The following is a 96,956-nucleotide window of genomic DNA, read 5'->3' as shown; positions in this document are numbered from 1 at the left end:
CAGTCCGCACGGCTTTTGAGCGTCACATCGCCCGGAGGCGTCGCCGCGGCAAACTTCGCCAGCTCGCCGTAATGGGACGAAGGCCCGGAGGGATGCGAAATCACGCCGTTTTTGATGCTGAGCTCATCCACCGGCAGCTTCCAGTCCAGAGACGCCGCCCCGAGAAGGGACGCGCGGGCCGTAGCAGCAGCCATACGCACCACATCCCAGGCATCCGCCAGGCTGGAAGAGCCCCCTGTGGCGTTGATGCCGAGTTCACGGGCGACCTTACCCATCATCCATTCCCCCAGCCGCACCTGGGTCGGGCGAACCCGGGGCGCGCCTTCTTTCGCGTAGTCATCCACCTCCAGCGGATGAAACGGCAGGCTGCCCACCAGCATCGCCACATTGCCGTAAATGGCATCCGACCCCGCCTGCTCCACACTCACCCGCAGCAACGGCACATCCATTTCTTCGGCCACCAGCATGGCCAGCGCCGTATGCACGCCCTGGCCCATTTCGCTGCGCGGCATCGCCAGAACCACACTGCCGTCCGCGCGTATCTTGATCCAGCCGTTCAGCACCACGCCGTCCAACTCGGGAACACGCTGAGGCCATGGTTTGGCCGCACTGCCCAGCCGGGAGCGCGCCGGCAGCAGGCTCCAGCCCACCAGCAATGCGCCCGCAGCGCCGGTGGCACTGAGCAGCCATGCCCTTCTTTTCATACGCTGGCCTTTTGCGGCGCGCCGGGCGCCATGCCAGCCGCCCGCTTGATGGCCGCCCGGATCCGCTGATAGGTGCCACAGCGGCAGATATTGGTCATGGCGGCATCAATGTCCGCGTCAGTGGGTCTCGGGGTTTTGTCGAGCAGGGCGGCGGCGGCCATCAGCATGCCCGACTGGCAGTAGCCGCACTGGGGCACCTGCTCTGCAATCCAGGCCAGTTGCAGGGCATGGGGTTGATCCGGCGTACCCAGCGCTTCAATGGTCTGGATGCGCTTGCCGGCCACTGTGGAGACCGGCACCACACAGGATCGCATCGCCTGGCCATCCACCCGCACGGTGCAGGCGCCACAGGCGGCCACGCCGCAGCCAAACTTGGTGCCGGTCATGTTCAGCACGTCCCGCAGCAGCCACAGCAGGGGCATGCCGGGGTCGGCTTCCACCTGCACGGCCCGTCCATTGAGGTCCAGCTTGATCGGTGACTCCACGCAACGCTCCCTGAAGGCCAAAGGAGAGGCCACTATAGCGATTCTGGCCTGCGCCCAGCGCAAAACCCTGGTGCGCGGCCTGCCCCAAACCCCGGCAAAACCACCCGCCGGCGCCTCCACGGGATAATCAGCTACTTATATGGCACTTATTACCTTACTGGACGCCCAACTCGCTTTTGGGCACGTCGCACTGCTGGACCACGCAGATTTTTCCCTCGAGAGCAACCAGCGCATCGGCCTGATCGGCCGCAACGGCACGGGCAAGTCGTCCCTGCTGAAAATCCTCGCCGGCCTGGAAAAGCCCGACGATGGCACGCTGCAGCTGCAGCAGAACCTGCGCATCGCCTACGTGCCGCAAGAGCCCAGCCTGGATCCGCATGCTACTGTTTTTATAGCGGCCAGCGCAGGATTGGCCAGGACCAGGCACGTGGTGGAGCAATATCTGGCTGCCGACGAGAACACCGACCTGGACGCCCTGCAATCCGAAATCGAGGCGCTCGACGGCTGGACCTGGGAGCAGCGCGTTGAAGAGACCCTGCACCGCCTGCACCTGGACAAGGACGCCATCGTTGGTTCCCTCTCCGGCGGTACCAAAAAACGGGTGGCGCTGGCCCAGGCCCTCGTCGCCAAGCCCGACGTGCTGCTGCTCGACGAGCCGACCAATCACCTCGACCTCGATTCCATCGCCTGGCTGGAAGACCTGCTGGTCAATTTCAACGGCAGCATCATCACCATCACCCATGACCGGGCCTTCCTGGACCAGGTCGCCACCGTCATCGTCGAGCTGGACCGCGGCAAGCTCAACAGCTACCCCGGCAACTTTGCCCAGTACCTGGTGCAAAAAGAAGAGCAGATGGCACAGGAAGCCGTCATCAACGCCAAGGCAGACAAACTGCTGGCGCAGGAAGAGGTCTGGATCCGCAAGGGCGTGGAAGCGCGCCGTACCCGGAGCGTGGCCCGCATCGGCCGCCTTGAAGTGCTGCGCGACAACCGCGCGGCGCGACGCGACGCCGTCGGCCGCGTCAACCTCGACGTCTCCAGCGGCGAGAAAAGCGGCAAGATCGTCGCCGAACTCACCGACGTGAGCAAAAGCTTCGGCCACCCGGGCAGTGAAAAAATCATCGTCAACAAATTCACCGGCACCCTGCTGCGCGGCGACAAGGTCGGCCTGCTGGGCCCAAATGGCGCGGGCAAAACCACGCTGCTCAAGCTCATCCTGGGCGAACTGCAGCCTGATGTGACCAACCCGCCCGGCAAGATCCGCCAGGGCGCCAACCTGCAGGTGGCCTACTTCGACCAGATGCGCGACAGCCTGGACCTGGACGCGACGCTGGAAGACTTCATCAGCCCCGGCAGCGAATGGGTCGAAATCAACGGCCAGAAAAAACACGTCAAGAGCTATTTGACGGACTTTTTGTTCTCCCCGGCGCGCGCCAACTCACCGGTGCGCACCCTCTCGGGTGGCGAGCGCAACCGCCTGCTGCTGGCGCGACTCTTTGCGCGGCCGGCCAATGTGCTGGTGCTGGACGAGCCTACCAATGACCTGGACATCGACACGCTCGAACTGCTGGAAGACCTGCTGCAGAACTACGAAGGCACGGTTTTCCTGGTCAGCCACGACCGGCGCTTCCTCGACAACGTGGTCACCAGCACCATCGCCTATGAGGGCACGCCCGAGAACCCCGGCTTCTGGCGCGAATATGAAGGCGGCGTGACGGACTGGATCACACAATCCAAGCGTGCAGCGCAGATCACCGGTGCGAACAAGCCCGCCAGCAATCCGTCCGGCAGCAAAACTTCAAGCAAAGCAAGCCCCCAGCCTAATAAAGACGAGCGCGAGCCGCTATCAAAAAAGAAGCTAAGCTACAAGGAGCAGCGTGAGCTTGACGGCCTGCCGGCACTGATCCAGCAGCTGGAGTCACAGCAAAAAGCCATTGAGCAGGAGCTTTATGACGGCACGCTTTACACCACGAATGCCAAGCGGGCCGCGGAACTCAACGCGCGCAACAGCAAGATCGAGGAAGAGCTGATGGCCGCGCTGCAGCGCTGGGAAACCCTGTCGGCATAACGCCGCCCCTGCGGCCGCGGCCGCTGCTACCGTGAAATACAGTCAAGCCGGACGCCTACAAGAAGAATAGGCGCGAACGCAGGGTCCAGCGGCGTCAACTACATCTCCTTACGCTAAAGTGGCCTGCACCATGCAGACCACTTCCAGCCCCCCTCCCGGCATCCGCTTGATCCCGCATACAAGCCGGGGCGTGCTGCAGGGGCTGGCCATTGCGTTCACCGCCCTGTGGATCACGGGCTGCGCCTCGCTGCCCAGCGAGGTCGACCGCCCGGTGTCCACCGCTCTGGCCAATCCGGCTGAAACGCGCCTTGGCAGCCTGGTAGCCGCCCGCGCCGCCAGGGCCGGCACGCGCAATGACTCGGGTTTTGCACTGGTGGGCAGCGCGGAACTGGCTTTCACCAGCCGCATGACGCTGATCAAGGCCGCCCAAAAAACACTGGACATCCAGTACTACGCCATCTTTGCCGACGAAACCACCGAGCGCATGTTTGAAGCGCTGCGCGAGGCGGCTGGCCGCGGTGTGCGCATCCGCATCCTGCTGGACGACTTCAATACCTCGGGCAAGAACGCGCAGGTCCTGAAGCTGGCGTTTGAGAAAAACTTCGAGCTGCGCCTGTTCAATCCCTTGCCGGGCGGCCGCGGTTCGCTGATGTTCCGCATCCTGGGCAACCTCAAGGACACGGCGCGCATGCAGCGGCGCATGCATAACAAGATTTTTGTGGCGGACAACGCCGTGGCCATTACCGGTGGCCGCAACCTGGGGGAAACCTATTTCGGCCAGAGCACGGGCACCAACTTTGTCGATATTGACGTGCTGGCGGCCGGCCGCATCGCGCAGGACCTGTCGCGCAGCTTCGACCAGTACTGGAACAACCCGCTGGCTTACCCGGTGCAGTCGCTGATGACCGAAAAGGAAATCGACGCGCTCAAACGCCCGCCCCCCGCTGCCGGCAATCCCGGTGATTCCGCCGTGCCGGGCAGCGCCGCGCAGGCGCCGGCGATGGTGGCCGGTGACGGCATCGCAGACAAATCCGCCCCGGTGGAAAAAACCGCCAGCACCCAGGCGCCACTGCCGGATTCGACCGATTTACGGCTTTTGACCTGGACCTGGGCACCTTCGGTGCTGCTGGTGGACAAGGCGTCCAAGATCGCCGCCGACGCCGACACCACCGAAGAGTCACAGGACACCGCAGTGGACGGCCTGCTGCAGCTGATGTCACAGGCCAAACGCAACCTGCTTATCGTGTCGCCCTACTTTGTGCCCGGCGAACGCATGATGAAACAGTTTGCCGAAATCCGGCAACGCGGAATCCGGGTGCGGGTGCTCACCAACTCGCTGGCCTCCAACGACGCGCCCGCTGCCCACGTCGGCTACGCGCGTTATCGCAAGGCTCTGCTGGAGATGGGTATCGAGATTTACGAAATGCGCGCCGAGCAGGAAGGCTCTTTCAGCAGCTTTGGCTCGGCAGCGATTGCAGGCGGCTCCATCGGTGGATCCACGGGCGGCTCTACCAGCGGTTCGCGCGCCAGCCTGCATTCCAAGGTGGTTGTCATCGACGACCGGCTGCTGGTCGTGGGCTCGATGAACCTGGACCTGCGCTCGCAGCTGCAAAACAGCGAAGTCGCCATCGTCATCCGCAACCGCGCCATCTCGGCAGAGGCCACGCGCCTGATCGAGCCAACGCTGGCTTCCGGCGCGTACCACGTCGAACTGGAGAACGGCCAGCTGGTCTGGCGTGCGCCGCAGGGCTCGCAGCTCAAGGACTCCCTGGTGGAGCCGGATGCCAGCTGGGGGCTGAAACTGATGCTCAAGCTGATCGGGCCCTTCGCGCCGGATGAGATGCTTTAAGTCATTTCGGCCTTCAGGGCAATGAAGACGGGCACCAGCAGCTATTAAATTAGTAGCGCACGCGCCTCTTCCGGCCAACCGGCCCACCCCAGATCGGCTCTTGTCTTGTCTTTTTCTTGTTGAAGCGGCTGAATTCCCTGCCGGGGTTCTGCCATAAGCGGTTCTTCCGTCACCCAGGTCCCATGGCGGCGCATCATTCGCTATCAATTCAATAGCTGCTAGCGCCCGTCGTTATTGGCCAGAACCACAAAAATAGCCTGAATAAAGGCCGTTTTTGGCACCCATGGACTCCCAGCGGCTCTACTGGTCGACCTTGACCCGGTAAGTAACGACGATTTGCGCACCGGAAGCCAGCGAACCGGTAAAAGTCCACTTCAGCGCTCCCTGCGCATTCACGGCGGGCTGTGTGGTCACGACACAGCCCGTGATGCCCGTCGGCAACACGCCCGGGCAGGTGGTTGAGACAAAACCGGTGAAGGCGGGTGTTGAATCGTTCACGAACAAGGTGGACAGGGCTTGTGTGCCGTTGTTGGTTGCCGTCAGCGTGTACTGCAGCGTGTCGCCGGGGCTGGCGTTGACGCTGGTGGCTGCGGCGATGGCTTGGGTCACGTTGCTCACCAGTTTGGACAGCGCCAGGTCGCCGGCCTGGCCGACGGTGCTGATGTCGGTGACGCTCAATGTGCTGACGGCCAGCGCCGGGGCGGCATTGGTGTAGCTGAAGGCGGCGCTGAGCGTGACGCTGTTCTGCGCGCCCTGGCCGGCGCCTGCGGGCACGAACTGCTTGACGACAAGGCAGACGGTCTGCCCGGCCGTGACGGTCAGCGCTGCCGTCACTTGGGGCTCACTTGCTTCGAGCGTGGCGTTGCAGTTGCTGTCCTGGTACAGCACTTGGGTCCACGCGGGACTGACCGGGCTGGCGGCATTGGCCATCGAGAAGCTCACCTGCCCGCCAGTGCCGGCAATATAGGTGTGCGCATAGAACACGACGGTTCCGGGCTGGGCAGTCTGTGCGCCGTTGGGCGCCAGGGCGTTAGGCGCCACCATGCCGAAGTTGATGCCGGTGCGGGTGAGGCCGGAACCGGCTGTGTAGCTCACGCTGGGGCGGGTGTAGCTGCCGCCCGTGGTGCCGGCCGAACCACCGGTGGCGATGTAGCCTGAAGGCAGCACCGGTGTAATGACCACGGTGCCGGCGGTGGCCCCGGGAATCCAAAGAATGAAGCTGCCGTCGCTGGCGGTGGGCTCGCTGTCCAGCGTGGTCGCGCCCAGCATGGCATTAACGGTGATGCCGGCCAAGCCCGGCTCCGTCCCGGCTTTCACGCCGTTGTTGGCGATGCCGCCGCCAGCGCCGTTATCCGCAAACACGGTGCCGCTGAGTGTGCTGCCGTTGTAGAGACCGAAGTTCTGCGGCGATGGCGGCGCACCCACGATGCTGAACTGGATCACGCCGGTCGGGTTTTGCGTGCCGATGAAACCCGCCGGATAGCTTGCCGCAATGTCGCTCAGGGTGTTGTTGCCGTCCACCACCAGGCAATAGTTGCCCTGCTGTATGTTGGTAAAGCTGTAAGCCCCGGTAGTAAGGTTGACCGAAGCCGCCACCGTGGCTGGGCCGGTGCAGGTGCCGCCGGTGCGCGGCGTCAGCTTGACCCACAGGGCGCTGGCCCCACCTATGCCGGCTTCCCCCGCGTCCAGGTTGCCGTTGTGGTTGGGGTCGCTGTACACGTTGCCGCCGAAGCCCAGGGCTACCGTGCTGACGACGGGCGCTGCGCAACCGGCGCTCGGCGTGTTGGCAGCCGTGCAAGTGGTCGGGGTCGGCGTGCTGGTGCCGCCGGCCGGGTCCACCGCGGTGTAGTTGGTGACCGTGATGTTGCTGGTAGGCCTTGCCGTGATCTGCAGGGTCGAGGTGCCGCCGCTTGCGGTAATGGTGCCCACAAAATTACAGGTCACCAGCGTGCCGCCGGCATTGGCCGCGGTTGAGCAGGTCCAGCCGGTGCCGCTGCTGCTCACATACGTCATGTTGACGGGAAGCTGGTCAACCACACGCGCCACAAAAGCCGGTGTTGTGGTCGTGGTTGCCACGGTGAGGGTGTAGACGCTGTTGATGCCCACCTGCAGCGCCGGGCTGGGCTGGGACTTGGTGACGGTCAGCGTGGGGTAGATGGGCGTGATGGTGACAGAGCCGTTGGTGCCGGGGTTACCGCTGCCCGGCGCCGTGCCAACGAGGGTGGCGCCGCCAGCGCCGCCCGCCGAAGCGCTCACGCTGAAGGCTGAAATCAGCGCCGCGTCACGGCAGGAGCCGCCTCCCGTGGCCTGGCGGGAGGTATTGGTGCCGCTGCTGTCCGTCAGCTCCGCACCGCCCACACCGGCCGCGCAACCGCCGCCGCCGCCGCCGCCGCCCGAGCCGTCGCCGACACGTGTCGTGCCGGCGGTGCCGGCGCCGCCTTGCAAGGTGCCGATCGCCGTCGCTGCCGGCAGGCCGGCGCGGCCCGGCACGTCGAGTGCGCCGCCCTGCCCGCCGCCACCGCCGCCGGCAATGATCAGCCTGGCATTTGCGGCCGTGGCCACCACGCTGGCGGCGCCGCCGCCGGCGCCGCCGCCGGACCAGCCGCTGCAACCGGGCTGCCCGCCCGAGCCACCCGCCCAGCCCGGAGCGCCGCCCGCAAGACCGCCCGCGCCCGCCGCATTGGTGCAGGTAAAGGCGCCCTGCGATGTGTTGCCGGCCCGTCCGCCTTGCCCGACCGCCACGTTAAGCACGGTGCCGGGAGCGATGTAGTACGTGCCGGTAGCCCGCGCCCCCGCGGCGCCCGCGCCGCCGTCGCCGTTCAAGTCATTGCCACCGCTGCCGCCGCCTGCGCCGTTGGCCTGGATGATCACGCCGGCAGCGCCCGCCGGCACGGTATAGGTCTGCAGGGCGCCGGTGTAATTGAAGGTGGTCTGCGCCACTGCCCAGGGTGCGGCCAGAAGCAGGATGGCGGTCCATGCCAAGCGGCCCACCGTGCGTGACAGCGGGCTGCCGCGAAGTGCACCTGCGGCAAGGCGTGGGCGTTGTAAGAGCGTCATGATTGGGGGGCCGCCGTGCGGGAAAGAGAAGGCGTGGCGGCGGCGGAAGGCTCACCGAATACATTCTCGTCAAACTTGAAGCGTACACGGAGGTACACGCCGCGCTGGGTATAGGCCTCGCCTGCCAGGTCGGCAGCCCTGAAGCCCTTGATGTTGTAGCCCAATGACACCCACATGTTCTTCCAGGCCAGGTAGCCGACTTCCACGCCCACCGCGGTCTCCGCGGCGCCGTTGCCCCACATGCGGTAGGCCTGCAGGCTGACGTCCCAGCGCTCGGTGAGGTCCCAGGTGGAGCGGCCGCCGATCAGCTGCGTGAAGGAGCGGCTGCTGATGCCGCTGGAGCGGTCGCTGCCCCACTTGGCCGCGTAGCGTCCGCTCATGGCCCAGTTCCGGTTGGGCTGGACATTCAGGTGTGTGGAAAGGATCAGGCCGGACTCATCGCGGCTGACGCCCGGGCCCAGCGTGCTGTCCGAGTCTTTTTTATATTCGATGCGTCCCAGCGCGTTCCAGATGTCGCTGCTCACAGGGCGATACGCCACACCGGTCTGCGCCGTGATCAGCTCGCGCCTGCCGCCGGTGGCGCCGAGGTTGGCCTGCTCACTATAGAGGGCGCGGTTGAGCAGGGTCCAGCTTTCATCGAGCTTGTTGGCCAGCGCACCGGTAAGCAGCCAGCTGCTGGAAGTGGAAGACGTCTGCCACTGCACCTGGCCGGAGGCTTTCCAGGTGGTGGCAGCCGTGTAGTCGGCGCCGATCGTCACGGCGCTGGAGTCGTCGATGGTGACGCCGGACAGCGGCTTGATGCGCTGCAGGCTGGCGGTCAGGCCAATGCCGTTATCCATGCGCCAGAGCCTGCGTAGTCCGACGGCCGCTTCGCTGCTGCGGCCGTTGATGCTGTCGCCCATACGGTATTCATTGAAGAGCTGCGTGCTGTCAGACAGCTCTGTATTGAGGCCGGCGACCGTGGTGTATTGCGATGCCGACGCATTGAGGGTGTAGATGCTCCTGAGGCTGTTGATGAAGTCGTGGCGTGCGTAAGCGCGCGTGGTGGAATTGATCGCGTAGTTGCCGCCCACACCCACCTCACGCCCGCCGCTGCCGTCAATGGCGTACTCGACCAGGCCGTACACGTCGGCTTGCGGCACATCGGGCACCGGCACGGTTACCTTGACCCGCGCCGTGGTGTAGCCCACTTCTTCCGCCGAGCCTTTGGCCAGCGCCGTGGCGGAAGGCACCACCGCAACGGTGCTGCCAGGCAATGCCGGACCGGAAAGCGCAGCGGCGGTGTTGGCGCTGCTGTATCGCACGCCGACTTCCACCTTGACGTTGCCGCCCATGCTGTGCTCCAGCTTGAGCTCGGCGCCGGTCTGCGCCGCGCCGGTCACGCTGTTGGCGGTGCGCAGCGCTTCACCGACCAGGCGGTTTTTCTCGTCCACCGCGTAGCCGATCTTGGCGCCGTACTCGGACTGGCCCGCCGACTGCACACTGTTGGGGTTGTAAAACCCCGCACTGGTATTTGTACCCCAGGCACGCGCCTGCAGCGCCTGGTCTTCATGGCGGATCTCCACGCGCTGGCCCGAGCCGGTGCCTTGCAGATCCGTTTTGCTGGCGGCAATTTCACCGGTGGCTATCGTTTTCTCACCGAGCTTCACCATCGCATTGAGGCCATTGAGCTCCTGGCGATTGGCGGGGTTGGTGTCCTGAAGTACGCTGGCGCCAAGCGTGATGCCGGGGCTGATCTGCACGCGGGCATCGGCGCCCGCGACCGTATGCTTGGGGCCACCCGAATCGACGGAATAGCTCACCCGCACAAAAACCGGATTGAGGTCGGCATCCACGCTGGGCACGGGAGACTTGAGCAGCAACTGCCCGCTCAAGGGCTCAATCTCGTAGTCGGTGAATTGCGTCAGCGGCGTATCGTTGATGATGACCGAGGCCTGGCTGCGGCTTCGCGTGAGGATGTCCACTTGCTGGCTGTTGACCACGCCGTTGATGTTGAGGCGGAACGGGCCGGATGTGCCGTTGGCGCGGAACTCCTGCACCAGTTGCGTGGTTGAGGTGCGGCTGGAAAAACCTTCCACGGTGACCGCGCCTTCCTGCAGACGGCCTTTCACGCCGTTGAGGGCGCGTGAATATTGCGTGAGCTGGCGTGCCGCGTTGTCGCTCTGGGTTGAATAGTCGCCCAGCAACGCGTAGTTGCTGCCGTTTTGCAGCATCACGTACAGCTTGCCGGTCGACTGGGCATCAAAGCCGCGTGCCGACGAGTCGCCATACACCGGGTAAAACTGGTTGGGCTGAATGTCCCGGAACAGCGCGGTATCGGAAGGCTTGTCGGAATCGTAAGCCAGGGTCAGCAGCGAGGAGCCGAGCACCTTGCCCTTGAGGAACAGTGCGGTCCGTGCGGCAGCTTCGCCCTTGCCGCCGGACAGGCTGCGCGACGCGCTGCGGATCTGGCGCTCAAAAACATCTCCGCTTTGCGAAGGCTGCAGTGCCGAGGGGTTGAGGCTGCGCAGGTTCAGGGTGCCCTCCACGATACCGGCGGCAATCATGGGCCGCAGGTTGGGCATGAATTCAACGGCAGCCACGGACTTCACAGCGCCGCTGGAAGCGCCGAGCTCCGCCTTGCCGGGCTGGGCCGGCGGCAACAACAGGAAGCGGCCCTCCCCGCCTTCGACAAACACCTGGGTGCCAGGTTGGCGCGAGTCCAGGTCAGGGGTTTGCCACTGGCCCAGGCTTGCGTGCAGGGTGACCTGGGTGCGCACGGCAACCGGCAAGCCTTGCGCATCGCGCAACGACACGGCGACGGAGACGGCAGTCGCACCATCTGCAATCAGTTGCTGCGGCGCGCCGATGTCAATCTTTGCCAGGGCACCAGGCACCCGCACCGTGACCTGCGCCGTACCCCGTGCATTGCCGAAGCTGTCAAGGGCGCGCACACCCAGCGTGTTGCGTCCGGGCTTGAGGTCCACCCCGATGTACTCCCAGGCAACCACGCGGGTCTTCTCAAGGCTGCTTTTTTTGCCGACCAGCGTCACAGGCACGGGCTGTCCGTTGAGCGTGACTTCAAACCTGGCGCCAAGGGGACCTTTTACCCGGACACGGGTCTGTGCGGACGGCAGCACCTGGTCATTGGCCAGTCCGAGAAAGCCGGTTTCGTTATTCAGTTCCGGCAAGAGCTCTTCGAGGGGAACTTCAAACTGCGCGGATTCGGCGCCGGAGGCAGCGAGCGGTTGTGCCGGCTCTACAGCGAGTTGCAGCGGTGTGTAAATGGGTTTTGGCAACCCCTGGGCCGTAGGTGCATACGGGCCGCCTTGGTCACCCACGGCGCCCAGCGTGCCGGACAAAGGCGCCATGGAGCCGGCGGTGGTGGTGTTTTGCCGGGCGCCGGGCAAGCCCAGGGCACCACTGGAAGGAAGCGTGCGGCTGTCCACCGCTGCCGCGCCGCGGTTGGCCTGCAACAACAGGCCTGCGGCTTGGGTAATCTCCGACGAATTGCCCAGAGCCTTGCGGCGCGCAGCGATCTGCTCATGAATGGCAGGCGTGCATTCGGCGATGGCAAAGTCGGCCTTGTGCAACTCGCCGTTGGTCAGATCCACAAAACGGCTGGCGGCATCCAATGCGTTCCGGTTGCTGAGCACTTGGAGCACGGCGCCCGCAGGCAAGGTGATGCTGTCAACCTTGGCAACATGGGTGCGTGGCTCCAGGCCGTAGAAGCTGTATTTGCCTTCTTCATCCGTCACCGCGTAGGTGCCGTCTTCCAGGTAGATCCGCACGCCCGGAATACCCGGCTCTTGCGCGTCCTGCACGCCGTTGCGGCTGCAGTCGGCAAATACCTTGCCGATCACATAGGCCTTGTTGGAAAACACACCGCCGACGACCTGCACGCGAACGCTGGACCGGTTGGAGCGCACGGCACCGCTGGCGGCCTGGGCGGTGTTCACCCCATCACCCCCCTGGCTACCGACGCCGACACGCACACGGTAGGTCAGGGTGGGCTGGGCCCCCGCAGCGATAGCGCCCACCGCGAATTGCAGGCTGGGCCCTGCGCCGCCGGCCGGGTCGGCAAGAGGCGCGCCATTGAGCCGCGCCGTGCCGCGCACATAAGCAAATCCGGCCGGCAGGCTGTCACTGATCACCACGCCGGGGAGTGCAGCCGCGCTGACGTTATTCAGCTTGATGGAGTAGTCAACAAAATCGCCGATCTCGGCAGTCTTCTTGTTGGCCGTTTTCTGGATGAAAAGACCTCCCGCGGTGGCACCGGGATCCATGGGCACGTCGAAATGCACAGCGACGCCGGCAACCACAAAATTGCCACCGTAAGAGCCCGGTGTATCGATCAGGCGTCCGGCCGGCTGCAGGGCAGCGGGAAGAACGGATGGGTAGGTAAACCCCGCCGGCTGGGTGATCACCAGCCGGTACGTGCTGTTGGCCACCAGCGGAAATTCATAGAAACCGTCGGCACCCGTTACCACAACGCTGGGCGCTGGCGTTACGCCATCCGCCTGGAAGACAACAGCCGGCCCACCGGGTGCACCGCCGTTGCCCGCACCGGTGATATCGATCAGGGCCACGGTGACGCCCGAGATCGGCTGGTTGGTGGCCGAGTTGTAGACGATCCCGGAAGGATCCACCAGCAGCGTGGTGGTCGCCGAGACGGTGATGCCCCCACAAGCGGTAATGGTGGCGGTCACGGTATCGTTGCGCAGCACCTCCAGGATGCCGTCGCCCGACGCCACGATATGCGTGGCTGCATTCGCCGTAGGAACGTGGGGCAGGATGCGGAAAAGCCCGGTATTGGGGCCTGTTTCCACGGCCGTAAAGGTTTCCGTATCACCTGTAAGCCGGCTTACAAGCGTGATTGGCACCGTTCCCACCGTCGTGGAATCGACATTGCACACGGAGGCACTGGCCTGCACGAACAGCGGGCGCCCCGGGGTACCTTGGGTTGTCCGGTTGACATAGGCAGCGTTGGCGTAGAAAAGAATGTCCGCGGCATGCGCCGGCAACGCCAGCACCACGGTATTGCTGGCAGTGGTCAACGGCGCGGCGGCATCGGTCCAGTCGGCATAGGCCGTACCCGATACGTTGCCGGAGGCGTTTGTGTTCACATTGACATTGAATTGCCCCTGGAACAATCCGCCTTGGGGCAGCGCGGCGATGCCCCAGGCGACGGCGTCCACGGTAGCGCCACCCGGCACTGTCGTGACATAGCTGTTGGCCGCGCCGCCCAGCAGGTGGTAGAGCGTCTGGGCGCCGGGGCTGGTGGATGGCTGCGCCGAGACGAAGGAGGTGTTCGCGGGGACCGGTGCGCGCAGGATGAATAGCGTTGCCGGCGCGCCATTGACCAGCACATTCGCGGGGCTGGCGGCCATGTTTCCGTTATTGGTGGCCCGCGCCGTAAAGCCAAGGGCCGCGCCCTGTGTTGCGGTTGCAGAGGAGGCTGCATAGCTGACCTGGACCGCCGCACCGTTGGTCAGGTTGATTGTGTCGGTGTTGACGGCCGTAGCGCCCTGTAACTGGCTCACCGCGCTCAATGTGATCTGCGCTGTCTGGCCAGGCGTTGCACCCACCGGAATATTGCCTGTGATCAACAGGCCTGCGGTGCCGCCGACTGCGAGCATCACAGTGCCGCCAGGAGGGATCACGGGCTCACCGGCATCGGATTGGCCATTGCTATTGACGTCCAGTACCACCTGCAGGTTTAGCGGAGTGAAGGCGCTCCCCCCCGCCACACTGGCCGTGACCAGGTAGTTCGTCAGGGTGTTGCCGGTATTGGCCAGGTTATGGTTGATCGTGAAGAGGGCGCCGGTGCCGATCAGCAGGTTCTGGCTGGATGCCAGCGTGAGCGCTTCCAGCGCTGTCACCGTGGTGTTCACGGTGTTGGAATTCAGGTGAGCAGCCAGGCCTGTGGCTGTGTCCACGAAAGTCGCCGTCGCCATGTTGCGGATCACCGTCCCCGCAGGGGTCGGCGCTGCCTGTGCTGCGACCCAGAAGAGCAGCAACATGCAGGAAATCAGCAGCTTGCGCGGCAGGCGGAAAAGCATGGGTTTGCAGACGGGGTTGATTCGGTTGCGGCAGGGCGTCGCTTTCCAAAGGGCACACATGTGCTCTTTGAAAAGCGGGAAGCTTTCGCTTCCCGCGGGTCATCAGCAGGGAGTTACGGAGTGATCCGCACGCCGAACGTCACGATGGCCGACTGACCGGGCGTCAGGGTGCCGATCGTCGCGGTGACGGTACCGGTGGTGCCTGCGGCCGGCCCGGTCACGGTTCCCACTGTGGTGGCGGCCGCGCTGCTCAGCGTCGTGTAGCTCGGCGTCGCATCGGAAACCACCACGGTGGTCGCGTTGGCGGATCCGACGTTGGTGACGGTGATCTGGTACAGCACGCACTGGTTCGGGCTGGCGCTCAGCGTGGCTGCCGCGTAGACCGTGCCGCCGTTGGCGCCGGCACAGGCCGTATCCAGGGATTGGGCCTTGGTCAGTGTCAGGTTGCCGGCGATCACGGTGGTGCTGTCAACAGCCGTGGCCACGGCGGGAACCGTCGTCGCGTAGCTGCCATTGCTGGTAGTGACCGTGATGGTCGTGGCATCCACAGCGCCAGGAGTCGCGCCGCTCGGTGCGATCACCTTGTTGAACACGGTGATGGAAGCGCCGGGGGCGAGGCCCGCAGGCAGGACACCCGCGGCGTGCAGGGTGCTGCTGATCTGAGGATCGGTTGCATCGAGCACGCCGTTGCTGTTCGCGTCGTAGTACAGCGCGGAAGTCCAGCCGGCCTGGTTGTCGGCGGCGGCCAGGGTGACCGTACTGACCGTGCCATTGCCTTCCAGCACGTTGCCGGAGTTGGTCAGCGTGTGGCTGTAGACGTAAGAGCCGCCTGGATAGGTCTGGCCGGCGCCATTGGGCGTCAGCGTGACCGAGCGCACGGCGTTCACGATCACGGCGTCGTGCAGCGTGTCCGAAGCGTTTGACGTAGGCGACAGCGTACGGAAGTACAGCTGCGTGGTGCCTGCGGCAAAGCCGGCTGGCACACCCACCACTGCGCAGACGACGACGTTGCCGCCGGCGGCCACGGCGCCGGTGTTGGTGATGGTCGCGCCGGTGGTCGAGCAGTTGCCCGCACCGCCGTCGGCACGGAAGCTGACCGTCCAGCCGGCCGGCAGCGTCACACTGGCGAAGGTATTGACCGTGCTGGCGCCCAGGTTGTAGCTGTCCGGCGAAGGGCCGGTGTTGTTGGCCACGATGGTGAAGACCGTCGAGGCGCCGGGGTTCAGCGTGTTGGTGACTTGCGCTGCGCCTTCGCCGTTGGCAAACACGCCTACGCCCGGGACGCCTCCTGCGGTCGGCAAGTTGTTGGTGGCGTCAACCGCTGCGTTGGCCACTGCTGTCAACTGGTCATTGGCGCTGGCCGTCTTGGTCGGATCAAACACGGACGTTGCCGTCTTGGCAATGATGAAAGGCGCCCCCGTGTTGGTCGCGTTCGGCGGCAGCGTTGCCTTGAGGATCACGTTGTAGGTAGCGCCTGCGGCCAGCGGGCCGGTGTCAACCGTGCCGTCGCTGTTGGTATCGACCAGCGGCGTGACGCCGTCGCTCTTGAACAGCTGGAAGGTCGTGCCGGCAGGGAAATTACCCGAGCTCAGCGTCATGTTGAAGGTGTCGGAGCCGTTTCCGGTGTTGGTCACAGTGTTGGTGAAACTCACCGTCGAACCTGGAGCAGCCGGGCCGGGAACCGTGGTGCCGGTCAGTGTCACTGCGGCTGTTTGCAAAACCGTGAAGGGCACGGTATTGGAAGAGCCGGTGACCGTAGCGGCACCGTTGTTGTACGAGGTCGTTGCCGTGTTGTTCAGCGTACCGGGCGCAGTACCGGCAGTCACGGTCGCGCCGAAGCTGATGGTGCCCGACTGGCCCGCGGTGACCTGGTTCAGCGTCACGAGCAGGGTCTTGGTGCCCAGGGTGTAGCCAGACGTCAGCGTGTTGGGCGCCGAGCCGCTGGAACCGCCACCGTCGCTCAGCGCCGTGGCGCCGGTGACGCTCCAGCGTGCGGAGCCGGCGGTGTAGGTGAGGCCAGCCGGAAGGATGTCGGTGATAGCCACGGCGGTGGCCGTGCTGTTGCCGGTATTCGTGTAGGTCAACGTGTAGGTGATGGCCGTGCCTGCCGAGCCGCTGGAAACGCTCGCCGACTTGGTCAGTGTCACCACCGCATTGGTCGTGGCCGTGGTCACGTCGGTGTTGGACTGGACTTTCGTCGGGTCAAACACGCTGGTGCCAGTCACCGTGATGGTGTTGGTCTGAGCCGCCGTTGCAGTACCGGGCAAAGTACCCACCACAATGAACTTGAAGATGCCGCCTGCGGCCAGCGCGCCGGTCGAGGTGATAGCGGGGCCGGTCGGCGTGCCGCTGCCGTTGTCGGCAAAAATCTGGACGCTCGCCATCGAGAAGCCACCGGTATTGCTGGTGGTCAGGTTGAACGTGTCCGTGCCGTTGCCGGTGTTGGTCAGGGTGTGCGGGTAATACACCACGCTGCCGGGCGTCGCGTTTTGCGCACCATTGGCTGCAAGCGTCAAGCTCGCGATCTGCTGCACCGTGGTCTGCACCACGTTCGACGTCACCGTGCGGGTAATGCCCGATGCATCAGAGTAGGTGGCCGAGGCCTGGTTGCTGATGGATGTGCCGGCCGGCGGCGGCGCGGCGTGGGCTGCCAGGCCGGCCAGAGCCAGCGCGACGGCGACAAACAATCCCACAATCCAGTGGGTGAAGAAGTGCCGCAAGCCTATAGGCTGCGGACTCGAGGGATTGGCATACATGGCTTTTTTCTCCTGGCTACAAGACAACAGTGGATCAACAAACAATTAACAAGAAACGCTAAAAAAAAAGGAATGCGCCGCCCGCCAGGCGGGAAGCGCAACGGCTGGGGGACCTGACCGTCATTACGGCTTGGCGGCCACCGTGGCCACAGGTGAATCAATGCGTACGCGCAGGCTGACGACAGTGCTGCCGCCCGCGGGCAAAGTACCGATTTCCCAGCGAAGGGCGCGGTACTCGGCCAATGGGACGGGTTCTTTGCGCGCACTGCCGTCGGCCTGCTTGACCATGCGGGTCAGCGGCATGGGGGAGAAGGCGCTTCCATCCGTTGATGCCAGGGCTTGTGCCGGGTCTGCGCTTGCCGCGATAAAGGTGGTGCCGGGCGGCACGGGGACGGTTGCCAGAAGCTTGCCGGCGGCAGCAGCGCTGGTATTGCGATAGGTGGCGCTGTACTGCAATACATCGCCAGGCTTTCCGTCGCCCGCCGGTTTGAGCACCGGCTTGCCGCCCGCCATCTCTACCCGCTGTGCGAGCAGCTGGGAAGTCACTGGCGAGGCTTGAGCCAGAACCCCCTGCGCCAAGGCCACTCCGGCGGCAAAAATACAAAATTTCAGGGTTGATTTCATTGGTTCGTCCTTTTGTTACGCTCGGAAAATGGAGCCCGGATACGACCTTTGTGGCGCCGTAGCGGCCACACATGTATCCATATGTGTTTGTAGGCGTAACTTTATGTTACTAATCACCTATTTGATGTTTGATTAGTGCATTTTTACAAAATACCGAGCGAAAAAATGCCCATTTCGTGAAGAAAACCTCGGTAATGTGGCTATTCAATTGAATTCAAGATGGCCATTTTTCTATTTTATAACAATCAGTTACAGTTGATTGCGAATGAGAAAACTGAAGTTTTAGGTTAAAAATAATATTAATGGGTTAATATTTTTTGCTCCTCAGGGGTCTCTGTGGACTCTTTTTGCCTGGTTATAAACACAGTTTCAGGAGATGCAACAAGAAACCGGGCCGGCTAGTCAGGTCCCCGGGGCAACCGCCATAGGTCACACCGGAATGGACGGGTGACAGCCTGAGGCTGTGGACTCAAGTTTTGAAGAGAGAGAGAGAGAGAGAGAGAGAGAGAGAGGAGAGTCGCCACCAGAAGACAAGAAGAAGCGAGGCCTCGGAACAGAGTGCTGTCCAGCGCCGAAATACGCGCAAAGGCGTAACGGTTGATTTCGCGTCTTTTCAGCTTTGGAGGAATGCGCTGCCGGCCGACGAACCTCGTCGGCAAGCTCAAGGCAGGGCGCCGCCCCTTTTTTTATCTCGCCGTCCGGCCGCAGCGTTCCGGCTGATTGAGTAAAAAGGAGTGCGGCGGCTTACTTCACTGCGTCGCGCAAGCGAGCAAACACCTTCCAGAACGCGGCTTCCTGTGTCGTCGCAAAGTTGATGCGCATCAACGTGCTGGGTGTACGCACTGCATGGAACAGCGCCCCTGGCGCAATCAGATAGCCCTCGTCCAGCATGCGCTGCGCCAGCGCATCGGTGTCAACGCCGGTGTCCACCCAGCCGAAAAGGCCGGCAGGCTCGGCCGCGAAGCTGCAGCCGTGGGCGATGGCCAGCTTGACGCTGCGCGCACGCGCAGCATCAAGCCGGGTGCGTATACGCTCCGCATGGCGGCGCAGCTGGCCTTGGTCTATGCACCACGCCAAGGCTTTTTCCAAGAGGGGCGGTGTCGTGAGCGTGGCCAGAAGCTTGGTGTCGAGGAGACGTTCGACCAGGTCGGGCGGCGCGGCCATGAAGCCTACGCGCCAGCCGGGCGCCAGAATTTTGGCAAACCCACTGACATAAATCGTGCGCTGCAGGCCATCCAGTGAACACAACCGGGTGGCGTGCTCGGGCGCCAGGTGGCTGTAGGTGTCGTCTTCAACGATGTGGAAGTTGTGCTGCATTGCCAGCTGCAGCACCCGGTGGGCACTGCCGGGCGTAAGGCAGTACCCGGTCGGGTTGTGGAAAACACTCACGCTGACAAACAATTTGGGCTGGTGGATCTCGCAGTACTGCGCCATCACCTCCAGGTCGGGCCCGTCGGCGCGGCGCGGTACCGGCAGGATGCGCATGCCCAGGGCGTCCAGCCGGGCGAACTCCACCGCCCAGCCGGGCTCTTCCACCATCACGCAGTCGCCGGCGCGAAGCAGCGTGCGGCTCACAATGTCCAGCGCGTGCGTGGCACCCACCGTGGTGATGATCTGCTCAGGCACCGCATGCACATTGAGGGCGCTTAATTTATGCGACAGCGCGCGGCGCAAGCCGGTGTCACCCATAGGCTCACCATACTGCAGCGAAAAATCCCGCAACGCGCTGACGCTGGTGACCTTGCGCACCGCCGTCGGCATGAAGCTGGTTTCCAGCCAATCAGGCGGAAACACGCCCATGCCAGGCTGCGGCTTGTTGCTGACTTTGTGAAACATGCCGCGTATCAGCGCGGTCGCATCGACCGGCGCCTGCCGCGTGGCGATCCAGCTTGCAGTGCTCCAGGCGCCCAGTGGGGCGAGACCGGCGGCGAGGTCTGTTGCCGCCGGTTTACCTGCTATTGCTTTTGTAGCTGCCTGCACTTGAGAGATAGGCGCCAGAGCCGCATTAAACGATGCGTCGCGGACAAAAAAACCGCGGTTCTTGCGCGCCACCACCAAGCCCTGCGCCAGCAACTGGTCATAAGCGGCCACCACAGTGGAGACACTCACGCCCTGCTGCTCTGCGCACAACCGCACCGATGGCAGGCGCGCGCCTGGCGCCAGCAGGCGGCTGCGGATACGTTCGGCAAAACGGGCCGAGAGCTGTTCGGTCAGGGACTGGGAAGCGGTTTTCATCAGCATGGCGCAACCTTTTGCCACCCTCGCCGGGCTTGTGTGTTGACTATTTGACCAGCACAGTTTGGAGATTTGTACCGTTAACTGTACTGATGGTGTACTGCTTTCAACTATAAAGTCTGAGGCATGAATTGGCAAGAATTTATGGCTTTACTGGTGCTGGCCACGGCGATGAGTTTTTCCCCGGGACCCAACACAACACTGTCTACCGCGCTGGGGGCTAACCACGGCTTGAGGCGCGCCCTGCCTTTTGTTTGCGCAGTGCCGGTCGGCTGGGGCGTGCTGCTTCTGGTGTGCGCCCTGGGCCTTGGCACGCTGGTGGTGGCGGTGCCGCTGCTCACCTGGGCCGTCAAGATCATCGGCGTAGCCTACCTGCTGTGGCTGGCATTCAAGATTTCGCAGTCGCGCCAGCTCAGCCAGGCCGACGCGGACCGGCTCAACGTGACTTTCTGGCAGGGCGCGGCACTGCAGTTCGTCAACATCAAAGCCTGGATGCTCGCGCTGGCCATCGTCAGCGGCTGGATCGCCGGGCGCGAAGCGCCGGCCATGCGCCTGGCCATCGTGCTGCCCGTCATGCTGGCCTATGCATTTGTGAGCAACCTGGTTTACGCGCTGGCCGGCTCGCTGCTGCGCGACTGGCTGACCGGCCCGGCCGGCAGCGGCCTCAGGCTTCGCTGGTTCAACTACGTCATGGCCGCTGTGCTGGTGGCCACGGCGATCTGGATGCTGTTCATATGAGTCCGGACAAGACGCAAATCACCAAAGGCCTATGGCTCGGCTTCCTGGGCATCGTGATCTTCTCGGTCACGCTGCCGATGACGCGCCTGGCTGTGGGCACGCCGGATGCGCCGCAGATGTCGGGCATCTTCATAGCACTGGGCCGGGCCGTGGTGGCGGCGGCTTTGTCGGCGGTGTTTTTGCTGGCCATGCGCGCCCCCTTTCCCCGGCGTGGGGATTGGTGGCCGCTGGCCATCACGGCAGCCGGCGTGGTGTTCGGTTTTCCGCTGCTCACCTCAATCGCCATGCGCCACGTGGAGGCTGTGCATGCCAGCGTGATCGTCGGTGTTCTGCCGCTGGCCACAGCGGCAGTGGGCGCGCTGTTGCACCGCCAGCGCCCATCGGCAGGTTTCTGGCTTTGCGCTGTGCTGGGCAGCGCGCTGGTGGTGGCGTTTGCCATGCTGCGTTCGGGCAGCGGCGGTCTCTCGATCAGCCCGGCGGACTTCCTGCTGCTGGCCGCCATGCTGTGCGCCGCCGTGGGTTATGGCTATGGCGCCAAACTGTCGCAGCGCATGCAAGCCGAATATGTCATCTGCTGGGCGCTGCTGCTGTCCCTGCCCCTGACCCTGCCGCTGGCTGCTTTGAGCTGGCCTGCCGGGGCAGTCAAGGCGTCGGCCTGGTGGGGGTTTGGGTATGTGGCGGTGTTTTCGATGTGGCTGGGCTTTTTTGCCTGGTATCGCGGCCTGGCGCTTGGTGGCACGGTGCGGGTGAGCCAGGTACAACTCGTGCAGCCATTCCTTTCGATGCTATTTGCCGTGCCGCTGTTGGCCGAAAGCCTGGACACGGTGACCGTGGGCTTTGGTCTGGCCGTGATCGCCACCGTTTTCATCGGCAGGAAGATGCCGGTGCATCCATCCCCCAGCTTCCCGGCATCGGGCCCGGACCCACTGCTTCACACCAGGAAATCTTGATGTACTCAGCTGCCTTTATCTTTGAACCCGGCACCTACGACGAGCGATTCCACACCCTGGACGCGCTGATCGAAGAAGCCGCTCACGCCACGCCCGGTTACCTGGGTGCGGAGTCCTGGCGTTCGGCGGATGGGGTGCTGACCAATGCCACTTACTTCTGGGAAACCGAGGAATCGCTGCGCGTTTTTTCGGCGCATCCCAAGCACCTGGAAGCCAAACGCCAGTACACCCAGTGGTACAAAGGCTTTCACATCGTCATTTCGCAGGTGTTGCGCTCCTACGGCGACGGCACCATCGCGCACATCACACCCAATCAGCGGAAGCGGGCTTGAATCCGTCCGCCGCCCTCCCTGATTTCCAGAAAAAACAAATCATCCCTAACAAGGAAGCATCGATGACTCCCGAACAACGCCTGCAGCAACTCGGCTTGGTTCTGCCGACGGTGACCGCGCCGCGCGGTAACTTCGATGCCTGGGTGCTCGACGGCTCCATGCTCTACCTGTCAGGCAAGGGCTCGCCACTGCGACAGGACATGGCTGCGGTGCCGAAGGTCGGGCGCGAGATCAGCGCGGAGGAAGCCCGCAAATATGCCCACGAAGCCGGACTGAACCTGATTGCCACCATGAAGGTCGCCCTGGGCGAACTCTCGCGCGTGCGCCGTGTGGTCAAGCTGCTGGGCATGGTCAACGCAACACCCGATTTCATGGGGCATACCGAAGTCATCAACGGCTGCTCTGATCTCATGGTGCAGGTATTCGGCGAGGCTGGCCGTCATGCGCGTTCCGCAGTCGGCGTGGGCTCCCTGCCGCGCGGCTTTGCGGTGGAAATCGAAGCCATTGTGTCGGTCACGGAGTAAGCAGATGCAGATGAATGAAATTCCCTTCGGCACCACCGACTGGTCCAACGTGGAGCGCACCGAACATTCCGCACTGAAAGGCAAGGCTTTCTGGCGCACCCGCAAGTTTGGCGATGTGCGTGTGCGCATCGTGGAATACACACCCGGGTATGTATCCGATCACTGGTGCAACAAAGGCCACATCCTGCTGTGCCTGGAAGGCGAGCTGCATACGGAGCTGGACAACGGCAGTGTGCACGTGCTGCTGCCCGGCATGAGCTACCAGGTGGCAGACGGCGCTGAAGCCCACCGGTCGACTTCGCCTTCAGGGGCCAAACTGTTTGTCGTGGATTGATTCACCACCAGCCGTGAACATCCCCCTACACGCACCAGGAAAACTTTCATGCATATCGCCATCCTCACCTTTGACGGTTTCAACGAGCTGGACTCCCTGATCGCCTATGGAATGCTGAGCCGCATTTCGCTACGGGGTGATGCAGGCTGGAGAGTCAGCATTGCCAGCCCCACTGCGCAGGTGACCTCCATGAACGGCCTCACCATCGATGCACACATCACCCTGAAAGAAGCCAACCAGGCCGATGCCGTATTGATAGGAAGCGGAATGAAAACGCGTGAAGTTGCCAACGATGCATCCATCCTCAGTCAACTGCAGCTCGATCCGCAAAGGCAGCTCATCGCAGCGCAGTGCTCCGGGACATTTTTGCTTGCCAGGCTGGGACTCATCGGGCAGATGCCGGCATGTACAGATCTGACCAGCAAGCCCTGGGTACAGGCGGCCGGGGTGAGCATCCTGAACCAAGCCTTCTTCGCGAAGGGTAACCTGGCGACTGCGGGTGGTTGCATGTCTGCCCAATACATCTGCGCATGGTTGATTGCCCGGCTGAAGGGCATCGACGATGCCCGCGAGGTGCTGCACTACTTTGCCCCCGTCGGTGAAAAAGAAGAATACGTCGCGCGCGGGCTTGCGCACCTGAAAGCGAATTTGCAGGAACAGCTGGCACCGGAAACCTCCGGTGCGCCTTGACGGTAACCGGACCCCAAGCTGATGGACGTGACGCCCGAAACCCCCGAACAAACAAGCAAACGGCTTTTGCGCGTGATGGCGCACGCGCGCCTGGACGTGCTGCCGGGCGACTACACCTTCACCGAATTTCCCTTGGCGCAGTTTCCCGCACATCTGGCGGCCAACCTTGCAAGCGGAGCGTTGGCCCTGGTGCGTGACAGCAAAGTCTGGAGCGCGCTGGTACCCGCATCTGCATCAACCATTGCTGAGGACCGCTATGCCGTGGTGTGCTTTCATTTCGCGCCCGGTATTCCCAACAGCGGCTTTGTAGGCTGGCTCGCCAGCGAGTTCAAGCAACAGCTGGGAACGGGTGTATTTGTCGTCTGCGGGCATCACGCGGCCGACGGCGGCATATTTGATTACTGGGGCATTCCGGGAAGCGTGGCGCCGCAGGCGGTGAGCCTGATTCACGCCATGCAAACGCGGGGAAGGGGTGCAGAATGAACCTGCTGGTTCGTCCGGCCTTGGGCCCCCATGGGGAGCATGCTTTACCAGTGCTTTGGAGAAGTTTTTTGTGTGACCGGGCTTGGCTTTGACAGCCCCAAAGGAGAAGAGTGAAATGAGCAAGATGGAATGGACCCAGGCGCAACGCGCCCACAAGATGAACCCTTCAGTGATCCGCGAGATCCTGAAGGTCACCGAAAAGCCCGGCATCATCAGTTTTGCCGGCGGCCTGCCCTCGCCCAAGACCTTTCCGGTCGCCGCCTTCCGGGAAGCGTGTGACAAGGTGCTGCGCGAGGACGGCCATGCTGCGCTGCAGTATGCGGCCAGCGAAGGCTACGCGCCGCTGCGTGAAATGGTCGCCGCCATGCTGCCCTGGGAAGTCGACCCGGCACAAGTGCTCATCACTACCGGCTCACAGCAGGGCCTGGATTTGATCGCCAAGATCCTGATCGACGAAGGCAGCCGCGTGCTGGTGGAGACGCCCACCTACCTTGGCGCCCTGCAGGCCTTCACGCCGATGGAACCTGAAGTGGTGGGCGTGGCCAGCGACGAAGAAGGAGTAGACATCGCCGATCTCGCCAGCAAAGCTGCCGGTGCGCGCTTCTTTTATGTGTTGCCCAACTTCCAGAACCCGACCGGCCGCACCATGAGCGAGGCGCGCCGCGCCGCGCTGAGCGCAGAGGCCGCACGCCTGGGCTTGCCTATTGTGGAAGACAACCCCTATGGCGACCTGTGGTTTGACACGCCGCCGCCGCTGCCGCTCACCGCGCGTAACCCCGAAGGCTGCGTGTACATGGGGTCCTTCTCCAAAATCCTTGCACCCGGATTGCGGCTGGGCTTCCTGGTCGCGCCCAAGTCGCTGTATCCCAAGCTGCTGCAGGCCAAGCAGGCCGCCGACCTCCACACGCCGGGCTTTAACCAGCGCATGGTGGTGGAGACCATGAAGAACAACTTCCTGGAGCGCCATGTGCCCACGATTCGTGCGCTCTACAAGTCGCAGCGCGACGCCATGCTGGCCGCGATGAAACGCGACATGCCCGAAGGTGTGAGCTGGAACACGCCGGCCGGAGGCATGTTCCTGTGGGTGCGTTTGCCTGAGGGCATGAACGCCATCGATCTCTTGCCCAAGGCAGTGGAGCGCAACGTGGCCTTTGTGCCCGGCTGGGCTTTTTATGCCGACCATGCCGACGCCCGCACGCTGCGCCTGTCGTTCGTGACGTCCAGCGTCGAGCAGATCAACATCGGCATCGCCGCGCTGGCAGCAGCCATTCGCGAGCAACTGCCCACCGGTGTGCCTGAACTGCGCGCAGCAGCATGATTGACGCAGGCACGCTGTCGCTCTTTGTGCTGGCGGTGCTGGCGCTTTTTGCGTCGCCCGGCCCCAACATGGCCTTTGTGCTGTCGCAAGGGCTGACGCATGGCGTGCGCGGCGGTTTTGCGGCGGCCCTCGGCATCTCGGCGGCAGACCTTGTCCACACCCTGTGCGCCGCCACGGGAGTAACCGCGCTGGTCGCGACCTGGCCGCCGTCTTTTGATGTGCTGCGTTATGCCGGCGCGCTGTATTTGCTGTGGCTCGCGTGGCAGGCCTTGCGCCCCGCCGGTGCACGAAGCGCCGCCGAAGCCCAGCCTGCGGGCTTTGCGCGCATCGTGCGCATGGCGCTGCTGAACAACCTGGTCAATCCGAAAGCGTTGCTGTTTTTCATGGTGTTCCTGCCGCAGTTCGTGAACCCGGCGCGTGGCGATGTGACGCTGCAGTTGCTGGTGCTGGGTGTTTTGCTCTCGGCGATGGCGCTGGTGTTCAACACGATGCTGGGTGCCTTCAGCGGGCAGATTGGGCGCCGCCTGCAGGCGAGGCCCGGCGCTGCGAAATTCCAGCGCGGGTTTCTGGCTTTTGTCATGGCCGGGCTGGCGCTGCGCCTGTTGCTGCTCGACCGTCCTTCCAAAGGAGTTTGATCCATGCTTCATTTGTGGGGGCGTATCAGCTCCATCAATGTGCGAAAAGTCGTGTGGGCCGCGCAGGAACTGGGCCTCACGATGCAGCGCACTGACGCCGGCGGCCAGTTTGGCATCGTGAAAGAGGCGGACTACCGGCAGAAAAATCCGAACTCACTGGTGCCGCTGATGGAAGACGGCGATGTGCGCATCTGGGAGTCCAACGTCATCGTGCGTTACCTTTGCGCCAAATATTCGCATGGAGATTTCTACCCCGCCAGCTTGCCTGAGCGTTTTGCCGCCGAACAATGGATGGACTGGCAGCAGACCACTTTCAACCCGGCCGGCCGCACTGCTTTTATCCAGTGGATCCGCACACCGGACGAGCAGCGCAATCCGGCGTTGATCGCGCAGTCGGTGGCCGCCACCGAAGCACTGCTGGACTTGCTGGATGCGCACCTGGCCAACAACGCCTATATCGGCGGTGAGCGCTTCGGCATGGCCGACATCCCGTTGGCCTGCGAGATGCATCGCTGGTTTGGGCTGCCGCAGCCCCGCGCTGCGCGAACGCACCTGGACCGCTGGTACCAAAACATCCTGGCGCGGCCCGCCACGCGCGGCGTGCTGGACCTGCCCTTGTCATAAACCCTGAAACCTTCTTTTGGAAAACTGAAAACCCATGAAGCAACGTGCATTCAAGCAAGTCGATGTGTTCACCCCCACTCCATACTTTGGCAATCCCCTGGCCGTGGTGATGGATGGCAGCGGCCTGGATGACGCCGCCATGCAGCGCTTTGCCAAATGGACCAATCTATCGGAAACCACCTTCCTGTTGCCGCCCACCGATTCGTCGGCTGATTACAGCGTGCGCATCTTCACGCCCGGCGGAGAGTTGCCATTTGCCGGCCATCCCACGCTGGGCAGCTGCCACAGCTGGCTGGAGGCCGGAGGCCAGCCGCACAGCAAAGACGTCATCGTGCAGGAATGCAAAGTGGGCCTGGTGAAAATTCGCCGCGAGAAGGGCTCCAAGCGCCTGGCATTTGCCGCGCCTGGCCTGAAGCGCTCCGCACCCAGCCCCGCGTTGCTGGCACAGGTGGCCGGCGCTTTGGGAATCAAGGCGACGAGCATTCTGGCGGCCCAATGCCTGGACAACGGCCCAATGTGGTTGGGCTTGCTGCTTGACAGCCCTGAAACCGTGCTGCAACTGACGCCCGACCACAAGGCGTTGGCCAAGCTGGGCACCAAGGTCGGCGTGGTTGCACGCTACCCGCATGAAAACACGGCGCCGCTGATTGCACGCGCCAACCGCGAGGCCAAAGCCTTTGCGGCCTCCGCGCCTGAAGCAGCCCCGGATTTCGAAGTACGTGCCTTCGCCTCCCCCATCGGCGTCGACGAAGACCCCGTCACCGGCAGCCTCAATGCCAGCCTGGCCCAATGGCTGATCGCCGAAGGCCACGCGCCTGAGCGCTACACCGCTTCGCAAGGCGTCTGCCTGGGTCGCGCGGGCCAGGTGCATATCGAACGCGATGCAGCAGGCCAGGTGTGGGTGGGCGGCGAATCAGTCACCTGCATCGATGGACGCGTGACACTTTAAAAAAACCACGGCCATGGAAATCAGCAACACCGCACCTACTCCGCTGAGCTCACAGGTCGACCATCTGGTCGTCGTGGCGGCCAGCCTGGACCAGGGTGTGCAGTGGTGCAAACGAGTGCTGGGCATCACGCCCGGGCCGGGCGGTGAGCACGGGCTGATGGGCACGCACAACCGGCTGTTCACGGTGGCTTCGCCGGCTTTTCCGCGTGCTTATTTCGAGATTATCGCTATCAATTCAGAAGCTAAAAATCCACGAACAGCACCGGCCAGGCGCTGGTTTGACCTGGACGACCAGGAGTTGCAGCTGCGGCTGGGCAAAACCGGCCCGCAGCTTGCGCACTTTGTGGCGTCCACACCCCGGGTAGGCGCGGCGGTGCGGGCGCTTGCCCGCCAGGGGCTGGACCGTGGCGAAGTGCTGGACGTCTCGCGCATGACGCCACAAGGCCTGCTGCGCTGGAAGATCACCGTGCGCGAAGACGGCCAGCGGCTTTTTTACGGCGCCTTGCCAACGCTGATCCAATGGGGCGATGCGCACCCGGCCGATGGCATGGCGCCGTCGGGCGTCACGCTGCAGTCGCTGCATGCCAGCCATCCGCGTCCCGACGCCCTGCGCGGCGGTTATGAAGCCATGGGGCTGGCGGGCGTGGGCCTGGCAGAAGGCCCGCCCAATCTCATCGCCACGCTGCAGACTCCGCGCGGCCTCGTCACGATCGAGTCAAAGGGGATTTAATGTTCAGTGCCTCAGAACTTGCCTGGTTTGCCCTTGCCGCCCTGGTACTGGTGCTCACGCCCGGGCCCAACATGATTTATTGCATTTCGCGCACGCTGTGCCAGGGCGCCCGCGCCGGGCTGGTGTCGCTCAGCGGCGTGGCGCTGGGTTTTGTGGTGCATCTGCTGGCCGCGTCTTTTGGGTTGACGGCGCTGCTGCTGGCGGTGCCGCTTGCCTTCGATGCGATCAAGGTGGCGGGTGCGGCCTATCTGCTGTGGATGGCGTGGCAGGCCGTGAAGCCCGGCGGCCTGGCGCCCTTTGAAACACGGGAGCTGCCGCACGATCCGCCGCGCACGCTTTTCCTCATGGGTTTCATGACCAATTTGCTCAACCCCAAGGTGGCGATGTTTTACCTCTCGTTCTTCCCGCAGTTTTTGCACCCCGAGCGCGGCGACCTGCTGCTGCAAAGCCTGACGCTGGGCGCGGTGCAGATCAGCGTCAGCACCGGTGTAAACACCATCCTGATCTGCTTTGCCGCGGCGATTGCCGGTTTCCTGAATCGCAACATCAGCTGGATGCGTGTGCAGCGCTACGTGATGGGCACGGTATTGGGCCTGCTGGCGCTGCGCCTGCTGGCTGAAAAGCGGGCGGCCGCATGAGCGCCGTGTTGGATCGCGCGCCTGCGCTGGAGAACCACATGCTGCCCTCGCTGCAAGAGATTGAAGACGCGGCGCGCGTCGTTTACCGCGAGTTCCAGGCCACGCCGCAATACCGCTGGGGCCTCTCCAGCCAGCGGTTGGGCACCGACTGCTGGATCAAGCATGAGAACCACACGCCGGTGGGTGCGTTCAAGCTGCGTGGCGGCCTCACCTACTTTGAAGGGCTGAAGCAGCGGGGCGAGATGCCCACAGAAGTCGTCAGCGCCACACGCGGCAACCACGGCCAGAGCATCGGCTGGGCCGCCCGCGCGCATGGCGTGCCTTGCACCATCGTGGTTCCGCATGGCAACTCGGTTGAGAAAAACGCAGCCATGCGCGCGCTGGGCGTCACCTTGATCGAACACGGCGACGACTTCCAGGCCAGCCGCGAGTTTGCGATTGGCATGGCTGCCGAGCGCGGCGCGCACATGGTGCCCAGCTTTCATGCGGGCCTGCTTCGCGGCGTGAGCACCTACTGGTGGGAATTCATGCTGGCCGTGCCGCAACTCGATGTGGTGTATGTGCCCATCGGCCAGGGTTCGGGCGCGTGCGCAGCCATTGCCGCCAAGCTGGCCTTGAAGCGCACGCTGCGCATCGTCGGCGTGGTCAGCGCGCACGCCACCACCTATGCCGACTCGCTGGCCGCCGGCCGTGTGGTGGAAGCACCCGTCACCACGCAGTTGGCTGACGGCATGGCCTGCCGCGTTGCCGACCCCGCGGCGCTCGACATCCTGCTGCCGCACCTGGACCACATCGTGAAGGTGACCGACGATGAAGTGGCCCAGGCCATACGTGCGCTTTATGCTGACACGCACAATGTCGCCGAAGGCGCGGGCGCGGCGAGTTTTGCCGCGGCAATGCAGGAGCGAGCCCAGCTCAAAGGCCTGGTGGTGGGCACCACCCTGTGCGGCGGCAACGTGGATACGGCGACTGTCGCCAAAGTGCTAGCTGGCTAAAGAGCCCCCACGGTCGTTCACTGCGTGTAACTCCCTGCCCCCGAGGGGGCCGCCCGCCTGCGGCCCGGCAAAGCCGGTTCCGCGGCTCATGCTGGACTGGACTTTGGGGGGCCTGCGCCGGTCACACGCGGGACTAGCCGTATCTGCTGCCCGCCGCACAATTCCAGCCATGGGAAACCTTTACCTCGTGCGCCACGGCCAGGCCTCATTTGGCGAAGACGACTACGACGTGCTCAGCCCCATGGGGCGCCAGCAAAGCGTGCGGCTAGGCGAATACTTCAAGTACAAAGGCATCACGTTTGACGCCGCCTTCACCGGTACGCTGCAACGGCAGGTCAATACCTTTGCGGGCATCTGCGAAGGGATGGGCGCCACCATGCAAGCCACACAGCGGCCGGGGCTGAATGAATACGACAGCCACGCGGTGATTGGCGCCATCCACCCGCACAAGCTCGAAAAACCCACCACGCCCGAGGAGTACCGCGGCCACTTCCGCCTGCTGCGCGACGGCCTGGCGCAGTGGATGGCCGGTGTGGTCAGCCCCAGGGGCATGCCCAGCTACACGGAATTCGTGACGGGCGTGACCGATGTGCTGGACCACGTGCGCTCTACGCACACGGGCAATGTGCTGCTCGTTTCCAGCGGCGGGCCTATCTCGACCGCCGTCGGCCATGTGCTGGGCACCACTCCCGAGACCACAATTGAACTCAACCTGCGGATACGCAATTGCTCGCTCACGGAGTTTGCATTCACGCCCAAGCGCCACATGCTGGTGACCTACAACACCTTGCCGCATCTGGATGCACCCGAGCACGCGAGCTGGATCACCTATGCATAGAACGCCTCATCTCTCCAGGAAGCTCAGCCCAGTTGAGGCATCAGGTAAACAACGCCCAGGACGGCCAGGCCCTGCACGGTGACGTAATGCCAAAGCAAGGCCGTGTTGTCTAAAGAGGCGCGTGCGTCTGTCCGCAGCCTGCCGGCCCAGGCGCGCGCGCAAACGTAGCCTCCCATCAGCACAAGCACCGCGCAATGAAACCCCTGCCAGGCAAGCATGGCGGCCACGGTTGCGCTCCAGGCGTTTGAGGCGGGCTGCAAGCCTGCCAGCTGGAACCCCCAGCCGCCTGCCCAGAAAGCCGCAACGAGGCTCGCCAGCGCGAACACCACCAGAAGCCATGCGCCCGTCTTGTGCCCGCGGCGCAGCAGCACCTGTGCCCCAGCCATGGCGACAGAGCCCAGTAGCATCAGCACCGCCGAAGTCGCCGGCCAGACCCACGCAGGCAATTGCGCGCCAGGCGGCGGACAAATCTCGGCCGCCATGGACACATGCACATGCGCAAACACCAGCGACGCAAACACCGTGGCATCGACACACAGCAGGATGATCATGGCCCACCACGAATGCGAGGCCGTGCCGCTCGCGCCCACGGGCAAAAATATGCCGTCGGCCACCTCGGCTGTCGCCGCATGCGGCGGCTTGTCGGTCTGCCACAGCCACACCACCATCGCGACGACGGCCGTGATGCCGCAGGCAAACGCCAGTACTACCTGCGCCACCGTCAGCAGCAGGAAAAAGCCGGCCGTGCCCGCCGCCGCAATGAGCGGCCACCAGCTGTCGCCGGGCAGCACCAGCAGGTGCCGGGGCACGGCGTCACGCCAGCTGGTCACCAGCGTTTCACGCCCGCCGGAATGTGTGCCGGGCAGCCAGTGGCGGCCCGCCACCACTTCGGCAGCCAGCGCTGGCCTGTCCCATTGCGGGTCGAGTGACGTGATCTGCGGAATGCTGCGCATAGCGTAGTCTTCCTGCGGCAGCCATTCGAGTGTGGGCGCGTTCCACGGGTTGCCGTGTGCTGTTTTCTTTTTGAGCAGCACGCGCGCGGCGTCGATGAAAAACACAAGCACGCCGAGCGCCAGGATGAAGGCGCCCACGCTCGACAGCAGGTTCAGGAAGTTCCAGCCAAGGTCGCCGGCATAGGTGTATACGCGCCGCGGCATGCCCAGCAGGCCGCTGATGTGCATGGGGAAAAACGCGAGGTTGAAGCCGCCGAACATCAGGCCGAACACCCAGCGTGCGGCGCGTTCAGACAGGCGGTGGCCGTTGAACACCGGCAGCCAATAGTACAGGCCGGCAAACACCGGAAACACCATGCCGCCTATCAGCACGTAATGCAGGTGGGCGACGATGAAGTATGTGTCGTGCACCTGCCAGTCGAAAGGCAGCACCGCCACCATCACGCCGGTGAGCCCGCCCAGCACGAAGATGAAGTGAAAGCCCAGTAAGAACAGCGTGGGCGCGTTCATCTGAACGCGGCCCTTCCAGAAGGTCGCGATCCAGGAGAACACCTGCACCCCGCTGGGGATCGCTACCGCAAAGCTGGCCGCCGAGACAAAAAACATCGCGTGCCTGCCCAGGCCAGCCGTGAACATGTGGTGCGCCCACAGCGTAAAACTGATGACACCGACCGCCACCAGCGCCAGCACGATAGCGCGGTGGCCGGCCAGCGGCGTCTGCGCCATGGCCGGCACCATCATGGACACCATGCCGGCGGCCGGCAGGAAGATGATGTAGACCTCGGGGTGGCCGAAAAACCAGAACAGGTGCTGCCACAGCACCGGGTCGCCGCCGCGCGCGGCGATGAAAAAAGGCCAGTCGAAAGCGCGCTCCAGTTCCAGCAGCAAGGTGCCGGCAATGATGGCCGGGAAGGCGAACACGATCATGAAGGCCGTCACCAGCATGGCCCAGGCAAATACCGGCATGCGGGCCAGCGTCATGCCCGGCGCGCGCGTGAAGAGGATGCCGATGATCAGCTCAATCGCCCCGGCAATCGCCGAGATTTCAATAAAACCTATGCCCAACAGCCAGAAGTCGGCGCCCAGGCCTGGTGAATGCTCCTTGCCGGTGAGCGGCGGGTACATGAACCAGCCGCCGTCGGGCGACACGCCGAAGAAGAGGGTGCAGAAAAACGCGACGCCGCCTATGGCATAGGCCCAGAAGGCGTAGGCGCTCAGGCGCGGGAACGGCAGGTCCCGCGCACCCAGCATGCCGGGCAGCAGGTAGACCGCGACTGCCTCGACCACCGGCACTGCAAACAAAAACATCATCACTGTGCCGTGCATGGTGAAGACCTGGTTGTAGGTCTGCGCGCTGAGCAGGGTGTTGCCGGGCAGCGCAAGCTGCGCGCGCATCATCAGGCCCAGCACACCGGCCAGCACAAAAAACAGCAGCGCGGTGGCGATGTAGAACACGCCGATGTGGCTGTTGTTGACGGCTGACAGCAGCCGCCAGCCTTTGGGCGCCCGCCAGGCGCGCTCCAGCCGCTCGAGCTCGCCGGGAGGGCGCGGCAGGCTGGAGGGCAGGCGGCCGGCCGCGTCTGTCATTTCAGGTGCTCCAGGTAAGCGGCCAGCGCTTGAAGTGTTGCCGGGTCCATGTCGGCTGATGAAGGCATGCGCGCGCCGGGCTTGGCGTCCTGCGTGTGTGCCACCCATTGCGCCATCGCGCCCGGCTGGTTGCGCAGCGTGCCGGCGCCCAGGTAAAGGCGGCTGCCGACGTGTGTGAGGTCGGGGCCCAGCCGGCCCTCTTCGGCCACACCGCGCACCGTGTGGCAGGCATTGCAGCGCTGCGCCAAAAAGGCATCCCGTCCACGTTCAAGCAGCGCGCTTGTGGGCGTGGCCGCGGGCAGCGCCTGCGCGGCCAGCCAGGCGTCAAATGCGGCGGGCGTGTGCGCCACCACATGCAAGGCCATGCGGGCATGCTGCTCACCGCAGTATTCAGCGCACTGGCCGCGCCAGCTGCCGGACTGGTCCACCTGCACCATCAAGTGGCTGACCCGGCCGGGCACCATGTCCATCTTGCCGCCCAGTGCCGGCACCCAGAAGCTGTGGATCACATCCGGACTGCTCAGGCCCAGCCACACCGCCCGGCCTGCGGGCAGGTGCAGCTCATTGGCCAGCCTCACCTCGCGGCCGCTGGCCGGATCGCGCAAGCGTACTTCCCACCACCACATGTGCGCCGTGATGCCGATGATCAATGCGTCGGGTGGCGGGCGTTCCATCCAGCCGGGGGTGCGCGCCATGCTCCAGGCCAGGAGAGCCGCCAGCACCGCCACCGGAAAAACCACGCCACCGCCCACGATCCACAAGCGGGTGCGCAGCGGGCGGCGGCCCTGCACGCGTATCGCCCACACGAGCAAGCCCATCACGGCGGCAAAAATCAATGCGGCGCCGACGATGAGCACCCAGCTCAGGCTGGTGATGCGGGCGGCCGATTCGCCGGCCGGCGCGAACATCGACTGAAGCTGCGGCAGCAGGGGTGCGCTCACTCGAGCTGCCCCAGGTAAGCGGCCATGTGGCGCGCGTCTTCTGGCGACACCCCCATGCTGGGCATGGCGGTGTCGGGCACCAGGGAGGCGGGCGCCACCAGCCATTGCGCCAGGGCGTCAGGGCTGTTGGGCACGCGCCCGGCAATGTAGCTGCGCTTGCCGAAGGCCTGCAGCGAGGGGCCCAGCCGCCCGCGTGACGCTGCCACGCCGGGAATCGCATGGCAGCTACCGCACTGGTATTGCGTGATCAGGCGCTGGCCCAGCATGGGATCGGCGCGCGCTGTGAATTGCGGTGGTGCCATGGAACCGGGGGCGCCGGAAGGAGAGTCGCCGCATGCCGCAAGCAGGGGAAATATCGCCAGGACACATGAGCGCCGAACGGAAAACAGGGGCATGCGCAGCATGGGCCGATTCTTGTCCGGGCGTACGCAAATCCGTGCAGGACAATGCCGACACTTGCCCTGGCAGGCGAACGCCCGCCGCACAATGGCTGGCATGAGAAACAGCACGATGGTCCTGGCCACTGCTGCCGCCCTGCTGGGAGCCGCGCTGGCCGGTGCAGGCGTGGTGGTGTACAGCGGCGTGTATGACGTGAGTGCCACCTCGCAGCATCTGCAGCCCGTGTATTCGCTGCTAGAAACCACGATGCACCGTTCGGTGCGCTGGCGTGCCCGCCACATCGCGACGCCGCCGCTGGACGATGCAGGGCGGCTGGTGCGCGGCGCGGCGCTTTTTCGCGATCACTGCGTGCAGTGCCATGGCGCGCCGGGTGTGGCCCAGGCCGATATCGGCAAAAGCATGCAGCCCGCGCCCGGACCGCTGGTGGACGCCATGCAGCGCTGGCGGCCGCGCGAGATTTACTGGATCACGCGCCACGGCATCAAGATGAGCGGCATGCCCGCCTGGCAATTCCGGCTGGACGAAGAAGCGCTGTGGGACGTAGCGGCCTTTGTGCAGCAGCTGCCCAGCCTGAGCCCGCAGGCTTACGCGCAGGCCACCGCAAAAGCCGATGCCGCGCCGGGCCGGGCGCAGGCTGTGGCGCCAAACTACACCGGCGATGCGGAGCGGGGCCGGCTGGCGCTGGCGATGCACGCCTGCCAGGCTTGCCACACGATTCCGGGAATCACCAGCTCATCGCCGAACGTCGGGCCGCCGCTGCAGGGCCTGGCCGGCCGTAGCCTGATTGCCGGCAAGCTGGCCAACACACAGGACAACCTGGTGCTGTGGATACGCCAGCCAAAAATCGTCAAGCCGCTGACCGCCATGCCCGACATGGGTGTAAGAGAGGGCGATGCGCGTGACATGGCGGCCTATCTGGCGACGCTGCGGTAGCTGGTCACCTACGCCTGAGCAGGCTTTGAGGCAAGCCCAACGCCCGGTTTCCGTGGTGTTTTCACCATTGCCGGGCCGGGCGCAAGCAAAGATACTCTTCGGCAGCATGACAGACACCTCCTCCTACCCTGCAGGCCCGCGTCCCGTGGGTATCGTTCTTCGCGCTGACACTACCAGTGCGCTGGCGGCCTCCACCTACGGCCTGCTGGCGCAACTGGAGAGGCTCGGCCTGCAGGATGCCGTCAGGTTCACGGAGATTTCCTCCGGCACCGGCGCCGCAAGAAGCTTTTGCCTGCCGGACTCCCTGGCCGCGCAGTGGGCTCCCGGGCTGGACACCATCGGCCTGGCGGAAAAGCTGCAGCTGGACACGCTGGGCAACAGCGAAGACCTGGAACGCGAAATCCTTCTGGCCATGCTGCTGAGCCCGGCCGCCTTTGAATTTCCCAGCCATGCGGAACTCGCCTCGGCGATACGCATACGCCGCAACATCGTGGTGGCCGCGCGCAAGACGGCACTTGAGTTTCACACCACCGAAGTCAACCGGCCCGAGGACTGCTGGACGTATTCGGAAGACGATGGTTTTACCGTCAGGCCCGGCCATGCGCTGATCCCCGCCCTGCAAAAAGCCACCCAGCCCGAGGCCTCCGGCAAGCTGTATTCCTTTTCCTGCTATCGCGCGACCGAGTACGTGATCCTGCTGGCCATCGCGCAGGAACTCGAAACCTGCAACCCGCCATTGCTGGCGGCATTGCAGCAGCGCTGGGAGCGCCGTGCCATCATGTCGGGCAAGTTCCATGATGTATTCCTGCGTGAATACGGCACGATGGAGCAGCCCCTGCCGCCGAAGTACTACGTGCCGGGTGACCGCCTGTGGTTCCGCAACCCCGATGAACACTCCTCCGACGTCTCGGGCTACGAAGGCTCCTGGGTGTTCTACCTGGGAGGTGGCTTGTTCACCAACTTCTGGAAGCGCGAGCAACCCTACACGCTGACGGCCAAATGCCTGGAGCTGTTTCACTGGCGCCATGCCACCTATACCGACAAGGCTGGCGAACTGCGCATCAACGAAAGCATTGTGGAAGCGGGCGTCAAGGCATCCAGCGCCAACCCCGCGGAGGCCGCGCGGATCCTGGAGCTGATGCTGCGGATGCGCGAGCCCAAGGGGGTGTATGAGTCGGGTGGATGCATAGACACCTCGCGGGAATACCCCCGCTGGGTCTGCCCGGGTACCGCGGACATGGTGTTGCCGCCAGCGTAAGGATTTTTGAGCCGGCACCATTCGCTATCGTATTAATAGCTGGATGCGCCCATTTCGCTTGGCCTGAAGGCCTTTTTCTTTCAACAAAACGAAGCCGATGGCGCGGCTTACTTCGTCCGGCTGCCGCTGACGCGCCACACTGCATTGCCCACGTCATCGGCCACCAGCAGCGCACCGCGCTTGTCCATCGCGACGCCCACCGGCCGGCCGTAGGCGTGACCCTCGGCGCTCAGGAAGCCCGTGAGTACATCCACCGGCAAGCCAGACGGCAAACCGTTCAGGAAAGGCACAAACACCACCTTGTAGCCGCTGTGCGGCACACGGTTCCAGGAGCCGTGTTCACCGATAAAAGCTCCTGTGGCCAAGGATGGCGGCAATGCATTGCCTTCTGAAAACACCATGCCCAGCGGCGCGACATGGGAGCCCAGCGCATAGTCGGGCGAAACCGCCTGCGATACAAGATCCGGCCGCGGCGGCTTCACGCGGTCGTCCACGTTCTGGCCGAAGTAGCTGTAGGGCCAGCCATAAAACACGCCATCGCGCACCGAGGTGAGGTAGTCGGGCACCAGGTCGCTGCCGATTTCGTCGCGCTCGTTCACCACCGTCCAGAGCGCACCGCTGCCGGGCGCCCAGCCCATGCCGTTGGGGTTGCGCAGGCCCGAGGCGTACACGCGGTGAGCGCCGGTTTTGGGGTCGACCTCCCAGATGGCGGCGCGGCCGGTCTCCGCCTCCATGCCGCGTTCACCCACATTGCTGTTGGACCCCACCGTCACATACAGCTTGCTGCCGTCGGCATTGGCAATCATGTTTTTGGTCCAGTGATGGTTGATGGGACCGGCCGGCAAATCCACCACCTTGACAGGGGCGGCCGTGATGCTGGTTTGCCCAGGCTGGTAGGGAAAGCGCACCACGGCGTCGGTGTTGGCAACATAAAAGTCATTGCCGACCAGCGCCATGCCAAACGGCGAGTTCAGGTTCTGCAAAAACACCTCGCGGGTTTCTGCCTTGCCGTCGCCGTCGGCGTCGCGCAGCAAGGTGATGCGGTTCGCGCTGGGCACTCCGGCGCCTGCCCGCCCCATCACCTTTTTCATGATCCAGCCCTTGATGCCCTGGCCGTCTTCAGGTTTGGGTGGTGCATTGCTTTCGGCCACCAGCACATCGCCATTGGGCAGCACATAGACCCAGCGCGGATGGTCCAGGCCGGAAGCAAGCGCCGTGACACCCAGGCCGGTCATCGGCGTCGGCATGACTCCTTCGGGCCAACCTTTGGCCGGAGCGATGTTGACAGTGGGAATCAGGCTCTTTTTGGGTTGCGGCAGGGTGGGGTTGGCGCCCATGCCCGCTTCGGGCGGCAACAGGGCGGTGTCGCCGCAGGCCACCAGGCTGCCCACGATGGCCGTACAGGCCACGGCCGCAAGCCATGCCCTGGCGAAAAAAACCGGTGAACGCATAAATCCCCCTTGGATGCCGCGCCGTACCAACACGGCGCCCCGTCTACTGTGCGCGCCGCGCGCCGGCCACGCTGTCAGCCAGCCGCACTGCGCGTTGTCAGCCCCAGTCCCACGCGTTCATCCGGGCAGCAATGGCAGGTCGGCCTTTTTGAGGGTGCGCAACACAAAGCTCGACTTGCTGTGGCGTATTCCCTTGATCTTGTAGAGCCGCTCGCGCAGCAGGCGTTCATAGTCCTTGGTGTCGTGCACGGCGATGCGCAGCAGGTAGTCGTATTCACCGGAGACCAGCCAAGCCTCGATCACCTCGGGGATCGCGGCCAGCGTTTCGCCGAATTTTTCCAGCGTGTTGTCGGAATGGCTGTCCAGCGTGACCTGGACCATCACCGTGTCGCCCAGCCCCAGCGCCTGCGCATTGAGGCGCACGGTGTAGCCCTCGATCACGCCGGCTTCTTCCATTTTCTTGATGCGGCCCCAGCAGGGTGAAGGACTCAGGCCCACGGCCTGGCCGATATCCTGCAGGCTGGTGCGCGCATCAGCCTGCAAAACCTGAAGGATTTTCCGGTCTAAAGTATCCATTCAGTTAATTTATCTGATTTTTCTGGATTTTCAGATTTTTTATCTATATCCGGGAAATCTGGCAGCAAATCAAGCAAATTATTCGGCCGCACCCAGGCGATACTTCTTCCATGGCAGCGGGCTTACCGGTCCGCCTGGCAAGACAAGGCCCCCAGCAAGTTACCGCTCGCTGGGGGCTTTTTTTCAGGCTGCACACTGCAGGCGCAGTTCAAGGCACACGCCGCTGTCCCGGTTGTGCGCGGTGATGGTTCCGCCCATCTTGGCCATATAGGTTTTGGCGACAAACAGGCCCTGCCCGCGCTGGCCCGCTGTGCCGCTGTCGGGTTGGTCGGATACGCCGTATTCAAATATCTTGTCCAGGAGGCCTGCTTCGATCTGCGGGCCCTGGTTGCTGATGGTGATCACCGCCTCCGGCGCGGTGCCTTCCTGCGCCTGTTGCGACATCGTGATGCGGATCAGACTGCCAGGCAACCGGTAGCGATCGGCATTGCGAAGCACGTGCGAGACCACGTCTTCCAGCGAATATTCATCGGCACGCACCCTGACCGGCTGGGCCAGGGGCTCAAAGGCCACGCCCGGAATGCCCGCGGCCGCGGCGTTGCGCGCCACATGGCTCAGGAATTCATTCGCATCCAGCGTCTGCACATTGAGCGCGGTGGATTCAAAAGCTTCGCTGGGCGACGCGCTGCCGTAGAGCACGCGCACGGCCTGCTGCATGCGGCTGATGTAGCGGTGCGCGGGGTCATCAGCGCTGCCGTGCAACACCATCAGCGATTGCAGGGGCGACATGATTTCGTGGCCGACCGCGTGCCAGGTGTCTTTTTCCTGAGCGATGCGTATCTGTTCACGGCGCACGTCTTCATTCACGCGCTGCAGCAAATCCTGCAGGCCGCCGGCCAGCACACCCAGCTCGTCACCACCGCGCAGGTCGGTGAGGTCCACAGTGGCCAGGCTGTCGCTGGCCCGCACGCCCTTGGACACGGAGGCGGCACGGCGGGTGAGTACGGTGATGCGGTGGATGATGCGCAACTCAATGGCCAGCCAGGTCACAAAGATGGCCAGCAGCATGCCGCCCACAAACCAGGACACCCGGGTAGCCACTACCGTTAAAGCCTTGTTGACGGTGCGGATGTCGCCGGTGAGTATGAGCTCGTAACGCCCCAGCGGTGTGCTGATGACCTCGGCACTGGTGATGGGCGCGTCATAGCCATCCACCTGCAGCCGGCGTATCAACCAGGCGATCAGGGGGGAAGAGCGCTCGGTAGCCTCCGCGCCGGACAGCGCCACGATGTCGGTGCTGGCGCCGGCGGCACCCAGCTTGCGGATACGCAGCTTTTCGCCAAGCAGCAGCAGGGGCGTGAGCTCCGCCCATGAGAAAGGGGCAGTGGCGCCTTCGGCATTGCTGTCAAACAGCGGCTTGCCCTCGCCGGGAGCCAGCATCTCCACCTGCACCTTGATCTGATCCAGGTCGGCGGGCGGCCAGACGATGCCCGCGGGCCCTTTGGAAAAGAGGGCCTCGCGAAACAGCTCCACCGGCAGGCGCACGCTCACAAATGCCCGCCGTGCGCATTCCGGGTCCGCCGCCAGCGTGCCGTCCATACAGCGGCTGTCTTGCCACAGCCAACCCCGAAAGTCGCGCACAGGCCGGCTGGCCGGTGTGATCGGTCCCTCGTCGACAAAACCCACCAGGCGCCCTCTGGCATTGGCAAACAGTGAGGCGTTGCGGCCTTCGTCCATGGCCTGCATGGCCTGGAACGGTGCAATCCAGCGGTAGCGCTGCCCGCGCATATCGACCGTGATGCGGGCGCGGTGCGCAAGGCTCAAGTCCAGCGTGCCCGAGGTATGGGACACCAGCGGGCCGCTGTTGAAGCTGCCAACGGCGTAGATAAAACCTCCGGCAAAAGGATTGTTGCCAACTGCCACACACATCGAGGCCGCATCGGGGTACTGCACCAGGCATCCGGCCATTTCCACTGCTTGCTGGGCTTTGTTGCGATCATCGAAATCCAGGGCGGAGAACGGCAGCACCAGCGGGCGCAAGGGTGTCACTTCATGTTCATAGGCCGTGGGGTTGAGCAACACCAGCTGGCCCGTAGGGTGGCGCAGTTTGGCCGCGATCTGCGCCTGGTTCTTGCGAAAACCGTCCTGGTAGTTGCGGTAGCTGCGCTCTTTTTCGTCCTGCAACACGGCGATGGCCAGTGCGATAGTGGCCAACCCCAGCAGCAGGAAGGCACCGCGGAAAAATACGCGCAGGCCAAAGGGCACGCGCGCCGGCAGCAGGCGCTCAACGTCCAGGCGGGTAGGCAGCTTCACGCCTTGCCTTTGCCGCGCAGGGGCTCGGGCGCCTCGGCCCAGCGAAAGCCGCGCATGGGAACGTTCTCAATGCCGTCGAACGCCGCGTCGATTTCCCTGAACGCGTCGCGGATGGTGCTCACGTGTTTTCGGATGTTGTCGCGGTTGCGACCGCTTTTGACGACCTGGTAGAGGTCGTCATAACTCACCACCTCGCCCCGGCGGGCGTGCAGCGCCGCCAGGATGCGCTGCGCCGTCAGCGGCAGGTTCAAGCGCTGGCCGCGCCATATGGCCGTGTTCTGGCGCAGCGGGTCCAGCTGCAGTTCCTGGCTGTCCGCGGCAGGCGCCTTGCCCATGGGTTTGGTTTTGGCGGTGCGCAGGATGTCCAGGAAGGTCTCGATGAAGTCGGCTTCCTCGAAGGTGGTCTTTTGCAGGTAGTCCCAGGCGTCCAGCGCTTTCATGATGCTGCGGTAAATGGCGGCCGGCATGGCGGACACCACCAGCACGGGCGTGCCGTGCTGCTGCTTGTTGATGGCATTGATGATGGCCACGCCGGCATGGCGTTCGCGCCCGAGTTCGATGTCCAGCACCACGGCGTCGTAGCCTTCGCGGGCGACCGCCGCTTCGGCTTCATCGCGGTTGAACCACTGGTCGACCTGGATGCCCGGCCGGGCCGATTCAATCCAGCCTTTGAGCTGGTTGCTCATGGGCAAGTCGTCTTCGATCACGGCAATTTTGGTCATGGGGCGTCAGGAGGTGCAGGAGGGTGAGGTGCCGCCATTATGGGTGTGGCTTGCCGCCGGCCGTGTGAGTGTTTCTTCCGTTGGCGGAGGTTTGTTGCCGGTAACCCGAGCAAAGACACCGCGCAGGCGCATTGAATGCTCCGGGCCCGATTCGAACAATGGAGGCCAGAGAAAGCGCAACCTGCGCCTCTCGCCAAAACCACTGGAGGAACCCTCATGAGCCCACGTCTTAGCCGCATCGCCCAACGTATTTCCGTCATCTTTGCCAGAGGGATGCGCAGCACCCGCCGTATCGCCGCCAACGGCGTGCTGTGCGCCGCCGGCGCCCGCGGCCTGATGATCGCCACCGCGGCCGCAGGCACGGCCGGCTACTTGCTGTGGGTGCATCCGCCCGTGGAGTCGGTTACGCGGGGCGAGGTGGCAATTCGCACCAACCAACTGACCGGCGGCGTCGATGAGTTCCGTGAAGGCTCGCTGTTGCTGCTGCCCGGCCTGCATGAAGTGCGCACCTTCTCCCTGCGCGACCAGGTCTATCGCCCAGAAGGCAGCAGCCGCGCCGACGGCCCTTCGCCCTTCCAGTCGGTCGAAGGCATGTCGCTGGGCGTGGACATCACGGTGCGTTATGCGCTGGATCCCACCAAGGTCAACGCGTTGTCGAAAAACCTGCCCGACGACATCGCCGGCCAGATCGTGCAACCCGCCGTGCAGGGCGTGATCTACAAGACCTTCACCCGCTACACCGTGCGGGAAATTTTCTCGAGCAAGCGCGCCGAGATTCAGCAGCTCATTGAAGCCGAGCTCAAACCCAAGCTGGCGGCCGACGGCATCTTGCTGCGCACGGTGCAGATGGGCAAGGTGGACCTGCCAGCCGACTACCGAAATGGCATGGACAAGTTGTTGGCTGAAGAGCTGGCCACTGAAAAAATGCGCTACACGCTGGCGCTGAAGGAAAAGCGTGTCAAAGAAACCGAGCTGGATGCCATGGCCGAAAAAATCCGCCGCGAAACCAATGCGCAAGCCGCCGCCAGTGAACAGGTGATTGCCGCCAAGGCGCAGGAAGAAGCCATGAAACACGTTCTGCCCTTCAAGCAAAAACAGATCGAGCAACGCCAGCTCGAAGCCGAGGCCGACAAGCAGTCGCGCATCCGCACCGCCGAAGGCAGCGCGCAGGCGCGGCGCATCGAGGCATCCGGCGAGGCAGATTCACGCCAGAAGCTGGCGGACGCCGAAGCCTATCGTCTTGACCGCGTGGGCAAGATCAACAGCGAGCAGATGGCGCGCGAGGGCGTGCTGATCACGCGGCATCCGCTGCTGATCCAGAAGACCATGGCCGACAAGCTCAGCGACAAGATCACCGTGATCATCGCCCCGCCCTCCACCGATGGCGGCTTTGTGGGCGCGGGCCTGCTGGGCGGCTCGCCCAAGGGCCGCACCGTGGCGCAAGCTGCCCGCAGCGCCGGCACGCAAGACACCCAAGACAACCAGGAAGCCGAATAATGATCACCACCGCACTCCTGACACTGGCCATCGTCACGCAAGACCAGGCCACTCTGCGCGCCGCACCACGTGATTCAGCCGCACAGCAAGCGGCCTTGTGGCAAGGCGATTCGCTCGAGATCCGCGGCCAGCGCATGGACTACTTGCAGGTGTATGACCACCGGCGGGAGCGCGCAGGCTTCATCCATGTGAGCCAGGTGCGCACCGTCTCGCTGCAGCCCGAAGACGCGCCGCAACTCCTGTCGGTGGTGCGTTTTCTGCGCGAAAGCCCGGGCGATGAGTCTCTGGGTATTGCGTATACGGCCGCCTACCTCAAGGCCGCGCCGGCGGAAGCGATTGGGGCGGAGCCGTTTGACGCGCTGGGCACCATGGCCGAGCGCCTGGCGCGGCGCGCCTCGATGAAACACGGCAAGGCCACCAGCGATGTGATCTCCGCGCACATGGAAGTGGCGTCTTTTTACGGCGTGACCTTCAAGGGCTATGAGCAAGGCGGCAGCATGCAGCTTTGCTACAACGGTGAGGCGTTTCGCCGCGTGCTGGCGCTGCCATCAGACCCGGAGCAGCGCACCCGTGCTGCTTTGGCCGCGACCCGCCCCGACTGCATGAGCCCCGATTTGCACCCGCAAGCACGCATGGCGCACGACCTGTGGCGCGCCGAGATGCTCGACAAAATCAGCGCCGCGCAGTTCGCGCACTTGTCAGAAGTCAGCAAAAACCGTTTGCGCCTGCGGCGCGCCGGCGTGTATGCCAGCCTCGCGTTTGAACAGGCACGCCGGGCCGATGCTCCTGTGGCAGCGGCGCAGCGCGCCCTGGCGGAACTAGCAGCGGTGAACAAATCCGAACTGACGGACAACGACCGGCAGGACTACAACGACGCAGCCATTCGCGTAGGCGCTTCACGCTGGGCCGCCGAGACCACGCTGCCCCGCTTCGCCAAACTGACCGTGGTCACCGAGCCGGGCCAAGCCGGCGAAACCTGCGTGGCGCTGTATGAGAACAAAGCCGACGGCAAACCCGGCAAGGACGCCGTAGCCAAACGCTGCACGTACGGCATTGTGTGGGCTGCTTCCGCCAGCGCCCACCCCGACGGCCAGGCCCTGGCGCTGGCGGTACAGCCGCTGGATGCCTGGCGCGAGCTGTGGGTGTTTCGCAAGAGCGCCGGGCAGTGGACGATTGAGGTGCTGCCACCCGCCAGCAACGGGCCCGAACTGGGGTATGTGGAATTTGCCGGCTGGGTGCGTGGCGCGCCGCAGATGCTGCTGGCCCGCGAAACCCGCATCGCCGGGCGCCTGCGTCGCAGCTTTGAGGTGGCGCGCATGGATACGCTGACGACTGAGAAACACGCCGGAGACGCCAGCGCGCTGGCCGCTTTTAACCGCTGGCAGGACGCCAGGTGGAAGCGCCAGACCGTGATCCTGCGCTAGGCGCGCTTGTGGAAAGCCGGCTCCACAAATCAGAAGGCTGTTTTATCGCTCAGCGTGTCGGCCGGCAGCTGGTCGATCTGCACCAGCACCTGCGCCAGGCTGCGCCCCGCGGCCTCCAGCACCGCGCGGCCCTTTTCCGCTGTGGCCGCAGCCGCATTGCCAACGGCGCCCTGCGGGTTGTAGTCCTGCATCTGCCAGGCCAGCTTGGCGCTGCGGCCGTCGCCCAGGATGCTGAATTTTTTGGCGCGATCCTGCGAGGTGGAGTGAAAGTTCTGCGCCTTGGTCATATCGACCTGCTCCGGCTTGAGCGCCAGCATCATGGAAGTTTCAATCTCGCCCGCGTGGATGCCGAAGCGGTGTTCCGTGGCGCTGAATAAATCGTTCACCGGCTTGCCGTCTTCACCCACGAGCGGCAGGTTGAACCAGTTCACGCTGTAGACCAGCATGCCCAGCCGGGCCCGCAAGTCGCGCGCCACCACGTCCAGCAGCCCGACCTGGCCGCCGTGGGAATTGAGCAGCACCAGTTTTTTGACGCCCGTCAGCGCGACGGATTCGGCCAACTCGGTCCAGAGCCGGATGACGGTTTCGGCTTTCAGCGTGAGCGTTCCGGCAAAGCGGGTGTGCTCGGGACTGAAGCCGACCGATTGCGTGGGCAAAAACAGCACCGGCTGCCCGGCTGGCAGATGCGCCAAGCAGGCCGCGACCACGCCTTCCACCAGCGTGGCATCCACATTGAGCGGCAGGTGCGGGCCGTGCTGTTCGATGGCCGCCACCGGCAGTACCGCGATACAGCGCGCCAGGTCCAGGCGTGCAAAGTCAGGGCTTTTCAGGCCGGACCAGAAGCGGGGGGGATTGGCTGCATCGAAGGTCATGGTGGGTATTTTGAGCTATCTGGCGGATTGCCGGGCCTGGTGCTTCCGGCCGATGGCGGACCGAGGCAGTTCCGGCGAGCGGACGACCCCAATCCTTGCCGGCCCACCCGAATCGCCAATGCGCATCATTTGCTATTAATTTGATAGCTTCTTACGCCCGATTTACCTGGCCAAATGACACAAACAGCTTCAAGCCGCAGCAGCAGCTCTCTGAATGGCTTCCCGATGCGCACCCACCCCGTCCTGCGAGCCCAGTTGCTGATTCACATGCCGGCCCTGCCGCTCAGCGCCCTGCCTGCCGGCACGCAATGGAGCCGCCACACGTGCGGCGCCCAGCAGGTCGGCCAGGGCGTTGGGACGCCCGCGTGCGCCGCTCGCCATGTAGTCGGCCAGCAGGGCGCTGCGCACCTCTGCGTCGGCCAGGCCTCGCACCGCGGTGAGGTGCTCAAACAGAAAATCCACCAGCTTCTCTGGCGCGAACTCATGGGTCTTACCGGTGCTGGCCCACAGCCAGTCGCTGAAATGGAGGAAGTGGCCGAATGCCGAGCCGGGCGCCAAGAGCAGCTGGAGTCCCCGCGCAAAACGCCCCGAGTTGGCCAACATTTCCCAATACCGCGCAAAACGGTTGATGCGCTGCATGGTGACAAAGTCGATGGTGGAGTTCTGCAATATCGTGTACGGCGTTTGCGGGTCATACGCCATGGCGAACTCCACCGTGTGGCGGGTGATCGGTGTGCCGCGAAGGCGCTTCAGGATTCCGAACTGGATTTCATGCGGCGCCAGCGCGTACAGGCGGTCAAAGCCCAGGGCAAAGCTTTCCAGCGTCTCACCGGGCAAGCCGAAGATCAGGTCGGCATGCACATGGGCCTGGCTTTCGTTGACCAGCCAGCGCAGGTTGTCCGCTGTCTTCGTGTTGTCCTGCTTGCGCGAAATACGCTGCTGCACTTCGGGGTTGAAGCTCTGGATACCGACTTCAAACTGCAGCGATCCCGGCGGGAATTTTGCAATCAGCAGTTTGAGCCGGTCGGGCAGGCTGTCGGGCACGACTTCAAAATGCACAAACAGGTCGGGCGCCATACGGCCCAGGAAGAACTGAAGGATGCGCACCGAATTTTCGACCTTCAGGTTGAACGTGCGGTCCACAAACTTGAAGTTGCGCGCGCCGCGCCGGTACAGCGCGTCCATTTCGGCCATGAAGCCGTCCAGGTCGAATGCCCAGGCGGTTTTGTCGAGCGAGCTCAAACAAAACTCGCACTTGAAGGGGCAGCCACGCGAGGCCTCGACATACAGCAACCGTTTGGCCAGGTCCTCACCGGTGTATTCGCTGTAAGGCAAGGCCAGTGCCTCCAGCGGCGGCTGCTCACCGGCAATCACTTTCATCAACGGTTGTGGGCCATCCAGCAAGGCACGGCAGAGCTTGGGGAAACTCACGTCGCCCCAGCCGGTGACCACGTGGTCAGCCAGGCGGCAGATTTCCTGTTCGCCCGTCTCATAACTGACCTCCGGCCCGCCGAGCACGATCTTGATGCCGGGCCTCAGGGTTTTGAGCAGGCGTACCACCTGGGTGGTTTCCACCACATTCCATATATAGACGCCGAGGCCGATGACTTCAGGATTGAGCGCCAGAAGCTCCTCGACAATCTGCATGGGCCGTTGCTGGATCACAAATTCCCGCAGCTGCGTTTGCGCGCGAAGGCCAGCGCCGCCATGCAGGTCCATATTGGCCAGCAGGTAGCGCAGGCCCAGCGACGCGTGGATGTACTTCGCGTTGAGGGTGGCGAGGACAATGCGCGGCATGACCCTATTATCGGAGCTGGCTCCGGAACCGGCTGTAATAAGCGGCAAAAGGATGCCAAACCGCCAGCAAGCCGGCCGGCGCTCCCGTTTTCCGCGAGATGCCCCAGGAACTAATATCTCCATTGCCTGCTCACACTTCCACAATGAATTCCAAGCGCTCCCTGTTTGCCTTTCTGGCTGCTACATTTTTGATAGCGGTTTGCGCAATTCCCGCGCCCGCTAATGCCCAAAACGCCTTTTCAGGCATCCTCGGAAAAAGCGGCCAGAGCACGGCTGGCGCAGTGGTCACAACGGAACAGGTCACTGCCGAGCTGCAGGCCTGGGCGCCGCAAGGCGTGGAGCCCGGCAAACCGGTCTGGGTGGGGTTGCGGCTGACACACCAGCCCGAATGGCACACCTACTGGAAAAATTCGGGCGACTCGGGTCTGCCCACACAGCTTGAATGGCAGCTGCCTGCCGGCATCACCGCCGGAGACATTGCCTGGCCGACCCCGAAAAAAATCCCCATCGGCACGCTGGCCAACTATGGCTATGAAAAAACGGTGCTGTTGCCGGTGCCGCTGACCGTGGCGCCCGGCTTTGGCGGCAACCAGCTGGATGTGAAGCTCAAGGCGGCCTGGCTGGTATGCCGCAAAGAGTGTATTCCGCAGGAGGGCGACTTTGCGCTGAGCATCCCGGTGCGAAGCTCCACCGCGTCCAGCGGCCAGCTGTTTCAGGACACGTTCGCGGCCACCCCCAAATCCCTGGCAACCGGCGCCAGCCAGGTAGAAGTCGAGGGCCAAGCGATCAAGGTCTCCCTGGCCGGCCTGCCCGCAGCCCTGCGGGGGAAAATGCTGGCCTTCTTTCCCGAGACCGGCAGCGTGATCGAGCCGGCCGCAGCCTGGCAACAAGCCTGGCAGGGCGCTGTGTGGACAGCCAGGGTGCCACTGTCAGGCCAGCGCACCGAAAGCCCGGCCAGCATGCCACTGGTCGTCGCCACTGAGAACGTCGCCTACCGCATCGACGCTCCGGTCAAAGGCCCATGGCCTGCCCCAGCCGCTGCCGCCGTGATGCCGCCGGCGCTCGAGGCGGCGCTGCGCGCCAACGCCTCGGCAGGTGCAGCACCGGCACAAACCAGCGCACCACCCGTCGGCCTGATTGCCGCGCTGCTGGGCGCGCTGCTCGGCGGGCTGATCCTGAACCTCATGCCTTGCGTGTTTCCGGTGCTGGCGATCAAGGTCGTGGGTTTTGTGCAGGTCAAGGACCAGGCAACACGCGTCACCACCGGGCTGGCCTACACCGCGGGCGTGGTGCTGTCCTTCCTGGCGCTGGGCGCGCTGCTGCTGGGCTTGCGCGCTGCGGGTGAACAACTGGGCTGGGGCTTCCAGCTGCAAAACCCGGCCGTGGTCGCGCTGCTGGCGGCGCTGTTCACCTTGCTGGGCCTGAATCTGGCGGGCTTGTTTGAATTCGGCAATGTGCTGCCGGGCAGGCTGGCAGGCTGGCAGGCGAAAAATCCTGTTGTCAATGCGTTTTTGTCGGGTGTACTGGCCACGGCAATCGCTTCGCCGTGCACCGCGCCGTTCATGGGCGCATCGCTGGGTTATGCGGTGGGCCTGCCGGCACTTGAAGCGCTGTCCGTGTTCGCAGCCATCGGCGTGGGCATGGCCTTGCCCTATCTGGCCGCCAGCGCGGTGCCGGCTGTCGCGCGTGCCTTGCCGCGCCCCGGTCCCTGGATGGCGACCTTCAAACAGTTGATGGCTTTTCCGATGTTCGCCACGGTGGCCTGGCTTGTCTGGGTGCTGGGCCAGCAAAGCGGCATCGACGGTGCGGGTGCGCTGCTGGCCCTGCTCGTGCTGATGGCGCTGGCAATCTGGGCCTTTACCCTGCGCGGCACCGCCCGCACCTTGCTGGCCACTTTCTCGGTGGCGCTGGGCGCGCTTGGCCTGTGGGCCATTGGCCCGAACATCACCCGGCCCGCGCCTGTTGTGTCGGCATCATCGGCAACCAGCGGTTGGCAGGTCTGGGAACCGGGCCGGGTTGACCAGCTCGCGGGTCAGGGGCAAAGTGTCTTCGTGGATTTCACCGCCGCCTGGTGCGTGACCTGCCAGTACAACAAGAAAACGACCCTGTCGAATGCCTCGGTACTGGCTGACATGGAAGCGAAAAACGTGGCGCTGCTGCGTGCCGACTGGACGCGGCGCGACCCGGCCGTCACCGCCGCGCTGAAACAACTGGGACGCAACGGCGTGCCGGTGTACGTGATTTACAAACCGGGCCGCGCGCCCGTGGTGCTCTCGGAAATTCTTTCGGTCGATGAAGTGAGGGCCGAACTGGCCAAGCTGTAGTTTTTCTTTTCTCTTTTTTCAAGGAGTTCAAGCCATGTCTAACCACCCCGTGAATCACCTCATGAATCGCCGTCTGTTTTCGGGGGCACTGGTGCTGACGCCCCTTGCCGCACACTTCACCGCCCACGCACAGGCGCCCGCCGCCGTGGGCCAGGCCGCGCCTGACTTCACGGCCACCGATACCGCAGGCAAATCGCACAAACTCAGCGACTACAAGGGCAAGCTGGTGGTGCTGGAATGGACCAACCCGGGCTGCCCCTTTGTGCGCAAGCACTACAGCGGCAACATGCAAGGGCTGCAAAAAGAATTCACCGGCAAGGGTGTGGTGTGGCTGTCCATCAACTCCACCGAGGCTGCCAGCGGCGACTACCTGGCGCCGGCAAAGCTGGCCGGCTGGATGACGGAAAAGCAGGGCCAGCCCACCGCCACACTGATGGATGAATCCGGCAAAGTGGGTCAGCTCTACGGGGCCAAGACCACGCCGCACATGTACATCATCAGCTCGCAGGGCCAGCTGGTGTACGCCGGCGGTATCGACAGTATTCCCTCTGCCCGCGTGGACGACATCAAGACCGCCACCAACTACGTCCGCCAGGGCCTCACTGAAGCACTGGGCGGCAAACCGCTGAGCGTGGCCTCCACACGAGCCTATGGCTGCGCCGTGAAATACAAGGACGCCTGAGAGACGGATTTCAAACGAAGCCCGACACTCAGTCCGCCAACCTCCGCGAAAGGCCCACTCCATGAGCGCTATACCCCCAGCAGAGCGCATGCCGCACATCCTGAACCATTGCCGCACCATTGCGGTGGTGGGCCTGTCCCCCAAGCCGCACCGTGCCAGCTTTGACGTGGCGCGCTACATGCAAACCAACGGCTACCGCATCATTCCGGTCAACCCAAACGCCGCAGAGGTGCTGGGTGAAAAAGCCTATTCAACGCTAACCGAGGCTGCGCAGCACGAAAAAATCGACCTTGTGAACTGTTTTCGCAATAGCGAAGATATTCCGCCCGTGGTCGATGAGGCCATCGCCATAGGCGCCAAAGCGGTATGGATGCAGCTGGGCATCAGCAACCCGGCTGCGGCGGCCAAGGCCGAGGCTGCGGGGCTGCTGGTGGTTCAGGACCACTGCATCAAGATTGATCACCGCGTGCTGCAGTCGCGCGGCCTGCTGCATACGCCGGCGGGTTCCATCTGATCCACCTGAGCGGTGGCCTGGCGGCTGCCGGCGCCCGGGAAAGCCATGCTTGCGCGGTGTCGCGCCACCGCTGAGAATGCGGCATGTCCCTGCGCCCGGCACCCACCTCATCCCCTTTTTCCTCCATCTCAACCATCCCGTCTTTCTTTCCTCCTTTTTCTCCTTTTTCTCTTTTTTCTCCTTTTCCCCTTTCCCCCCTTCTTCCTTTGTTGCTGGCCCTAGTGGTACTGGCCGGCTGCGCGGGCCCGGCGCCCACGCACAGGGGTGAGGCGCAGGTGGCACCCATGGCCCCCAGCGAGGTGGGCCAATCGGACGTCAACCGTGTGGCCACACTGGGCATGCGTGACAACATGGACAGCCTGATCCGGCTGGCAGACAAGCTCTACCGCCGCAACCCGGCTGAGTGGCGAAAAACCAGCACTGTCAGCCGCGATGCGGCCATCGCCCAGTTGCGCGTCGCCATCGACACCCGCACCCCCTGGGCTGAGCTGCAGGGCAAGCGGGACATCGCTGCGCTGTCCCTGGCCCTTGGCCCCGATTTCAGGGGTGACCGCGTGGCGGCCTTTATTTATGCCAGCGCCGATATGGTGATCACCGCCCATGGGGGCAAAACGGTGTTTTACCTGACCGACAACCTGGACGCACAATACATCTACAACGCTGCCCGCAACATCGAGATTGCCGTATGGATGCTGTCCAACCGGCGCAATGCCGCTGGTCAGCCGCTGTTGCTGGCCGACGAAATCACCGAGCGTGAGCGCAACCTGAGTTTTGAACGGGAGTTCGGCAAGGTGATCGGACGGCTGGACCTGCTGGCCTCGGTATTGACCGAAAAATACCGGCGTGCCGTGATCACCTATGTGCAAAACCTGCTGGGCGGCACTTTTTTGCAGTTCCTGCCGGTCCGGTAGGAACTGCAAAACCATGCACACCCCCTTCTCGGCTCACTTCGTGTAGCCGGATCCCCCTTGCAGGGGGCGACCGCTGTGGCCCGGCTAAGCCGGTTCCACGCCGTCACTGGGTGGGAGCAGAGTGCTCTACATGGCGCCGCGGCGTCGACAATACATATTTGCCATCCGTTTTCTGGAAGATGCCATGCCTGATAACTACCTGCCTCAAGTCAGAAGCCAATACGAGGCTCTGCCTTATCCAGCCCGAGACCCGGAAGAGGACCGCAAGCGGCTGGTGCTGACCTGGCTGGAAGACCTGCCCATGATCAATCACTACTGTTTTGCCGGAAAGCAGTCGTTTCAAAAAGGCTTCAGGGCGCTGATGGCAGGCGGCGGCACGGGGGATGCCACGATTTTCCTGGCCGAACAACTGCGGGCCGTCAACGCCGCCAATGCCCAGGTGGTGCATCTGGACATGAGTGAAGCCAGCATTGCCCTGGCAAAACGGCGCGCCGAGATTCGCGGCCTGAACAACATCACCTGGGTGCATGACTCGTTGCTGAACCTGCCGTCGCTCGATGTGGGGAAATTCGATTACATCAACTGCAGCGGCGTGCTGCACCATCTGGCGGATCCGGATCTGGGATTCAAGGCGCTGCGCAGCGTGCTCAAGGATGACGGTGCGATCGGCCTGATGGTCTACGCCACCACCGGCCGCACAGGTGTCTACCAGATGCAGGCGCTGATGCGCCTCGTCAATGACAACCCCGGCGGCGAGCCCCTGAATGAGCAGCGAAAAATCGCCAACGCCCGTGATCTCCTGGCCAGCTTGCCGGCCAGCAACTGGTTCATGCGCAGCGAAGACCTGCACCATGACCACAAGGCGGGTGACGCCGGCATCTATGACCTGCTGCTGCATTCGCAGGATCGCTCCTACACGGCCGGCGAGCTGTTTGACTGGCTGGAGGATGGATATGGCATGCACCTGGCTTTCACCGATGTGCAGCGAGGCCGTTCACCTTACCTGCCCCATATGGTGCTGGGCAGCAAACCGCCCAACATGGCCGCAGCACTGCGCAAGTTGCCGCGCCGGCGCCAACATGAAATGGCCGAACTGATGATAGGCAACATCATCACCCATTCACTGTATGCCACCCGGGACGCCAGCTGCACCGCGCCTTATGGCGACGCGCAGTACATTCCCTTTTTCTTCCACGAGCCCCTGACAGGTGAAATCGCGGCGCAGGTGTTCGGCCGCAACCGTGGGCAGCCCTTCCTGCTCCAGCATCAGCACTCCGGAGTTTCGGTCATGGTCAACCCCGGAAAATATGGACCGAAGATCCTGGCACTGATAGATGGCCGCAGAAGCTTTGGTGAAATTTTTGACCTGTTCCGCGCAAGCTGGCAAGGCAAGGCCGCCGCACCCGACAACGCAGCGCTGTTTGCTGACTTTGCAGAGTCGTTTGAGACCCTGAACGCGCTGGACCGCCTGCTGCTCAAGCACCCTGACGCGGATGCCGCTGCGGCCGGCTAGGCGGCCGAGCCAAACAGCTCCGCCGCCACCGGCAGTGCCGGCGAATGCAGATCGATCACGACCACCAGTTCGCCGCCGAACCGGCCGATACCCAGGCCGCTCATCAGCTGGGCTTCTTCTTCGGCTGATGCCATTCGCAGGAGGCATAAGACCTGCTGCTTGCCGGCATGGGCTGAGGGCAGGATATTGAGCTGGGTCACTGAGCCGAATCGGCTGCACAGATCTCGCAGTCTTGACTGCAAGGTGGCGACGTCAGGACATTGCTGCAACTGATCAAGTTCGTAATCCGTCATGTGTCCTTGCCTGGTTTGAGCGTGAGTTGGGAAGCCAGTGAATCACCCGGGGGAAGAACACCCGGGGAGAGATGCTGCAGCATGCAGGGCGGCTCTGACATTCTCGGTGAGCCAGGTCCATACTGCAGCGTAGGACAACATCCTGCGCAAGTAAGAGCTGGAACGTTTTGCAACACGATCGCTCCAACGCTTTCAAATCTCATAAAAAAAACGTGACGCAATCCATCAGCATCATCTGTTGGTGTGTTCAATGAGCAGGTAGTTATCCCGTGTCCATTTCCCTTACCGATTCCGCGTCCGGCCCCAAGGCCCTGCCCCAACCTGGCGAAAGTTCAGCGCAACCGCCCCATTCCGGTGCGAACCTCGGGCTGCTGGCAGCTCGCGCGTGCGGCACTTCCATCGGTCTTGTGGTGCGGCTTGAAAACGGCGAGCTGGTCTTCAGCACGGGCAGCGGCTTTGCCGCAGAGGAGCGCGAAGGCCTCGTCCGTTTGTGTGCCGCCACACTGGAGACACCGCCGCGCGTGCCACCGCTGCCTGCGCGCGCAGCACCCGGTATCCACTTTTACCGGGGTGTTCCGCTGGTGCGGGAAGATGGCGTGCTGCTGGGCGCTCTGGCGGTCATGGACAGGGTGCCGCGAAGCTTGAGCCCTGCGCAGGAAGAAGACCTGGCCACGCTTGCCGGACTGGTCGCAGGCCAGCTCAACCTGCAGCGGCAACACGAGGAGCGCCAGCTGCTGGATGCCGAGCTCAGCCGCGTTCGCACAGCCATGAGGCAGACCGAAGAAGACGCCCACCGGCTGGCCACGCGCCTGGGCATCACGCTTGAAAGCATTACGGAAGGTTTTTACACCCTCGATCCCCAGTGGCGTTTTACCTATCTCAACAGGGAGGGCGAGCGCTTGCTGCAAAAACCCAGCGCCAGGTTGCTGGGCAAAAGCATCTGGAAGGAGTTTCCGGGCGCGATCAACACCGCTTTTTCAGAACAGGTCAGGGCAGCCGTCGAGGGCAATTACCAGGTGGAGTTTGAAGCCCTGTACAGCCCGCTGGACATCTGGTTTGAAGTGCGCGCCTACCCGTTTCCAGACGGGCTGGCTGTATTCTTTCGGGACATCAGCGAGAGGCGCAAGGCACGCGAGCAGCTCATGCTGCTGGAGACCAGCATTTCGCGCCTGAACGACATCGTGCTCATCACCGAAGCCATGCCCACCGGAAAGCAGGGGCTGCGGATCATCTTTGCCAATCATGCATTCCAGCGGCACACAGGCTACAGCCCGGACGAGGCACTGGGCCGTTCACCGCGGATGTTGTGCGGTCCCCTGACCCAGGCCGATGAGCTGGACCGTATTCGCACGGCGTTCCTGCATGGTGAGCCGATACAGGCCGAGCTCATCACCTACAAAAAAGACGGCAGCCATTTCTGGATGGAGGTCGACATCGTGCCGGTCGCCGACGATACCGGTGTTTTCTTTACCCACTGGGTGGCTGTGGGACGCGATATCACCCGGCGCAAGGTGGCGGAAAGCGAAATCAAGCACCTGGCCTTTTACGATCCGCTGACGCAGCTGCCGAACCGCCAGCTGCTGATGGACCGGCTGGAGCACGCCCTGAGCCACAGTCCTCACCACCCACGCGAGGGTGTCCTGATGTTCATCGACCTGGACAACTTCAAGACCCTGAACGACACCATGGGCCACCAGAAGGGCGACCTGCTTTTGCAGCAGGTCGCCGCGCGCCTTGCGGCCTGTGTGAGCAAGGCCGACACGGTGGCGCGCCTGGGCGGGGACGAGTTTGTCGTCATGCTGGAGGACCTGAGTCACGACCCGCAGGAAGCCGCAGCAAAGGCCGAAGCGGTCGGCGAGCAGATTCTTGCCGCGCTCAGCGAGCCCTACCTGTTGGGGGACTATCAGCACTACAGCACCTGCAGCATCGGCATCACCTCGTTTGACCACACCCATACCAACATCGGGGACCTCCTGAAACAGGCCGACCTGGCCATGTACCAGGCCAAGATGTCCGGGCGCAATACCATCTGCTTTTTTGACCCTGTGATGCAGGCAGCGGTAACGGCCAGCGTAGCGCTGCAGTCGGACCTGCGCCGCGGCCTGCGCGAAAGCCAGTTTCTGCTGTACTACCAGCCCCAAGTCGGACGCGACGGCCGCATGACGGGTGTGGAGGCATTGCTGCGCTGGCAGCATTCCGAGCGCGGGCTGGTTCCACCCGCGGAATTCATCCCGGCGGCCGAAGAAGCCGGGCTGATCCTGCCACTGGGCCAATGGGCCCTGGAGACAGCGTGCTGGCAACTGGCCGCCTGGGCCAGGCGCCCCGAAACGGCGGCACTGAGCATCGCAGTCAACGTGAGCGTCAGGCAGTTCCGCCATCCTGAGTTTGTCGACCTTGTGATGGCCGCCCTGAAAGAAACCAGGGTCAGCCCCCACAAGCTCAAGCTGGAGCTGACTGAAAGCCTGCTTGCCGATGACATGGACATCACCATCACCAAGATGGCGAAGCTCAAGGCCATGGGTGTCACCTTATCGCTCGATGACTTCGGCATGGGATATTCCTCGCTTTCGTGCCTCAAGCGCCTGCCGCTGGACCAGCTGAAAATCGACAGGTCCTTTGTAGAAGACATCCTGCGCGACCCGAACGACGCGGCCATCGCGCGCACCATCATCGGCCTGGCGCAGAGCCTGGGGCTGGGTGTGGTCGCCGAGGGCGTTGAAACCGAGGCGCAGCGCGACTTCCTGTCACGCCACGGCTGCGAGTGCTACCAGGGTTACCTGTTTTGCAAGCCCCTGCCCATCGGCGAGCTGGAGGCTTTCATGCAATCGTTGCCGGCGTGACCTTGCCGTGCTCCAGCAGGAAGATCAATTCCTTGACGATGCCGTACATCACCGCGCGGTCCCGCGTGGGATGGTCCGCAAAGTGAACCACGGTAGATCCGACTTGCGCAAAAGTGATGCTTGCCGGCTCTGAGTCTTCGCCGTAGTTCACGGTGATCCCGTACTGGGTCATCAGGGGTCCGCAAGCCTGCCAGTCACGCGTCCATTGCGGCAGAGCCCGGTTGCTGTCCCAGAGCGTGCCCGCGCTTTCATAGCACTCCTCTATGTGCACATGGCCCAACAGCTGGGCCAGATGGCGCTCCTTGGCGATACAACTGCGGAAATACTCCTGGTCGTTCATGCGCATGAATTAGCCCCTGGAAGTTGTTCACAGGCGCAGGCATTGCCCGTGCAGCCATGGTAAATCCAGACAGGTAAAGAGGCCAGCAGGCGCTGCGTCACACCTGAGACAATTGGTGCATGTTCGCACCCCTTCAAAACGATACTTTCTTGCGCGCCTGCCTTCGCCAGGCGACCGATCACACCCCCGTCTGGCTGATGCGCCAGGCCGGCCGCTACCTGCCGGAATACCGGGCCACGCGGGCCCAGGCCGGCAGCTTCATGGGCCTGGCCACCAATACGGACTACGCCACCGAGGTCACGCTGCAACCGCTGGAGCGCTATCCGCTGGACGCCGCCATCCTGTTCAGCGACATCCTGACCGTTCCCGACGCCATGGGCTTGGGCCTGTCCTTCGCGCTGGGCGAGGGCCCGCGCTTTGCCACGCCGGTGCGCGACGAGGCGGCCGTGGCCCGGCTGGAAGTCCCGGATATGAACAAGCTGCGCTATGTGTTCGACGCCGTCACCTCCATCCGCAAGGCCCTGAACGGCCGCGTGCCGCTGATCGGCTTTTCGGGCAGTCCCTGGACGCTGGCCTGCTATATGGTCGAAGGCGCGGGCTCGGACGACTACCGCCTGGTCAAGACCATGCTGTACCAGCGCCCCGACCTGATGCACAAGATGCTGGCCGTGAATGCCGACGCGGTAGCCGTCTACCTGAACGCTCAGATCGAGGCCGGCGCCCAGGCCGTGATGATTTTCGACAGCTGGGGCGGCGTGCTGGCCGACGCGGCCTTCAAGACCTTCAGCCTGGCCTACACCGCCCGCGTGCTGGCCCAACTCAAACGCGAACATGAGGGCGTGAAAATCCCGCGCCTGGTGTTCACCAAGGGCGGAGGCCAGTGGCTGGATGCGATGGCGCAGCTGGACTGCGAAGTGCTGGGGCTGGACTGGACGGTCAACCTGGCCAAAGCGCGCGCTCTGGTGGGGGAGAACGGCCCCCACGCCAAAGCGCTGCAAGGCAACCTGGACCCCAACGTGCTGTTTGCCAACCCGGCGCAGATTGAAACCGAGGTGAAGCACGTCCTGGACAGCTTTGGCATGCCCCATACCGATGCCAACAAGACGGGGCCGACGCATATTTTCAACCTCGGACATGGCATCAGCCAGCACACACCGCCTGAAAGTGTGGAAGTGCTGGTTCGCGCAGTGCACGCTCACTCTCGCAGCATGCGCGCCGCCGGTACCTAAACTTTCCGTTTACGTCCTAAAACGCCAGCGGATGAGTGATTTCAACCATGGCTAGCACAAAAACGGGCGATGGCGTCCGGACTTATGCACAAAAATCGTGTTGCGGTGCCGCAATGGTGTACGCGGGCAGCATGGTTCGCTATCAAAGCAATAGCGCGCGTAAGTTGTTGATTTATATAGAGACTTTAAACTGCTTTTTTTCCGGGCAGTTTAAGCAAAGCCTTGATTTACAAGGCCTCGCGACGCACCACGACAAGCTATCAACAAAGTTATCCACAGAAAAACTGGAAATCTGTAAAGCGATGGTAAATCAAGGACTTAGCGCATTATCTGGATGTATTTCTCAAGAAGTAAACACATTTAGTTACTCCAAATGAGCTATTGGCTTCAAGTCGCCGTTGCTGCACCTGCACACAGTTCCATCGCAGGACCATTGACCTACCAAAGCGAGTTGCCGCTTGCTGTGGGTGCACTGGTGCGGGTGCCGTTGGGTAAACGGGAAGTCCTTGGGGTGGTGTGGGAAGCTTTGCCCGACAGCGGCGCCTTGCTGGAAATGCAGACGCGCCACGTCGCGGGTGTGCTGGAAGGGTTGCCCCCGCTTTCGGCCACCTGGCGAAAGCTGGTGCAATTCACCGCGAGCTACTACCAGCGCTCTTTGGGGGAGGTGGCCCTCGCGGCGCTGCCGCCGCAACTGCGCGACCTCAGCAGCGTGCAGTTGGCCCGGCGCCTCAAACGCCCGGTGGCGGACACCAGTCACGCCCCATCCACTATCAATTTAATAGCGCTTAGCCAAGAACAGGCAATGGCTATAACTGAATTTGATGCTGATTCCCGGCCCGCACTGCTGTTTGGCGCCACCGGCAGCGGCAAGACCGAGGTCTATTTGCGCGCCGCAGCCCGCGTGCTGGAACAAGACCCGACAGCACAGGTGCTGGTGATGGTGCCCGAGATCAATCTCACGCCGCAACTGCAGGCGCGGTTTGAAGAACGCTTTGCCCACCTGGGCAAAGAGCGCGTGGTGGCCCTGCACAGCGGCCTGACGCCGGCCCAGCGCCTGAAAAGCTGGCTGGCGGCCCATGCCGGCCATGCGCGCCTGGTGCTGGGCACGCGCATGGCGGTGTTTGCTTCCATGCCCAACCTGCGCCTGCTGGTGGTCGATGAAGAACACGACCCGAGCTACAAGCAGCAGGAGGGCGCCCGCTATTCGGCGCGCGACCTGGCGGTGTACCGAGCCAAGATCGAAACCGAAGACGCCACGCACGGCCATGGTCCGTGCAGAGTGCTGCTGGGCTCTGCCACGCCGTCGCTGGAAAGCTGGCAGGCGACGCTGGCTGGCCGCTACCAACGCCTGATCATGAGTGAGCGCATAGGCACGCCTGCCAGGCTCAGCGCAGAAGTAAGGGAGCCCGACACACAAGCCGGGCAAGGTAGTCTGCCCACCGTTCGGCGTGTGGACATGAACCATCAACCCAAGCACTGCGTCATCGCCCCGCCGCTACTGGACGCGATTGCGCAGCGCGTGGCGCGTGGCGAGCAATCGCTGATCTTTCTCAACCGCCGCGGCTATGCGCCCGTGCTGGCCTGCCACGACTGCGGCTGGAAAAGCGAATGCCCGCACTGCAGCGCCTACCGCGTCTTCCACAAGATAGACCGGACCTTGCGCTGCCATCACTGCGGCTTCACCGAACGCGTGCCGCGCGCCTGCCCGAGCTGCGGCAACATCGACATCGCACCCGTGGGGCGCGGCACCGAACGGCTTGAAGAGCATCTGGCCGAACTGCTGGCCGGCGTGAAGCGGCCCGACGGGGAGCCGCCGCGCATTGCCCGGATCGACGCCGACACCACGCGGCTCAAGGGTGCGCTCGAATCCCAGCTGGCCAGCGTGCATGCCGGCGAGGTCGACGTGCTGGTCGGCACGCAGATGATCGCCAAGGGCCACGACTTCCGGCACATCACGCTGGTGGCGGCCATCAACCCCGACGGCGCGCTGTTCTCCAGCGACTTCCGCGCACCCGAGCGCCTGTTCAGCCTCTTGATGCAGGCAGGAGGTCGCGCAGGCCGCGATGCCCGGCGCAGCGGCGCAAGCGAAATGTGGGTGCAAACCTTCCACCCCGACCATCCGCTTTTTGAAGCGCTGAAGAAACACGACTATCCCGGCTTTGCCGCGCAGCAGCTGGCAGAACGTGAAGCTGCAGGCATGTCGCCCTTCGGTTTTTCAGCGTTGGTGCGCGCCGAGGCACGCGAGCAGGCCGTCGCACAAGGCTTCCTGAACGCTGCTGCGGCCCACGCCGAAGCGCAGCAACTCATAGGGAATGGTCAGGTCACCGCTTACCCGGCCGTGCCGATGACGATACAGCGCGTGGCCAATATCGAACGCGCACAGATGCTGGTCGAAAGCCCTTCACGCGTTGCCCTGCAGCGCTTTCTGGCGGCCTGGCAACCGGCGCTGTTTGAGACGCGCCAGCAGGCTGAGTTCAAAAGCCTGATCCGTTGGGCGATCGACGTCGATCCCATCGCAATCTAGGGGACGAGATGAACCGCCCGGAAGACAGCATGGAACATTCACCGAAGGCAACCGGTCTGCGCCTTGAGACCGCCCGGCTGGTTCTCAGGGACTGGAAGGCAGCCGATGTGCCCGACCTCATCGAAGGGCTCAATGACCTGCGTGTCTCGCAGTGGCTCGCGTTTGTGCCGCATCCTTACACGCAGACTGATGCCGGGCGCTGGATTGCGCTTTGCCTGCAGTTTCAACAGGAAGGTATGCGCCGCGCGCAGTACGAATTTGCGATCGAAGTATCGGCAACCGGAAAAGTTATTGGCGGCGTCAGTTTGAATCGCGTCAACCGCGTGCAGGGTACAGCCGGCGGCGGAATCTGGATCAATGCCAGCTACCAGGGCCTCGGTTATGGAAGCGAGGCCTTTGCGGAAAAGATCCGGTTTGCTTTTGAGGACTTGCAGCTCAGGCGGCTGGAGAACGGATTCTTCAAAGGCAATGACGCCTCCTTCGCCATGCAGCAGCGCTTTGGTTACCGGCTGGAGGGTAAGCGGCGGCAAGCTTATCTCTGCCTGGCCGACGGCACGCTCAAGGATGAGTGCATGACGGGCTTGTTAAGGGCGGAGTGGTTGCGCGGATGACGACACGCCGGTTCAAGCGGCGAGTCGCGCGGGAAACGCATCGCCTCCGGTCACCTGCCGCCAATCCTCCTGCCCCATCCAGTCCCGCAGCGCCGCCACGCCCTTGGGCGTGATCTCCAGCGCGCGCATGCCCTGGCGGCGCAAGAGCCAGCCGCGCTCCAGGCTGTGTGTGCAGATCAGCGTGCCCAGTTGCCCGGCGACATGAAAGCGCCGCTCGCTCCAGTCGAGGCACGGCCGGCAGTAAGGCCGCCTGGTGTTGGCGCTGTCCGGCGAGGCTGACAGGTCAATGCCCAGGCGCGCCAGCACGGCGCCGGCTTTGTCGGTCACATGGCCTGCTTCGCCGTCAAAGGTGATGGCGCCGTCGGCCAGCAGGCGATGGGCGATGGCCACGCCGAGGCGGCCGGCGAGGTGGTCGTAGCAGCTGCGCGCCATACGCATGGCGGCGTCTTTGGGGCCGGGCACCACAGCGCGGCGCGGGATGGGTGCGTTTTGCGCCGCCAGTTGCGTGATGCCTTCCAGCACCCGGGCCACGTCGACAGAAGCCAGGCGGTGATAACGATGGCGGCCGTGCTGCTCCACACGCAGCAAGCCGCCTTCAACCATCAGGGCCAGGTGGCGGCTGGCGGTTTGCGGCGATACGTTGCCCACGCCGGCGAGTTCATGGGCGGTGAGCGAGCGGCCGTCCAGCAGCTCCATCAGCATGGCGGTGCGGGCCGGCTCGCCGACGAGCGAAGCGATGTGTGCGATCTGATTGGTGTTCATGGCTGTAAATCTCTACAGCTGCAACCTTAGCAGCATCGCCCAGCCCATGCTTCGCCCGGTGACGAAGCATCGCGCGCCCTCTTCGCTGCACCATGAGGCCATGCAGCAGCCGCTGCCTTCTCACAAGAGGACTCCATGGAACTGCCAATGACCCCAGCGCTGCAGCCGCGCAAGCCGCGCGGCTTTTACGGCCCCACCGTAGTGCGCGCGGCATTTGTATTGGCCATCTTCGGCTGGGGCGTGGGTTTCTACAGCCCGGCAATTTTTCTGCACGCGGTGCTCGCGCGCACCGGCTGGGCTTTGCCGCTGGTGTCAGCCGCCGTGACATTTCACTTCCTGTTCGGTGCCGGTGTGGTGGCTTGCCTCCCGCGCTTCCATGCCCGGCTGGGCGTAGCCGCCACCGCGGCCGCAGGTTGCGCCGCGCTGGCTGCGGGTCTGGTGGGCTGGGCCCTGGCCGCGCAACCCTGGCAACTGTTTGTGGCGGCAATGCTGACGGGCGGCGGCTGGGTCACCATGGGCGCGGCCGGTATCAACGCCATTATCTCGCCGTGGTTTGCGCATGGCCGTCCCATGGCGCTGGCCAAGGCCTACAACGGCGCCAGCCTGGGCGGCGTGATTTTCTCGCCATTGTGGGGCGCGCTTATTGCCGCGATGGGCTTTACCGCCGCCACCGTGCTGGTGGGCGCGGCCATGCTGATCGTTGTGGCCTGCCTCTGCTTTTTGGTGGTGGCACAAACACCGGAGCGCCTGGGCCAGCAGCCCGACGGCGACGCACCCGGCACGCCTTCACGCAGCATCACTTCCACGCACGCCAGGCCGCTGCCGGGCCGCCTGCTATGGCGTGATCGCAGCTTTCGCACGCTGGCCGCCGCGATGGCGCTGAGCCTGTTCGCGCAGGCCGGCCTGATCACGCATTTGTATTCGCTGCTGGTGTCGGCGCTCAGTGCCCAGGGCGCCGGCCTGGCAATGGCGCTGGCCACTGCCTGCGCCATTGGTGGGCGCACCCTCGTCGCCAAATGCATGCCGGCGGATGCCGACCGGCGGCTGGTGGCCAGCGTGAGCTACGCGGTGCAGATTGCCGGCTCGCTGCTGCTGGCGGCCGCTGCGGAACACCAGACCGCGCTGATCCTGCTGGGCGTGGTGTTGTTCGGCGTCGGCATCGGCAACGCGACCTCGCTGCCACCGCTGGTTGCGCAGGTGGAGTTCGTCAAGGAAGATGTTCCACGCGTGGTGGCGTTGATCGTCGCGATGTCGCAAGGGCTGTGGGCGCTGGCGCCGGCTACGTTTGCCCTTTTGCTGGTGACCGCCAACGGAGGCCCCGCTCATCTCGGTTCAGGCACTGGCCTTTACTTCGGCGCGACGGTGCTGCTGCAACTGGCGGCCATCGCCTGCATGCTGGGCGGCCGCAGGCCCGCAGCCTGAAGCGCGTCAGGAAAGGCGCGGTGTAGATCCGGGCCTGCAGGCCTCGGCGCGCCCCAGCAGCAGCTCACGCTCACGCAGGTTGCGCGTAAGCGATGCGGCGCGTTCGAACTCCGCATGGGCTTCTTCCAGCCGGCCGAGCTTGAACAGGAAGTCGGCGCGCACGCTGGGCAGCAGGTGGTAGTTTTTCATCAAGGGCTCGGTGAGCAGCGCATCGGCCACCTCCAACCCTGTCGCCGGGCCAAAAGCCATGGCCAGCGCCACGGCGCGGTTGAGTTCCACCACCGGCGAGGGCATGAGCTGTGCCAGCGCGTCATAGAGCGCGGCGATGCGCTGCCAGTCGGTGTCGGCGCCGGTGGGTGCGCGCGCGTGGCACGCGGCAATTGCGGCCTGCAGCGCATAGGGCCCCAGCGCGCCACCCAAGGCCTCGGCGCGCGCCAGTGCAGCAAAGCCGCGGCGTATCAGGATGTGGTCCCAGCTTGCGCGGTTTTGCTCCAGCAGCAAGATGGGCTCACCCGAAGGCCCGGTGCGCGCCTTGGCGCGCGAGGCCTGGATTTCCATGAGCGCCACCAGGCCGTGAACTTCGGGCTCCTGCGTCGCCAGCTCGGCCAGCACACGTCCCAGGCGCAAGGCTTCATCGCACAGTGCGGGCCGCATCCAGTCGCCACCCGAAGTGGCCGAGTAGCCTTCGTTGAAGATCAGGTAGATGACTTCCAGCACCGAGGACAGCCGTGCGCCGCGCTCTTCGGGGCCCGGCACCTCAAAGGGCACACGCGCCTCGGCCAGGGTGCGCTTGGCGCGCACGATGCGCTGGGCCACCGTGGGCTCGGGCACAAGAAAGGCACGCGCGATTTCATCGGTGCTGAGGCCGCCCAGCAGCCGCAGCGTGAGCGCGATGCGTGCCTCGGTCGAAAGCACCGGATGGCAGGCGGTGAAGATCAGCCGCAGCAGGTCGTCACCGTAGTCGTCGGCGCCGTCATCTCCGGAGCCGGGCTCGTCTACGTCGGCGAAAGCCATTTCTTGCTCCAGCTCGAGTTCATGGCCCAGCTCTTCGTGTTTGAGCGCGAGCAGCTTGCGCCGCCGCAGGTAATCGATGGCGCGGTGCTTGGCCACCGCCATGAGCCAGGCGCCCGGGTTGTCCGGAACGCCCGTCTTTGGCCAGCGCTCCAGCGCGGTGACCAGCGCGTCTTGCGCGATCTCTTCGGCCAGGCCCACCTCTTGCACCATGCGTGCAACCTTGGCGATGACCTTGGCCGACTCGATGCGCCAGACGGCATCGATGGCACGGTGAGTTTCATGCGACGCCATGCGGCTTCAGGCGCCCTTGCTTTTTTTTGCGGCGCTTTGCTGCATCTCGGTGAAGCCGGCGGCGGCTTCCTGCACGTCTGGTGGGAAGTCCGACATCTCCTGCACCTGGCGCACTTCGATGATTTCGTTTTCACCTGCAGGGCAGCGTGAGGCCCATTTGATGGCTTCTTCGCGCGACGCCACATCGATCATCCAGAAGCCGCCCAGCACTTCGCGGGCTTCGGCGAAGGGGCCGTCGCTCACACGCGGCTTGCCGCCGGGGAAGGTCACGCGCGCGCCCATGGCGGGTGGGTGCAGGCCTTCGAGCGAGAGCAGCACGCCGGCTTTTTGCAGCTCCTCGTTGTATTTCATCATCGCGGCGACGGCGTCGGCATCAGGCAGCGTGCCTGCAGCGGCGGTTTCGTAGCCTTTGGGGATCATCAGCATCATGAATCGCATTTGAATACTCCTTGAGTGTGAGGGGGAAGATGAGTGGGTCAGCTTTACTTTTCCGCTGCAGCCTTCATGGCAGCCAGGCCGGCTTCAAAGTCGTTGCCCACCATCTTGTCGATATTGAAGAAGACATGCATGACCCTGGATAGAAGGGGCGCGGGGCCGGACATGTCCCAGCTCACAACGCTGCCGCCGGCCTGCGGCTGGATGGTAAACACCACCTTGTTGTGGGCTTCAAAGGGTTTGCTGAAGTTCAGGTCTATCCTGACCACGGAGGACGGCACGGACTCGGTGATCAGCATGTCGCCCGTGCCGACTTCCTTGCCTTCCCAAGCGTAGGCTGAGCCCTTGCCGGTGGCCGGGCCGCTGAAGCTGCGCTTCATGGCCGGGTCCTTCTTTTCATACGGCGACCAGGCGGTCCACTGCTTGTAGTCGTTGATCAGCGGAAAGATCTTTTCGGGCGGCGCCTGGATGGTGGTCTGGCGCTGCACTCGGAAGGTATCGGGCTTGTTGGAAGCCAGTATCAGCACGGCGACGATAAAAACCACAATGGCGACGGCGGCGATGATGGCAATGGTTTTGAACATGTAAATCCCCTTTTTGTGTTCGTTCACTTCAATGAATGGGTGAGCGCCGGGTTTTCGGGCCTGCCGGGCCCTGCAAAAAGCGTCTGCTCACTGGTACGACGAACGGAAAACGCGAAATCGACATGTCCTGCCAAAAATATTCAAATTATTTTTGGCCACCGCCCCTGAACGTCAGGCCGCGGCGAAATCACCGGCTTCGTAAAGCAGCCGGACCTCGACCTCCACCTCTTCCGTGTCGCGAAACGGAAAGGGATAAGCCAGCGCCCAGTCCACCGCCGCCTGCAGCGACCGTGCCTGGATGATCCAGAAGCCGGCCAGCAATTCCTTGGCTTCGGCAAACGGCCCGTCCATCACGCTGGGTTTGCCCCGGGTGAATTTCATGCGGGACGCACTGGCGCTGGGCTTGAGGCCTTCGCCCATCAGCAGCACGCCCGCCTTGACGGCCTCGTCGTTGTGCTGGGCCATGCGCCCCAACCACTGGCTGTCAGGCACGATGCCAGCCTCGGCCCTTTCATTGGCCTTGAGCAAAATCATGAAGCGGCGAAAGCCCTCAGGCAAAGGCGGCGCCTCCTCGCCAGCGACGCCACGCAAGCCGCCGGGACAACCGCCTTCACGGATCTCCAGCGAGGTATTGCCGTTTGCATCTTCCTGGGGCCAGCGCTTGAGCCACTCCAGGGCCTCTTCCCGCGAGGCCGCCTCGATCATGGTGAAACCGGCAATCAGCTCTTTGGCTTCGGTGAAGGGACCGTCGATGACCGTGGGCTTGCCGCCCGAAAACCGGATGAGTGCGCCCTTTGAACTGGCCTGCAGGCCCTCACCGCCCAGCAGCATGCCGGCCTTGGCCAGCTCTTCGTTGTAAGTGCCCATGGCGGCCAGCAGGGCGGGACTGGGCAGCTCGCCCGCCTCGGTGCTCGCATCGGATTTGCGCAGGATCATGTATTGCATGCGTGAGGTCTCCTAAGGTGCAGCGGTCCCCGGTTTTTACCTCAAACTCGGCTCAGCGGCCGGCCTGCGCTTCCATCTGCTGGCGCAGGCGGTCTTCCGCTTCGCGAAGTTCAGGCGTGAATTCGGCGCCAAAGTCCTCAGCCGAAAACACCTGGCGGATTTCGATTTCCGCTTCGCTCCCGGGCGGTAAAGGGCAGCGCTTGACCCATTCAATCGCCTCTTCTTTCGATGAGACCTGCAGCATCCAGAAGCCGGCCACGAGCTCTTTGGTCTCGGGGAAAGGCCCGTCGATGACCGTGCGCTTGTTGCCGGAAAACCGGACGCGTGCGCCTTTTGAACTGGGGTGCAGTCCCTCACCCGCCAGCATGACGCCGGCCTTGACCAGTGATTCGTTGAACTTGCCCATGTCGGCCAGCAGTTGTTCGCTGGGCATTTCGCCGGCTTCGCTGTGCTTGTCGGCTTTGATGAGAACCATGAATTTCATTTCGGACTCCTTTGGGTTGCGTTGGGAGCGGAGAGCCCGGACAACCCGGGCAGAAACATCCTGCTCTTGTGGGTAAGACGAATGGAGGGAGCGAAATCGACAGCGTGGGACTGTCTTTTTTCAGTTTTTTTGTAACAGCGGTCGGAAAGACCGCGTGCCAGGTTCAGGTCAGCAGGGCCACTGCCGCCGAGAAGCTGAAGAAAGCGAGCACCGTCGACAGCAAAATGATGCGGGCGATACGCCCGTTGTCGGCACCGAACCGCTCGGCCAGCAGTGTCACGTTGCTGGCGCTGGGCAGGGCCGCCACCAGCACGATCACGGTGAGCGCAAAACGCCCCAGCGGCACACCCAGCGCGATGGCGCCGAGCCCCACCAGGCCGACGAGCACCGGATGGACCACAAGCTTGATCAACGCCACCGGCACGTAGTCCCTGAGCGGCATGGCCGCCACGCTGTTCATCTGCGAGCGGGCCAGCACTGCGCCTACGGTGAACAGCGCCACCGGCGAGGCGGCGTCGGCCAGCAGCCCAACGGTCTGCATCACCGGCCCAGGCAGCGCCACCCCAAAGCCCGACGACAGCGCGCCCAGCACGATGGCCCAGGGCATGGGATTGAGCGCCACACCCTTCAGTGCTTTCTGCGCGGCAACCTCGGCGCCGTGGATGTCGGCCGAATCCAGCCGCGACAACGCGATGCACAACGAGCTCGTGACCAGCAAGTCAATCAGGATGGTGGCGATGGCCGGGCCGGCGGCCTGCGCGCCCAGCAGCGCCACCAAAAGAGGTACGCCCATGAAGCCGGTGTTGGGAAAAGCCGCGACCAGCGCACCAAAGGACGCATCGTTCCATGCAATACGGCCCTTGCGCGTGAGCATCACTGTAAAGGCTACCATCAGCAGCGCGCATACCAGATAGACGGCGACCAGGCTGGTGTCCAGCAGCTGCGCGATCGGCGTGCCGGCGCCGAAGCGGTAGAGCATGCAGGGCACCGCGAAATACAGCACAAAGGTGTTGAGGCCGGGGATGGCCAGCTGCGGAAGCAGGCCGCGGCGCGCGGCCACATAACCGCAGAGGACCAGGGCAAAAAACGGGAAGGTGATGATAAGAATGCTTAGCACAAAGCGTATTGTCACCGGCAAACCACAGGTAAATCCCCGAAAAGGCTGATCGCCGCTGACTGGCTATGATTCGCGCTGACCCTTTGTTCCTGTCTGGATTCCTCGGCCTCCACCCGTCTGCCTGCATGTCGTCACCCTCTCCTGCGTCCCCCATCGCCTCCGGACTCAACCTCGCCCAACAAGAAGCCGTCAATTACCTGCATGGCCCCTGCCTGGTATTGGCGGGCGCCGGTTCGGGCAAGACACGGGTGATCACGCACAAGATAGGCCGCCTGATCCAGTCGGGCCTGAAGCCGGAGCAGATCGCCGCCATCACGTTTACCAACAAGGCCGCCGCCGAAATGCGCGAGCGCGCCAAGACGCTGATCGGCAAAAGCGCCAAAGGCGTTCTGATCTGCACCTTCCACGCCCTGGGTGTGCGCATGCTGCGCCAGGACGGCGCGGCGCTGGGCCTCAAGCCCCAGTTCTCGATTCTCGACAGCGATGACGTGACCAGCATCATCAAAGATGCAGGCGGCAGCACCGATGCGGCCACGGCAAAGCAATGGCAGTGGACCATCAGCCTGTGGAAGAACATGGGCCTGAATGCAGCCGAAGCCATGGCCCAAGCCAACGGCGACGAAGAGCGCACCATCGCCCGCGTGATGGCGCATTATGAAGAGCGCCTGACGGCCTACCAGAGCGTGGACTTTGACGACCTGGTGGGCTTGCCGCTCAAGCTGCTGCGCGAGCACGAGAGCGTGCGCACCAAATGGCAGGACTCTTTGGGCCATGTGCTGGTCGATGAATACCAAGACACCAATGCCACCCAATACGAAATGCTCAAGCTACTGGTGGGCCCGCGCGGGCGCTTCACCGCGGTGGGCGACGACGACCAATCCATCTATGGCTGGCGCGGCGCCACGCTGGACAACCTTAAAAAGCTGCCACAGGACTACCCCAACCTCAAGGTGGTGAAGCTCGAGCAGAACTACCGCTCGACCAGCGCCATCCTGCGCGCGGCCAACAATGTGATCGGCCCCAACCCGAAGCTGTTCCCGAAGACGCTGTTCAGCGAACTCGGCGAAGGCGAGCCGGTGCGTGTGATCGACTGCGACAGCGAAGAACATGAAGCGGAGCGCGTGGTGGCCCGCATCCAGAGCCTGCGCGCCGAAGGCAGCCTGCAGGCCGAGGGCGGGCAGTACAAGGAGTGGAAAGACTTTTGCGTGCTGTACCGCGCCAACCACCTGGCCAAGCCGTTTGAGAAAGCCTTTCGCAAGGCCAACATCCCCTACAAGGTCTCAGGCGGGCAAAGCTTTTTTGACCGCGCCGAGATCAAGGACCTGTGCTGCTGGATGCGACTGCTGGTGAACAACAACGACGACCCGGCGTTTATGCGCGCGGTGACCACGCCCAAGCGTGGCATCGGCCACACCACGCTGGGCGCTTTAGGCAACTTCGCCAGCCAGTCGAAACAAAGCCTCTTCGAAGCGCTCTTCAGCAACTCGCTGGGCTCGGTGCTGCCGGCCAAAGCGGTTGGCTCACTGCATGAGTTTGGCCGCTACCTCAATGACCTGGAATATCGTGCCAAGCGCACCGTGGGCGCGGAAGACGCGCGCGCTTTCCTGAACGACTGGCTCAAGGAAATCGATTATGAGAAACACCTGTACGACGGCGAAGACAGCGAAAAGCTCGCCGCCGCGCGCTGGACCAACGTGATGGATTTTTGCGACTGGGTGGCCCAGCGCTGCGGCGGGCAGATCGACGACACCTCGGGCGCAGTGGTCGCAGCCGAAACCAAAACCATGCTGGAAGTGGTGCAGACGATCGCGCTGCTTTCAACCATCAGCGAGCGCGAAGGCGACCAGAACGTGGTCACCCTGTCCACCCTGCACGCCGCCAAAGGCCTGGAGTGGCCGCACGTGGTGCTGGCCGGCGTGAACGAAGGCCTGCTGCCCTTCAAACTCGAAGACGATGACGGCATCAACACCGACAGCATCGCCCTGCGCCTGCAGGAAGAACGCCGCCTGATGTACGTGGGCATCACCCGCGCGCAACGCACGCTGGCCGTCAACTGGCTGCGAAAACGCAAAAAAGGCCGCGACATGATTCCCGGCGCCCCCAGCCGCTTCATCGCCGAAATGGCGCTGGACAAAGCCACCGTGAAAGAAGACCCGCGCGAAAAGCTCAAGGCCTTGCGCGCGGAGTTTGCGAAGAAGTCTGCCGACGGGATTGCGGCCGCAGCGGCAGCGTCAGAGACGCGCTAACGCTGAGCCCGAACTCCCGTTCCTGGTTCGGACCGAGATTAGGCGCGCCCCCGCAGACAGTGCATAGGGCCTGTTAGCCCTGGCACGGCAAGGGGGCTGCAACGACCTATCGTACTTAAATAGGAATGGAACATTACAGCCCCAGCCATTTACCCAGGTCCATCAGCTTGGCCTGGTCATACTCGGAAAATCCCTGTACGGTGAGCGCTTCCAGCCGCTTTTTGCCGTCCGCGGATTGGTCCAGCCCCACAAAGTAGGCGGTGAGTTGGGCGCGCTCCGCATCGGTCAGCTTGTTGCTGGCGATCAGGTGCTTGATGGGCACGGGCTTGCTGGTGGCCAACACCTTGCCGCCCTTGCTCTGCCAGTCTTTCACCACTGCACGTGATGCGGTGACGCCTGAAGCCACCATGTTGTGCTCCACCATGAAAGGCACGGCATCCTGCAGCTTCACATAGACGGTTTCCAGCGGTTGCGGCCCGAGGGCGTCACGCAGGGTAGCCCGCATGATCACCGAGGTAATAGAGTCCTCGCTGGGCGCGCCTATCTTGAGGCCCTTCAAGTCGTTGATCGACTTGAGCGGAGAATCGCTTCGCACCATGAAAGAGGCGCTGTACTCGGTGAAGCCCTTGGTCACCGCGACAAGGTTGTAGCCGTTTTTGGACAGCGCCCGGATGGAATGATGCGCCGGATGCACATAGGCAAGACCGTAGCGCTGCTCGGCCAGGCCGGCGGCCAGTTCCTTGTAGTCGGTCACGGCCTGCACCTTGACGGGCCGCTTCAGCAGCTTGCCCAGGTCATCGGACAATTCCCGGAAGCGCTCGACCGTGGCGCCGGGGTTGACACGGTAAGTCACGCCTTCGTTCACCGCAAACACCAGGGGCGCGCCCTGCGCCCCCGCCTGGCCGGCCATCAGGGCAACAGCCAGCACACACACATGTTGGTAAATACGCATCATGACGGACCTCTTTCGGTAACGGAAACGGGTAAAAATCGGGAAGAGGCCCCAGTGTCAACTTACAAATGGTTTCAACTCTTGGGGTTTTACCTGTGCCCCACCTGATAGAAGAAGTATTCGTGAGATAGTGCGCAAGCTTTGCGGCTTGCGCGCTGTTCAGCCGCCCCACTTTGCCAGCTCGGGTACCCGCTGTGTCGCTTCACGGCTTCCGGTTCGCAAGGTTTTCTTTTCCAAGCCCGCACTGGGAGACCCAGGCAGGGCGTTCATTTGTTGATGACCTTGAATTTCTTTCGATTAGCTCCTTTTTTTATAGCTGTTTGCGCAGTATCCGCGGGCGCCACAGCCCAGAACAAGCCTGACGCCGCGTGCATGGCCGCCACGGACATGAAGGCCGCCCAGCTCTACGGCTTGTGGACGGTGCGCTTCGAACGCCCACCCGCCGGCTTGCCCGCCCGCGCCACCATGCTGCTGGAACAGCACGCGGAATTTTCTGACAGCCTGGCCGGCATCGTGAGCCGCGACCTGGGGCCCGCCGCCGGTTCCAAAGCCATTGCCGGACACGCTGCCAAGGCCGCGCTGGCCGGCGACCTGGAGGGCGGCATGCTGCTGCTCGACGAGTCCTCCGACAACGTCAGCATCACCGGCACCTGGAACGGGGAGATGGTCGAAGGATCCTGCGGCAAGGCCTTCAGGGGCGCCTGGAAAGACACCAGCAGCAGCGCCCCCGACAACGCCCCCGATGTGCCTTTCACCCTGACCAGGCTGCCCTGACCGCGCGACTGCAAGACCTTGAAGAGCTACCCCATGCAACTGAAACTCCTTCCACTTGCCGCTGCGGCACGTCCGGGTGTCCTGGCCCTCCTGGCCCTCCTGGCCCTTCTGGGGAGTGCCGCCACGGCGCACGCGCAAGTAGCGCCCGCCGCCGCGCCCACCCTGCCTGCGATCGTCCCGCCGGCCAACCGGCCTTCCAGCCTCGGCTGGCAAACCTGCCAGGCCATGAAGGGCGACCCTGCGGCGCAGCTCACCTGTTTTCAGCAGTGGGCTGATGCGCAAACTCCCGCCAACATGCCGGCACCCAGCTTGACCACGGCGCCAGCCAATCCCCAGACCGGCCAGCCGGCCACTCCGGTGTTGCTGCTGCCTTCGCTCAACACCGAAGCGCCCGACGGCAAACCGATCGGCTGCAAGAACACCAAGTACTCCGAGCTCTCCCGCTTCTGGGAGCTCCAGCGCGGCACCGACTGTGACACCTTCGCCCTGCGCGGCTACCGGCCGATCTCACTGGCCGTCGTCACGTCCGACAGCGTCAACATGCAGCCCTCTTCCCCCTCCGCGGGGCACACTGCGCTGACATCCCAGCCTTACATGCGCACTGAAAACAAAATCCAGCTGTCGGTGCGCACCAAGGTCGCCAAAGGCCTGCTGAAGAATGGCGACAACGATGACGACGACCATGATTCGGTATGGTTCGGCTACACGCAGCAAAGCTATTGGCAGCTGTTCAACGGCGCCATTTCGCGGCCCTTCCGCACCACCGACCACGAACCCGAAGCCCTTTACATCTACCCGCACCAGATCCCGCTGGCCGGCGGCTGGAACTACCGGCTCTCGGGCGTGGGGGTTGTGCACCAGTCCAACGGCCAGTCGCTGCCGCTGTCGCGCAGCTGGAATCGCGTCTACCTGATGGGTGCCGCCGAAAAAACGCTGGGCCAGGATTCGGGCCTGATCCTGCAAGGGCGCATCTGGGATCGCATGAAGGAATCCTCCGGCAACGACGACAACCCCGGCATTGAAAACTACGTGGGCCGCGCCGAAGTCACAGGCAGCTGGCAGATCAACAAAGCCAATACCGTGGGCGTCACGCTGCGGCACTCCCTGCGCAAGGAAGCCCGCGGCTCCGCCCGCTTTGACTGGATGATGGCACCGGCCTCATCGCCCAACTACACCGGCCTGCGCTACCACGTGCAGCTTTTCAGTGGCTACGGCGACAGCCTGGTGGACTACAACCGAAAGCGCAATGTTCTGAGCATCGGCCTGAGCCTGGTGGATTGGTAGCGGCCGTCACGGCGTCATGCGGCTGCTATACTTTTCATAGCTGCCTGCGCCGGTATTTATTGGCTAGAACGCCTTTTACCCTTGTAAACCGGAGCGCAAGCGCGCACAGTCGGGGCGGTCCGCCAGCACCGCAACGGCGCTCCGGCTGATACCCGGACGCTTGCGCTTGCCGTAAGCTGGGGCGATGACTTTTGCCGAGCCCACCACCTTCACCCTGGCCTGCATCGTCGCCGGCGGATTGCTGATCGCCATGACGTTGGGCGGCTCTTTCATCGCACGGTTGCCGCTGAGCGCCGCCATGCTTTACCTGTGCGTCGGCGTGGCGATCAGTCCGGTCGGGCTGGGGCTGCTCAAGCTCGACGCCCTCAAGAACACGGTGCTGCTGGAACGCCTCACCGAAGTGGCCGTGCTGATCTCGCTGTTCACCGCCGGCATGAAGCTCGATTTCCGCCTGCGCGATGGACGCTGGCGCATCCCGGTGCAACTCGCGACGGTGTCCATGGTGATCACCGTGGCGGCCATCACCGCACTTGGCGTTTATGTGCTGAACCTGCCCGTGGGCGCTGCTGTGCTGCTAGGCGCCATCCTGGCGCCGACTGACCCGGTGCTGGCCTCCGACGTGCAGGTCGCCAACCCTGGCGACCGTGACCGCCTGCGGTATGGCCTGACCGGCGAGGGCGGGCTGAACGACGGGACGGCTTTTCCGTTTGTGATGCTCGGGCTCGGCCTGCTGGGCCTGCATGAACTCGGGGATGGCGGCTGGCGCTGGTGGGCTGTTGATGTGGTGTGGGCTGTGGCCGGCGGTCTGGCCCTTGGCTGGATGCTGGGCACACTGGTGGGCCGCGCCATTCTTTACCTGCGCATGCGCCACCGGGAAGCGCTGGGCTCGGATGAGTTCATCGCCCTGGGGCTTATCGGGTTGACGTATGGGCTGGCGCTGCTCTTTCACACCTATGGTTTTCTGGCGGTGTTTGCGGCGGGCCTGGCGCTGCGCCGCATCGATGAGCCCGACGTGCGGCCTGTGCCCCCGGCACCGGCCGTGCCCGACGAAGCACTGAGCCCGGACGACCAGGAAGCCTCGGGCGCAGAGGCGCCGGCGCACATGATGCGCGCGGTGCAGCGCTTTAACAGCCAGCTCGAAAGTTTTGTGGAGGTCGCCATCGTGCTGGCTGTGGGCGTGCTGGTGGCCACCGTGCGCTTTCGTGCGGAGGTACTGTGGTTCATTCCGGTGCTGTTCCTGGTGATCCGGCCGGTGGCGGTTTATTTCGGCCTACTGGGCACGCCGGTCCGGGGCTCGCAACGCCGATTGATGGCCTGGTTTGGCATTCGCGGTATCGGCTCGCTTTATTACCTGCTGTACGCCATCAACCACAACATCGAACGCGCGCTTGCCCAGCAGTTGCTGTCGATCACGCTTGCCGTCGTCGTGGTCTCGGTCATTGCCCATGGCATTTCGGTCACGCCGCTGATGAAGCGCTATGAGGCGCGAAGAAAGCCCGGCAGGCAACACCGGCCCTGAACGGTCGCGCCGGCTCCGCATCCGGTTACACAGCAATCTCCCTGTTTTTGTTATTGATAACGATTCTCATTTGTATAATCGCGCTTTTGCCCGATTAACAAAAGACACAGGAGTCGTCATGAAACCAGCAATGAAACCCGCCGTGCTTGCCGTCCTGGTGGCGCTGCTTGCAGGGCCCGCCATGGCCCAGCCCGCAACGGCAGCGGCCGGCACGGTGCCTGGCACACTGGCGGCACCGGCCACCACCGCAGCGGCCGTGGCCAAACACTACGCCCATCTGGTGCAGTCCAACTATGACGACACCCTGGCCAGCGCGCTTGTCCTGCAAAAGGCCGTCCAGGCTTTTACCGATGCGCCATCGGATGACGGCCTCAAGGCCGCGCGCAAGGCCTGGCTGGATGCCCGCGAGTTTTACGGCCAGACCGAGGCCTTCCGCTTCTACGGCGGCCCGATCGACGACAAAAACGGTCCCGAAGGCCGCATCAACGCCTGGCCCATGGACGAGTCTTATGTCGACTACGTAAAAGACACGCCCACCGCCGGCATCATCAACAACCGCAAAGTCACCCTCAGCAAAAAACAGCTGTCCAGCCTGAACGAGCGCAACGGCGAAGAAAACATCGCCACCGGCTGGCACGCCATTGAGTTCCTGCTGTGGGGCCAGGACCTGAGCGCCACCGGCCCGGGCAACCGTTCGTTTGAAGATTTTGTGGACGGCAAGAAGCCCAACGCCGACCGCCGCCGCCAGTACCTCAAGGTGGTGACCGAGCTGCTGGTCGACGACCTCGGCACCCTGACCAAAGCCTGGGCACCCACGGCAAAGTCTTACCGCGCGAAGTTTGAGCGTGGCGGCATGGAATCGGTGCGCAAGATTTTTGTCGGCCTGGGCTCGCTCTCACGCGGCGAACTCGCCGGCGAACGCCTCGAAGTAGCCCTGGCCAGCAAGGACCAGGAAGACGAGCACTCGTGCTTCTCCGACAACACCCACCGCGATGTAGTGGCCAACGCCAAGGGCATCCAGAACGTCTGGCTGGGACAGTACAAGCGCGCCGACGGCACCACGCTGGCCGGCCCGTCACTGCGCGACCTGGTCGCCGATAAAAATCCGGCGCTGGCCGAGCGCACGACGAAGCAGCTCGCCGCTTCCGTCGCCGCCGCGGAAGGCATCCAGGCGCCGTTTGACCGCGAAATCACCGGCGCCAAAGATGCGGCCGGCCGGTTGCGTGTGCAAAAGACCGTCGACAGCCTGGTGCAGCAAAGCAAGGACCTGGTGGAAGCCGCCAATGCCGCCGGCATCACCAAGCTGACGCTGGTCAAACCCTGAGTACCGGATTCGTGTCCCGCGCCAACCCGCCCTTGACGTTCACCAGCGCCCCGCGAAAGGTGTTGGCGTCCCTGGCCGTCACAAGCCTTGCCGGGCTGGCGTTCTGGGCTGCGGCAGCCGGGCCCAGCGCGCCGGCGGATGCGCCTGACGACGAAAAAACCGGCGGCGACACCACGGTGTTTGCCACCGGCCACAACGCGTTTTCATTTCCGCTGGCCAACCTGCCCGATGAAGAGCGCACGCGTTTTGTCATCGGCAATTCTTTTTTCAAACGCAACTGGGTGCAGGCGCCTGCCTCCACCACTGCGCGCGACGGGCTGGGTCCGCACTTCATCGCGCGCTCCTGCGGCGGCTGCCATGTGCAGGACGGCCGCGGTGCGCCGCCCGACTTCAAGCGCGGCCTGGCCGACCAGCCGGTCGGCCTGTTGCTGCGCCTGTCGATTCCCGGCAAAGACGCGCACGGCGGGCCGCTGCCCGATGCGGTGTACGGCGACCAGTTTTCGAACTTCGCGGTGCTGAATGTGTTGCCCGAGGGGCAGATCTCGTTGCGCTACGAGGTGGTGCGCGGCAAGTTTGCCGACGGCACGCCGTATCAATTGCAAAAGCCCCGCTACGGTTTCAGCAAGCTGAACTACGGCCCGATGGCCAAAGATGTGATGGTGAGCCCGCGCATCGCGCCGCAAATGGCGGGCGTGGGTTTGCTCGAAGCGATTCCCGAAGCGGAAATCCTGCGCAATGCGCGGGATCAGACGGCCCTGGGCGGCCCGGTGCGCGGTGTCGTCAACCAGGTATGGGACGCGCCAACGCAGCAGTTGCGCGTGGGGCGCTTCGGCTGGAAGGCGAATGTCGCGACCCTGGCCCACCAGACTGCCGGCGCGTTCCTGGGCGACATGGGCATCACCTCACCGGTCTTCCAGAAAGACACCTGCACAGCCGCACAGAAAGACTGCCTGGCGGCGCCGCGCGGCGCGCAGGGCAAGGCCCCGGAGATTGACGAGAAGACATTCGACGATGTGGTTTTTTATGAGACCACGCTGGCACCGGCGGCGCGCCGCAACCCGAAGGACATGCAGGTGATACAAGGGCAGAAACTGTTTGCCCAGGCGCAATGCGCCGCCTGCCATCGCCCAAGCTACGTCACCGGTGAAAGCCCCTTCCCGCGTTTGAGCAGCAAGGCCGTGCAGGGCCAGACCATCTGGCCCTACACCGACCTGCTGCTGCACGACATGGGCGAAGGCCTGGCCGACGGACGGCCCGACTTCCTGGCCAATGGACGGCAGTGGCGCACACCGCCGCTGTGGGGTATTGGACTGGTGCCTGATGTCAACGGCCACAACCGCCTGCTACACGACGGCCGCGCGCGCGGACCGCTCGAAGCTGTGCTCTGGCACGACGGGGAGGCCAAGGCCAGCAAGGACAAGGTCCTGAAGATGAATGCCCAGGAGCGCACCGCACTGGTGAAGTTTCTCGAATCGCTCTGAGCGCCATGGAGGCATCAAGGGCTTGAAAGGCATTGCCAGCAACGACGAACCGGGAACAGACCGATGAATCCCCTCCTATCTCCGCTGAGGCCGGCTTTGCGCAAGGTCGCCCTGGCCATCGCAGGTTTCGCCTGTGTGGTCAGCGGCGCGGCACACGCGCAAATCGTCGCACCCAACGTGGCCGTGCCTTTTTACACGGCGGGCGACTTCATGCGCAGTGCCTACCGCTTCTGGTACGCCCCACAGGCCCATGCATTTGCAGAGCAGGCCCGTGGCCTGCCTGCCGCAGTGTCAGCGCTGTGCGACGCGAGCGCAGGAACGTCCGCCGAGAAACTGGCGCAAGCCAGGGAGCGCTGGAAAACCACCGCGCTCGCCTGGGATCGTTTAAGCGGCGTACAGGTCGGCCCGCTGGTCCAGCGGCGTTCGGCCCGGCAAATCGACTTCACGCCGACACGGCCCGAGCTCATCAAGCGGGCGATTCAGGCGGCACCACAAGACGCCACAGCCATGGAAAGCATAGGCACGCCAGCCAAAGGCTTGCCGGCCCTGGAGTGGCTGCTGTGGAGCCAGCCTGTTTCGTTATCTGCGCCGGCCACGCCGGCTTGCCGTTACGCAGTGCAGGTGTCCGCCGACATCCAGCGCGAGGCCGATGCATTGGCCAAAGCTTTCAACGAACTGGCCGCGCACAAACCCGGCGAGGCGGAGGAAAACAACGGCCCCGCCATGAGCGAACTGGTTAACCAGTGGACCGGCGCGCTGGAGCGCCTGCGCTGGGCGGAAATGGAAAAGCCCCGCATGGCCGGCGCGGCAGCGCCCGGCGCCGCGCAGGGCCGCAATACCGCGTCTTATGCGCGCAGCGCCAGTGGCCAGACAGCCGCACGCTGGGCCGCGCAGTGGCAGGCGCTGCGCACGCTGGGCACATCGCAGGCGCGTGAAGCACCGCTGCCCGGCACCGGCCTGACACCGCTTGAAACCTACCTGCGAGGCCTGGGTCGCAATGAGCCGGCAAACCAGCTGGCACAGGCCGTGAACAAAGCCGACAAGGCGCTGCAAAATCTTTCGCCCGCCAACAAGGCCGGCATGAGCACCGCCAGCCGTTCACTGGCCGACCTGAAAAAACTTGCCGAAGCCGACATCGCACCCGCGCTGGAGGTGAGCATTGGCTTTTCAGACGCCGACGGGGACTAGGCCCGCCATGCATGACGCCCCACTGGCCGCATGGAAACTGCGGCGCCGGCAATGGCTGGCGCTGGCTGCGGCGGGCACGGGCACCTGGTTTGGCCCGGCAATGGCTTCCTCCGCCGTCCGGCCGCAAAGGCTGGCCACCGCGTGGCAGGCCGCACATGGGTACCAGGTCGGTGTGCTGGCGTATCGCGGCGCCGCAATGCAGGTCAGCGCCGTGCTGGATGTGCCGACGCGGGCTCACGGCGTATGGGTCGAACGCAGCGGCACGCTGCTGTCAGTGGCGCGCCGGCCCGGCGACTGGCTGCTACGGTGGCGGCCTCAAAGCGAAGGCAGCGGCAAGGCCATCGCCTGGGGGTGGACTGATCCCGACCGTGCTTTTAACGGCCACGTGATCACCAGCCCCGACGGCAAAACCCTCTACACCACCGAAACGAACCTTGAAACCGGCCAGGGCCTGGTCGGATTGCGTGACGCCGCCACGCTGGAAAAATGGGGGGAGTGGCCGACCCACGGCATGGATCCGCATGAACTCTTGCTGGATGACGACGGCAGCATGATCGTGGCGAACGGCGGCATCCCCGCGCTGCCAGAAACAGGCCGCCTGAAAACTCACCTGGACCGCATGGATGCCTCGCTGGTGCGGCTGGACCCGCGAAGCGGCGCGCTGCTGGGCCAGTGGCACCTGGCCGACAAACGCCTGAGCCTGCGTCACATCGCCTGGGGCGCTGCACCGGACCCAGGGGCCGCGCGCGTGCTGGGCATCGCCCTGCAGGCCGAGCATGACGACGCCACCGACAAAGCCCGCGCGCCGGTACTGGCGCTTTTTGACGGCCAGCAGTTGCGAACCTGCGGCGCCGGCGATGGACGCGTATTGGCCGGCTACGGCGGCGACATCGCCTGGGCGGCGGGCGGATTTGCCGTGGGCTGCCCGCGCGCCAACGGCGTGGCTATGTGGCAGGCCGACGGGCGCTGGACCGGATTTTTCCCGCTCGAAGAGGCCTGCGCCGTCGCTTCAGTCTCCACGGCGGGCGAAACCGATGCCACGCTCTGGGCCGGCGGACGGCTCGCCGCACTGACGCGCGATAGCGCGGGCCGCACGGCTTCGCCGGCGCTCAAGAATGTACGGCTGGACAACCACTGGGCGCCGCTGCTGGGTTAGGTGCCGGTTGGCAGTCTACCGAAATGCTATATATTTGATAGCATCTCGCCCAGGATTTCATTGGACTGCAGGCCTATTTTGCATATGCCAGCCACCTCAAATGCCCTGGAATGAACTGCCAACGACTTCACCGAGATTTTTGCTTTCCATATGGCCGTCAATGCCCGGAATTACCCGAACAGGCCTACTTCTTAAGTAAAAAATAGCCTTAGCCCAATTAAGATCGGCGCGAGCAGCTATTATTTTTATAGCGCTCAAGCGCATGCCGGTATAAACGCAAGTGACCCGGCGCATTTCACAGCTTCTTCCACACCCCACCGTCCCTGGAACGGTAAGTGCCACCCGTGGCGCAGCAGCCTCCTGCACCGAAGGCGATGCGCCCGAGGGTGACGGTGACGGCGCCGCCGTCTGCCTGCAGTGACTGCCGCTCGCAATACGTGAAGAACGGATAGAGATCGGGTTCGAGCACCATCTGCCAGTCGCCCTCTTTGGACTCCCCGGACTCTCCGGACTTCCCGGCCTCCTTCGGTACAGCGCGGTAAACCTTGCAGTCATGCACCGCGAGGTGCACCGGCTTGCCCTCCAGCAGTCCTTTGAACACGCGCTCCGGCGGTACCTGCGCGATGGGGTCCGGCTCGGCAGGAGCTGGGACAGGGACACTGCCACCGCCTGCCAGCCCCAATCCAGCCCCAAGCCCAACAGCCAGCAGGAGCTGCGCCCACAGCATGCTCCGTTCAGGTTTCGTCACTGGAGAGAACGCCTGCCACGCCAGCGCGGCAGCAGCCGCAGCCGAAAGCACTGTAGGAACCCAGACCAGCAGCTCCACGGCTCCAGTGGACGGACTGATCGTCCAGGCAACAGCCAGCACGGCCGCGTTCACCAGCAGCAGCACGAGGCTGGCCCATGGCCGCACCACAGAGAACAAGCCGGCAATCAGCAGGAGCACCGTGCACAGCAGCGCCAAAGGCAGCACCACCACGCCCGAAAACAGCAGTTCCAACGCGCCCTGCAGCCAGCCGCCGCTGCCCGCCACCTTGCCAACGATGTACAGGTGAAGCGCCATCGCCAGGCCCGGCAGGGCCAACAGCTGTGCGGCGGCAAAGGCAAAGGCGTACGGTGCGTTGGAGGTTCTCAAGATGCCGGTGATTCTAGAGGGCGGCCGAGAGCCGGGTCGCCACACCCGCTTCACAGTGACGCTTCCTGGATGACGGTCAGATTGCTGCTGGTTTGCCAGCTGTCTGCGCCTGGCGTGATTAGGCTGGAGTACTTTTAATACGGTAAAAAATGTCCGTTTGCCGTTTTTCGGAATGCGTGGGGGTTTGCCTTCAAGGCACTTCCAAACAACTGTTTTCAGATCAAAAAGTGCTTTAAACCCAATTCAGTCGGGCGCCAACAGCTATTAATTTCGTAGCACTTCTGCGGGTCGCTGCTATGACCATCAGGGCTTTGGCGAGACCCCGGCGGCGAAAGGCCGCCCCAATGCAATCGCCCCGGCAACCCATTCGAGTTACCGGGGCGAAACGTCGGGAATCGGCTGGAGCCGGCCCCCGTGCAAGCTTATTGCTGGCTGGTCTTCACGATTTCAGCGGCGGCCTGAGGCGCTGCACCCGCCTTCTCGGCACGGGGTGTTCCCAGGTTTTGCTGGGCAGTGGCGCCGTTGAAGCTCGATGTGGAGCCGGCATTCTGGGCTTGCAGCACTTCGCTTTTGACTTCCGCACGGGTCTTGGTGGCGGGAGCCTGCATCTGGTCAAACAGGTAGGTATTGAAGGTCTGGGCAGAAGCGGCCACGGAAGTCAGGGCGGCAACAGCCACAACAGCAGCGGCGATAAAGTTCGATTTCATGATGAATATTCCTCTCAAAGTTAAGTGACGTTCCGGGCATGGCGGGCTCATCTTCCCGTCTGTCCAGCCTCGGTGAGTCGCCTTGTAGTGGGCTTCGGCTCATCGATGCATGAACTTTATTCCATTCAAATCAAACAAAAAATACCAATTCCAACAATACATTGCTGCTGAATCAGCAATAATTAAGCCCTAATTTAGGGGTAAACCATGGACCGGCTTCAATCAATGCGCGTTTTTCAGCAAGTGGTGGATGACGGAAGTTTTGCCGCCGCAGCGCGCAAATTCGACATGTCCGCGGCGGTGGTGACCCGGCTGGTCGGCGACCTGGAAGACCACCTGGGCGTGCGGCTGCTACAGCGCACCACCCGGCGCCTGGCGCTCACTGACGCGGGCGAAACCTACCTGGCCCGCGTGCGCCACATCCTGAACGACATTGACGAAGCCCATGCCGCGGCCCAGGCCCACGCGCAGGAAATGTCCGGCGTCATCCGTATCCTGACGCCGCCGGTGTTTGCCACGCATGTGCTGGCCCCCCTGGTGGCCGAGTTCGGACGGCGTTACCCGAAGGTGGTGCTCGACATCCATGCCGACTCGCCGCTGGTACCGCCCATTGAAGACTACGACCTGACCCTGCTGGGCGCTGCAGACACCTTTGACGCCAACATCATCGCGCGCCCCATCGCCTCTTCGGACGGCATCCTGTGCGCCGCACCCGGCTACCTGCGCGACCATGGCATTCCGCTGCAACCGGAAGATCTCGCCCGCCACCGCTGCCTGCGCGTCAAGCTCCAGGCGAACCGGCACCGCAGCCTGCGCCTCATCAATCCGGAGGACCACAACCGGGAAGTGGAGGTTCAGGTCGAGCCCGCGCTGCTGGTCAACAACACCACCGCGTTGATTCGGGCTTGTCTTGACGGCGCCGGCATCAGCATCCAGGCCATCGACATCGTGGCGAAGTACCTCCAGAACGGCGAGCTGCAGCGTGTTCTGTCGCCGTGGATAACCGGAAGGAACACGCTGTACGCAGCGCTGCCGAGCCGCAAGTTCATTCCTGCGCGCACCAGCGTGTTCCTGGAGTTCATGACCGAATACACACGCGCCGTGCTTAAAAAGATGGAGGCGCGGCAAGACTGAATTGCACCGGAATCAGGTCATCTCTGACAGAAAACTGTCAGCTATGGAAGATCGGCCTTCCATCCCCATATCAAAGTACAGCGCTTGTATGGCGGTGCACCTGGCTTCGTGGCCTTGCGAAGCTCCACGACATGAATCGCCATCTGCAAATCACCGCCCGCGCGCCACGCGAACTTTGCGCTCGCAAAAAAGTTCCAGGACATCGCCGCTTCATTGTTCCAGATTCGGCAATTGAATGTTCCACCGATCCGCACTTGTCTATTCACGCAGCGGTACAAGATTTGGTACATCGGTGAGCCACATTCATTCCATAGCGCGACTCAGCGATGAAGGCCTCACGGGTGACATCCCGTCCGACCGGATACTTTTTTAATTTGTTCTTAAAGGAAATTCATCATGAAATCGACCCTTGTCTCCGCATCTGTTCTTGCCCTTGCCGCCCTCGCCTCTGCCAGCAGCTTTGCCCAAGACAGCAAGTATCCCGGTGACACCAACTACCAACGAATCGACAGCACACCCGTCGCAGGAAGCTATACCCGCGCCGAAGTCCAGGCTGAAGTGCTGCAGTCACCACGTGCTGCCTACACAGGCGACAGCAACTACCTCCGAATCGACACCGCACCCGTAGCACAGGGAAAAACCCGCGCCGAAGTTCGCGACGAACTGGCACAGGCGCAGCGTGAAGGCAAGCTGGACATCGATCATTCCTGACCTGAGGACAACAAGGTCTCAGCGGCAAACGGCATGGTAGTCCGCCGCACAGGCTAGGCGAAGGCCATAGCGCCCCAAGCGCAAACATCCTTCGCAAGTTACCGACCCGCCGTCCGGAAAGCCTTTGGGCTTTTTGGGCGACGGCCTGGGACAAAACCCGCTATACCCTGGTACGCGAAAGCGTAGCGGGGTAATTTGCTTTGTGCGCAACATGCGCAATGCGCCGCACCTGATGCAGCCGCTGAAGACGGCCGTGCTTCCTTGCAGCATGCCATCACCGAGCAGCCGCAACGGCCCCTACAGGAAATGGGGTACGAGGCTCCCATACACCCCTTTCAGCCGCGCCGCCCGATCCTGCATACGAGTGCGCTGTGCAGCTCGCGGCTCGAACTCGTCCGTCACCTCGGGCGCCTGGAAGATGTGCGCGTTCTCCCCAGGATCGCACGCCAGCCAGGCCAGCCGGGCAGCTCCCAGTGAGGGTCCGACCTCCGCATCTGCATGGCGAGTTACTTGCAAGCCGGTGGCGTCGGCAAGCATCTGGGCCCAATAGACATTGCGCGAGCCGCCACCAATCAGGCTGACGCTCGCGAGGTCCGGTTGAACCGACCGCAGCGCGTCGATCCCTTGCGCCATGCCCAGGCAAACGCCTTCAAGGGTGGCGTTCACGATGTCTTCCCGCTGCGTGCCTGCATGCATGCCAAAGAAAACGGCTTTCGCATGCGGGTTGTTGTGCGGCGTGCGTTCGCCGTTGAGATAGGGCAGGAACAGCGGTGTGTCCTCCCGCAGGCCGCGGCGCTCGGCCTGGGCAAGCAGCACGGCAACGTCGCGCTCGCCAAGTAGCCCCGCCGTGAACTCCAGGCAAGAGGCCGCCGAGAGCATCACGGACATCAGGTGCCAGGCTTCTGGCAACGCATGGCAGAAGCTGTGCACCGCCTGCTGCGGATTGGCGACGAAAGAACCGGTAGCCGCAAATACCACACCGGAAGTTCCAAGGGACAGCATCGCGTCGCCTGGGTTCACCACACCCGCGCCCAGCGCGCCCGCGGCGTTGTCGCTGGCACCGGCCACCACCGGCACCTCACGCAAGCCCCAACGCTGCGCCACTTCGGGCAGCAGGGTGCCGGTGATCTCCGGGCCTTCGTGCAACCTGGGCATGTGCGCGGCGGACAGTCCGCAGGCCGTCAGGAGCTCATGGCTCCATTCCCGCCTTCCCACATCCAGCCACAGCGTGCCCGACGCGTCGGACAGATCGCTCGCGTAGTCCCCGGTCAGGCGCCAGCGCAGCCAGTCCTTGGGCAACAGCACATGCCGGATCCGCTCGAACAGGCCGGGCTCGTGCCTTGCCACCCAGAGCAACTTGGGTGCGGTGAAACCCGGCATCATCAGGTTGCCGGTGATCTGCCGTGACCGCGGTACGGCCTGTTCCAGTTCCGCGCATTCCGCCGCGGCGCGGCCGTCATTCCACAGGATTGCAGGCCGCAGGACCTCGCCGCGCCCATCCAGCAAGGTTGCGCCGTGCATCTGGCCGGTCAGGCCGATGGCCTCGATCTCGTCGGCGGTGTGACCGCCGCGCCGCAACTCCTGCAACGCGGCGCCCACGGCGGCATCGCACGCCCGCCACCATTCGGCAGGCTCCTGCTCGCGCCACAAGGGTTGGGGCGCATCCACCGACAGCGGCGCGGAACCACTGGCCACGAGGCGGTGGCCACGGCCTAGAACCACCGCCTTGACACTGGAGGTGCCGAGATCAATGCCCATGAACATCGGTCAGTCCCCGACAGGCGTCCACTTGGCCGTGCTGGCCGCAGACTGCACCACCTTCTCGATGAACCGCACGCCCCGGGCGCCGTCTTCGAGGCGGGGGTAATCGGCATCCAGCGGGTCCGGCGTACTGCCGGTTTGCAGCGCGCGGATGTGCGCGGCCACCCCCAGGTAGACATTGGCGAAGGCCTCGATGAAAGCCTCAGGGTGTCCCGTGGGCAAACGTGTCGCGCGGCGGGCGGCCTCCCCGAGCCACGGCGAGCCACGCGTCAGCACGCGGGCCGGGCCATCAATGGGAGCATGCAGCAGCCGGTTGGGTTCCTCCTGGCGCCAGTCCAGCGTACCGGTGGTGCCGAACACACGCAGCCGCAGATCGTTCTCGCAGCCCACTTCAATCTGGGACGCAATCAACACGCCCCTGGCGCCGTTCTTGAACCGCAGCAAGACATTGCCGTCGTCGTCGAGGCGCCGCCCCGGCACGAAAATCGTGAGGTCCGCGCAGATGCTTTCCAGTTCCAGGCCGGTCACCGTCGCCACCAGGTTTTCCGCGTGCGATCCAATGTCGCCGATAGCGCCGGCCACGCCGCTGCGCGCCGGGTCCGTCCGCCAGTCGGCCTGCTTCTGCCCGCTCGCTTCCAGATGGGTGGCAAGCCAGCCCTGGTTGTATTCGACGATCACCTTGCGCACTGTGCCGATGGCGCCGCGTGCAACCATGTCCCGCGCCTCGCGCACCATGGGATAGCCTGTGTAGTTGTACGTCACGCCGAAGATGGAACCGCTTCGCCGCACGACCTTCGTGAGCTCCGCTGCTTCCTCGCTCGAGTGGACAAGCGGTTTGTCGCAAACCACATGGATGCCGGCCTCCGCGAACGCGCGGGCGACGGGAAAGTGCACGTGGTTGGGTGTGACGATGGAAACGAAGTCGATGCGCTCGTCCTCGCCGCGGCGCAGTTCATCGGCCAGCAGGTCCTCCCATCGGCCGTGGTTGCGATCCTCCCGCAGCCCGAGGTCACGGCCTGAGGCGCGTGCACGCTCGGGGTCGGACGAGAGTGCGCCGGCCACAAGCTCCATCTGTCCGTCCAGCGCCATGGCCTTGCGGTGCACGGCGCCGATGAAAGCGCCCTGCCCGCCGCCCACCATCGCATAGCGCATCCTTTTCATGAACCCGCCATCCCGCCCTGCTTGGCCTTGTCGAACACCGCGTCGAAGGCGCCCGCTGCGGGCTTGAAGTCCAGCCGCTTGCTGTAGGCCGCGCTCTCGGTCGCGCCGTGTACCCGGTCCATGCGGCTGTCTTCCCACTCGACGCTCAAGGGGCCGTTGTAGCCCACATCGTTGAGCGCGACGATGATGGACTCGAAGTCGATAAGTCCCCGTCCGACGCTGCGGAAGTCCCAGTAGCGGCGCGCGTCACCAAAACTGGTGTGGCCGCCGAACACTCCCGCGGTGCCGTCGCCCCGCCCCCACCACACGTCCTTCATGTGCACGTGATAGATGCGGTCGCCGAACGTCCGGATGAACTTGACGTAGTCCACACCCTGGTAACCCAGGTGGCTGGGGTCGAAATTAAACCCGAAGCGCCTGTGGCCGCCTATGGCCGTCACGGCCCTTTGCGCCGAGGCGGTATCAAAGGCGATTTCCGTCGGATGCACTTCCAGCCCGAAGTTCACGTTGTGCTGGTCGAACACCTCCAGGATGGGCTTCCATCGTTGGGCGAAATCGGTAAAGCCCTTGTCCCAGTACTCCTGGGAGGTCGGGGGGAACGCATACAGTGAATGCCAGATGGACGAGCCGGTGAAGCCGGTGACCACCTTCACGCCAAGTTTGGCGGCAGCCCGTGCGGTGTCCTGCATCTCCCGGGCAGCGCGCTGGCGCACCCCTTCGGGCTCGCCGTCACCCCAGACATGCGCCGGAAGAATGGCCTTGTGACGTTCATCGATGAGGTCACAGACCGCCTGGCCCACGAGGTGGCTGCCGATGGCGAAACAGCGCAACCCGTGCTGCTCCAGCAGATCCCGCCGGTCCTGCACGTAGCGCTCACTCGCCAGGGCCTCCTGCACATCGAAATGATCGCCCCAGCAGGCCAGTTCCAGGCCGTCGTAGCCCATGCTGCGTGCCAGGGGCGCCAACTCCTTGAGCGGCAGGTCCGCCCATTGCCCAGTGAAAAGTGTGACAGGTCTTGCCATGGCTGCCTCAGAACGGCGAATCGGGGAAGTAATACTGCTTGGCGTTGTCCTTGGTGACCAGCACCGAGGGAATGATGGTTGTGGCGGGCAGTTTCTCGCCCTTCATCCGTGCGGCGGCCGTGAGCTTCATCGCGTCGGCGATCATGCTGGGCGAGTAGGTCACATCGGCGGTGACGATCTTGTCGCCATCCATGACCTTCTTGATGTAGTCCTTGGAACCGGCACCACCCAGCACGAGCTTGACGTCAGTGCGCTTGGCCTGGGCAATTGCCTTCTGCACGCCAACCGCCATGTCGTCGTCCGAGGCCCAGACGGCATCGATCTGCTTGAAGCGGGTGAGGTAATCCTGCATCACCTTGAATGCGTCGTCCCGGTTCCAGTTGCCGTGCTTGGCATCCAGGATTTTGATGTCCGGATGGCTTTTCATCACCGCCGTGAATGCGTCCACACGCTGGTTGTCGATGACTGTAGGAATGCCTCGCAGTACGACAACGTTACCTTTTCCGCCCAGAGCTTTGGCCATGTACTCAGCCGAGACCTTGCCGAAACCAGGGTTGTCGCCTGCGACATAGGCGTCCTGCGCATTGGTGTCCGTCAGGCCGCGGTCAACGACCGTCACGTACACACCCTTGCCTTTGACCTGCGCGACCGGTTGTGTGAGCGGCGCCGACTCGAATGGCAGGATCACGAGGGTATCGATCTTGTTGGCTGTGTGCAGGTCCTGCACCTGGTTTGCCTGCTCAGAAGCAGATCCCGCCGTCTTGACGGTGACTTTCAAGCCGGGATACTGCTTCTCCAGATCGGACTTGGTCCGGTTGGCCCAATACACAACCCCGCCGGTCCAGCCGTGCGTGGCGGCCGGGATCGAGACGCCTATGTGGGGCTTGCTCTGGGCAATGGCAGACGTCCCGGCAGCCAGGGCCGCAATTGCGGTGGCGCCAGCGGCCACCAGACGGATCAGTGATTTCATGCTTTGTCTCCTTAACGTTGTGGGGAACCGGTTACTTGCGCCCGCGCTGGAAGAACGCGACGGCAATGATCACGAAGCCCTGCACCGCCGCGTTCAGGTACACGCTGATGATGCTGGTCAGATTGAGGATGTTGCTGATCACCGAAAGCAGGACCGCGCCGATCACGGTGCCGGTGATTCCGCCGGCACCGCCGCGCAAGGCCGTGCCCCCAACGATCACCGCGGCGATGGCTTCCAGCTCCCACAGCAGCCCCGTGGTCGGCGAAGCCGAGCCCAGGCGCGGCACATAGAGCACCGTGGCAATTCCCACGCAAATTCCCAGAAACATGTATGTGAGCACCTTGACACGGTCCACTTCGACGGCGGCGTAGCGCGCAACCTGCTCGTTAGAACCTATGGCCTGAACGTAGCGGCCGAAGGCGGTGCGATTGAGAATGAGCGCCCCCAGCAAGGCCACGACGGCAAACACCAACACGGGCACGGGCACGCCCAGCAGGCTACCGTAGTACACCGGGCTGTAGACATCGACCAGCGCACCGTCGAGAGTGATGGCGCCGCCATTGGAGAAGTAAGTCAGGTAGGCGCGAAAAATGCCCAGTGTCCCAAGCGTCACGATAAAGGGCTCGATCCGTCCCTTGCTGATGAGCAGCCCATGGCCCAACCCGAACACCGCGCCCAGCAGGACGGCGAAAGCCATGCCGGCCACCACGGCCGCCATGGGGGTCCAGCCCGCGCTTGCGGCCGCGTTCATCAGCAGGATCGTGCTGCCCGCAATCAGCGCGGCCATCGATCCCACCGAGAGATCGATGCCGCCGGAGATGATGACGAAGCACATCCCCACCGCGATAATGCCGATGAAAGCCGTGCGGGTGAGCACGTTCATCGCGTTGTCGAGGCTGGCGAAGTTCTCGTTAAGCATCGCGCCCACAATGCACATAAGCGCCAACCCGGCAAGCGGCCCGGCACCTGTGAATGAGGGCCACCTGCGCAGGACCGGCCTCGCGGCAGGTACAGGGGCGGCGGCGGTATCAGTGGGTTCCAGTCGCATGGGCAATCAACAGTTCTTCGGACAATTGGTCCTGGGAGAGTTCGGTAACGAGCCTGCCTTGCCGCATCACGACGACGCGGTGGCAAAGGCCGATCAACTCGAGCAACTCCGAAGACACGACGATGATCCCGCGGCCTTCGCTGGCCAGCCGCTGGATCAGGAAATAGATGTCGCGCTTGGCGCCGACGTCGACCCCTCGCGTCGGTTCGTCCAGCACAACAACCTTGGGATCAGGATGCAGCACCCGAGCGAGCGCAAGCTTCTGCTGGTTACCGCCGGACAAGGCGGAAGCCGGTATGTCAGAGCGTTGCGTGCGGATGCCGAATGCCGTGGTCGCGGCCGTAAAGGCCGCCTGTTCTTGCCGCGGATCGAGCAAAGGCTGCGCATAACGCTCCAGCGCCATCAGTGTGAGGTTTTGTGCCAGGCCCATGCGCAGGTGAAGACCACGCGTCTTGCGGTCTTCACTGAGGTAAGTAAGGCCCAGGCGTGCCGCAGAACGGGGATTGCGCCGCGTCCAGGCTTTGCCCGCAACCTGCGCCAATCGCACGCTGGAGGGGCGCAAACCCAAGAGCCCTTCGAACAGTTCCGTCCGTCCAGCCCCAACCAGCCCCGCGAAGCCGAGGATTTCTCCGGCGCGCACCTGAAAGCTTGAGTCATGGCACCAACCAGGGACGGCAAGCCCGTCCACGTCCAGCAGGACGGGCGCCTCGGCCGCCACGGGAAGCTTGGGTGGATAGAGATCGGCGAGTTCGCGCCCGACCATCAGGCTGGCCATCTGCTGTCGCGTCACGCTCCCCGTGGAACGGCGAGCTACAAAGCGGCCGTCGCGCATGACGACCACTTCATCGGTGATACGCTCAACTTCATCCAGCTTGTGGGAGATATAGACAATGGTGGAGCCCGCCGCCCTCAGCTGATCAATGAGGGAGAACAGGCGTTCGGTCTCGGACGGTGTCAATGTCGCGGTGGGTTCGTCCATCACCAGAACGCGGGCGTGCCGGCTGAGCGCACGCGCGATCTCCACCAGCTGCTTCTCGGCCACAATGAGATCACCCACGCGCCGCGCGGGACTGCAGTTCAAGCCGACCTGGCGCAACGCGGCGGTTGCCTCTCTGGCCATCAAATCCTCGTCCAGCAGTCCATAACGCTTGCGCTCGTGACCAAGGAAGATGTTCTGCGCAATAGTCAGGTCGTCCGCCAGGTTGAATTCCTGGTGGATCATCACCACCCCGGCGGCTTCGGCCTCACGCGGGCCCTTGAAGCGCACGGCATGCCCGCTCAGCTCCACCACGCCTTCGCTGGCCGCCTCGTAGCCGGCCAGAATCTTCATCAGCGTCGACTTGCCTGCGCCGTTCTCCCCAAGCACGCCATACACCCGGCCAGGCGCGAGCTCGAAGCTGACGCCGTGCAGGACCTGCACGGGGCCGAAGCTCTTGCTCACGTCCTTGAAACCGACCGTCAAGCTCACTGATTACTCCTGCCTTCGCGTCTTCAGGCCGTGCCGGCGAAGATCGCGGCGTTGACCCGGTTCTCCAGCCACTCCTGGCGACCGCTGACCGGCTTGGGCTGAAGGTCGTTGACGAAGGCGTGTTCGGCAAGCTGGCTGAGGCTCATGTCGCCCGTGATGATGCGCTGCCCCAGTTCACCCTCCCAGTTCGCGTAGCGCTGCTGGCGAAACTGCTCGAGCTCGCGGGACTCTATCAATCGAGCGGCGCTCTTGAGCGCCAGCGCCAGCGCGTCGATCGCGCCTACATGGCCGTGCAGGAGGTCGATCGGGTCCATGCTTTGGCGCCGCACCTTCGCGTCGAAGTTGAACCCCCCGCTTCCGATCCCGCCGGCCCGCAGGATTTCGTAGAGCGCCAGCGTGAGATCTTCGACGCTGTTGGGGAACTGGTCGGTATCCCAACCATTCTGCGGATCACCGCGGTTGGCATCGATGCTGCCGAAGATTCCCAGCGACGCGGCCGTGGCGATCTCGTGCTGGAAGCTGTGGCCCGCCAAAGTGGCGTGATTGGCTTCGATGTTCAGCTTGATCTCCTTCTCCAGGCCGAATTCCTTGAGGAAACCATACACGGTGGCGCTGTCGAAGTCGTACTGGTGTTTGGTCGGTTCCAACGGCTTGGGCTCGATGAGCAACTGACCCTTGAAACCGATCTTGTGCTTGTGGTTCACGACCAGCTGCATGAATCGGCCCAGTTGCCTGCGCTCGCGCTGCAGATCGGTGTTGAGCAAGGTGTCGTAGCCTTCGCGGCCGCCCCACATCACGTAATTGGCGCCGCCAAGCTGCTGCGTGGCATTGAGTGCGCTGAAAACCTGCGTCGCGGCGTACGCAAAGACGTCGGGATCCGGGTTGCTCGCCGCGCCGGCTGCGTAGCGCGGATGGCTGAAGAGGTTGGCCGTTCCCCACAGCAGCGAGATCCCGGTTTCCTTCTGCTTCTGGGCGAGCACGTCCACCATCGCAGACAGATTGCTGCGGTACTCAGCCAGGTTCGCACCTTCCGGCGCCACATCCGTGTCATGAAAGGTGTAGAACGGGACACCCAATCGGGAAATCAGGCCAAAGGCCGCATCCGCTTTCTTCCGCGCCATCATCAACTCGTCCCCACCGGCATGCCAGGGCCTGGCAAACGTGCCCTGTCCGAAGACGTCGCTGCCCGGCCAGACAAAGGTGTGCCAATAGCAGACTGCGAGCCGCAGGTGCTGCGCCATCGGCTTGCCCAGCACCAGCGCGTTGGCGTCATAGTGGCGGTAGGCCAATGGAGTCGTGGCCTGGGGGCCCTCATAGCGTACGGGGGCGATGGATTCGAGAAAGTTCATGGTCGTGTGGGAAAAGTGGGCAATAGCTTCCAATTGCCCCATCCTAGAGCCGTCTGTCTTCGCCCGCGATTGCGAAATTTGCGAGAGTGACTTGCGAAATTGCTTTCTGCAGCGCAACAATCGGCCGATATCTTTGTCTTTGTATCAACCAAACGACCCATGAAATCGTCACTCCGTCAAAGTGGACCTACCGTGCTGCGCGTGGCATTGCTTTTCCATGCGAGCAAAATGTACGACCGCGAGATCATCACGGGCATCGGCGACTATGTGAACCAGACCCGTGTCGCCTGGGACCTCTTCCTCGAAGAGGATTTCCGTTTCCGGCTTGACGGCATCCATGACTGGGAAGGCGACGGGATCATCGCGGACTACGACGATCCGGCCGTAGCGAACGCCCTCGCGGGGGTGCGCGTGCCTGTCGTCGCCGTCGGGGGTTCCTATGAGGATCCCGCGAACTACCCTGCCAATGTGCCGTACGTCGCTACGGACAACAGGGAACTGGTCGCACACGCGCTGACCCACCTGGTGGCGTCAGGGCTTTCCAGCTTTGCCTGCTATAGCCTGCCGGAGTCGCCACTCAACCGCTGGGCCCAGGAGCGCGAGAACGCGTTCACCGCCTGGCTTGCCCGCGATGGGCTGACAGGGGAGATCCACCGGGGCCTGGCCACCAGCGCGCCCACATGGAGCAGCGCTACAAGGAAACTGCTTTCCTGGCTGGAAAGCCTGCCCAAGCCCGTTGGCATCGTCGCCGTCACGGACGCGCGCGCGCGGCAGGTGCTGCAGGCCTGCATCGTCGGCGCCATCGCTGTGCCCGATGAAGTCGCCATCATCGGCATCGACAACGACACGCTGGGCCAGCACCTGACAAGAATCCAGCTCAGCTCGGTCAGCCAGGGAACGCACGAAATGGGCTATCGCGCGGCACACCTGCTGCACCAGGCCCTGAGCGGCTCGCCGGTGGGCGACGTAAGGGTGGTTGTGCCCCCGGTAAGCGTGCATTCGCGCGCTTCCACCGCGCGCGATGTCGAGCACAGCGCAACCGTGATGCGCGCACTCCACTACATCCGCCAATATGCCTGCCAGGGCATCAAGACGGAGCAAGTTGCCGAAACGGTGGGGCTGTCGCGCTCATCACTGGAGATGTACTTTCGCCGCGAGTTGAAACGCTCTGTGCACGACGAGATCCTGCAGCACAAGTTGCAGCGGTGCTTTCAATTGCTGAGCAACACACAAATGGGCATCGATGACATCGCACGGGCGAGCGGCTTTCGTTCCGTCCAGTACCTCAATACAGTGTTCAAGAGGGAACTGGGGGAGACGCCGGCCTCGTGGAGGGAAAGCCGCCGGGCCTGAGCCGCGACTTTCTGGCCTCGCTCACTACGCTTTGTGCCGGTGATAGAACGCGAGGGCGTTCTTGAACATCACCTTGTCGCGCACGCCGGTACCGAAAGGGGCCAGATACGCCTCGGCGATGGCGATCTGTGCCTCAAAAGTCCCATGCAGCGTGATCACCGGCCAGTTGCTGCCCCAGATCAGGCGGTCCTTACCGAACGCGGACATCAGCACGTCGAAGTGCGGCTTGTACGAAGCGAGGTCGGTAGGTGACGGAAAAACCACGTCACCGGGAGCGTACATGTCATAGAACGAGGAGAATTTCATGTACAGACGCGGGCAAGCGCTGGCGAGGCGGCGAATGTCATGCGCCCATGTAGGGTCGACCGCGGGCCCGGTTGCGCCACCCAGGTGGTCAATGATGATGCGCAGGTTGGGCACCGCGGTACACAACGCCTGAACCTGGCTCTTCGGGTTTTTGCTTCCCCGGCTGATGATGTCGAGCGTCATCCCGCGCGCTGCCAGGTCGCGCAAACTGGTGAGCTGTGCCGCGCTGAGCGTAATGCCCTCGGCCGGGCCGGTGAGATAGCCACGGATTCCCACGAAGCGCGGGTCAGCGGCGAAACGTGCGAGGTCGGCAGCAAAAGTCGGCGCACCAATCTCGAGGTTTCCGACGAAGAAAGAGTAAAACGGATCGTTCCTGACAAGGTCGAGAATCCACTGGTTGTCCTGGACGATCCTGCTCGCTTCCACAATCCCGGCCGCCACCACACCCTGGGCCTTGGCAAATGCGCTGTACTCCGGCGGCAGCACATCGCGAAAGATCGGCCCTTCCGCCGCTGTGGGCCACGGCACACCACCCGGACGGCTCATTTGCCAGAAGTGAATGTGCGTCTCGACGATGGGTCGTTTGCCGGGTGGGGCATTACGCTCGGCAGCTTCGATCGCAGCCTGCAGCGCCTGGTCGGCGGCACCGTACCCCCCGCATGCCGTGACGAGCCACGTCATGCCCAGCAGCACCTCAGGCCCTTGTTCCTTGTCTCCTTCATGTATTTCTCCTTATCAGGTTGACGGGTCGTTCCGGAACGACCCTGTCCATACGGTGAGGCAGTGGTGACTGAACCGTGTTTCGTACTGATCGAGGCTCCATCGGACGTGAAACGTCTCCGGCAGGATTCGCGAATGATGGTAAGACCAATATTGCGTCAATGTCAATATTGGTCTGACCATCGCATGAAACTGTGGGAAAACAGAGGTCGATCAAGCGTCCCCGTGTCGCACAGGGCGCGCAGTTCCACTCCGCGCAAGCATCCGATCACAGTGTCCAGGAGAGACGGGGCCGGCACCGGTGTCGTGCAGCGAACCAGCACTGAACTGCCTCCCTCTCTAATCGGTGAAGGCTCACGTCCGAGGGTCACGCCCCGCTTGCCACGGCCGGCTTCGCCGTGCCGTTTGCACCCGCGTCGTTTTCCCTCTGAAAGCGCGAAACCCGGAGTGCAACCCCGGATCGATGCGGGCCGCAATCCATATGAATCCACGTATGGATCAAACCCAAAACATGATTGATCGCGCGGAACTGGCTTGCTACTATCCGCCTTTCAGAAGGCCCGCATGCAACCATCTCTTTCCTCCGGATTCCTTCTCGTCACCGGCGCCACCGGCAAGGTGGGCCGCGCGTTCATCCAGCGATTGCTGGAGGACGCCCGTCTCGGGCATTTCCGCGTGCGAGCGCTCTGCCACAACCGCGTGTTGCAACCTCATGCACGGCTGGAGTGTGTGCGTGGCTCCATCCAGAATCGCGAGGATGTGCAGACCGCCCTTCACGACGTGACGCATGTGCTGCACCTGGCCACAAGCAAGGAAACGCCGGACGAAGTGATGGATGTCGCCGTCAAGGGCATGTTCTGGCTGCTTGAGGGCTGCCGCGTGAGCCCCACTTTCCGGCAGTTCATTCTGGTGGGCGGCGATGCGGCCATCGGGCATTTCCACTACGCGCATCCGGTACCGGTCGTAGAGAGCCAGCCGCATACCGCCTACCCAGGTTGCTATGCGCTGTCCAAGGTGCTGGAGGAGGTAATGCTCCAGCAGTACCAGATCCAGTACGGCCTCAACGGCTGCTGCCTGCGCGCCCCCTGGATCATGGAGAAGGACGATTTCCGGTTCACCCTGTCCTTCGGCGACGATGTGTTCGGAGGTCCACGCTGGCGCGATCTGGTGCCCGAAAACGAAGCACGGGATCACACGCGCACCGGCGCTGTCCCGGTAATGCTTGATCCCGAGGGACAGCCAGTCAAGCGCAATTTCATTCACGTGGAGGATTTGGTTGATGCCATCCTGTTGGCCCTGGACTCGCCGCGAGCCCGGCAGCAACTGATGAATGTGTGCATGGACGAGCCTCTCGACTACGGAGCACTTGGCGAATACCTGTCCCATACGCGGGGCCTGCCACTCGTGCCAGTCCGTACCCCTTACCGCTCCACGTGGCTGGACAACACCAAAGCCAAGTTTTTGCTGGGCTGGCGGCCGAAATTTGACATGGTTCGCATGGTCGAATCCGCGTGGTCATATGAACGGGCACCTGACGATCCACGTGTGGTCTGGTACCCCGGCTGAGTTCGGCCGCCCGCCACAGCACCGGGCGAGCCGCAAGGCGAGAGTGCTGCATCCCATTGACCTATATATAAACGCAGGAGACACAAAATGAAATCGATGAAACGACGCAGCTTTGGCGCGGTGCTGGCGTGCGCCGGCCTGGCCTATGCCTGGGCGACGCCGGCCTGGAGCCAGGCAAAAGGCAAGAAGCTGGTAATCGGCTTCGCGCAGACCGGCGCTGAAAGCGAGTGGCGCACAGCCAATACGGATTCCGTCAAAGCCGCCGCAAGCGCGGCCGGCTATGAGCTGAAGTTCTCTGACGCGCAGCAGAAGCAGGAGAACCAGATCAAGGCGATCCGCTCCTTCATCGCCCAGAAGGTGGACGTCATCATCCTCGCGCCGCTGGTCACCACGGGTTGGGATACCGTGCTGCGGGAGGCCAAGGCCGCCAAGATCCCGGTCATCCTGGAAAGCCGGAGTGTGGTGG

At 63.6% G+C, this 96,956-nt stretch carries 81 protein-coding genes (2 of these 81 cut by a window edge); 45 read left to right on the top strand and 36 right to left on the bottom strand.

The features are described from left to right. Window positions 1-704: the start of a molybdopterin cofactor-binding domain-containing protein gene (locus tag ACQ4MS_RS11930; protein ID WP_431094718.1), read on the bottom strand. The gene continues 1,606 nt to the left of window position 1, outside the view; 704 of the gene's 2,310 nt are visible here — the first part of the coding sequence; its start codon is at window positions 702-704; the stop codon falls past the left edge of the window. After that, on the bottom strand, window positions 701-1,177 hold the full coding sequence (locus tag ACQ4MS_RS11925; RefSeq protein WP_431099583.1) for a (2Fe-2S)-binding protein: 477 nt from the start codon (window positions 1,175-1,177) through the stop codon (window positions 701-703). The genes ACQ4MS_RS11930 and ACQ4MS_RS11925 overlap by 4 nt, the downstream gene beginning before the upstream one ends. A 151-nt stretch (window positions 1,178-1,328) precedes the next feature. Between ACQ4MS_RS11925 and ACQ4MS_RS11920 the strand changes: the two genes are divergently transcribed. Beyond that, window positions 1,329-3,257: an ATP-binding cassette domain-containing protein gene (locus tag ACQ4MS_RS11920; RefSeq protein ID WP_431094716.1), complete on the top strand. Its 1,929-nt coding sequence runs from the start codon at window positions 1,329-1,331 to the stop codon at window positions 3,255-3,257. 130 nt (window positions 3,258-3,387) lie between these two features. After that, a complete protein-coding gene (locus ACQ4MS_RS11915) occupies window positions 3,388-5,106 on the top strand; it encodes a phospholipase D-like domain-containing protein (RefSeq protein ID WP_431094714.1) in 1,719 nt (572 codons plus the stop codon). Window positions 5,107-5,406: 300 nt separating this feature from the next. On the opposite strand, the gene ACQ4MS_RS11910 is transcribed toward ACQ4MS_RS11915, so the two are convergent. The 5 genes from ACQ4MS_RS11910 to ACQ4MS_RS11890 all read right to left on the bottom strand — a co-directional run bounded on the left by ACQ4MS_RS11910 (window position 5,407) and on the right by ACQ4MS_RS11890 (window position 19,825). Next, window positions 5,407-8,163, bottom strand: a complete 2,757-nt coding sequence (locus tag ACQ4MS_RS11910) for an SdrD B-like domain-containing protein (RefSeq protein WP_431094712.1) — start codon at window positions 8,161-8,163, stop codon at window positions 5,407-5,409. Then, complete coding sequence (locus ACQ4MS_RS11905; protein ID WP_431094711.1) at window positions 8,160-14,204, bottom strand: SdrD B-like domain-containing protein; 6,045 nt, start codon at window positions 14,202-14,204, stop codon at window positions 8,160-8,162. Before ACQ4MS_RS11905 ends, ACQ4MS_RS11910 begins: the two co-directional genes overlap by 4 nt. Window positions 14,205-14,317: 113 nt before the next feature. Then, complete coding sequence (locus tag ACQ4MS_RS11900) at window positions 14,318-16,960, bottom strand: beta strand repeat-containing protein (protein ID WP_431094709.1); 2,643 nt, start codon at window positions 16,958-16,960, stop codon at window positions 14,318-14,320. A 123-nt stretch (window positions 16,961-17,083) separates the two neighbouring features. Continuing rightward, window positions 17,084-17,584: a hypothetical protein gene (locus ACQ4MS_RS11895; RefSeq protein WP_431094707.1), complete on the bottom strand. Its 501-nt coding sequence runs from the start codon at window positions 17,582-17,584 to the stop codon at window positions 17,084-17,086. A gap of 744 nt (window positions 17,585-18,328) precedes the next feature. Then, window positions 18,329-19,825, bottom strand: a complete 1,497-nt coding sequence (locus tag ACQ4MS_RS11890; protein ID WP_431094705.1) for a PLP-dependent aminotransferase family protein — start codon at window positions 19,823-19,825, stop codon at window positions 18,329-18,331. A 120-nt stretch (window positions 19,826-19,945) separates the two neighbouring features. Between ACQ4MS_RS11890 and ACQ4MS_RS11885 the strand changes: the two genes are divergently transcribed. The 15 genes from ACQ4MS_RS11885 to ACQ4MS_RS11815 all read left to right on the top strand — a co-directional run bounded on the left by ACQ4MS_RS11885 (window position 19,946) and on the right by ACQ4MS_RS11815 (window position 30,597). Then, window positions 19,946-20,557 (top strand): LysE family translocator, encoded by a 612-nt coding sequence (locus ACQ4MS_RS11885; RefSeq protein ID WP_431094703.1) that lies wholly within the window; start codon window positions 19,946-19,948, stop codon window positions 20,555-20,557. Beyond that, window positions 20,554-21,507, top strand: coding sequence for a DMT family transporter (locus tag ACQ4MS_RS11880; protein WP_431094701.1), 954 nt, complete (start codon window positions 20,554-20,556; stop codon window positions 21,505-21,507). The genes ACQ4MS_RS11885 and ACQ4MS_RS11880 overlap by 4 nt, the downstream gene beginning before the upstream one ends. Continuing rightward, a complete protein-coding gene (locus ACQ4MS_RS11875; RefSeq protein ID WP_431094699.1) occupies window positions 21,507-21,839 on the top strand; it encodes an antibiotic biosynthesis monooxygenase family protein in 333 nt (110 codons plus the stop codon). Before ACQ4MS_RS11880 ends, ACQ4MS_RS11875 begins: the two co-directional genes overlap by 1 nt. Window positions 21,840-21,901: 62 nt before the next feature. Next, window positions 21,902-22,363, top strand: a complete 462-nt coding sequence (locus ACQ4MS_RS11870; protein ID WP_431094697.1) for a RidA family protein — start codon at window positions 21,902-21,904, stop codon at window positions 22,361-22,363. Window positions 22,364-22,367: 4 nt separating this feature from the next. Further along, window positions 22,368-22,697, top strand: coding sequence for a DHCW motif cupin fold protein (locus ACQ4MS_RS11865; protein ID WP_431094696.1), 330 nt, complete (start codon window positions 22,368-22,370; stop codon window positions 22,695-22,697). Window positions 22,698-22,745: 48 nt separating this feature from the next. After that, window positions 22,746-23,387 carry a DJ-1/PfpI family protein gene (locus ACQ4MS_RS11860; protein WP_431094694.1) on the top strand — a complete coding sequence of 214 codons (642 nt, stop codon included), beginning with the start codon at window positions 22,746-22,748 and terminating at the stop codon, window positions 23,385-23,387. Between the two features lie 21 nt (window positions 23,388-23,408). Then, window positions 23,409-23,870 (top strand): DUF6196 family protein, encoded by a 462-nt coding sequence (locus tag ACQ4MS_RS11855; protein ID WP_431094692.1) that lies wholly within the window; start codon window positions 23,409-23,411, stop codon window positions 23,868-23,870. A gap of 124 nt (window positions 23,871-23,994) precedes the next feature. Next, entirely contained in the window at window positions 23,995-25,188 is a 1,194-nt protein-coding gene (locus ACQ4MS_RS11850) for a PLP-dependent aminotransferase family protein (protein ID WP_431099582.1), read from the top strand. Beyond that, window positions 25,185-25,823: a LysE family translocator gene (locus ACQ4MS_RS11845; protein ID WP_431094690.1), complete on the top strand. Its 639-nt coding sequence runs from the start codon at window positions 25,185-25,187 to the stop codon at window positions 25,821-25,823. Before ACQ4MS_RS11850 ends, ACQ4MS_RS11845 begins: the two co-directional genes overlap by 4 nt. A gap of 3 nt (window positions 25,824-25,826) precedes the next feature. Continuing rightward, window positions 25,827-26,447, top strand: a complete 621-nt coding sequence (locus ACQ4MS_RS11840) for a glutathione S-transferase family protein (RefSeq protein ID WP_431094688.1) — start codon at window positions 25,827-25,829, stop codon at window positions 26,445-26,447. 34 nt (window positions 26,448-26,481) lie between these two features. Continuing rightward, window positions 26,482-27,396, top strand: coding sequence for a PhzF family phenazine biosynthesis protein (locus tag ACQ4MS_RS11835; protein ID WP_431094686.1), 915 nt, complete (start codon window positions 26,482-26,484; stop codon window positions 27,394-27,396). Between the two features lie 13 nt (window positions 27,397-27,409). Then, the gene (locus ACQ4MS_RS11830) at window positions 27,410-28,126 is read left to right on the top strand and encodes a VOC family protein (RefSeq protein WP_431094684.1); all 717 of its coding nucleotides are present in this window, start codon (window positions 27,410-27,412) and stop codon (window positions 28,124-28,126) included. Next, window positions 28,126-28,764: a LysE family translocator gene (locus ACQ4MS_RS11825; RefSeq protein WP_431094682.1), complete on the top strand. Its 639-nt coding sequence runs from the start codon at window positions 28,126-28,128 to the stop codon at window positions 28,762-28,764. Before ACQ4MS_RS11830 ends, ACQ4MS_RS11825 begins: the two co-directional genes overlap by 1 nt. Further along, window positions 28,761-29,759 carry a threonine dehydratase gene (locus tag ACQ4MS_RS11820; protein ID WP_431094680.1) on the top strand — a complete coding sequence of 333 codons (999 nt, stop codon included), beginning with the start codon at window positions 28,761-28,763 and terminating at the stop codon, window positions 29,757-29,759. The genes ACQ4MS_RS11825 and ACQ4MS_RS11820 overlap by 4 nt, the downstream gene beginning before the upstream one ends. 169 nt (window positions 29,760-29,928) lie before the next feature. Then, window positions 29,929-30,597 (top strand): histidine phosphatase family protein, encoded by a 669-nt coding sequence (locus ACQ4MS_RS11815; protein WP_431094678.1) that lies wholly within the window; start codon window positions 29,929-29,931, stop codon window positions 30,595-30,597. A gap of 23 nt (window positions 30,598-30,620) precedes the next feature. Here the strand turns inward: ACQ4MS_RS11815 and ctaD are convergent, their stop codons facing one another. From ctaD to ACQ4MS_RS11800, 3 genes are read right to left on the bottom strand one after another with little or no spacing between them, the layout of a single operon-like run. Further along, window positions 30,621-33,137: a cytochrome c oxidase subunit I gene (gene ctaD, locus ACQ4MS_RS11810; protein ID WP_431094676.1), complete on the bottom strand. Its 2,517-nt coding sequence runs from the start codon at window positions 33,135-33,137 to the stop codon at window positions 30,621-30,623. Beyond that, window positions 33,134-34,078 carry a cytochrome c oxidase subunit II gene (locus ACQ4MS_RS11805; protein ID WP_431094674.1) on the bottom strand — a complete coding sequence of 315 codons (945 nt, stop codon included), beginning with the start codon at window positions 34,076-34,078 and terminating at the stop codon, window positions 33,134-33,136. Before ACQ4MS_RS11805 ends, ctaD begins: the two co-directional genes overlap by 4 nt. Beyond that, on the bottom strand, window positions 34,075-34,482 hold the full coding sequence (locus tag ACQ4MS_RS11800) for a c-type cytochrome (RefSeq protein ID WP_431094672.1): 408 nt from the start codon (window positions 34,480-34,482) through the stop codon (window positions 34,075-34,077). The genes ACQ4MS_RS11805 and ACQ4MS_RS11800 overlap by 4 nt, the downstream gene beginning before the upstream one ends. 91 nt (window positions 34,483-34,573) lie before the next feature. Here ACQ4MS_RS11800 and ACQ4MS_RS11795 point away from each other — a divergent pair, with 91 nt between their 5' ends. Then, a complete protein-coding gene (locus ACQ4MS_RS11795; RefSeq protein ID WP_431094670.1) occupies window positions 34,574-35,410 on the top strand; it encodes a c-type cytochrome in 837 nt (278 codons plus the stop codon). Between the two features lie 106 nt (window positions 35,411-35,516). Then, the gene (locus ACQ4MS_RS11790; RefSeq protein WP_431094669.1) at window positions 35,517-36,668 is read left to right on the top strand and encodes a hypothetical protein; all 1,152 of its coding nucleotides are present in this window, start codon (window positions 35,517-35,519) and stop codon (window positions 36,666-36,668) included. Between the two features lie 107 nt (window positions 36,669-36,775). Here ACQ4MS_RS11790 and ACQ4MS_RS11785 read toward each other — a convergent pair whose 3' ends face one another. The 4 genes from ACQ4MS_RS11785 to ACQ4MS_RS11770 form a co-directional block, all read right to left on the bottom strand. After that, window positions 36,776-38,119 carry a PQQ-dependent sugar dehydrogenase gene (locus ACQ4MS_RS11785; protein WP_431094667.1) on the bottom strand — a complete coding sequence of 448 codons (1,344 nt, stop codon included), beginning with the start codon at window positions 38,117-38,119 and terminating at the stop codon, window positions 36,776-36,778. A 117-nt stretch (window positions 38,120-38,236) separates the two neighbouring features. Continuing rightward, on the bottom strand, window positions 38,237-38,695 hold the full coding sequence (locus ACQ4MS_RS11780) for an Lrp/AsnC family transcriptional regulator (RefSeq protein WP_122955073.1): 459 nt from the start codon (window positions 38,693-38,695) through the stop codon (window positions 38,237-38,239). 183 nt (window positions 38,696-38,878) lie between these two features. Further along, complete coding sequence (locus ACQ4MS_RS11775) at window positions 38,879-41,008, bottom strand: ATP-binding protein (protein ID WP_431094665.1); 2,130 nt, start codon at window positions 41,006-41,008, stop codon at window positions 38,879-38,881. After that, complete coding sequence (locus tag ACQ4MS_RS11770; RefSeq protein ID WP_431094663.1) at window positions 41,005-41,730, bottom strand: response regulator transcription factor; 726 nt, start codon at window positions 41,728-41,730, stop codon at window positions 41,005-41,007. Before ACQ4MS_RS11770 ends, ACQ4MS_RS11775 begins: the two co-directional genes overlap by 4 nt. A gap of 216 nt (window positions 41,731-41,946) precedes the next feature. On the opposite strand from ACQ4MS_RS11770, the gene ACQ4MS_RS11765 reads away from it, so the two are divergent. Together ACQ4MS_RS11765 and ACQ4MS_RS11760 are read left to right on the top strand one after the other, a co-directional pair. Then, a complete protein-coding gene (locus ACQ4MS_RS11765; RefSeq protein ID WP_431094661.1) occupies window positions 41,947-43,227 on the top strand; it encodes an SPFH domain-containing protein in 1,281 nt (426 codons plus the stop codon). Further along, window positions 43,227-44,651, top strand: coding sequence for a hypothetical protein (locus ACQ4MS_RS11760; protein WP_431094657.1), 1,425 nt, complete (start codon window positions 43,227-43,229; stop codon window positions 44,649-44,651). Before ACQ4MS_RS11765 ends, ACQ4MS_RS11760 begins: the two co-directional genes overlap by 1 nt. 29 nt (window positions 44,652-44,680) lie before the next feature. Here ACQ4MS_RS11760 and ACQ4MS_RS11755 read toward each other — a convergent pair whose 3' ends face one another. Further along, window positions 44,681-45,523: a creatininase family protein gene (locus ACQ4MS_RS11755; RefSeq protein ID WP_431094655.1), complete on the bottom strand. Its 843-nt coding sequence runs from the start codon at window positions 45,521-45,523 to the stop codon at window positions 44,681-44,683. Window positions 45,524-45,712: 189 nt separating this feature from the next. Then, on the bottom strand, window positions 45,713-47,320 hold the full coding sequence (locus tag ACQ4MS_RS11750) for a B12-binding domain-containing radical SAM protein (protein WP_431094653.1): 1,608 nt from the start codon (window positions 47,318-47,320) through the stop codon (window positions 45,713-45,715). Window positions 47,321-47,463: 143 nt separating this feature from the next. Here ACQ4MS_RS11750 and ACQ4MS_RS11745 point away from each other — a divergent pair, with 143 nt between their 5' ends. The 5 genes from ACQ4MS_RS11745 to ACQ4MS_RS11725 all read left to right on the top strand — a co-directional run bounded on the left by ACQ4MS_RS11745 (window position 47,464) and on the right by ACQ4MS_RS11725 (window position 53,264). Then, a complete protein-coding gene (locus ACQ4MS_RS11745) occupies window positions 47,464-49,644 on the top strand; it encodes a protein-disulfide reductase DsbD family protein (protein WP_431094651.1) in 2,181 nt (726 codons plus the stop codon). Window positions 49,645-49,678: 34 nt separating this feature from the next. Next, entirely contained in the window at window positions 49,679-50,326 is a 648-nt protein-coding gene (locus ACQ4MS_RS11740; RefSeq protein WP_431094649.1) for a thioredoxin family protein, read from the top strand. Between the two features lie 61 nt (window positions 50,327-50,387). After that, on the top strand, window positions 50,388-50,840 hold the full coding sequence (locus ACQ4MS_RS11735) for a CoA-binding protein (protein WP_431094647.1): 453 nt from the start codon (window positions 50,388-50,390) through the stop codon (window positions 50,838-50,840). 83 nt (window positions 50,841-50,923) lie between these two features. Beyond that, entirely contained in the window at window positions 50,924-51,751 is an 828-nt protein-coding gene (locus ACQ4MS_RS11730) for a hypothetical protein (RefSeq protein WP_431094646.1), read from the top strand. Between the two features lie 184 nt (window positions 51,752-51,935). Then, window positions 51,936-53,264: a class I SAM-dependent methyltransferase gene (locus tag ACQ4MS_RS11725; protein ID WP_431094644.1), complete on the top strand. Its 1,329-nt coding sequence runs from the start codon at window positions 51,936-51,938 to the stop codon at window positions 53,262-53,264. Here the strand turns inward: ACQ4MS_RS11725 and ACQ4MS_RS11720 are convergent. Beyond that, window positions 53,261-53,557 (bottom strand): hypothetical protein, encoded by a 297-nt coding sequence (locus ACQ4MS_RS11720; RefSeq protein WP_431094642.1) that lies wholly within the window; start codon window positions 53,555-53,557, stop codon window positions 53,261-53,263. The genes ACQ4MS_RS11725 and ACQ4MS_RS11720 overlap by 4 nt on opposite strands. 269 nt (window positions 53,558-53,826) lie before the next feature. Between ACQ4MS_RS11720 and ACQ4MS_RS11715 the strand changes: the two genes are divergently transcribed. Continuing rightward, on the top strand, window positions 53,827-56,397 hold the full coding sequence (locus tag ACQ4MS_RS11715; RefSeq protein WP_431094640.1) for an EAL domain-containing protein: 2,571 nt from the start codon (window positions 53,827-53,829) through the stop codon (window positions 56,395-56,397). On the opposite strand, the gene ACQ4MS_RS11710 is transcribed toward ACQ4MS_RS11715, so the two are convergent. Further along, window positions 56,375-56,743 carry an aminoacyl-tRNA synthetase gene (locus tag ACQ4MS_RS11710; protein ID WP_431094638.1) on the bottom strand — a complete coding sequence of 123 codons (369 nt, stop codon included), beginning with the start codon at window positions 56,741-56,743 and terminating at the stop codon, window positions 56,375-56,377. The genes ACQ4MS_RS11715 and ACQ4MS_RS11710 overlap by 23 nt on opposite strands. Before the next feature lie 113 nt (window positions 56,744-56,856). Here ACQ4MS_RS11710 and hemE point away from each other — a divergent pair, with 113 nt between their 5' ends. From hemE to ACQ4MS_RS11690, 4 genes are read left to right on the top strand one after another with little or no spacing between them, the layout of a single operon-like run. Next, the gene (gene hemE / locus ACQ4MS_RS11705) at window positions 56,857-57,966 is read left to right on the top strand and encodes a uroporphyrinogen decarboxylase (RefSeq protein ID WP_431094636.1); all 1,110 of its coding nucleotides are present in this window, start codon (window positions 56,857-56,859) and stop codon (window positions 57,964-57,966) included. A 47-nt stretch (window positions 57,967-58,013) separates the two neighbouring features. Next, on the top strand, window positions 58,014-58,343 hold the full coding sequence (locus ACQ4MS_RS11700; RefSeq protein WP_431094634.1) for a hypothetical protein: 330 nt from the start codon (window positions 58,014-58,016) through the stop codon (window positions 58,341-58,343). Beyond that, on the top strand, window positions 58,340-60,490 hold the full coding sequence (priA, locus tag ACQ4MS_RS11695; protein ID WP_431094632.1) for a replication restart helicase PriA: 2,151 nt from the start codon (window positions 58,340-58,342) through the stop codon (window positions 60,488-60,490). The genes ACQ4MS_RS11700 and priA overlap by 4 nt, the downstream gene beginning before the upstream one ends. Continuing rightward, window positions 60,457-61,101: a GNAT family N-acetyltransferase gene (locus ACQ4MS_RS11690; RefSeq protein WP_431094630.1), complete on the top strand. Its 645-nt coding sequence runs from the start codon at window positions 60,457-60,459 to the stop codon at window positions 61,099-61,101. The genes priA and ACQ4MS_RS11690 overlap by 34 nt, the downstream gene beginning before the upstream one ends. A gap of 12 nt (window positions 61,102-61,113) precedes the next feature. Here ACQ4MS_RS11690 and ACQ4MS_RS11685 read toward each other — a convergent pair whose 3' ends face one another. Next, complete coding sequence (locus ACQ4MS_RS11685) at window positions 61,114-61,863, bottom strand: ArsR/SmtB family transcription factor (protein ID WP_431094628.1); 750 nt, start codon at window positions 61,861-61,863, stop codon at window positions 61,114-61,116. A gap of 135 nt (window positions 61,864-61,998) precedes the next feature. On the opposite strand from ACQ4MS_RS11685, the gene ACQ4MS_RS11680 reads away from it, so the two are divergent. After that, the gene (locus ACQ4MS_RS11680; RefSeq protein ID WP_431094626.1) at window positions 61,999-63,285 is read left to right on the top strand and encodes an MFS transporter; all 1,287 of its coding nucleotides are present in this window, start codon (window positions 61,999-62,001) and stop codon (window positions 63,283-63,285) included. A 6-nt stretch (window positions 63,286-63,291) separates the two neighbouring features. On the opposite strand, the gene ACQ4MS_RS11675 is transcribed toward ACQ4MS_RS11680, so the two are convergent. The 6 genes from ACQ4MS_RS11675 to ACQ4MS_RS11650 form a co-directional block, all read right to left on the bottom strand. After that, window positions 63,292-64,590 (bottom strand): RNA polymerase sigma factor, encoded by a 1,299-nt coding sequence (locus ACQ4MS_RS11675; protein WP_431094624.1) that lies wholly within the window; start codon window positions 64,588-64,590, stop codon window positions 63,292-63,294. 6 nt (window positions 64,591-64,596) lie between these two features. Further along, the gene (locus ACQ4MS_RS11670; RefSeq protein WP_431094622.1) at window positions 64,597-65,028 is read right to left on the bottom strand and encodes a YciI family protein; all 432 of its coding nucleotides are present in this window, start codon (window positions 65,026-65,028) and stop codon (window positions 64,597-64,599) included. A gap of 44 nt (window positions 65,029-65,072) precedes the next feature. Then, window positions 65,073-65,609: an SRPBCC family protein gene (locus tag ACQ4MS_RS11665; protein WP_431094620.1), complete on the bottom strand. Its 537-nt coding sequence runs from the start codon at window positions 65,607-65,609 to the stop codon at window positions 65,073-65,075. A 171-nt stretch (window positions 65,610-65,780) separates the two neighbouring features. Beyond that, window positions 65,781-66,554 (bottom strand): YciI family protein, encoded by a 774-nt coding sequence (locus ACQ4MS_RS11660; protein WP_431094618.1) that lies wholly within the window; start codon window positions 66,552-66,554, stop codon window positions 65,781-65,783. A 52-nt stretch (window positions 66,555-66,606) separates the two neighbouring features. Beyond that, window positions 66,607-67,038, bottom strand: coding sequence for a YciI family protein (locus ACQ4MS_RS11655; RefSeq protein ID WP_431094616.1), 432 nt, complete (start codon window positions 67,036-67,038; stop codon window positions 66,607-66,609). A gap of 163 nt (window positions 67,039-67,201) precedes the next feature. Further along, the gene (locus ACQ4MS_RS11650; protein ID WP_431094614.1) at window positions 67,202-68,155 is read right to left on the bottom strand and encodes an AEC family transporter; all 954 of its coding nucleotides are present in this window, start codon (window positions 68,153-68,155) and stop codon (window positions 67,202-67,204) included. A gap of 125 nt (window positions 68,156-68,280) precedes the next feature. On the opposite strand from ACQ4MS_RS11650, the gene ACQ4MS_RS11645 reads away from it, so the two are divergent. Then, window positions 68,281-70,401, top strand: coding sequence for an ATP-dependent helicase (locus ACQ4MS_RS11645; RefSeq protein ID WP_431094612.1), 2,121 nt, complete (start codon window positions 68,281-68,283; stop codon window positions 70,399-70,401). Window positions 70,402-70,534: 133 nt separating this feature from the next. Here the strand turns inward: ACQ4MS_RS11645 and ACQ4MS_RS11640 are convergent, their stop codons facing one another. Further along, complete coding sequence (locus ACQ4MS_RS11640; protein ID WP_431094610.1) at window positions 70,535-71,356, bottom strand: phosphate/phosphite/phosphonate ABC transporter substrate-binding protein; 822 nt, start codon at window positions 71,354-71,356, stop codon at window positions 70,535-70,537. A gap of 369 nt (window positions 71,357-71,725) precedes the next feature. Here ACQ4MS_RS11640 and ACQ4MS_RS11635 point away from each other — a divergent pair, with 369 nt between their 5' ends. From ACQ4MS_RS11635 to ACQ4MS_RS11605, 7 genes are all read left to right on the top strand, one after another. Next, a complete protein-coding gene (locus ACQ4MS_RS11635; protein WP_431094608.1) occupies window positions 71,726-72,127 on the top strand; it encodes a hypothetical protein in 402 nt (133 codons plus the stop codon). Between the two features lie 33 nt (window positions 72,128-72,160). Then, window positions 72,161-73,411 (top strand): phospholipase A, encoded by a 1,251-nt coding sequence (locus tag ACQ4MS_RS11630; protein WP_431094606.1) that lies wholly within the window; start codon window positions 72,161-72,163, stop codon window positions 73,409-73,411. Window positions 73,412-73,595: 184 nt separating this feature from the next. Further along, window positions 73,596-74,930 carry a cation:proton antiporter gene (locus ACQ4MS_RS11625; protein ID WP_431094604.1) on the top strand — a complete coding sequence of 445 codons (1,335 nt, stop codon included), beginning with the start codon at window positions 73,596-73,598 and terminating at the stop codon, window positions 74,928-74,930. A gap of 118 nt (window positions 74,931-75,048) precedes the next feature. Further along, window positions 75,049-76,254 (top strand): imelysin family protein, encoded by a 1,206-nt coding sequence (locus tag ACQ4MS_RS11620; RefSeq protein ID WP_431094602.1) that lies wholly within the window; start codon window positions 75,049-75,051, stop codon window positions 76,252-76,254. Window positions 76,255-76,265: 11 nt separating this feature from the next. Continuing rightward, complete coding sequence (locus tag ACQ4MS_RS11615) at window positions 76,266-77,735, top strand: di-heme oxidoredictase family protein (protein ID WP_431094600.1); 1,470 nt, start codon at window positions 76,266-76,268, stop codon at window positions 77,733-77,735. A 63-nt stretch (window positions 77,736-77,798) separates the two neighbouring features. Beyond that, window positions 77,799-78,923, top strand: coding sequence for an imelysin family protein (locus tag ACQ4MS_RS11610; protein ID WP_431094598.1), 1,125 nt, complete (start codon window positions 77,799-77,801; stop codon window positions 78,921-78,923). Window positions 78,924-78,930: 7 nt separating this feature from the next. Next, complete coding sequence (locus ACQ4MS_RS11605) at window positions 78,931-80,079, top strand: DUF1513 domain-containing protein (protein WP_431094596.1); 1,149 nt, start codon at window positions 78,931-78,933, stop codon at window positions 80,077-80,079. 295 nt (window positions 80,080-80,374) lie between these two features. On the opposite strand, the gene ACQ4MS_RS11600 is transcribed toward ACQ4MS_RS11605, so the two are convergent. Both ACQ4MS_RS11600 and ACQ4MS_RS11595 read right to left on the bottom strand, forming a co-directional pair. Further along, window positions 80,375-81,214, bottom strand: coding sequence for a hypothetical protein (locus tag ACQ4MS_RS11600; protein ID WP_431094594.1), 840 nt, complete (start codon window positions 81,212-81,214; stop codon window positions 80,375-80,377). Window positions 81,215-81,636: 422 nt separating this feature from the next. Further along, entirely contained in the window at window positions 81,637-81,921 is a 285-nt protein-coding gene (locus tag ACQ4MS_RS11595) for a DUF4148 domain-containing protein (protein ID WP_431094592.1), read from the bottom strand. Window positions 81,922-82,128: 207 nt separating this feature from the next. Here ACQ4MS_RS11595 and ACQ4MS_RS11590 point away from each other — a divergent pair, with 207 nt between their 5' ends. Both ACQ4MS_RS11590 and ACQ4MS_RS11585 read left to right on the top strand, forming a co-directional pair. Then, complete coding sequence (locus ACQ4MS_RS11590) at window positions 82,129-83,055, top strand: LysR family transcriptional regulator (protein WP_431094590.1); 927 nt, start codon at window positions 82,129-82,131, stop codon at window positions 83,053-83,055. A gap of 396 nt (window positions 83,056-83,451) precedes the next feature. Continuing rightward, window positions 83,452-83,766, top strand: a complete 315-nt coding sequence (locus tag ACQ4MS_RS11585; RefSeq protein WP_431094589.1) for a DUF4148 domain-containing protein — start codon at window positions 83,452-83,454, stop codon at window positions 83,764-83,766. Between the two features lie 297 nt (window positions 83,767-84,063). On the opposite strand, the gene xylB is transcribed toward ACQ4MS_RS11585, so the two are convergent. Genes xylB through xylA form a run of 7 tightly spaced genes read right to left on the bottom strand, consistent with a single transcriptional unit; the run spans window position 84,064 to window position 92,545 of the window. After that, on the bottom strand, window positions 84,064-85,530 hold the full coding sequence (xylB, locus tag ACQ4MS_RS11580; RefSeq protein WP_431094587.1) for a xylulokinase: 1,467 nt from the start codon (window positions 85,528-85,530) through the stop codon (window positions 84,064-84,066). Window positions 85,531-85,533: 3 nt separating this feature from the next. Further along, window positions 85,534-86,688, bottom strand: a complete 1,155-nt coding sequence (locus ACQ4MS_RS11575; RefSeq protein ID WP_431094585.1) for a Gfo/Idh/MocA family protein — start codon at window positions 86,686-86,688, stop codon at window positions 85,534-85,536. Continuing rightward, window positions 86,685-87,710, bottom strand: coding sequence for a sugar phosphate isomerase/epimerase family protein (locus ACQ4MS_RS11570; RefSeq protein WP_431094583.1), 1,026 nt, complete (start codon window positions 87,708-87,710; stop codon window positions 86,685-86,687). Before ACQ4MS_RS11570 ends, ACQ4MS_RS11575 begins: the two co-directional genes overlap by 4 nt. A 7-nt stretch (window positions 87,711-87,717) precedes the next feature. Further along, window positions 87,718-88,680 (bottom strand): ABC transporter substrate-binding protein, encoded by a 963-nt coding sequence (locus ACQ4MS_RS11565; RefSeq protein WP_431094581.1) that lies wholly within the window; start codon window positions 88,678-88,680, stop codon window positions 87,718-87,720. Between the two features lie 31 nt (window positions 88,681-88,711). Then, a complete protein-coding gene (locus ACQ4MS_RS11560; RefSeq protein ID WP_431094580.1) occupies window positions 88,712-89,728 on the bottom strand; it encodes an ABC transporter permease in 1,017 nt (338 codons plus the stop codon). Then, window positions 89,709-91,196: a sugar ABC transporter ATP-binding protein gene (locus ACQ4MS_RS11555; protein ID WP_431094578.1), complete on the bottom strand. Its 1,488-nt coding sequence runs from the start codon at window positions 91,194-91,196 to the stop codon at window positions 89,709-89,711. Before ACQ4MS_RS11555 ends, ACQ4MS_RS11560 begins: the two co-directional genes overlap by 20 nt. A 23-nt stretch (window positions 91,197-91,219) precedes the next feature. After that, window positions 91,220-92,545 carry a xylose isomerase gene (xylA, locus tag ACQ4MS_RS11550; protein WP_431094576.1) on the bottom strand — a complete coding sequence of 442 codons (1,326 nt, stop codon included), beginning with the start codon at window positions 92,543-92,545 and terminating at the stop codon, window positions 91,220-91,222. A gap of 159 nt (window positions 92,546-92,704) precedes the next feature. Between xylA and ACQ4MS_RS11545 the strand changes: the two genes are divergently transcribed. Continuing rightward, window positions 92,705-93,898: a XylR family transcriptional regulator gene (locus tag ACQ4MS_RS11545; RefSeq protein ID WP_431094574.1), complete on the top strand. Its 1,194-nt coding sequence runs from the start codon at window positions 92,705-92,707 to the stop codon at window positions 93,896-93,898. 24 nt (window positions 93,899-93,922) lie between these two features. Here the strand turns inward: ACQ4MS_RS11545 and ACQ4MS_RS11540 are convergent, their stop codons facing one another. After that, window positions 93,923-94,885 carry an amidohydrolase family protein gene (locus ACQ4MS_RS11540; RefSeq protein WP_431094572.1) on the bottom strand — a complete coding sequence of 321 codons (963 nt, stop codon included), beginning with the start codon at window positions 94,883-94,885 and terminating at the stop codon, window positions 93,923-93,925. 603 nt (window positions 94,886-95,488) lie between these two features. Here ACQ4MS_RS11540 and ACQ4MS_RS11535 point away from each other — a divergent pair. Beyond that, the gene (locus ACQ4MS_RS11535; protein ID WP_431094570.1) at window positions 95,489-96,490 is read left to right on the top strand and encodes an NAD-dependent epimerase/dehydratase family protein; all 1,002 of its coding nucleotides are present in this window, start codon (window positions 95,489-95,491) and stop codon (window positions 96,488-96,490) included. An 87-nt stretch (window positions 96,491-96,577) separates the two neighbouring features. Beyond that, window positions 96,578-96,956 carry the 5' portion of an ABC transporter substrate-binding protein gene (locus ACQ4MS_RS11530; protein WP_431094568.1) on the top strand. It continues 599 nt past the right edge of the window, so 379 of the gene's 978 nt are visible here — the first part of the coding sequence; the start codon lies at window positions 96,578-96,580; its stop codon lies beyond the right edge, outside the window.

It is taken from the genome of Polaromonas aquatica, from assembly GCF_050626995.1.
GTDB lineage: Bacteria > Pseudomonadota > Gammaproteobacteria > Burkholderiales > Burkholderiaceae_C > Polaromonas > Polaromonas aquatica_A.
Note: the sequence above shows the minus strand (reverse complement) of the source record. Positions and strands in the feature narration are given on the sequence as shown.

What these genes read in the sequence shown, in the direction of transcription:
- ACQ4MS_RS11920 (WP_431094716.1), top strand. Translation starts at nt 1,329, where the DNA reads ATGGCACTTATTACCTTACTGGACGCCCAACTCGCTTTTGGGCACGTC.
- ACQ4MS_RS11915 (WP_431094714.1), top strand. Translation starts at nt 3,388, where the DNA reads ATGCAGACCACTTCCAGCCCCCCTCCCGGCATCCGCTTGATCCCGCAT.
- ACQ4MS_RS11910 (WP_431094712.1), bottom strand. Translation starts at nt 8,163, where the DNA reads ATGACGCTCTTACAACGCCCACGCCTTGCCGCAGGTGCACTTCGCGGC.
- ACQ4MS_RS11905 (WP_431094711.1), bottom strand. Translation starts at nt 14,204, where the DNA reads ATGCTTTTCCGCCTGCCGCGCAAGCTGCTGATTTCCTGCATGTTGCTG.
- ACQ4MS_RS11900 (WP_431094709.1), bottom strand. Translation starts at nt 16,960, where the DNA reads ATGTATGCCAATCCCTCGAGTCCGCAGCCTATAGGCTTGCGGCACTTC.
- ACQ4MS_RS11895 (WP_431094707.1), bottom strand. Translation starts at nt 17,584, where the DNA reads ATGAAATCAACCCTGAAATTTTGTATTTTTGCCGCCGGAGTGGCCTTG.
- ACQ4MS_RS11890 (WP_431094705.1), bottom strand. Translation starts at nt 19,825, where the DNA reads ATGCTGATGAAAACCGCTTCCCAGTCCCTGACCGAACAGCTCTCGGCC.
- ACQ4MS_RS11885 (WP_431094703.1), top strand. Translation starts at nt 19,946, where the DNA reads ATGAATTGGCAAGAATTTATGGCTTTACTGGTGCTGGCCACGGCGATG.
- ACQ4MS_RS11880 (WP_431094701.1), top strand. Translation starts at nt 20,554, where the DNA reads ATGAGTCCGGACAAGACGCAAATCACCAAAGGCCTATGGCTCGGCTTC.
- ACQ4MS_RS11875 (WP_431094699.1), top strand. Translation starts at nt 21,507, where the DNA reads ATGTACTCAGCTGCCTTTATCTTTGAACCCGGCACCTACGACGAGCGA.
- ACQ4MS_RS11870 (WP_431094697.1), top strand. Translation starts at nt 21,902, where the DNA reads ATGACTCCCGAACAACGCCTGCAGCAACTCGGCTTGGTTCTGCCGACG.
- ACQ4MS_RS11865 (WP_431094696.1), top strand. Translation starts at nt 22,368, where the DNA reads ATGCAGATGAATGAAATTCCCTTCGGCACCACCGACTGGTCCAACGTG.
- ACQ4MS_RS11860 (WP_431094694.1), top strand. Translation starts at nt 22,746, where the DNA reads ATGCATATCGCCATCCTCACCTTTGACGGTTTCAACGAGCTGGACTCC.
- ACQ4MS_RS11855 (WP_431094692.1), top strand. Translation starts at nt 23,409, where the DNA reads ATGGACGTGACGCCCGAAACCCCCGAACAAACAAGCAAACGGCTTTTG.
- ACQ4MS_RS11850 (WP_431099582.1), top strand. Translation starts at nt 23,995, where the DNA reads ATGGAATGGACCCAGGCGCAACGCGCCCACAAGATGAACCCTTCAGTG.
- ACQ4MS_RS11845 (WP_431094690.1), top strand. Translation starts at nt 25,185, where the DNA reads ATGATTGACGCAGGCACGCTGTCGCTCTTTGTGCTGGCGGTGCTGGCG.
- ACQ4MS_RS11840 (WP_431094688.1), top strand. Translation starts at nt 25,827, where the DNA reads ATGCTTCATTTGTGGGGGCGTATCAGCTCCATCAATGTGCGAAAAGTC.
- ACQ4MS_RS11835 (WP_431094686.1), top strand. Translation starts at nt 26,482, where the DNA reads ATGAAGCAACGTGCATTCAAGCAAGTCGATGTGTTCACCCCCACTCCA.
- ACQ4MS_RS11830 (WP_431094684.1), top strand. Translation starts at nt 27,410, where the DNA reads ATGGAAATCAGCAACACCGCACCTACTCCGCTGAGCTCACAGGTCGAC.
- ACQ4MS_RS11825 (WP_431094682.1), top strand. Translation starts at nt 28,126, where the DNA reads ATGTTCAGTGCCTCAGAACTTGCCTGGTTTGCCCTTGCCGCCCTGGTA.
- ACQ4MS_RS11820 (WP_431094680.1), top strand. Translation starts at nt 28,761, where the DNA reads ATGAGCGCCGTGTTGGATCGCGCGCCTGCGCTGGAGAACCACATGCTG.
- ACQ4MS_RS11815 (WP_431094678.1), top strand. Translation starts at nt 29,929, where the DNA reads ATGGGAAACCTTTACCTCGTGCGCCACGGCCAGGCCTCATTTGGCGAA.
- ctaD (WP_431094676.1), bottom strand. Translation starts at nt 33,137, where the DNA reads ATGACAGACGCGGCCGGCCGCCTGCCCTCCAGCCTGCCGCGCCCTCCC.
- ACQ4MS_RS11800 (WP_431094672.1), bottom strand. Translation starts at nt 34,482, where the DNA reads ATGCTGCGCATGCCCCTGTTTTCCGTTCGGCGCTCATGTGTCCTGGCG.
- ACQ4MS_RS11795 (WP_431094670.1), top strand. Translation starts at nt 34,574, where the DNA reads ATGAGAAACAGCACGATGGTCCTGGCCACTGCTGCCGCCCTGCTGGGA.
- ACQ4MS_RS11790 (WP_431094669.1), top strand. Translation starts at nt 35,517, where the DNA reads ATGACAGACACCTCCTCCTACCCTGCAGGCCCGCGTCCCGTGGGTATC.
- ACQ4MS_RS11785 (WP_431094667.1), bottom strand. Translation starts at nt 38,119, where the DNA reads ATGCGTTCACCGGTTTTTTTCGCCAGGGCATGGCTTGCGGCCGTGGCC.
- ACQ4MS_RS11780 (WP_122955073.1), bottom strand. Translation starts at nt 38,695, where the DNA reads ATGGATACTTTAGACCGGAAAATCCTTCAGGTTTTGCAGGCTGATGCG.
- ACQ4MS_RS11770 (WP_431094663.1), bottom strand. Translation starts at nt 41,730, where the DNA reads ATGACCAAAATTGCCGTGATCGAAGACGACTTGCCCATGAGCAACCAG.
- ACQ4MS_RS11765 (WP_431094661.1), top strand. Translation starts at nt 41,947, where the DNA reads ATGAGCCCACGTCTTAGCCGCATCGCCCAACGTATTTCCGTCATCTTT.
- ACQ4MS_RS11760 (WP_431094657.1), top strand. Translation starts at nt 43,227, where the DNA reads ATGATCACCACCGCACTCCTGACACTGGCCATCGTCACGCAAGACCAG.
- ACQ4MS_RS11755 (WP_431094655.1), bottom strand. Translation starts at nt 45,523, where the DNA reads ATGACCTTCGATGCAGCCAATCCCCCCCGCTTCTGGTCCGGCCTGAAA.
- ACQ4MS_RS11750 (WP_431094653.1), bottom strand. Translation starts at nt 47,320, where the DNA reads ATGCCGCGCATTGTCCTCGCCACCCTCAACGCGAAGTACATCCACGCG.
- ACQ4MS_RS11745 (WP_431094651.1), top strand. Translation starts at nt 47,464, where the DNA reads ATGAATTCCAAGCGCTCCCTGTTTGCCTTTCTGGCTGCTACATTTTTG.
- ACQ4MS_RS11740 (WP_431094649.1), top strand. Translation starts at nt 49,679, where the DNA reads ATGTCTAACCACCCCGTGAATCACCTCATGAATCGCCGTCTGTTTTCG.
- ACQ4MS_RS11735 (WP_431094647.1), top strand. Translation starts at nt 50,388, where the DNA reads ATGAGCGCTATACCCCCAGCAGAGCGCATGCCGCACATCCTGAACCAT.
- ACQ4MS_RS11730 (WP_431094646.1), top strand. Translation starts at nt 50,924, where the DNA reads ATGTCCCTGCGCCCGGCACCCACCTCATCCCCTTTTTCCTCCATCTCA.
- ACQ4MS_RS11725 (WP_431094644.1), top strand. Translation starts at nt 51,936, where the DNA reads ATGCCTGATAACTACCTGCCTCAAGTCAGAAGCCAATACGAGGCTCTG.
- ACQ4MS_RS11720 (WP_431094642.1), bottom strand. Translation starts at nt 53,557, where the DNA reads ATGACGGATTACGAACTTGATCAGTTGCAGCAATGTCCTGACGTCGCC.
- ACQ4MS_RS11710 (WP_431094638.1), bottom strand. Translation starts at nt 56,743, where the DNA reads ATGCGCATGAACGACCAGGAGTATTTCCGCAGTTGTATCGCCAAGGAG.
- hemE (WP_431094636.1), top strand. Translation starts at nt 56,857, where the DNA reads ATGTTCGCACCCCTTCAAAACGATACTTTCTTGCGCGCCTGCCTTCGC.
- ACQ4MS_RS11700 (WP_431094634.1), top strand. Translation starts at nt 58,014, where the DNA reads ATGGCTAGCACAAAAACGGGCGATGGCGTCCGGACTTATGCACAAAAA.
- priA (WP_431094632.1), top strand. Translation starts at nt 58,340, where the DNA reads ATGAGCTATTGGCTTCAAGTCGCCGTTGCTGCACCTGCACACAGTTCC.
- ACQ4MS_RS11685 (WP_431094628.1), bottom strand. Translation starts at nt 61,863, where the DNA reads ATGAACACCAATCAGATCGCACACATCGCTTCGCTCGTCGGCGAGCCG.
- ACQ4MS_RS11680 (WP_431094626.1), top strand. Translation starts at nt 61,999, where the DNA reads ATGGAACTGCCAATGACCCCAGCGCTGCAGCCGCGCAAGCCGCGCGGC.
- ACQ4MS_RS11675 (WP_431094624.1), bottom strand. Translation starts at nt 64,590, where the DNA reads ATGGCGTCGCATGAAACTCACCGTGCCATCGATGCCGTCTGGCGCATC.
- ACQ4MS_RS11670 (WP_431094622.1), bottom strand. Translation starts at nt 65,028, where the DNA reads ATGCGATTCATGATGCTGATGATCCCCAAAGGCTACGAAACCGCCGCT.
- ACQ4MS_RS11665 (WP_431094620.1), bottom strand. Translation starts at nt 65,609, where the DNA reads ATGTTCAAAACCATTGCCATCATCGCCGCCGTCGCCATTGTGGTTTTT.
- ACQ4MS_RS11660 (WP_431094618.1), bottom strand. Translation starts at nt 66,554, where the DNA reads ATGCAATACATGATCCTGCGCAAATCCGATGCGAGCACCGAGGCGGGC.
- ACQ4MS_RS11655 (WP_431094616.1), bottom strand. Translation starts at nt 67,038, where the DNA reads ATGAAATTCATGGTTCTCATCAAAGCCGACAAGCACAGCGAAGCCGGC.
- ACQ4MS_RS11645 (WP_431094612.1), top strand. Translation starts at nt 68,281, where the DNA reads ATGTCGTCACCCTCTCCTGCGTCCCCCATCGCCTCCGGACTCAACCTC.
- ACQ4MS_RS11640 (WP_431094610.1), bottom strand. Translation starts at nt 71,356, where the DNA reads ATGATGCGTATTTACCAACATGTGTGTGTGCTGGCTGTTGCCCTGATG.
- ACQ4MS_RS11635 (WP_431094608.1), top strand. Translation starts at nt 71,726, where the DNA reads ATGGCCGCCACGGACATGAAGGCCGCCCAGCTCTACGGCTTGTGGACG.
- ACQ4MS_RS11630 (WP_431094606.1), top strand. Translation starts at nt 72,161, where the DNA reads ATGCAACTGAAACTCCTTCCACTTGCCGCTGCGGCACGTCCGGGTGTC.
- ACQ4MS_RS11625 (WP_431094604.1), top strand. Translation starts at nt 73,596, where the DNA reads ATGACTTTTGCCGAGCCCACCACCTTCACCCTGGCCTGCATCGTCGCC.
- ACQ4MS_RS11620 (WP_431094602.1), top strand. Translation starts at nt 75,049, where the DNA reads ATGAAACCAGCAATGAAACCCGCCGTGCTTGCCGTCCTGGTGGCGCTG.
- ACQ4MS_RS11610 (WP_431094598.1), top strand. Translation starts at nt 77,799, where the DNA reads ATGAATCCCCTCCTATCTCCGCTGAGGCCGGCTTTGCGCAAGGTCGCC.
- ACQ4MS_RS11605 (WP_431094596.1), top strand. Translation starts at nt 78,931, where the DNA reads ATGCATGACGCCCCACTGGCCGCATGGAAACTGCGGCGCCGGCAATGG.
- ACQ4MS_RS11595 (WP_431094592.1), bottom strand. Translation starts at nt 81,921, where the DNA reads ATGAAATCGAACTTTATCGCCGCTGCTGTTGTGGCTGTTGCCGCCCTG.
- ACQ4MS_RS11590 (WP_431094590.1), top strand. Translation starts at nt 82,129, where the DNA reads ATGGACCGGCTTCAATCAATGCGCGTTTTTCAGCAAGTGGTGGATGAC.
- ACQ4MS_RS11585 (WP_431094589.1), top strand. Translation starts at nt 83,452, where the DNA reads ATGAAATCGACCCTTGTCTCCGCATCTGTTCTTGCCCTTGCCGCCCTC.
- xylB (WP_431094587.1), bottom strand. Translation starts at nt 85,530, where the DNA reads ATGTTCATGGGCATTGATCTCGGCACCTCCAGTGTCAAGGCGGTGGTT.
- ACQ4MS_RS11575 (WP_431094585.1), bottom strand. Translation starts at nt 86,688, where the DNA reads ATGAAAAGGATGCGCTATGCGATGGTGGGCGGCGGGCAGGGCGCTTTC.
- ACQ4MS_RS11570 (WP_431094583.1), bottom strand. Translation starts at nt 87,710, where the DNA reads ATGGCAAGACCTGTCACACTTTTCACTGGGCAATGGGCGGACCTGCCG.
- ACQ4MS_RS11565 (WP_431094581.1), bottom strand. Translation starts at nt 88,680, where the DNA reads ATGAAATCACTGATCCGTCTGGTGGCCGCTGGCGCCACCGCAATTGCG.
- ACQ4MS_RS11560 (WP_431094580.1), bottom strand. Translation starts at nt 89,728, where the DNA reads ATGCGACTGGAACCCACTGATACCGCCGCCGCCCCTGTACCTGCCGCG.
- xylA (WP_431094576.1), bottom strand. Translation starts at nt 92,545, where the DNA reads ATGAACTTTCTCGAATCCATCGCCCCCGTACGCTATGAGGGCCCCCAG.
- ACQ4MS_RS11545 (WP_431094574.1), top strand. Translation starts at nt 92,705, where the DNA reads ATGAAATCGTCACTCCGTCAAAGTGGACCTACCGTGCTGCGCGTGGCA.
- ACQ4MS_RS11540 (WP_431094572.1), bottom strand. Translation starts at nt 94,885, where the DNA reads ATGACGTGGCTCGTCACGGCATGCGGGGGGTACGGTGCCGCCGACCAG.
- ACQ4MS_RS11535 (WP_431094570.1), top strand. Translation starts at nt 95,489, where the DNA reads ATGCAACCATCTCTTTCCTCCGGATTCCTTCTCGTCACCGGCGCCACC.